Source organism: Janthinobacterium sp. OK676 (assembly GCF_900103595.1).
In the GTDB taxonomy this organism is placed as follows: Bacteria; Pseudomonadota; Gammaproteobacteria; order Burkholderiales; family Burkholderiaceae_D; genus Janthinobacterium.
Genome location: NZ_FNHA01000009.1, coordinates 1 through 115,343, shown reverse-complemented (window position 1 = coordinate 115,343; position 115,343 = coordinate 1). Strand labels below are relative to the sequence as shown.

At 57.0% G+C, this 115,343-nt stretch carries 69 protein-coding genes and 9 pseudogenes; 35 read left to right on the top strand and 43 right to left on the bottom strand.

Going from position 1 to position 115,343, the window contains the following annotated elements; genetic code table 11:
* Nucleotides 1–20 precede the first annotated feature (20 nt).
* On the bottom strand, nt 21–3,275 hold the full coding sequence (locus tag BLU39_RS18140; protein WP_092715442.1) for a DEAD/DEAH box helicase: 3,255 nt from the start codon (nt 3,273–3,275) through the stop codon (nt 21–23).
* A complete protein-coding gene (locus tag BLU39_RS18135) occupies nt 3,268–4,083 on the bottom strand; it encodes a hypothetical protein (protein ID WP_092715440.1) in 816 nt (271 codons plus the stop codon). The genes BLU39_RS18140 and BLU39_RS18135 overlap by 8 nt, the downstream gene beginning before the upstream one ends.
* A gap of 372 nt (nt 4,084–4,455) precedes the next feature.
* On the opposite strand from BLU39_RS18135, the pseudogene BLU39_RS18130 reads away from it, so the two are divergent.
* The 3 genes and pseudogenes from BLU39_RS18130 to ptuB all read left to right on the top strand — a co-directional run bounded on the left by BLU39_RS18130 (nt 4,456) and on the right by ptuB (nt 7,711).
* Nucleotides 4,456–5,337: pseudogene (locus BLU39_RS18130) on the top strand (IS5 family transposase).
* 239 nt (nt 5,338–5,576) lie between these two features.
* A complete protein-coding gene (locus BLU39_RS18125; protein ID WP_092715438.1) occupies nt 5,577–6,947 on the top strand; it encodes an AAA family ATPase in 1,371 nt (456 codons plus the stop codon).
* Nucleotides 6,944–7,711 (top strand): retron Ec78 anti-phage system effector HNH endonuclease PtuB, encoded by a 768-nt coding sequence (gene ptuB, locus BLU39_RS18120; RefSeq protein ID WP_092715436.1) that lies wholly within the window; start codon nt 6,944–6,946, stop codon nt 7,709–7,711. Before BLU39_RS18125 ends, ptuB begins: the two co-directional genes overlap by 4 nt.
* A 351-nt stretch (nt 7,712–8,062) precedes the next feature.
* Here the strand turns inward: ptuB and BLU39_RS18115 are convergent.
* A pseudogene (locus BLU39_RS18115) lies at nt 8,063–8,239 on the bottom strand (transposase); the annotation flags it as partial.
* A 776-nt stretch (nt 8,240–9,015) separates the two neighbouring features.
* On the opposite strand from BLU39_RS18115, the gene BLU39_RS18105 reads away from it, so the two are divergent.
* Both BLU39_RS18105 and BLU39_RS18100 read left to right on the top strand, forming a co-directional pair.
* The gene (locus BLU39_RS18105) at nt 9,016–15,198 is read left to right on the top strand and encodes an ATP-binding protein (RefSeq protein WP_092715434.1); all 6,183 of its coding nucleotides are present in this window, start codon (nt 9,016–9,018) and stop codon (nt 15,196–15,198) included.
* On the top strand, nt 15,198–16,295 hold the full coding sequence (locus BLU39_RS18100) for a hypothetical protein (RefSeq protein ID WP_092715432.1): 1,098 nt from the start codon (nt 15,198–15,200) through the stop codon (nt 16,293–16,295). The genes BLU39_RS18105 and BLU39_RS18100 overlap by 1 nt, the downstream gene beginning before the upstream one ends.
* 109 nt (nt 16,296–16,404) lie before the next feature.
* Here the strand turns inward: BLU39_RS18100 and BLU39_RS18095 are convergent, their stop codons facing one another.
* From BLU39_RS18095 to BLU39_RS18085, 3 genes are all read right to left on the bottom strand, one after another.
* Entirely contained in the window at nt 16,405–17,610 is a 1,206-nt protein-coding gene (locus BLU39_RS18095) for a patatin-like phospholipase family protein (RefSeq protein WP_092715430.1), read from the bottom strand.
* Nucleotides 17,603–19,834 carry a Mov34/MPN/PAD-1 family protein gene (locus BLU39_RS18090; RefSeq protein ID WP_175539353.1) on the bottom strand — a complete coding sequence of 744 codons (2,232 nt, stop codon included), beginning with the start codon at nt 19,832–19,834 and terminating at the stop codon, nt 17,603–17,605. Before BLU39_RS18090 ends, BLU39_RS18095 begins: the two co-directional genes overlap by 8 nt.
* An 81-nt stretch (nt 19,835–19,915) precedes the next feature.
* The gene (locus BLU39_RS18085) at nt 19,916–21,052 is read right to left on the bottom strand and encodes a ComEC/Rec2 family competence protein (RefSeq protein ID WP_092715426.1); all 1,137 of its coding nucleotides are present in this window, start codon (nt 21,050–21,052) and stop codon (nt 19,916–19,918) included.
* A gap of 212 nt (nt 21,053–21,264) precedes the next feature.
* Between BLU39_RS18085 and BLU39_RS18080 the strand changes: the two genes are divergently transcribed.
* A complete protein-coding gene (locus BLU39_RS18080) occupies nt 21,265–22,932 on the top strand; it encodes a hypothetical protein (RefSeq protein WP_092715424.1) in 1,668 nt (555 codons plus the stop codon).
* A gap of 493 nt (nt 22,933–23,425) precedes the next feature.
* Here the strand turns inward: BLU39_RS18080 and BLU39_RS28285 are convergent, their stop codons facing one another.
* The 3 genes from BLU39_RS28285 to BLU39_RS28800 form a co-directional block, all read right to left on the bottom strand.
* The gene (locus tag BLU39_RS28285) at nt 23,426–23,725 is read right to left on the bottom strand and encodes a hypothetical protein (protein ID WP_139178350.1); all 300 of its coding nucleotides are present in this window, start codon (nt 23,723–23,725) and stop codon (nt 23,426–23,428) included.
* Nucleotides 23,726–24,026: 301 nt separating this feature from the next.
* Nucleotides 24,027–24,425, bottom strand: a complete 399-nt coding sequence (locus BLU39_RS18075; protein WP_076573158.1) for a hypothetical protein — start codon at nt 24,423–24,425, stop codon at nt 24,027–24,029.
* A 91-nt stretch (nt 24,426–24,516) separates the two neighbouring features.
* A complete protein-coding gene (locus BLU39_RS28800; RefSeq protein ID WP_217635089.1) occupies nt 24,517–24,720 on the bottom strand; it encodes a hypothetical protein in 204 nt (67 codons plus the stop codon).
* Between the two features lie 229 nt (nt 24,721–24,949).
* Here BLU39_RS28800 and BLU39_RS18065 point away from each other — a divergent pair.
* Nucleotides 24,950–26,377 (top strand): annotated as a pseudogene (locus BLU39_RS18065) (IS1182 family transposase); the annotation flags it as partial.
* Between the two features lie 213 nt (nt 26,378–26,590).
* Here BLU39_RS18065 and BLU39_RS18060 read toward each other — a convergent pair.
* From BLU39_RS18060 to BLU39_RS18055, 3 genes are all read right to left on the bottom strand, one after another.
* Nucleotides 26,591–26,977: a hypothetical protein gene (locus tag BLU39_RS18060; protein WP_092715420.1), complete on the bottom strand. Its 387-nt coding sequence runs from the start codon at nt 26,975–26,977 to the stop codon at nt 26,591–26,593.
* Nucleotides 26,978–27,065: 88 nt separating this feature from the next.
* Nucleotides 27,066–27,620 carry a hypothetical protein gene (locus BLU39_RS28280; protein WP_139178348.1) on the bottom strand — a complete coding sequence of 185 codons (555 nt, stop codon included), beginning with the start codon at nt 27,618–27,620 and terminating at the stop codon, nt 27,066–27,068.
* A gap of 689 nt (nt 27,621–28,309) precedes the next feature.
* Nucleotides 28,310–28,960 carry a hypothetical protein gene (locus BLU39_RS18055; RefSeq protein ID WP_092715418.1) on the bottom strand — a complete coding sequence of 217 codons (651 nt, stop codon included), beginning with the start codon at nt 28,958–28,960 and terminating at the stop codon, nt 28,310–28,312.
* A gap of 637 nt (nt 28,961–29,597) precedes the next feature.
* Between BLU39_RS18055 and BLU39_RS18050 the strand changes: the two genes are divergently transcribed.
* Nucleotides 29,598–34,079, top strand: coding sequence for a hypothetical protein (locus tag BLU39_RS18050; RefSeq protein WP_175539352.1), 4,482 nt, complete (start codon nt 29,598–29,600; stop codon nt 34,077–34,079).
* Nucleotides 34,080–34,617: 538 nt separating this feature from the next.
* Nucleotides 34,618–34,761 (top strand): annotated as a pseudogene (locus BLU39_RS29020) (RNA-guided endonuclease TnpB family protein); the annotation flags it as partial.
* Between the two features lie 392 nt (nt 34,762–35,153).
* On the opposite strand, the gene BLU39_RS18040 reads toward BLU39_RS29020, so the two are convergent.
* The 9 genes and pseudogenes from BLU39_RS18040 to BLU39_RS17995 form a co-directional block, all read right to left on the bottom strand.
* Nucleotides 35,154–41,186, bottom strand: a complete 6,033-nt coding sequence (locus tag BLU39_RS18040) for an ATP-binding protein (RefSeq protein ID WP_092715413.1) — start codon at nt 41,184–41,186, stop codon at nt 35,154–35,156.
* A gap of 979 nt (nt 41,187–42,165) precedes the next feature.
* The gene (locus BLU39_RS18035) at nt 42,166–44,268 is read right to left on the bottom strand and encodes a hypothetical protein (protein WP_139178346.1); all 2,103 of its coding nucleotides are present in this window, start codon (nt 44,266–44,268) and stop codon (nt 42,166–42,168) included.
* Nucleotides 44,269–44,969: 701 nt separating this feature from the next.
* Nucleotides 44,970–46,565 (bottom strand): SAVED domain-containing protein, encoded by a 1,596-nt coding sequence (locus BLU39_RS18025; RefSeq protein WP_139178344.1) that lies wholly within the window; start codon nt 46,563–46,565, stop codon nt 44,970–44,972.
* A 10-nt stretch (nt 46,566–46,575) separates the two neighbouring features.
* Nucleotides 46,576–48,150, bottom strand: a complete 1,575-nt coding sequence (locus tag BLU39_RS18020; protein ID WP_092715759.1) for a nucleotidyltransferase — start codon at nt 48,148–48,150, stop codon at nt 46,576–46,578.
* A 994-nt stretch (nt 48,151–49,144) separates the two neighbouring features.
* Nucleotides 49,145–50,554 (bottom strand): cyclodeaminase/cyclohydrolase family protein, encoded by a 1,410-nt coding sequence (locus BLU39_RS18015; RefSeq protein ID WP_092715405.1) that lies wholly within the window; start codon nt 50,552–50,554, stop codon nt 49,145–49,147.
* 56 nt (nt 50,555–50,610) lie between these two features.
* Nucleotides 50,611–50,823 carry a DUF3892 domain-containing protein gene (locus BLU39_RS18010; RefSeq protein ID WP_092715403.1) on the bottom strand — a complete coding sequence of 71 codons (213 nt, stop codon included), beginning with the start codon at nt 50,821–50,823 and terminating at the stop codon, nt 50,611–50,613.
* A gap of 108 nt (nt 50,824–50,931) precedes the next feature.
* Nucleotides 50,932–51,099, bottom strand: a pseudogene (locus BLU39_RS18005) (transposase); the annotation flags it as partial.
* Between the two features lie 37 nt (nt 51,100–51,136).
* Nucleotides 51,137–52,795: a glycoside hydrolase family 13 protein gene (locus tag BLU39_RS18000; protein ID WP_175539351.1), complete on the bottom strand. Its 1,659-nt coding sequence runs from the start codon at nt 52,793–52,795 to the stop codon at nt 51,137–51,139.
* Between the two features lie 231 nt (nt 52,796–53,026).
* Nucleotides 53,027–54,514, bottom strand: coding sequence for an FAD-dependent oxidoreductase (locus BLU39_RS17995; protein WP_092715399.1), 1,488 nt, complete (start codon nt 54,512–54,514; stop codon nt 53,027–53,029).
* Between the two features lie 76 nt (nt 54,515–54,590).
* Here BLU39_RS17995 and BLU39_RS17990 point away from each other — a divergent pair, with 76 nt between their 5' ends.
* Both BLU39_RS17990 and BLU39_RS17985 read left to right on the top strand, forming a co-directional pair.
* Nucleotides 54,591–55,247, top strand: a complete 657-nt coding sequence (locus BLU39_RS17990) for a TetR/AcrR family transcriptional regulator C-terminal domain-containing protein (protein ID WP_092715397.1) — start codon at nt 54,591–54,593, stop codon at nt 55,245–55,247.
* Nucleotides 55,248–55,310: 63 nt separating this feature from the next.
* A pseudogene (locus tag BLU39_RS17985) lies at nt 55,311–55,547 on the top strand (transposase); the annotation flags it as partial.
* Nucleotides 55,548–55,923: 376 nt separating this feature from the next.
* Here BLU39_RS17985 and BLU39_RS17980 read toward each other — a convergent pair.
* Entirely contained in the window at nt 55,924–57,147 is a 1,224-nt protein-coding gene (locus BLU39_RS17980; protein ID WP_092715395.1) for an FAD-dependent monooxygenase, read from the bottom strand.
* 137 nt (nt 57,148–57,284) lie between these two features.
* Between BLU39_RS17980 and BLU39_RS17975 the strand changes: the two genes are divergently transcribed.
* Complete coding sequence (locus tag BLU39_RS17975) at nt 57,285–58,202, top strand: LysR family transcriptional regulator (protein WP_092715757.1); 918 nt, start codon at nt 57,285–57,287, stop codon at nt 58,200–58,202.
* A gap of 851 nt (nt 58,203–59,053) precedes the next feature.
* Here the strand turns inward: BLU39_RS17975 and BLU39_RS17970 are convergent.
* A complete protein-coding gene (locus BLU39_RS17970) occupies nt 59,054–60,535 on the bottom strand; it encodes an aminotransferase-like domain-containing protein (RefSeq protein WP_092715393.1) in 1,482 nt (493 codons plus the stop codon).
* A gap of 145 nt (nt 60,536–60,680) precedes the next feature.
* On the opposite strand from BLU39_RS17970, the gene BLU39_RS17965 reads away from it, so the two are divergent.
* The 5 genes from BLU39_RS17965 (at nt 60,681) to BLU39_RS17945 (ending at nt 69,028) form a co-directional block, all read left to right on the top strand.
* Entirely contained in the window at nt 60,681–63,056 is a 2,376-nt protein-coding gene (locus tag BLU39_RS17965) for a TonB-dependent siderophore receptor (RefSeq protein ID WP_092715391.1), read from the top strand.
* Between the two features lie 16 nt (nt 63,057–63,072).
* On the top strand, nt 63,073–64,827 hold the full coding sequence (locus BLU39_RS17960) for an ABC transporter ATP-binding protein/permease (protein ID WP_092715389.1): 1,755 nt from the start codon (nt 63,073–63,075) through the stop codon (nt 64,825–64,827).
* A 90-nt stretch (nt 64,828–64,917) separates the two neighbouring features.
* Nucleotides 64,918–65,247 carry a thioredoxin gene (trxA, locus tag BLU39_RS17955; RefSeq protein ID WP_092715386.1) on the top strand — a complete coding sequence of 110 codons (330 nt, stop codon included), beginning with the start codon at nt 64,918–64,920 and terminating at the stop codon, nt 65,245–65,247.
* The gene (locus BLU39_RS17950) at nt 65,248–66,126 is read left to right on the top strand and encodes a hypothetical protein (RefSeq protein ID WP_092715384.1); all 879 of its coding nucleotides are present in this window, start codon (nt 65,248–65,250) and stop codon (nt 66,124–66,126) included.
* 19 nt (nt 66,127–66,145) lie between these two features.
* Entirely contained in the window at nt 66,146–69,028 is a 2,883-nt protein-coding gene (locus BLU39_RS17945) for an insulinase family protein (protein WP_092715382.1), read from the top strand.
* Nucleotides 69,029–69,285: 257 nt separating this feature from the next.
* Here the strand turns inward: BLU39_RS17945 and BLU39_RS29015 are convergent.
* Nucleotides 69,286–69,530: pseudogene (locus tag BLU39_RS29015) on the bottom strand (IS3 family transposase); the annotation flags it as partial.
* A gap of 166 nt (nt 69,531–69,696) precedes the next feature.
* Nucleotides 69,697–70,629 (bottom strand): annotated as a pseudogene (locus tag BLU39_RS29010) (MBL fold metallo-hydrolase).
* A gap of 241 nt (nt 70,630–70,870) precedes the next feature.
* On the opposite strand from BLU39_RS29010, the gene BLU39_RS17935 reads away from it, so the two are divergent.
* A complete protein-coding gene (locus tag BLU39_RS17935) occupies nt 70,871–72,382 on the top strand; it encodes a leucyl aminopeptidase (protein WP_092715380.1) in 1,512 nt (503 codons plus the stop codon).
* Nucleotides 72,379–73,335: a thioredoxin-disulfide reductase gene (trxB, locus tag BLU39_RS17930; RefSeq protein WP_092715378.1), complete on the top strand. Its 957-nt coding sequence runs from the start codon at nt 72,379–72,381 to the stop codon at nt 73,333–73,335. Before BLU39_RS17935 ends, trxB begins: the two co-directional genes overlap by 4 nt.
* Nucleotides 73,336–73,752: 417 nt before the next feature.
* On the opposite strand, the gene BLU39_RS17925 is transcribed toward trxB, so the two are convergent.
* Both BLU39_RS17925 and BLU39_RS17920 read right to left on the bottom strand, forming a co-directional pair.
* The gene (locus BLU39_RS17925; RefSeq protein ID WP_092715376.1) at nt 73,753–75,135 is read right to left on the bottom strand and encodes an L-serine ammonia-lyase; all 1,383 of its coding nucleotides are present in this window, start codon (nt 75,133–75,135) and stop codon (nt 73,753–73,755) included.
* The gene (locus BLU39_RS17920) at nt 75,132–76,829 is read right to left on the bottom strand and encodes an aminotransferase class V-fold PLP-dependent enzyme (protein ID WP_092715373.1); all 1,698 of its coding nucleotides are present in this window, start codon (nt 76,827–76,829) and stop codon (nt 75,132–75,134) included. The genes BLU39_RS17925 and BLU39_RS17920 overlap by 4 nt, the downstream gene beginning before the upstream one ends.
* A 238-nt stretch (nt 76,830–77,067) precedes the next feature.
* Here BLU39_RS17920 and BLU39_RS28685 point away from each other — a divergent pair, with 238 nt between their 5' ends.
* On the top strand, nt 77,068–77,244 hold the full coding sequence (locus BLU39_RS28685) for a hypothetical protein (protein ID WP_157814844.1): 177 nt from the start codon (nt 77,068–77,070) through the stop codon (nt 77,242–77,244).
* Nucleotides 77,234–77,671, top strand: coding sequence for a Fis family transcriptional regulator (locus tag BLU39_RS17915; RefSeq protein ID WP_139178342.1), 438 nt, complete (start codon nt 77,234–77,236; stop codon nt 77,669–77,671). The genes BLU39_RS28685 and BLU39_RS17915 overlap by 11 nt, the downstream gene beginning before the upstream one ends.
* 957 nt (nt 77,672–78,628) lie before the next feature.
* Here the strand turns inward: BLU39_RS17915 and BLU39_RS17910 are convergent.
* A complete protein-coding gene (locus tag BLU39_RS17910; RefSeq protein ID WP_092715369.1) occupies nt 78,629–79,513 on the bottom strand; it encodes a LysR family transcriptional regulator in 885 nt (294 codons plus the stop codon).
* An 89-nt stretch (nt 79,514–79,602) separates the two neighbouring features.
* Between BLU39_RS17910 and BLU39_RS17905 the strand changes: the two genes are divergently transcribed.
* From BLU39_RS17905 to BLU39_RS29260, 3 genes and pseudogenes are all read left to right on the top strand, one after another.
* Entirely contained in the window at nt 79,603–80,511 is a 909-nt protein-coding gene (locus tag BLU39_RS17905) for an NAD-dependent epimerase/dehydratase family protein (RefSeq protein WP_092715367.1), read from the top strand.
* Between the two features lie 20 nt (nt 80,512–80,531).
* Nucleotides 80,532–81,272, top strand: a complete 741-nt coding sequence (locus BLU39_RS17900) for an SDR family NAD(P)-dependent oxidoreductase (RefSeq protein ID WP_092715365.1) — start codon at nt 80,532–80,534, stop codon at nt 81,270–81,272.
* Between the two features lie 61 nt (nt 81,273–81,333).
* Nucleotides 81,334–81,603 (top strand): annotated as a pseudogene (locus BLU39_RS29260) (DUF2274 domain-containing protein).
* Between the two features lie 440 nt (nt 81,604–82,043).
* Here BLU39_RS29260 and BLU39_RS17890 read toward each other — a convergent pair.
* The 9 genes from BLU39_RS17890 to BLU39_RS17855 all read right to left on the bottom strand — a co-directional run bounded on the left by BLU39_RS17890 (nt 82,044) and on the right by BLU39_RS17855 (nt 91,666).
* Complete coding sequence (locus BLU39_RS17890) at nt 82,044–85,193, bottom strand: error-prone DNA polymerase (RefSeq protein WP_092715362.1); 3,150 nt, start codon at nt 85,191–85,193, stop codon at nt 82,044–82,046.
* 2 nt (nt 85,194–85,195) lie between these two features.
* The gene (locus BLU39_RS17885) at nt 85,196–86,581 is read right to left on the bottom strand and encodes a Y-family DNA polymerase (protein WP_368087029.1); all 1,386 of its coding nucleotides are present in this window, start codon (nt 86,579–86,581) and stop codon (nt 85,196–85,198) included.
* A 16-nt stretch (nt 86,582–86,597) separates the two neighbouring features.
* Complete coding sequence (gene imuA, locus BLU39_RS17880) at nt 86,598–87,341, bottom strand: translesion DNA synthesis-associated protein ImuA (RefSeq protein WP_128143354.1); 744 nt, start codon at nt 87,339–87,341, stop codon at nt 86,598–86,600.
* A gap of 481 nt (nt 87,342–87,822) precedes the next feature.
* A complete protein-coding gene (locus tag BLU39_RS28275; RefSeq protein WP_139178340.1) occupies nt 87,823–88,380 on the bottom strand; it encodes a hypothetical protein in 558 nt (185 codons plus the stop codon).
* Between the two features lie 270 nt (nt 88,381–88,650).
* Nucleotides 88,651–89,091, bottom strand: a complete 441-nt coding sequence (locus tag BLU39_RS17875) for a tetratricopeptide repeat protein (protein WP_092715358.1) — start codon at nt 89,089–89,091, stop codon at nt 88,651–88,653.
* Between the two features lie 221 nt (nt 89,092–89,312).
* Nucleotides 89,313–89,870, bottom strand: coding sequence for a PD-(D/E)XK nuclease family protein (locus BLU39_RS28270; protein ID WP_139178338.1), 558 nt, complete (start codon nt 89,868–89,870; stop codon nt 89,313–89,315).
* Nucleotides 89,867–90,319, bottom strand: a complete 453-nt coding sequence (locus BLU39_RS28265; protein ID WP_139178336.1) for a hypothetical protein — start codon at nt 90,317–90,319, stop codon at nt 89,867–89,869. Before BLU39_RS28265 ends, BLU39_RS28270 begins: the two co-directional genes overlap by 4 nt.
* A 9-nt stretch (nt 90,320–90,328) precedes the next feature.
* A complete protein-coding gene (locus BLU39_RS17860; RefSeq protein ID WP_092715352.1) occupies nt 90,329–90,610 on the bottom strand; it encodes a hypothetical protein in 282 nt (93 codons plus the stop codon).
* A gap of 3 nt (nt 90,611–90,613) precedes the next feature.
* Nucleotides 90,614–91,666, bottom strand: coding sequence for a PRTRC system protein D (locus BLU39_RS17855; protein WP_092715752.1), 1,053 nt, complete (start codon nt 91,664–91,666; stop codon nt 90,614–90,616).
* A 1,205-nt stretch (nt 91,667–92,871) separates the two neighbouring features.
* On the opposite strand from BLU39_RS17855, the gene BLU39_RS17850 reads away from it, so the two are divergent.
* The 4 genes from BLU39_RS17850 to BLU39_RS17840 all read left to right on the top strand — a co-directional run bounded on the left by BLU39_RS17850 (nt 92,872) and on the right by BLU39_RS17840 (nt 96,839).
* Entirely contained in the window at nt 92,872–93,951 is a 1,080-nt protein-coding gene (locus BLU39_RS17850) for an integrase domain-containing protein (protein WP_139178334.1), read from the top strand.
* Complete coding sequence (locus BLU39_RS17845) at nt 93,948–94,655, top strand: restriction endonuclease (RefSeq protein WP_217635088.1); 708 nt, start codon at nt 93,948–93,950, stop codon at nt 94,653–94,655. The genes BLU39_RS17850 and BLU39_RS17845 overlap by 4 nt, the downstream gene beginning before the upstream one ends.
* Nucleotides 94,646–94,984, top strand: coding sequence for a hypothetical protein (locus BLU39_RS28260; protein ID WP_139178333.1), 339 nt, complete (start codon nt 94,646–94,648; stop codon nt 94,982–94,984). Before BLU39_RS17845 ends, BLU39_RS28260 begins: the two co-directional genes overlap by 10 nt.
* Nucleotides 94,985–96,299: 1,315 nt before the next feature.
* Complete coding sequence (locus tag BLU39_RS17840; RefSeq protein ID WP_139178332.1) at nt 96,300–96,839, top strand: hypothetical protein; 540 nt, start codon at nt 96,300–96,302, stop codon at nt 96,837–96,839.
* Between the two features lie 95 nt (nt 96,840–96,934).
* Here the strand turns inward: BLU39_RS17840 and BLU39_RS17835 are convergent, their stop codons facing one another.
* Entirely contained in the window at nt 96,935–97,267 is a 333-nt protein-coding gene (locus BLU39_RS17835; protein ID WP_217635087.1) for a hypothetical protein, read from the bottom strand.
* Nucleotides 97,268–97,656: 389 nt separating this feature from the next.
* Between BLU39_RS17835 and BLU39_RS17830 the strand changes: the two genes are divergently transcribed.
* Entirely contained in the window at nt 97,657–97,989 is a 333-nt protein-coding gene (locus tag BLU39_RS17830) for a hypothetical protein (RefSeq protein WP_092715344.1), read from the top strand.
* Between the two features lie 604 nt (nt 97,990–98,593).
* Here BLU39_RS17830 and BLU39_RS17820 read toward each other — a convergent pair.
* The 4 genes from BLU39_RS17820 to BLU39_RS17805 form a co-directional block, all read right to left on the bottom strand.
* Nucleotides 98,594–101,011 (bottom strand): hypothetical protein, encoded by a 2,418-nt coding sequence (locus tag BLU39_RS17820; protein ID WP_092715340.1) that lies wholly within the window; start codon nt 101,009–101,011, stop codon nt 98,594–98,596.
* 60 nt (nt 101,012–101,071) lie between these two features.
* Entirely contained in the window at nt 101,072–102,355 is a 1,284-nt protein-coding gene (locus tag BLU39_RS17815) for a metallophosphoesterase family protein (RefSeq protein WP_092715338.1), read from the bottom strand.
* Nucleotides 102,356–102,357: 2 nt separating this feature from the next.
* Nucleotides 102,358–103,761: a recombination directionality factor gene (locus BLU39_RS17810; protein WP_092715336.1), complete on the bottom strand. Its 1,404-nt coding sequence runs from the start codon at nt 103,759–103,761 to the stop codon at nt 102,358–102,360.
* A gap of 142 nt (nt 103,762–103,903) precedes the next feature.
* The gene (locus BLU39_RS17805) at nt 103,904–104,803 is read right to left on the bottom strand and encodes a site-specific integrase (RefSeq protein ID WP_139178330.1); all 900 of its coding nucleotides are present in this window, start codon (nt 104,801–104,803) and stop codon (nt 103,904–103,906) included.
* Nucleotides 104,804–105,024: 221 nt separating this feature from the next.
* Here BLU39_RS17805 and BLU39_RS17800 point away from each other — a divergent pair, with 221 nt between their 5' ends.
* Together BLU39_RS17800 and BLU39_RS28255 are read left to right on the top strand one after the other, a co-directional pair.
* Entirely contained in the window at nt 105,025–105,345 is a 321-nt protein-coding gene (locus BLU39_RS17800; protein ID WP_092715331.1) for an H-NS histone family protein, read from the top strand.
* Nucleotides 105,346–105,431: 86 nt separating this feature from the next.
* On the top strand, nt 105,432–105,779 hold the full coding sequence (locus BLU39_RS28255; protein WP_139178329.1) for a hypothetical protein: 348 nt from the start codon (nt 105,432–105,434) through the stop codon (nt 105,777–105,779).
* A 113-nt stretch (nt 105,780–105,892) separates the two neighbouring features.
* On the opposite strand, the gene BLU39_RS17795 is transcribed toward BLU39_RS28255, so the two are convergent.
* Nucleotides 105,893–106,756 (bottom strand): transposase, encoded by an 864-nt coding sequence (locus BLU39_RS17795; RefSeq protein ID WP_092715328.1) that lies wholly within the window; start codon nt 106,754–106,756, stop codon nt 105,893–105,895.
* A gap of 343 nt (nt 106,757–107,099) precedes the next feature.
* On the opposite strand from BLU39_RS17795, the gene BLU39_RS28250 reads away from it, so the two are divergent.
* The 4 genes from BLU39_RS28250 to BLU39_RS17780 form a co-directional block, all read left to right on the top strand.
* Nucleotides 107,100–107,873, top strand: a complete 774-nt coding sequence (locus tag BLU39_RS28250) for a hypothetical protein (RefSeq protein ID WP_139178328.1) — start codon at nt 107,100–107,102, stop codon at nt 107,871–107,873.
* A gap of 515 nt (nt 107,874–108,388) precedes the next feature.
* A complete protein-coding gene (locus tag BLU39_RS17790) occupies nt 108,389–108,922 on the top strand; it encodes an aspartyl/asparaginyl beta-hydroxylase domain-containing protein (RefSeq protein ID WP_092715326.1) in 534 nt (177 codons plus the stop codon).
* 530 nt (nt 108,923–109,452) lie between these two features.
* Nucleotides 109,453–111,225 carry a ShlB/FhaC/HecB family hemolysin secretion/activation protein gene (locus BLU39_RS17785; protein ID WP_092715324.1) on the top strand — a complete coding sequence of 591 codons (1,773 nt, stop codon included), beginning with the start codon at nt 109,453–109,455 and terminating at the stop codon, nt 111,223–111,225.
* 80 nt (nt 111,226–111,305) lie between these two features.
* Nucleotides 111,306–115,343, top strand: a 4,038-nt coding sequence (locus BLU39_RS17780; RefSeq protein ID WP_139178327.1) for a two-partner secretion domain-containing protein, incomplete at its 3' end; no start/stop codon positions are given.

Here is a 115,343-nt window from a genome sequence, read left to right as displayed (position 1 = left end):
CTCAACTGAATCTTGCTAAATCATAACTCGTCGTCGACGTCCATACTGGCATACCCGTACACTTCTGCATAGGTTTTGTGCATTTGGACTCGACTAAGAATCCTCTTATTTCGGCTCGCAAACTCAAGCTTGTGCACCGTGTCAAATCCCCGTCTAACTGCACCAGAAAGCGCTTTTATAAGTTTTTCATTCGAGCTGTCGTCAGAGTCAAAAAGTCCGATCTCTTCAGCCATTCGAGCAACTACGCTGAGTACGAATGATAGGCCTCGAGGGATGACTGTAGCGGCTAAGGTTCTGGCGCGTGGACACATCCGGTGAGTCTTTGTAGATGCGTCCGGCGCGCCGCCCAGCTTAGTTTCGATATCACGCATAGGGGCGCCAGAGATCCATGCGGACAGCCCGTCTTTCAGCCCCATGACGGCGTCCTTATCTAGCATTGCCGTTGTTTTCTTTCCAGTGGTTGAAAGCACGGCCTCTTTAATCTCCCCGAGCAGTTCGGTCCTTGCGTCTTCGTCATGCGCGAGCCAGCGCAATGTCCAATCAATCCACTCTCCCACCGAGGTTGGGAGGGCTTGTGAGTTCTTCCTTAGTCGAGTCCTCAACCGATCAAGCAGGTCTAAGGGCAATCCGCTCTGCGAAGCCAATAACAGAACAGCTTTATTAGACTGATCTGACGCTGACTCCTGCACTTCTGCCCACAGGCTATCGATTTTTTCTCTATAAATCTTTTCCTCGCCTCGCTTCCTAGCGATGAAAGCTCCGAGCGATCTACTTATCAGTGTCACGTTTGAACTATCCGAACCTTCAGCGCTTGCTAAAGCCGCGAGTCGGTTAACCGTATATCTCACTTCCCTGTCGACAACGTCACCTTGCATAATCCGGTCTAAGATCACTTCTAACGGATCTGTAATGTCAATACAACGATCGTCTTCGGGAAGGATTGACGACAACTTACGCTTAACGTTTGCGTTCAAGCGGCGTGTAGAACCGAAGATGCAGACTGGATCTGGAACAAGCAAAACTGCTCCGTTAGCCAGATGACCGGCACGACCAGCTCTCGCAGCAGCATTCAGTAGTTCGTGCGCGTCCATAGTGACTCGCTCGCCAGCTTGCTCCCCCATGCGTTTATCGCCTGCCAGTATAGCCAGTTGGGCAGGTAAATTAAGGCCCTGAGCGAGAGTTGGTGTCGCAACGATAACTTTGGCACCATCGCTTCTTTTGTACAGTTTTTCGGAAAGTAGACGTTCTACCCTCAGCATTGCAGCGTTGTGAGGAACTGCTCCGAAGCTCTTGTGATCGAAGACAGTATGTTTTAAGTCTCCGAACTCGACACGAATCGCATCCCAAACTGCGGCTTCATCGTCATTTAAAGTAACCTCATCATTCAACATTGATGCGATGGAGCTGGCCACCCCTACAGCGTCGTTTTTCGTATTTACGAATACGATAGTCTTTAGGTCCTTAGTCGCCGCTGCAGCAGCGAGTTGTGCAGCAACCTGATTCGCATTCGGGGTAACATGAACGCTTGTTCCATTGGTTTTTCCAGAAAGCTCAACGGACTCGTCTAAAATTGCTGTGACGAAATACGCATCGTTACTTAGCGATAGCCAGTTGTGCTGTAGCCCCCATACAGCATATGGCGTTGCTCGAAGCTGACGCTTAGCTTGTGCCCGAAGAGAGTTTGAACTCTTTTCCTTCTTCTGATCCAATTCGTGCTGTACAACTATCGCCTTCAATTCCGCGTTGCGTAACTCATCCTGCTCGTAAAGGACCACACCACGCACTTGCCTGCATGGCTTCCATAAAAGATCAATCGGAATACATCTTCTGCCAGTAAGGTCTGCAATCCATTCCGCAAATTCGCGCCCATTTCTCAGCATCGCTGATAGGAAGAGCATGTCAGCTTCAGGTGCAACGGCGTTTAAGGTCAGTACGCATAGCATACTTTCCAATGCACGTCGATTTTTGCCTTCTTGCGGACTCAGTAAGTGGCACTCATCAAATACGAGCAGACCAACGTTCTCGAAGCTTTGCGGAGAGAACGAGAGCATCGCTAGGCAACGCTCAGGTGTCATGACTTCGATGTCTTGAAGGCTAGCATCAGCTAGCAGTACCGAGTCAAAGTCGTTAGATACATCTAGGCTGAACTCGTCTTTAGGGAATATTGATTGCAGATCATCGGTTAACTGTTCGACGAGCGCATGGGTTGGAGCTAAGAACACGACCTTCTTGTTTCGTGCAAGTGTCGCTGCAATTTTTAGTGCGGAAACCGTAGTTTTTCCTGCTCCAGTTGGGAGCACCAACACCGCAGAAATTCCCGGATCATAAAAACCCAGCCCAATCGCCTCCCTGTGATTCTGCCAGACGTATGGCGTTTCAGTGGCCCGGAAGGCGAGCCATTTCTTCCAAAACTTGTCATCGGTATCGCGAGGTGGCGGTAGCTTCGTTAACGCAGCAGAACTTAAAGTCTCTCCTGTCGCCAGCAGCAAGGATGCGAGATGCGCAGGTCCTGGATACGAGGTTGTAATTTCTGTAGCATTGTTGGCGAAGTCGAAACTTTTAGTTCGGGAGCATACTTCTAATACCTTACGGAACGCTTCAGGCGCCGTCAGGAAGTTCAATGTTTCCGCGACTGGATGTTCCATCGACATCAGGTCTGCGGCTAGTAACTCTACTCCTTCACACAATGCATTTCCTAGAGCCTGCAGCGCTAATCGGCGAACTGTTTTCTTTTTCGGTGCGAGGCCTTCTTCATTTTTGCGCCATCGCGTCGCTCGATCAAGAATCTGCTTGAGTCGACCTTGTACTAAATCCTTGATATGCAGCGCAACAATACGGAATTCTTGAATAGGAGAGTGGCCGTGGATCCCTTTCGCAGCCTCGTTGGCATCTGCGTACTGCTCTGCAATCAAAAACAATAGCGCTGCGGTCAACCCTGCATCAACCCCATCCCTAGTAATCACAGAATTCGCAATTCTCTGTGAATTGCTTGCGTTTCCGCGCGCAATAATTTGCTGTGCAGTTCCAGCGACAAAGGCCGCAGCACGTCGTAATTCTGGATCGCTCTCTAAAGAGGCTACGATTTCATATGCATCAGCAATCCGGCCCAGCGACCAGTGCTGCTCTTGATCATTGGATGACGGTTCAGCCCCTCTCAATCGTGCAGATACAAGCTCCGCATATTGTCGAGTCAGAATCTTAGGAAGCTCTTGTGCGTCCAGTTGGTTAAAGCTCGGGGCGGACTGAAGCAGCGCCGCAGTACGTGAATCAAACATGATCGTTCTCAAATTGCGTTAATGCGTGAACTACTTGGTCTGAGAGTTTCTGAAACCACTCCCGAAGTGATTCATCAGGGACAAAAACCGCCCCTACGCGCTGTTTCTGAGTTATCCCATCAAGAGCGGTATAGTCTTTAAACAGATTACTTCGCTTGTCTGGCGTATTAATCGTTGCATCGACAGTAAGTGCAGCCCGATAAGTCCGGTAGGCTATATCCATCACCGCCCCCGCTGCTTTGGTTGCTGCAGAGCCATCTAAACCGGACTCCTTAATTAAACTGATAGCGGTCGAAAGAAGATCAGCGCTTCGCTCATGTCGGTGATGCTCCCCGAAAGTAACCAGGACTTCATCTCGGAATTTGTCTCGCGGTTTAGATGTGCACTTGTCTTCAAAGATCATGGATCGAATGACCTGAGGCTTGGTTGCGTGCAGCTCGATCATGAGCCCATCCATCCCTTGAGTGGTGGACTTAATATGAGGAACTTTTAGATATTGCCGAGGATGGGCCGCTTGCTGTGCTTTAATCCAAGATATGCACTCGAAAAGGAAGCCGTCACGCTGATATCTGACCTGATCTGACTTGCCTATTACATTCATTTGTTTCTTCGCTTGCGCGAACAGGAGGATCATCGAGAGAGCGGGCTTCTGGGGTTGCAGCTCGCGTACGATTATTGAAGCGTGCTCTGCCTGTCCTATGGCCACAATTGCGATAATTCTTGCTAACTCGTCGATATCACCGACGGTCCATTGCTCCCCGAACACGTCGGTGTCAACAGATACTACTTTGGCTTTGATGGCAGTCATTGCAAGAAGATAAATCCGAAGTTATATTGTTGCAATAATACAATATAGTTGCCATCTCAATACTCACCAAATGTTACATATTTGCTCAGATGTCGCCTTATGAGAAAGTCGCTGTCGAGCAGAAGTTAGATATGGCCAATGAATTCCCAAAAAATCGCCCCGTAATTGCGGAAATTTCTCAAACACTCTGACGTTTTCCGGTCAAAACCCGGTTTTAACTGCAGTATTTTCTCATGTAATCAGAAACTTTACATGTTTTCGACGCTAGTTTTCTGATCTAATTTTATTTTTTACAGTCGCGTACGGCGTTAGGGAAACACTGATTAATTCATTGGACGTCGCCCCTTGCGGCGGCCTGACCTGAGATAATTACTGCGTCACCACTGCCCGCCATCGGCCAAGAAAAAAAGCTTTTCTGACCTTGAATATGCCGCCAAGAAGAAGCTGACCTGGCGCGACCGTTTCTTGGCCGAGATCGACAGTGTGACGGCGTGGGGCGGGCTGCACAAACTGATCGAGCTGTTCTATCCGAAGGTCGAAGGCGCCGGCCGGCTACCGATCGGACTGGCGCGCATGCTGCGCATGTATGTGGCCCAGCAATGCTTTGGTTTGTCTGATGAAGGCATCGAAGACGCAATCTACGACAGCCAATCCATTCGCGCCTTTGTCGACATCGAACTGGGCCGCGAGTCGGCACCAGACGCGACGATCTTGTTGAACTTCCGCCACCTTCTTGAAGTCGACTGGCTGACGCGCCAGATCTTCGAAGCGATCGACGGACATCTCGCCGAAAAGGGCCTGATGATGCGCGAAGGCACCATCGCCGACGCCACGCTGATCGCCGCGCCGCCGTCGACCAAAAACAAGGCCGGCAAGCGTGATCCAGAGATGCACCAGTCGAAGAGAGGCAATGACTGGCACTTCGGCATGCAGGTACACGTTGGCGTCGATACCGCTGCGGGCCTAGTGCATACCGTAATCGGCACCGCCGGCAATGTCGCTGACGTGACGTAAGCGCACGCGCTGCTGCACGGCGACGAGACCGCCGCGCTCGGCGAAGCCGGCTACCAGGGCGTGGAAACGCCGTCTGAGAACACCGGCAAAGCGGTGACGTGGCACCTGTTTCGTCATTGAAAAGCGCGTTATCGCGGCCTAGCCAAGAACACTGCACGGCTCTTTACGTTGTTCGCCTTTGCCAATCTACTGCTGGCCGGCAGGCGCTTTACGATCACTGAATCCCGTAGTCCGTCCTGATGACAAAAAGACGTGAAGCATCGCGTCGAATCGAACGAAAAAGCGGGCTTGAGTGGCTCGCCGGTCGGCAATTTGGCGCGCCAAACTCGCTACGAAGGCGAATTGATCAGCACTTCCCTAGCCTAGCGCTTCCGTTTTGTCATTATTTGGGTGTTATCATTGTCCCTTGGGTGCCAACGCGTGTTCCACATGGCGACCGGGCAATAAGCGTAATTGAATCTAACTAAATACCTAAAAAAATGAAGCTAAAATCGATTTGCCTCACAAACTATCGTGTTTTTTCGGAAATTGAGTGTCCACTCGATCCAAAGCTGACCGTTATTGTGGCAACAAACGGCGGCGGAAAAACAAGTATGTTAGATGCGATAAAAATATCTTTTGATACTTATCTAGGTACATTTCCGACAGGATTGGGACAAGGTATTAAAGTGCCGGACGTCCGCTTGAAAAAAACAAGCACCAATGGAATGGAACCAGTATTTCCTGTGGTTATAAGTGCTTGTGGAAGTTTTGGTGATGATCTAGAGGAAAAAAATTGGGCAAGAAAGCTCAATTCTTCAAAATCGAAGACCACAGTTGGGGAAGGTCGGATACTAGCAGACTATGCTAAGTCTTTGCAGAAGTCCGCCACTGACGATGATGACAAAACAGACTGGCCACTTTTAGCATATTATGGAACAGGTAGACTCTGGAATAGAAAAAAATTGACATTTAATAAGCAATTTGCCTCGGGATATTATTCTAGGGCTGCTGGATATCTGGACTGCATGGAGCCAGCCTCAAGCTATAAATTGTTTTTGGATTGGTTTCATGATGCATACCGCGCCAATGCAAACGCTAAAATTCGTTATATGGAGAAAAATCCTAACGCATCGGCTGAAGATGTACTTTCTGTCACCACTCCAAAGACTATATTGATGTACGCAGTGAGAGATGCTGTTAATACAGTTTTGGCACCATCAGGATGGAAAAATCTGTGGTACTCCGAATCTCTGGGAGATGCCACTGCAGTACATGATGAGCATGGGCAATTGGCAATAGGTCAACTAAGTGATGGCATCCGCAACACTATTGCTTTAGTGGCCGATATTGCGTTTAGAACTGTTCAGTTAAACGGCGGACATCTGGGGGCTGATGCACCAAAGAGAACTCGTGGCATTGTATTAATTGATGAAATAGATATGCATCTTCATCCTAGTTGGCAGCAACAGATATTACAAAACCTAACCGATGCCTTCCCAAATCTTCAGTTTATAGTTACTACGCATAGCCCGCAGGTTTTAACCGCCGTCAAGCCAGAGGCAATTCGCTCTCTTGCTTGGAAAGATGGGAAAATAATTGTTCGTCACGATTTCGAATTTTCAGAAGGTGCAGAGTCTCAAGTGCTCCTTGAGGAAATTTTTGAGACCAATGCACGTCCAGATATTGGAATTGTTAAGGAGCTGAGAGAGTATCTTGATTTGGTTTCAGATAATTCATGGGATTCAGCGCGAGCAGTCGAACTACGATCCAAGTTAGATGCTTGGGGCCACGGACATGAATCTGCCCTCCTAAAGGCCGATGTAGATATTCGGTTGCGAAGCTATCGCCTTAAGCAAGGAAACACTTGAAAAAGCTGAATAAATCCGTTGTGCCTGATGGGCTCAGTAATTATATTTTAGAGAATCCTGGAAATACCTGGAAGCAGCTGAAAAATAATGCGCGCGAGGTATACGATGAAGTCAAAGAACGGCTTCGCGAGGATCAGCACGGACTGTGTGCATATTGTGAAATTGATTTGGTGAAGGGAAACGATCTCGGTCTTGATGATTTTCGTGTGGAGCATTTCTTCCCGAAGTCGCCACATAACCCTCCACCGAATCGAAGTCTGGAATGGAGAAATTTACTTGGCGTTTGCACAGGGGGCAACGCAAAGGGAATTTGCATTCCTGAACGATTTTCGTCGCCAGACCACTCCTGTGATGTGCCCAAAGCCGATCATAATTGGACGACTCTAATTCTCAATCCTTTGGTTGACATTCCAAGTTTCCCATTAATATTTAATTTTGATGAGTCAACAGGGGAAATGGCAGTTGAAACGGCTGTTTGCTCCCCTAATATTATTGCGAAGGCCAACGAGAGTATTCACCGACTCCGATTAAATTCTTGCGCACGTTTGTTACGAAATCGTAAGGCTGTTATTGATAGCCTTCGCGACCAAGTAGTAGCTTCACTTGAGGCGGGTCAAGACATGGATACATTGATGAACGACCTGGCAAAGGCTCATCTTCCGGGGAAAGACGATCAATCATGGCCAGCATTTTTTACGTGTCTGAGATGGTTCTTTGGACCCTCCGCCGATCAATTATTAATCGCAATGCCTTACGATGGTTGACTTTATGGTCAGATGCCTATGCCAGAAACACAGAGGTGCCGGAGATGAAATTACTATGAATATTCAGACACTGTGAATCGCCACATGAACCGCCACAAGTTTGCTGGACCCTAGCTGTCCGGTCCAGTTTGATCGTAAATGCGCTTCACCAATTGATCCGGCCTCTTTTTCTGCCATTTTTGGTGAGCCTGGATGGGCATTTTTGGCCCGATGACCCGGCTAACGAATCGAGTCTACTGCAGTAGCTCGCTGCTCCGGCCGTTGAATCGTTCGACCTTGACATTCGTTTGCGGATGCCGGGAAAGTGCCAGGCGGTGTTCGAGGCCCATGCCGGCGTAGACTTAAGGACGCCTAACAAAAACGCTGAATGTATCTCCGGCAGATGAGTATGCAGGCAAGCGAGAGGAATGCCTGGTGAATATCGGCACGGCGCTCGTAGCGGATGCGTAATCGTCGGAAGCGGTGCAACCAGCCCAGCGTGCGTTCGACCACCCAGCGCCATTTACCCAGGCGTTCGCGCGACTCGATGTGATTGCACAACAACGCTTTACTCGCACCCCACCTCACACACATAAGCGATAGCAAACGATTCGTATGGCTGCAGGCCGAGGTAGTTGGTCCAACTGTCACGCTGGGCATAGTTGCTGATCAAGCCTTGCCCGGCAATGCCGTGCAGCTTTTGCCGGCAGTCACCGAAGCAGCCTCAGGGTGATAGTCAACAGTCGGCCACGCCGGCGCCATGGACCTGATCGACCATTTGCCGGCGTCGCCGCAAGGTCGACTAGCAACGGCGCAAATGGTCGCGATGTAGGCGGCATCAAGTTCATTAGTTGGTTCATGCCGGCAACCGGGCAAGAAGGTGCGCCAAAAGTGGGGGCTGCACCGTGCCATTCTCGACCAGAGGTGGGGCGAGTTCAGGCGGCAATTCGTGTACCAGATGGAATGGCGGAATGTTACTGGCCACGCCACCGTACCACGCCAGCCAGACGTGTCCGGCTTAGAGAGGGCGGGACGGGAACGGCGCGTACGTCACCGGCTCAACAACAATCTGCTCGCGATCCTACAAAAGCCTCATTTCAAGCGATTTGTGAGTGTCTAGTGAATTCGTGGTAATTCGCATGGAATTTATCAACCACGCCCTCGGCATGCTTATATAACTTTTAGTTTTGTGAGAATCTGTGTATTTTTCACCCGAGCAAAATGATATTCTTTGTAGGAACTATCTGACACAACACTGGGTTTGCTGGGTATTCGCACGCGAGTATGGCTAGGCCTATTTCAACAATTTATTGGCTCAAAGTTAAATGCAAGTTGACAAAGGTCTGTACATACACTCGTCGGTAATAGGGCTTCCAAAGTCACTGCTTGAAGTTGAGGGCGGCACGGTCACTGTTATCACCCTCATGCAACGCAAGGCAGGGCTGAATCGTGACCGCAAGCGCGAAATACAGTCTGAACCAAAAGTTTCTTCATTGGCTGATCAGGGCATTGCCACGTCCGTCTCGAAAACAGACAGAAATATCTTGACCGTATTCCTTAGCGCTGATCGGCGCTGGACTAGCTTTTGGTTAAGTGTGAAAAAGATCATGCGCCGGGAAAGTGTCGGGCCGAAATTGTACGCGCGTGCTATCGACGTTCAATTGTTGGATGCTTACGATCCAGAGTGGCGGGATTTCTCTTTCGAAAACGATGTTCTCTTGGAATCCTGTGCTGAGTGGAATCGCATACGCGAAGCGCTTGAGCGATTCTGGGCACGTCAGGAAAAGGACCAGATGCCGCTCGGTGTGTTCATGCTATGGCCACGCTTGAAGCTAGATTTGCAGCGCTGGCCGGAGCTAGACGCAGATCAACGGACTAGAGCCAGCCACGCAATATTCTCCCTATCGTCGATTGGATGGACGCACTGGTTCATTGATGAATCGGTGTCGATTTGTCCTGACTTGACGCACGAACTTGGCCATTTGAGGAGCGAGTCCAGATTGCGTGCAGATTCGCCGGCTGCGGCGGACGCGCACCAATCCAAGATGCTGGACGACGAAGCGGGTGCAGATTGTACCGTGGACGAGTTGCCCCTGGACATATCATCTATGTGGGCAACGATCGGAGAGGAGCTAGCCCAGCTGCACGGGGAGTGGCAGCTTGCACCGTCGCGCATGCTGCTTGGTAGGCTAATCGGGCTAGGCAGCGATGCAGCCAGATTGTTGGATGCTGTGCCGGACCAGGAGCCTCCAAGCAGCATGCTTGAGCGTCGGCTGGACGTATTGTGTGGTCGATTAGAGGAGGCATCTAGCTGCGGCGAATTGCCTTGGCTAACCAGAGAGGACCTAAGTAGTATCATCGCCCGCTGGCATATGGCACTGACCGAGGTGCAGGAGGACGATGCAGTCCTACTGCTGGCCGACGATGCGGAATTAGCCATGGAGCGGGTTGTCATTGCGATCAATGAAATGCGATTGGCCCAAGCGGGCGTTGATAGCGCGAAACAGGCCCTTGCGGCAATTGACGCGGAATTGGCTCGGCCAGCTTCGGCTATCCGAAAGTTCGACTTGACCAATCGGCAGTTGCAGGCGAAGGAAGAACTCCTCGGAGCGGAACGCAAATACCCTGACGCGATGCTGTTTGTATTGGCGTCGGCTTCGCCGCGCGGCGAGGCTTATGATCCAAACCTCGACTATGCCGCTGAGATGGCATCGCGGTTAAGCGGTGGTATAACACTACCGAATTCACATTTAAGTGACGTTCAAGACGCCGCCGATGCCGAGGAATTAATTCAAAGCATCGAAGACTCGGCGAATGCTGGTCGGCACGATGAGGCCGATCATACAGCGGAAACAAGGACCGGGGAGTATGAATCGCCAGACGTGCCACTAGCGAACACTACAGCGCAAATTGACGGCTGCGGGCGCGACAAATTGCCGACGGATACAGAGCATACCGACAAAGGACCAGAGCGGCAGACTGAGATCGTGGAGGTAGTTGATGCGGTCGTCTCAACAGCCGAGTTGGCACGGATTGACGAAGCCGGAGGGGCTGCGTCCGACATTTATTTCAATAACACAGCCGGAGAGCAGTGCCGCCCCATCTGGTCCTTGTTGAAAATGGGAATGCCTTCGCTTGCGTATCAGTTTGCCAATGCACTGCATGTCACATCACCGAACCTCCGCGTTGCACCGCCAGCGTTGCTGCGCTCCGTGGCGCTGGCGCCTGGACTTATCGCAGGTGACGGACCATTAGCAATGTCGATTGGCGAGGCCTTCGGTGAAATCGACCAGGCATGGTTCGAGCCGGGAGACGCGCCATCGAATTGGCACACCGCGCTTAATCTGCTTCTAATCGCTGCGACCCTCAGGCCGATGATCTTAGCCCCGGCAATGGGAGCATCCGTGATTGCCAGCTACCGCCATCTGAATGGCCGTTACTCGGCGCTGCTGAGATTGGTGCGCTTGGTGGGTGAAGTGAGCGAGCCGTTGACAGGTTTCGCGATTGGCCCCACCGTACTTCGTTCGGCGGCAGATGACGCGTCGCAAAAAGCGCAACTGGCGATGCTTCAGAAAGATGCCGAAGATTGGCTACTCGAACGCGCCCCAAATAAGAAGATTCGTTACGCACCTGCATCCAAGGTCTGGCTGCATTGGTTGAAGCCTGGGGAACCCATCCACAAACTGATTTCGCCGGTGATGCGTGGCGCCACGGAAGAGCGCAACGCTATTCGGATAGCGATCGAGGAGTTTGCGAACTACAACGCTTTCCAGGAACGTGTAACAGACACCGATAGACGTCAGTTGGGCCGCCGAGGCCAAGACATTGAAGCGGGTGCATTGGAGCACTTGTGGGTTCTTACCTGCGAGGCGGTAACGTTAGCAAAAGAATGGCTGGGCGCGGAAAGCATGCTTTCAGATGCCGGAGGGCGGTTGCGCGGCCTAGTCCGCCAGCTACAGGGAGCTTTTGATGCCCATGCCGAGCAAGCGTGTGCAGAACTGAATGAAAGCTGGGATGGCGATCAGTGGGGTCAAGTCGACGCGGCCAGCCGTGTGTTGCGCACCGAAATTCAGGCCATTGTGAACATGTTTAGGCAAAGCGACACTGGGCCATCAGCAGAGATCCAAGCCAAGGAACTGCTTACGCGCGATCTTTTGCTTGTGCCAGGTATGTTCGTCTCGCACGAGTGGGGTATCGAAGCTGACGGCGTGCAGCTGTTACATTCCTTGGAAGCTTGGATCGCTTCGCCTAGCAATGCGGCGGAAGCATTTGATGCCCACGTCGAAGCCGGAGATTTTGCCGGCGCGTTGTTGTTGCTAAAAGAGTTGTCCGGCGAGGAAGACGCCAGTGTCCGCAAGCAGTCGATTGATAAGTACAGGGACGCGTGGGCGAGAGACCTTCAGCGCAAAATCCAAGAAGCTCGTCGCGCATCGGAAGTCGGTCTTGCTTACGGTTACTTGAGCGACGGCGAACGCGCAGCGTGCGAGGGTGAACTTAGCGCTGTGGAACTGAGCCAGCGCGATATTGATCGCTTCGATCAGGCCATGGCGCGAGTCGAGGCTGTAGCCAGCAAGATCGAACAGCAAAAAGCTCATCGAATCCAGGATGCCTGTGATGAGTTTGAGCGTGAAAAGTCTAGTCTCTCTGAAGAAGTGGCTAGGCAGGTAGCAGCACCGCTAGCACGTTCGGATATCCATACGTTCAATGAGTTGATGCAGCGGGTAAGGCAAGATATGGAGCCTTGGCCCGAGCGCGACTCGCGCAGAGACTCGTTCCGGAGGTTTTTCCCGGTGCAGCAGGCTGAATTGCTGAGTCAGCTCGCGCGACTGGAGGCATCGGAAGTGGATAAACTGATCCGCACTGGCGGTGCCGTTGGGCCGCTTTCCTTCTACCTGGAGGGGGATGAGCCGGCGCGAGTGGAAGCTGAGAGTGTCTACCGGGCATGGGCATTGTCTGTTGCCAAGCGAAGTATGTCGCGTGACAACCTGCGCAAGATACTTGATGCGCTGGGGTTCACGGCTCCATTGGTCGACCAGGTGCGGGGAGCATGGTCACTCCAGGTGACGCCTATCGTGGACCGCGAAGTGTGCCCGGTGCCCCATTTTGGCTCCCGCGCGCAGGGGCGATATCGCGTGGTCGTCCTGACTGATCGGTTGACGCCGGAGGACTTGCTTCAGCGAATCGGAGAGACCAGCCAACAGACCGCTACTATTGTGCTGGTGCTTTCGCGTAGTCCGGCACGATTCTGGCCCGAACTCGCACGCATCTCCAAGGATCGCCAGCGCTCCTTCCTTTTGCTCGACGAGTCGATCCTGCTGTTCTTGCTTGCCCAGCGCGGATCGCGCCTCGCGACTTGGTTTGACGTCGCCTTACCTTTTACTTATAGCGAGCCCTACGACGCCAGTGCCGGCTTTGTTCCACCGGAAATGTTCTATGGGCGGGTTGCTGAACTTGAAGCGGTCAAGGCCCAAGGGGGCTGCTATTTCATTTATGGCGGCCGGCAACTGGGTAAAACTGCTTTGCTTCGGCGGGCCGAAAAAACCTTCCACAATCCATCGGCCGACCATTATGCGGTGTGGATCGACCTACTCGCGCAAGGGATTGGTGAACGCCGCCCCGCGATCGACATGTGGCTCTCTGTGTACGACAAGCTCCGTGAGCTGAACATCACCGGTTTGGATATGCCTCCCGTCAATCCGGCTAAGCCGACTTCCATTGATGCATTCCTCGCGTCGATCAAGAGGTTCTTGGCTATGGCACCGGCGCGACGGATCTTGCTGCTCCTCGACGAGGCTGACCATTTCTTTGAACAGGATGCCCGTTGTGGAGGCACCTACGCTGAAACCCGGCGATTGAAGCAGCTCATGGATGAGACGGATCGACGGTTCAAGGTCGTTTTCGCCGGACTGCATAATGTTCTGAGGACGGCAAGTACCTCGAACCAACCGCTGGGGCACCTTAATGAGGCCGTTCGGATCGGTCCCTTAATGGATGAGCGCGAGATTCGGGCAGCGGAGGAACTCATCACTCGGCCGATCGAAGCTGCGGGCTTTGAGTTTGATGACCGGAGCCTCGTCATGCGTGTGCTTGCCCAGACCAATTATTATCCGAGCCTGATCCAGTTGTATTGCACTCAATTGCTTAGGCATCTGCGGGAAACAAAGCTGAAACGCCGCGATGTTGCTGGCCCACGTTTTAAGATTCAAGAAACGGACATTGAATCGGTCTTCTCCGGACGTCCGCTGCGCGAGGCCATCCGCTCCAAATTCCGGCTTACCCTCCAACTGGATGCGCGCTATGAGGTGATTGCCTATGCCATTGGCCTGGAGGCACTCACCCGCGGCTATGATCATGTGAAGGGTATTGACTGGCGATCAATCTGGCAGGATTGCGCGAATTCCTGGTGGCCCGAAGGGTTTGCAACGACTTCCGAACGGGATTTCCTGGCCCTGCTGGAGGAGATGGTCCAACTCGGGGTGCTGAGCCAAGCTAAGACAGCCGAGTGCTTCAGTCTGCGTAATCCGAACGTATTGCTATTGTTGGGAAGTAAGCAGGAGATAGAGAACACCTTACAGGCAGAACGTGAGCCGCGGATCGAATTCAAGTCCACGATTTTCCGTCCAACGCTCGGCGGGCGCGTCGATAATCCTGCGCGCAATCCGCTGACCTATCGTCAGCTTGACGAAGTTGTCCAGATGCGTAGCTCGGTTTCGCTCGTGGCTGCCAGTGAGGCGTCAGGCATCGATAACCTGTTACCAGGCTTGCTAGACCAGCCTGGAATGGCAGACAGCAGGCTTTTCATACAGCTGGATGGGGCCGCAGACCAGAAGAGCTTCGCACAAGAGCTCGGCAAGGAAATTAAGAGACGTGTCACCGATGGTATTACTGTGATGCTGGTGCCACCGTCCGTGCCATGGAATACGGAATGGGTGGAAGCGGCACAGGCAAAAGTAAAGGCGCTGACGTCGCCCACTAGTTTCGTTTCGGTGGTGTTCGTCGCCGATCCTCATCGTTTGTGGGCTCTTGCAGCCACTATCGGAGAACAGGATGAGTGGTTCGAGCCGTGGTTGTCGGTGCTCCCATGGGCTCGTGGATTCGTTCGAAAATGGCTCGAGGAACTACAGTTGCCGACCGATAACGTTGATCGTCTTGAGGCCCTGACGGGTTTCTGGGGCGGTTTGCTCGAGTCTGCAGCGCGCGTGAAGACACTCGATTTTGTAAATAACTTGGAGCGAATGACTAAGCTTCTGACTGATTACGAATGGCGGCTCAACAATCGACTCCGGCTAACTGGCGGGATTGAAGAGGCCGAGGCTGTGCTGACGACGTTGCAAGGTTTGGGTGATGGCGTCAGCGAGAACGACATTGTCGAGTATGGGGGCCTGAAGAGTGATGTCGTCAAGCGCGCGCTTCGATGGGCTGAGCCACTGGGGCTGGTGGTCCGCCAGCAAGGGGCGACCTGGGCCCTGGATTCGTTCGCTAAGCGCATGTTTGGGGATGCCGCCTGATGAAGTGGTATACCTTGCCAGGCCCCGCCGGTTTTATCGATGGTGTCATGCAGCAAATGCGCGACGGCATCAGCGTTGTGGTCGCTACGCCGACCTTTGCTCAGCCGAATTTGGAGGAAGCGTTCGTTGAACAGCTGAGGCATGCACATTGGTCGCCCGAAAGGGTGACGATCGACTCACCTGAGGATCCGCTCAGGTGGCTTACAGATACACTTTACCTTGAGCCGGAGCAGTGGGTTGGTTGGAATGCCGAGAAACTCTGTAGCCAGTTGAGAGCTGGCCAACTGATAGTAATTGAGGGTGTGACAGCGTTAAGTTGGGACGCTTGGCGGACGTTTCTGCGCGACTTCGAAGTTGCGAGTCGTCAGCGGGCCTCTGACGAGCGTCCAGTCTTGTTGGTTTTTGTTCGAGGTGTGCCTCAAAAGTGTCTTCAGGCTGAGGGGGCGGCATTGACTACCTGTATTTGGAGCGGAGTATTCGGTGAACTGGACACGCTGACTTACGTTGATCAGCGACTGCGGTGCATCCGCAAGCGTGCCCGCCATCACAAACTCATCGTGCGCCAAATTGCTGCGCTAGCGCTGTGGGATATTGATCTCGCTGACTATCTAATAAATCAGCCTGAACGGGATGTGTTTGATATCGAAGTTATACTGCAAGCCGCGCGCTGTGCTCTTGGCCGCGGCGATAGCACGCTGGGAAGCAATTGGGAAAATGGTGGTTTAGATCACTTCGACGGTGTTGATATGCTACATCCATTTACTTTGCTCGACGGTAATGATGGTGAGAAAGAGCTGCAGCGGCGAATGTGGACTGCGCAGGCTGCCGAATTGCTGCCGTTAATCGAAATTCGGCGAAGAGAGCTGGTCCGGAGCCTCGAGCGACATGTGTCCTGCCCGTTGTGGATTGATAGCAAACGCCAAGTTCGATCGCTCGAAGAACTTGAGATTGGCTCCTTAGCTTATGTGGCGCAGACCCGTGGCATCCGCGGCGAACCAAAGGATCGGGCCGAATGGCTCGCACGTTGCCGGAATATTCTCGCACACCTCGGCTTGCTGAGCGACGGGGACGCTTTGGATCCTAGACTTTATCAGTGATTTGCCCATGAAATCCGAGCAGAGAGTGCCGTACAATTAAGCCTCACGCTACACGACGAACAGCTGTGTGCTGAACCAGCTTAGCTTTCGCCGCCAGCATCTATCTCATTCAGGCAGCGATGGCGCTCAGTTCCGTTGCCTGGGTCGGCCAGCCCGCCAACAGCTCTAGATTCCATTTGGCCGTTTCGTAGCCATGCCGGGCGATAAGGTCGAAGCTTGGCTCCGTCAGGCGGCACAGTGTCGTACGGTACGCTGCTGCCAACCTTGCTTCAGCCTCCGATAGCCAGCTGTAGGCCTGTAGCCGTGCCGCAATCGATTCGCGGCCTGTGGCGCATCGATGGATGCTTCTACCGGCTGAAGCCCCGATACCCAGGTAGGCACCAGATTCGGGCTCCCGCTGGAGAACGTTCATTAGTGCACGAACACGCAGCGACCTAGTTTGGTCCAGAGCAATGTCGACGATACGCTCAAAACGAAATGGATTTAGCGGGTGCAGGATCGACTTTCGTCCTAGCGCTGCGCCGGCATCGGACACGAGTAGGAACTTTGCCTGCCGGTCCAACGTCTCGTCCTGCTTGATTGTCTGGCTGCCAATGTCAAATAGCGGTTCGATGCCGAGGTTGTCGTACAATCCGCCGTCATACAGATGCAGCCGTTTGAAAGGCGGTGCGAACGGTACCGCACTTTCCTGCCCTTGCCCCCATTCACCGGGACGCTTCCTCCATTGGAAATCTTTGGTTTTCACCGAAAGCGGTCCAATGCCCCCCGGGAACGCGGCTGAAATGGCCATGGCCTTGGCTAGGCTAAAATTTTCGACACTGGCGTAGCCAAGCTCATAATCACCCATCGTCATGCGCTTGAACCTGAATCGGCGTCCTGTTTCGGCGGTCGTACAGTTGATAGACCAGGACGGTGCATTGTCGATCGTAGCGAGGCCTCCACTCACGCCCCAAGTCGCTTCGATCGCCTGCGCGAGGACATTTGCCCGTGATAGGAGGAAGCGCCAGTTGAGCGGGTTGATGATCAGGCGGCGCAGGGCCGACCGTTGCAGGGATTTTGTGGTTAGAATTTGCCGGAAGCGAGGGAGTACCTTAGAGATGTATGCTTCCGAGCTGGGCCAAGAATAGTCGCTCAGGTAGAAAACCATGCCGACAAACAGGCTCCCTCCAGATACGGACGAGATGTGCACGACGTCCCCCAGTCGTCCCTGCTCGGCCAAGTAACGCATCACGCCGGAGTGAAACGCCGCCGCCCGCACACCGCCTCCCGACAGCGCCACGCTGAAAGCTCGCTGCTCTGCAGCCATTTCAGTCATGTGTGCAACCCTCCTTGATCGTAATTGATATGTCACGGTCTGCGACGATAAGCATCAGTGCGGGTACTCCGTCTAATGACAGTGTGTCCGCGAGGTAGGCGAGCAACGTCTGGTCGGCGGCGCTTGGCGTTGCCGATGCGTGCTGTGGGTGCGAATGCCACTCTCCGAGGTAGCCTACGATGTTGGCGGTTCGACCGGCCGCTTCTGCAATGGCCTCGGGTAGTCCTGTTGCCCCGCGGGTGAAGCCGGTTCTGTTGGCGTCGCTGTCTATTGGTGCCGGTAGAACGTCGACGAGGTGGATTGCGTTGCGCTTCTGGTCCACGTAACCAAGGAGCACGCCACCCGTTTCGCTCGGCAGTGACTGGTCGCGCAGGTGGCGAACTTTCCTCGCCAGTTCCTCGTCCCACACCACCCGCCATTTGCCGGCTTTGCGTTCCACAGATGGGGCCACTGTAACCACATTGACGGAAACGGCGCCGCTTTCCTCGTCTACGGTCCATACCCGGATCTGCGAGTCAGGCTGAGTCGCCAGTAGTCGGACCTGTCTGGCTAGAGTTGCTCCGTGCAATTGGACGAGTTCATGGGCGAGCACGCCGGACAGATCTCGACAGCCAGCACCAACCCAGTAACTGCCCTGATGACCAGCCAAGTGGGTAGCACCCCAGTCGGAATTGAGCAAGCCGCGGTAATATTGTGCTTCCAGACATGCCAGACGCGCTGATCGTGCTTCGTCCTCGAATAGTAATACGCCACTCCGTCCTGACGGGGTTATGAAGGTAGATACCATTCGTGGCATATCGTCGCGATCGGACAGGTCGCGCGGCACTTCGAGAGTGGTCGTCGCATCGACAAACAGGTGGGCTTCGCAAACTGCGCGTTGTACGTCCGGGTTCTCATTGTCCGTGGCATTGGCGTAGACCGCCTCGGGTTTTACGCTGGATGGCCAGTTCAGTTCTCCCATCTGTGCGACAACATCAACCTTCGCCCAGCCGATGTGCAGATCCTTACCGATGTGGCGGACAAGATTATGTGGTAGCAGGATATCATCGTCGACGTAGGTCCAGCGGCCCCACGCTTCGCGACTCCAGATTTCAGCCATGCTGCTACCTAGCGCACCTACTCCTGCGAGAATACCCCGGAAGTCTCCGGCGGCATTGTCCACGCCAGATGCTCTGTGCACATCCGCGGCACTGAAGGCGACCTTGACGTCGATCGGTTCAATTGGCAGACCGCGCCATGCTTTTGGGGACTCGTCTGCGGTAGTATCCCGTGAGAGTGAAAGGGTATTGGATACGTATGCTTTCCCGTCCCGGCCGTCGAAAAACGCACCGGTATCAAGGCCGAGTCGGCTGAGAGGGGCCCCGCGTATGACGAATCCGGAGACGTCGACTCTCTCCGGCGTTTGGCTGCCAGCTCGCGTGACGGGAATCTGTAACAGCAGCAACGTATGCTGAGCGGCCGGGTCGTGCATCGGCATGCCAGAACCTGACATCGCTTGCTTCGCGGCTTCCTGTAGGGGGGCGAGAAGCGTCGAGCCACGCGCGACCAGTTGATCGTGCAGTGCACATAAATCGGCCGGATAGCGTTCGATCCGCGTTGAGAGGGCCGGCGGAACGGCGACGACCAAGATATCCATGCCGAAGTCATCGCGGGCAGCGTGTTTCTCGGGCCGCGGGCCGAACGCCCCGCGTAACATGGTGCCCTTGTCACGTGATCGCGCGCACGCGAGGTGAAGCACCTCCGTACGCCGGGCCACTCGCTCGTTGAAGTCGGCCGGAAGCACAATTTGATACGGGGAGACAAAGTACAGGCGCTCCAGTGGTTGGTCTGTGCGATGGAGGGTGCCGACAGAGGTCTCGCGCAGCCACCACAGGATACGTTGTAGATGCTTTTCCGGGGTCCAAGTACGCTCCACCGCGCTCCAAGGCTCAAAATAGAGGCACAGTGAGGTAGGTTCGCCGTTAAAAATGCTGTTCTGGTGCGCGGTAGCCGGAAATCCGGTGCGTAGCGCCCTGACCTCATGAGGCGTCAAGAGGCCAGGCCCGTGCAACAGCAACAGGCGCTCCTTATTGTGGATGCCGATCAGGTTCCTCGAAGGCACCGTGCCGTCGCAGCAATCGACTACAATCCCGTCGATAGCCGGTTTGCTGACGTCGGATGGATTCGAGATTTTCCTCAATTCGACGACCGAGAAGGCCGGATGCCTATGGCAGGCGGCCAGCATCTGCCTGCTTTGGGCATGTGTCAGCTGCTCCGGTGCCAGGCCCGATAGCACTTGGCCGAGTGCATGGTATGAGCGGATCATTTAGCCAGCCCTCGGCGCCGGTTTGGAGATGATGATGCCTGCAGCCGACGCAGCAGCACCCACGAGCGACAGCCCCTGCGCCTCGACCTTAAACTCCAGCGGCTGTGGACGGGTAGCGTTCGGTTCCTCCATCGTTACAAGGAATTTGGCACCATTCGTCTTGTCCAGATAGCGCTGATAGCACTTCTTGGCCTGAATGTGAGGTGGCTGGATTTGCTCCCGGCCCTCTTTGGTGTCGAGGATAGGGCAGCTGGAACTGACGATGTAGCTCCCTTCTTTTCCAGCCAACAGGATATCTTCGACGTACGGTTTCGGTACCGTCTCATACGTGCCCTTCACATCGCTGAGTGCCAGATAGCTGCAGTGATGGGGGATGTTGTACAGGTCCCATGCGAGTCTGTCCATGTTGCCATGGGCCTTCGTGGTCTTGACAATGTCCTCCAGCACGCACCACTCCGAATCGCCAACTGCCAGGAAATCGTAGTGGCTCTCGCCCTGACGGAAGCGGACATTGAAGATGAGCGAGGCCGCGTTACGGAGGACATCTCCCTCGTCCACGTGCTTGATGAAGGGTGAGTGGCAGAAGAATTCAACGCCGTCTGCGTCCAAGGAGAGGTCCGGTGCGATCTTGCCAGCATCGGTTATGAGATGACGCCGCGATTCGAGTGTCAGCCCATTATCCTCCAGCCAGCCCTTCAGCTTCTCGGGTTTCGAAAAGACGCGGATGCCCGTGCCTTGCTTCAGGCGGTAGCGCGCCTCTTGCCGCCAGATGATGAACTCCGCGGATTGTTGATCGTTCGTCGCGTTCTCAAGCACCAAGGCAGCGGGTACCCACAGTGTATCGATCTTAACCCTTCCGTCACCCTGGTATTTGGCGGCGTGCGTCAACTCGAAAAACTCAGTGCTGTTCTCGATATGGTCGGAATCGCCGTGGGTGAACGCCACCACGTCGAACGAATTACGTCCCGCGTCTTTGAGCTCCTTTTTGAGGTGGGCTTTGAGGTTGATTTCTGGGCCTTCGCCCGTTTCGGTTTTTTTGCGATGGCGATAGTCCATCAGAATGCGTTTGCCGTTCTCCAAAATGATCTGGCAAGTATCGCCATTGCCGACAGGGTAGAACACAATTTTATGAGCCATGTTATTTGTTTCCTTCAGTAAACATTCACAGATGGACTCTTCGTCCTCAGTAGTTTTAGAAATTACTCGTTGCATTTTTGTTGAAAAAATCACAGCGTCTGCTTTCAGGTTGGTCTCCAAACCGTAGAAGCTGATGAAGGCAACTGTAGTTCTTTCGAAAAATTTGTTATAGGAGTAATATCGGAGCTTTATTGATTTAGAGCAATGTTGGCATGGCTGCTTACCTCGGAAACTTATTCAAGCGCATAGGCTACTTATTGCCACCGATGTTGGCCGAAGATGATGTAAGACAGGACTTGGATCGAAGCACTTTGGCTGCCCGATTGGGTGATATTGCTACGCAGGGGGAGATAGAGGCCACCTTAGCCACTGTCGAGCGGTTGTTCTGTGCCCTTGCCATGCTTGATCTTGACAGTGCTGCCAGAGGGACTTGGCGATTCCAGTCCTACGCTGCATGGTTAGTAGCGCGTTCCCTGCTTGAGACTATGGCAACTGACCTGCACACTATTGTCGATCCTGGCTATTGGGGGACGCAGGCCAGTGACAGCGATATTGATGAGCAACGCGCCTTATTACGCCGGCTTGAAACTGGCCGCTTGCGCTATCACCCAACACAGGAATCCAGACCAATCCGTTTCGTCTATGTCGCATGGGGTGTGCTTCGCGTGGGTGATAAGTTTCTGTTGTACGCACGGGAAGATAAAAAACGTGCCGATGCGCAAGGATACTTTGGCTTGCCGGGTGGTCGCTTCAAGTTGAGCGATGTCCCGTTGGCAGCGCGGCCGCAGCAAGCGGAATACGATTTCGCCTATGGGACCACTCACTGGCCAATGCAATATCTTCAGCGCTCACTGTTTCGTGAGTTACATGAAGAGCTGGGCCTGTCGGAGCAAGATCATTACACGTGCGGCGAAGCTCTCGACGTCCCGCCTTATTGCCGAGTTGAAGGCGCTAGAAATCATCACGCGTATACCGAATATCGAATTCGTCTTTTCCCGCTGCGACTAAATACCCTCGGCGTCGTTAAACTTTTTGAGAGGCTACAGCTTTATCCAGAATTGTTCGCTTGGTTTACTGCGGACGAATTAGGTGTAGAGCGCAATCTCGATGGGCAGCGCGCTTTTGTTACGGCGTTAGTTGAACATTTTGGTACCGGAATGGAAGCAATGGCAGCTTTGCCGCTCGCGATCGATGAACCTTATCTATTTTCCACTCCCCACGTTGGGGTGGATATCCCACTTACGCTTGACGGTAATCTGACGAGCGGTCGTAGCGGCAAGCCCTTGAAAGTCTATGCAGCGCAATTGACAGAAACGGAGCATGGGTGGTTGTGGGCGCTGGCCTGGCATGCGAAATCGCTGCCATTTACTGGCGGCCTAGGAAGTAAGTTATTGCTTCCGCTTGGCTGGGTCCGAATCGACGATATGTCTGCCGTACAGAGTCTTCGAGCGAAACTGGAAACGAGTAATTTGAGACTCGTGCAGATACTGGACAATCAATATGCGCGCTTGTCCATCGATCCGCGCCATATCTACTTCGACTCCCAATTTTTCAGCTATCAACTGCATGGAGACGTGCGTACTTGTAGCCTCGAATTATTTTGCGCCACTCTTGAAACGCCGTTAGGCTGGGTCCAGCATGAGCCTGTGAGCGTGGGACTGAATATGACTTTAGCGGCGGAATTGCGTCATGTCAGTGGTTTGGAGCTTCTCGCCGACACGACGCCATCATCAGACCACGTGCGTCGCATGCTGGATGAGGCTTTGGGGGCACAGGCCAAAAATCTTGGGCTGCGGCAATTAATCACTGGTCTATCTTACGAGCGCAAACATTGGAAATTTACGATACCGTTAAGGGGTAATCCCCCCTCACATTTTTAGAGCGCTCTAAAAGTAGAGGTTAAGCGGCCATGGCAAGCTTCCTTTTTGGCGTGATAGCGTCAGGTACCATGCCGCGTCAGCCGTGATCGCAACTCCACCGCCATCGCGCACCCGATTTGGCCATGCGCACGTAGCAGACGACGGGCTAGTTTATGGTAGCCAACTGTGCCGCTATCGCGCGCATAAGCAGGCGCTCTGCTGTCCCGATCGGATAAACCATCCTTCGCCGGCGGTTGCGGCTAGGGAAGGCCTGCTTTTGCTAGCAGGCGGTAGGAGCCTGTACAGGGCAGGGGAGATAGACAGGCCAGACCCGGCCTCGTCGGTGGATCAGGCAGACGCGAGATCGCACAGCAAGCGTCTGGTAGGGCGCCCGGGCCCCTCAGGCGCTCCATCGGATTTTCATCAGCCAAGAACGATGGATCATGTGTGCCGTAGGTAGCATAGACGCAACCCAGTTGACTGCCAGAATATTGTCGGAGCAATACATGCAAATTCACACTAGGAACGAACGTTTTTCGATGAATGGGACAGAGCCAACGCGCTGTTGGAGTGCAACAAGAAATGGCTCTGGCGTTTCCAAACTAGGAAGCGCGGCCTCTCCGCCTTTGCCTTTGAGCAGGATCTGAGCAATATCCTCGCTGAAAAAGCGACGTTTGATTGTAACTGCGTGAACGCCTTGGTAGGGAATCACATAACTTGCGTCAGACGATTCGACTGAAATGCCTTCATCGATAAGCACATACGACACCGTAGTAAGTTCAGCCGCAGTCTTGCGAAGACGTCGAACTTGCATAAGTCCAATTCCGCCAACGACGAGTCCTGTGAAAAGAAATGGTCCAGTAGGGGCGTCCCTGGATTTTGCTGGTCCAAGGAACATTAGGTAGCTAAGGAGTAGCATGACGCTCACCAACACAACTACAACTCGCCTAGGGCCACGTTGAAGGGACTTGATGTATTGTGCTGAAGGTTTGTAGCGCATGGATATGTAGCCTTGAGTCGAGTAGTCGTCAAAGTATATGGCGGAAAACGAGTTGCGACAAATGGCCGCTCTTAGCTGGTGCCGTCGTTGGCGGATGCCGCCCCGAAGCGGTCCTTCAACTGCTGAGTAAAGACGTGATTTCTCGCCACCTGATACTGTGCGGGAGCTCGTTACCGTGCAAGAACGCGGTGAAATATTGAGTAACCAACGGAGCTGATAGCCATTCGTCGGCTCGAAGCCTTACCTGGCCGCCGCTGAAGGCGAGGATAGTACCATCTGGATGTATGCCGCTCGGCGTCTCAAGATACGCGCGGAAGTGCTTTCCATCAACTACAGTACGTTTTTCAAGTAGGCAGGTAAGGCCACCTCCGGCCACTTGAAGATAATTCCCAAGCTCATCTGTCAACGACGCAAAAGATGATGGGCCATATGAGCGCAACTTCGCAATCTGTGAACTTACTTGAGCAGCTGTTGGGTCTTGTTTCGGCTGCTTTTTCTCGACTTCGAATAACACATCATGTCCTTGGAAAACTAGCTGATGAAAATGACTGCTTCTGGCCCAGACTGTGTAGAAACGTCGCTCATTCACGCAGCGACTGCTACCTTCAACGAAGCAGTTCGTGAGTGATCCGGCCACCGCATGACACCAGCAGATATTCCGCGACTTTCTCAGCGAGTCCGGCGTTTGGTGAGCGAATTTGAAGAACAAGAGGTTCGAACGAGCTTGGATCGATGTGAACCTCAGCATCTGCCGGACCTTCGCGCATCCGAAGAGAAAGCTCGGTCCAGAGCGTGTCATCGGGATTCATACTGTTCCCGTCTGAATCAACGTTCGCGTCTGGACCCCAAAGATGGTCTGCGACTCGATAAAAGGGAGGTCGGTCCACCGGGGCGACAAGATAGAGGATGGAATCAGCTTGCAAGGTGTCCCCAGAGTAAATTACCGACTTCAGCGGAGGTGTTGAAAAAGCGCCGAGTTAGGTAAACGCAAATTATTCGTCAAACGTTAAGCAAGTATCTCATCAATACGGGTGCAAGATGGAGCGCTTTATCGAGGGCGAAGACCGAGGACAGGGAATGCTGCTGCCCGAGCTGCTGGACGATTACGTTGCCGAAACCAACCCGGTTCGCGTTGTCGACGCGTTTGTCGACGAACTCGACCTAGGCAAACTGGGGTTCGAGCGGGTGCAACCGGCAAAGACGGGTCGGCCGTCCTACCATCCGGCATTGCTGCTCAAGCTCTACATTTACGGCTACCTCAACCGCATCCAGTCGAGCCGTCGGCTCGAGCGCGAAGCGCAGCGCAATGTTGAATTGATGTGGTTGACAGGACGCCTTACGCCGGACTTCAAGACGATCGCGAACTTCCGCATGGCCAACGGCAAGGCAATACGCAATGTGTGCCGGCAGTTCGTCGTGCTGTGCCAGCAACTGGACCTGTTCTCGGACGCAGTGGTAGCGATTGACGGCAGCAAGTTTAAGGCAGTCAACAGCAGTGATCGTAACTTCACGCAGGCCAAGCTCAAGCGCCGGATGGAGGAGATCGAGGCGAACATCAGTCGCTATCTGGCGGAACTCGATACCGCTGACAGGCAGGAACCGGCGACAAAGCAAGCGCGCAGCGCCCGGCTGAACGACAAGATCGCGGCAATGAAATCGCAGATGGCGGCGCTCAAGGAAATCGAAGCGAAACTGGAGGCGACTGGCGAAACGCAGATCTCGCTGACCGACCCGGACGCCCGCTCCATGATGACGCGAGGCTCAGGCATCGTCGGCTACAACGTGCAGACCGCGGTCGACGCCAAGCACCATCTGATCATCGAACACGAGGTAACTAATATCGGCAGCGACCGCGATCAACTGTCGGGAATGGCCAAGAAGGCTCGCACCGCAATCGAGGCAAGCTCGCTAACTGTGATCGCTGATCGCGGCTACTTCAAAGGCGAGGAAATCCTGGCGTGCAAGCAGGCCGGCATTACCGTGCTGGTGCCGGCGACTAAGACCTCCAATGCCAAGGCCGATGGGAGATTTGACAAGGCCGACTTCGTCTACGATCGGGAAAAGAACGAGTACCGCTGCCCGGCAGGTCAAGCACTGATCTGGCGTTTCGCCGCAGTCGAAAAATGCATGACGCTCAACCGTTACTGGAGCTCGAACTGCAAGGCCTGCCCGCTCAAGGACAAGTGCACGCCGAGCCAGCAGCGCCGGGTTACGCGTTGGGAGCACCAGGACGTGCTCGACGACATGCAGGTGCAGCTCGAACACAGTCCCGACGCCATGCGAATCCGACGCTACTCAGTAGAGCATCCGTTTGGCACCATCAAGTCGTGGATGGGAGCGACGCACTTCCTGACGAAAGGCCTGGAGCGCGTGAAGACCGAAATGAGCCTGCACGTACTCGCCTATAACCTCAAGCGTTTGATAACGTCGCTTGGTGTCGTCGGCATGATGGAAGCGGTCAGGGCGTATGCCCTTTTACTGGCCCTACAGCGCGTGATTGGCGCGATTGCCGTGCTGCCTCAATCGGGAAACCCGGAAACTCGGCACGGCGCTCTGCGCGGCCTAACGAGACGCACAACACGCATCGGCATGTATAGTTCTCCTGGCAGGGCCTGATTCTGCGTTTTTACACGGCCTGGGCCGATTGTTACCATCAAATAATGGATCTTTCCCACAAACTTACGCGCGTCCAAACGTTTCTAGGGAGCCAGCGAGTTTGTAGTCGGTAAGTCCATAAAGTTTCTTTAGTAATGCGTCGATCGCTTGAATTAGCATGTTAGGGTCAGCTGACTTGTACTGAACACATGCCAGCCGGCCGGGCGACCAATCGATGATCTGTGCAGGCTGAAGTACTGCAAAAACGTCGGTGATGAGTGAGACCGGTGAAGAATTTTCCGTATAAGAGAAATCCATGTAGTCGCCGTAGATCAGTATCCATACGTCAGGACGCCCAACAACGCTTAGTCTCGCGTAAGACTCCCTTGATGGAAGCTCATTATGGAGATTTAGGCTGTCAAAGGCTCCCTGCAAAATCCGGCGAACTTCTTCTTTTGATTCCTCTTGCATAGCTAACCCTACTCAACTGATGAATGACTTTAATGCTCTGCATCTCGCACGTTTGCACGACCGTCCGCTCCTGGCCGATTACGGTAATTTACCCAATACGTGTGAAGATTGTTACGTCGCTACTCGTCGCGTACGCAAATGAGTTGCCGCACCACGAAAATCCGTATGCCAGCAAATAGTCCGAAGCAATCGATACGCATCCCGCCTGTTGGCCTTCGATAAGCGCTGATTTGTATGGAGCACAGAAAATCAAAGTAGACTTGGGCCAGTCGGGAGAAACAACTTCCAGCCGCTCAGCGCGGCGAGTCGACGTCGGGAGGCCACCACCGTTCAGCCCCGAAATCGGAATTGTTTCGCCGTCAAGGGGGCCGATGCCCTGGCATACAAGTTGGGCAGGCTCGTACCATTCTCCATCGGCCTCATCATCGCGTGAGATTTTTTCTCCTCGCGCACAGTCAATTACTCCCCTTCCGCTGTTGGAGATGACGAGCAGAAGTTCCGAACTCTTGGAAAAACCGATTTCTGTTAAGCCTCCTACCGCAATTTTCCCCATGTTTTTCCAACCCTCTGGAGATGCACAGGACGGCAGATTGGATAGCAAAGCAATCAGCCTCTGGCGGTTCTTTTTTTCGTAATCAGTCATGAGGCGATAATAAGTAAAAAATTGCGACAGTCAGGTCCTGGCTGCAGATTCAATCATTCAACGCAACACTTTAACTTAAATGCATCGTTGCAGAGTGGAAATGATGCGAGAGATAACTCGAATCGATTGCGCCGCGTCCCGTGGAAACCGAGATAAAGGTCGCAAGGCATTTTGCCGCGTGAACGTTAATGCATGAGCCTCCCGAAGCTCAAGTAGCTTTTGCTAGCGCGTGGCAGGAGTCTCTGCAGGGCAGGGGAGATAGACAGGCCAGACCCGATCTCGTCGGTGGATCAGGCAGCTACGAGATCGCACGCCAAGCGCCTGGCAGGACTCCCAGACCCGAACACGATCCATCGCTTGTTTCAAAAACTACGAATCAGGAGAATCTAAGTTACTGGTGGCGATTCACTCACCGATCAATAACGCGACAGAACCGCTTCTAAAGTTCGGTCAGTATTCGTTCGTCTGAACTGCAGTGATACATCTGGGAGCAACGGCTCCAGGCGTCCCTCGCCAACAGCGCTTTGTTTCACCACTTATGGAGTCCAGACGCCATGCGTTTCCATCTTGATCAACCAGTAGCTGGTACCTACCCGAGGGAATCGTGGCATTCTGGCGTTCCTGGCATCCAGGCAGTGTCAACAAGAGAATTATGGCCGATGCAATACATTTCATGATATTTTTCCTCGTTAGAGTAGCGCCCGTGCCATAGTAGACAATTGGGTTACATCTGCTCGGCCAAGATTGTCAATCAGAGCAATTTTCTTGGTAACACCATTGAGGGACGTGCCCATGACCACTCCTTTTAAGTTGTCAGGGTCGATCCAAAAGCGGTCGTGAAATTTATTCGTTTCGACGTCGCGAATTTGAATGGCGGGAATTAGCTTTCTAAGGACGGCATGCATAGGCAATCGCTCAGATGAAGGACTGCGCTTGCTGAAAACCGTAATTCTTTCCAATGTTGCCGAAATATTAGTCATCATTTTCTCAAATAGTGCAACGACAGGAGCCTCACGTGAGTAAAAATATGGGTCAATGATGAACAGATGTTTTGCACCATTCAGCCTGCTGATAAACCCAAGAATCAGATTTTCAATTTCATCAATTTTGAATCCTGGGTGCATTATCGAATCGCAAGTAATGTGGTAGTTGAACAGGCTAGAGATACCGTTTTCCACGATCCAGTCACGTAGTACATCGCGGATGGATGTGGCGTCAGTTTTGTAAAATAAGAAGTCTTTAGACAGTTCTGGAGTGGCGATGGCGCGAGTGAAAAAATCACTGCTATCAACGCCTTCCTTTATGCTTTTCACGAACACAATTTCTGTTTTCTTGGTCATTCTGTTTCCTGGTGTTAGTGACTGTATTCAGTGGTAAGTGAATAAACAATTACGGCATTCTCTCGATGTGAAGATTTTTCTAGACATGTAATGTCTAGCATCACTATTATAAGTGAAATTAACAATAAGATAATTTCGATATTCTTGGCTTATCTTTATGTTTTCCCTGAAGTTCAAGTTTCGGAGTTTGGTCCTGGATTAGTCCTAGGTATCCAGTCCCGCCTAGTTACAAATGCGCGCCAAGAATAACTCCGGCTTCCTCTTCTGCCATTCCTTGAGTGCCTGGATGGGCGTATTTGCGCCGATGGCCCGGTGCGGAATGTGGTGTTTGTAAAGCTTTAAATAGTTGAGCAATGTCGGCTCCAGATCGGCCGGGCTATCGCCACCAGAGTTGATGGCTGCAGGGACTTGATTCTGACAGATGGCTTTCGCCCCAAGCGGACTTTCGCACAAGCATGTGACAATGCGTGAGTTTTGCTGATTGGCAACTTGTTATGCTCTTGGGCGGTTAACGGCCAAGAACGGACTTTACGTAGGTTAATTCTAGCTTCTAGCTTCTACTTTGCAGCGTAAGCGATCGCTGGAACGGCGGTCATAGCTGAGTTTGGATAGCGCCGAAAAATAAATGGAGGCAGTGTTGGCGTTGAACTTGGACTTTAGACGTATTCGAGAACATCGAGGAACTCAGAGCGGCGGCTTCGAAGAACTCTGCTGTCAGCTGGCAGCCCTGGAAGACCCGGCGGCGGGCTCTCGGTTCATCCGCAAGGGCCCAGGGGCAGACCAAGGGCTCGAGTGCTACCGAGCCTATGCGGACGGTCACGAAGTTGGCTGGCAAGCGAAATACTTCATCGGCGGTTTCGAGGACGGACAAGTCGGTGACCTGGTCGATTCGTTGAAGCGAGCCCTTAGCGCCCATCCACAGCTGACGAAATTCGTCGTGTGCCTGCCCGTCGACCTGCGTGACAACCGGTCGGGCCGGAAGGCCAGCGAAGTTCAGCGCTATGAGAGGTGGCGCAAGAAAGGCGTCGACGAAGCAGCAGCCAGCGGGCGCACCATCGAAATCGAACTCTGGAGCGCGTCCAGCGTCGGCGAGCGCCTTGGGCGCGACGACCCCATGTACTCTGGACGGGCACGCTACTGGTTCGATTCGGTCAAGTTCAGCTCGGCTTGGTTCCGCGACAAGCTCGACGTACAGCGCCACAACCTGGGTGAACGCTACAGCCCCGAAAGTCACGTGGAGCTGCCCATCCAGCAGGCCTTGCAAGCGGTGGCTCGCGATCCAGAACTACTCGCGATGCCTGCGACCTGGGCTGCCGAGATTACGTACAAGATGGACGGAGCGTCCGGTAGCTTGTCGCGCGAAAAGCTGTTGACGATTGCCGACCGAGTACGACACACCTGCGAACTGCTTCTGCAAAGCCTTGGTGCACCTCCCGCAGCGTTGGAGGCATCTGTGCCGCTGGAGAGCTGGGCGGCCTTAGCGGTCGCAGCCATCGACAGCATCTCCGAAGCACTGGCCGAGGTCCAAGACAAGGTTTCCGACAAGAGCCGTTACCTCCTTCGCAAAGACCTCTTCGAACTCTACTCGGCGGTCGACCATGTCCGCGATGAGATTGCGAGCGAGCGCTGGCAGCTCATGAACAAGCGGGAACTGGTCATCTCGGGCCCAGGCGGCATCGGCAAATCCCACCTCGTCGCTGACTTCGGACACAAGCAGCTTGAGGCAGCTCGTCCCTTCATTCTGATCCTCAGCGGAAGCCTCACCGATGGGGATCCCTGGGAGCAAATCCGTGGTCAGCTTGATTTGGCCCAAGTCACCAATGCCAACTTCCTCGGCGCGCTCGACGCCGCAGCTGAAGCCGCTGACTGCCGGGCAGTACTGGCCATAGATGCCCTCAACGAGCGGCATGGTATCGCGCTTTGGGCGACGCGCTTGTCCGGGTTCATCCGGTTGGTACAGAGGTTCCCTCGACTGGCACTGGTGTTGACCATTCGCAGCACCTACTTCCGCTTCCTCCCGCTTAAGGAGCTCGCGCGCGTCGTGCACCCCGGTTTCGCAGGACACGCCGGCGCCGCAGCAAAGGCCTACCTCGACCGACGTGGCATCGCGCGACCCAGTTCTCCGAACCTGGCCAGGGAGTTCGAGAACCCACTGTTCCTTCGAACCTGCTGCGAGTATCTTGACGCCGAGGGCCTGAAGCAACTACCAAAGGGTATGGACGGCGTCACCGCCATCTTCGACTTCTACCTGACCGCAGTGGCGAACAAAGTCCAGAGGGAGCTGAAGCTCATCCCCGAGCTTACGATTCCGCGCAAGGCGTTGGAGCAGTTCCTGGAAGCGTGCGCGGTCCAGGGCGACGGCGGAAGCCTGTCCATGGAAGACACCATCACGCTGCTGGAAAGCGTTCACAGCTCGGGCGGCTATACGGAGCGTAGCCTCTTTTCAGCCTTCATGTCTGAAGGTGTGCTCACGCAGGACGTCGAGTGGCAGCCAGGCGGCTCCCAAAAAGAAATCATCCGATTCACGTTTGAACGACTGTCGGACCACCTACGTGCCAAACGGCTCATCAGCCAGATCGACCGCACAGACGTAGATGGCTCGTTCCGGCGCGCGCCGCTGGCCACTTACTTCGAGCCGTATGAAAGCTGGCGGTTTGCCGGGGTCATCGAGGCCCTGGCAGTGCAACTGCCGGAGAAGTTCAACCTCGAAATCTTCGATGTCTTGTCCGCGGAGGCCATCGACGACCCGTCTCTCCTCGACGCCTTTGAAAGTTCGCTGGCGTGGCGAAGCCCGACGGCGTTCACAAGCCGGACAGCCGGATGGGTGGACAAGCTCTGCGAGGTCACTGGCCGCTCGGCCTACGGCTTGATGCTGCTCGTAAGCACCGAGCCTGAGAATTTGTTCAATGCCAACTGGCTACACAACAAACTGTGGCCGGGTCCAATGCCGCAGAGGGACGCTGTGTGGTCTGTGTTCCCGGCCGTAGATGACCTGGACGAGGGCGGTGCCGTCGCCTCGCTCATCGACTGGGCTTGGGAGGCCGACGCCAGCGAAGTCGACGAGAAACGTCTCCGGCTCGCGACGGTCACGCTGACCTGGTTCTTGTCTACCAGCAACCGGGCCGTTCGTGACCGCGCCACCAAGGCCCTCGTGAACCTCCTGTCCTGTAAGCTCGGTCACGCTGCTGCGCTCGTCGACCAATTTGCCGCCGTCGACGACCCATACATCACAGAACGCCTTCTCGCTGCCTGCTACGGCGCGGTAATGCAGGGCATGGACCGAGCACGTTGCAGGGTGCTCGCCGCATCTGTCTGGAAAAACTATTTTGCTGAAGGTAAGCAGCCGCCGCTTAACATCATGACTCGCGACTACGCCTTTGGTATCCTGCTCTACGCCGAAGCTGCCGGGGAGCTGCCCACGCAGATCAACCTCGATGCATGCAGGGCAAAGTTCAAGTCAGCCTGGCCGCTGGAACCGGTGACGGATGAGGACCTTAATAAGTACCGAGACCGCGGCTACGGCGATTCGATTTGCTCTTCCACGGACCAACACGGTGACTTCGGCAACTACACCTTGCGCCACTGGCTGCACGACATCGTGGACGCCCCGCGCACTCGTGCTGGCAGCACCACGAAGGAACTTTTCGAGCACTGGCAGGAAGCGCTCATGGACAAGGTGACCACCGAGCAGGCAGAAGCCTACCTTGCGCTGCGCCGGCTGACAGTCGATTACCGGCTGCGGCCCATGCGCGGCTCCTTCAGCGCAGCGAGCAGGCGGGAGTCCGAGCGTCTATTGGCCGAAGTCGGGAGAGCCAACGAGGTCTTCAAGGAGACTCTGTCGGAGGCGTTGCGCACCGAATACGCCGAATTCGCCGAGTACTTCCTTCTTGAATCAACGCGAATGAGCGATGACAACAGGCGCCCGTCGGAGCCTGAGTATGGCCCTGTACGGCGATGGATTTGTGAGCGAGCGCATCAGCTCGGGTGGACCGAGGAGCTCTTCGAGCAGTTTGAGAGGGGCGGGAATATCAGCCACGACCGTATGGGTAAGCATCGAGTGGAGCGCATCGGCAAGAAGTACCAGTACATCGCACTCGCAGAGGCAGCAACCCGTATGACTGACAACCTTGCGATGTGTTCTTGGGAAGACGAGGGTAGGCTCAGGGCATTCGAGCCGGGCCCTCGAGGCCGCGACATGAAGAGGGACCTGGACCCGTCGCTGCTCGTTCGAAGCACCCTCGAAACAGGCTGGCAATCTGCACCGGTCACATGGTGGACTCCATCTGCACCCCGACTACCATCTGGCGATACCGACCTACTCCTGGCATGGTTGCACGTAGAAAGCGACCTCTGCAATGAAGTCGGTCAAATCGAGGTTACCAGCCCCGACGGCGAAGGTTGGCTAACGGTTTACGGCTTTCGTCGCTGGATAGTGCCGGGCCAGGGGCGGCGCACGCACGCGGATGCCTGGTCGCGCATCAGCTGCCTTGTTACCGCTCTAGGCAACGGTCCCCAGCTAGCAAAGGAACTGCTCGGCAGGCATCGGGGCGACGCGTCTCGTCTGCGGGAAAGCGACTCCCTGAGCCCGTTCCTAGGAGAGCATGGGTGGCGCGACACCCGGCAAATCGAGCTGGAACAGAACATCAGGGCTGGCATCACAATTCCGTATGCCAGCATCGTGGAATCACTGAACGTTGAAGGCAGCGGCAACGACAACTCGGTCGACGACGGGTTCTCGCTCTACCTTCCCTCGTCAGGCGTCATTAATGTGCTGGATCTTCACCTGCGCAGCGGCAAGGCTCCGGAGTACGTCGACGCCGGCGGCATTCTTCGTTGGCAGGGCCCCTCACTGCGTTCGCGCGGTTCAGGAGCCGGCGTCGTATCCAGCGACTACTTCCTGACGAAGCTTGCGAGTGCTGGTCTAGAACCCGTATGGGTGCTGGCCGGCGAGAAGAACGTGTATGCAGGCCAAGGTTTTGGGGGCTCTAGAGGTGGATTCGGAGGGAGCCTGTATCACACCACGGCCTTCGCGATGGATGCCGGTACCTTGACGTCATTTGGCACGCGGACTGATTTTCATGCACCCAGCGCAGATCAACTTGAAAAGCTGAAGGCCTGATGGGCTATCAGCTACATCGGACCTCGACATCTATGCGTTGCCGCCAATGAGAGCATGGTGTCGCAAAAGGTACGTAACGCTCTAGTTTCAAAGGGATGACACATCGAGACCGTCAGCTAACTTCTTGGCTTCCGCATGTACGCAGGCGGCGGAAGCGGTGTTGCCAGCCCAGTGTGCGTTCGACCACCGAGCGCCGTTTACCCAGGCGATCGCGCGACTTGAGGTGATTGCACAACAACGCTTTATCCGTGCCCCGCCGCACGCGCATAAGCGATAGCAAACGATTCGTATGGCTGCAGGCTGAGGTGGTCGATCCAGCTGTCACGCTGGGCATAATTGCTGATTAAGCCTTGCCCGGCAATGCCGTGCAGCGTTGCCGGCAGTCACCGAAGCAGCCTCAGGGTAATAGTCAACAGCCGGCCACGCCAGCGCGGTGGACTTGGTCGACCATCTGCCCGCGCCGCTGCAAGATCGACTAGCAACGCAGCACCTGGTCGCGATGTGGGCGGCACCGGGTTCATCAGTTGGTTGCTGCCGGCAGCCGGGTAAGAAGTCGGGGCTGCACCGTGCCATTCTCGACCATGGTTGGGGCGAATTCAGGCGGCAACTCTCCTACATGATGGAATGGGACGGTGGCACGTTACTGGCCACGCCACCGTACCACACCGGCCAGACGTGTCCGGCTTAGGAGTCGGGTGGGCCGTAACGGCGCGTGCGCCACCGCTTCAACAACAAGCTGCTCGCGATCCTACAAGAGCCGCATTTCAAGCGACTGGCGAGTGTCTAGTGAATTCGTAGCAATTCAGCTTAAACCAGCCCCAGCCCCAGTACCGCACAGCAGCCGTGAACAATGGATAAGAAGAGCCAACACTACTGGCGACGATTCAAACCTTCGGTCTACACTGCCCGCGTCTGCATCGTTGGCACCTCTTGAATATCCAAGCAATTCGAGACGCTCAAGCCGATTCGCACAGATAGGAAGTCTGGAACCGGATAGTCCGTCGCGTCCATCCATCAATCCATGAGCCAGGACATCAGCATCAACTTCACAAGCAGAGCGTGTTGGCCGTTCACTTAGACTGAATAGCTACTCTTGGCCGTCTCGAAGAACCTCTCGCCATATTCGCGCGGTTTCTGAACCTCTCGACTTGCAAAAACGTTGATGACAAACTTCCCTCGCATAGCCATGTACTGGGCCAGACCTGCTGTTGTAAGCACGACATAACACCCCTCGCCAAAGATAGAATCGTCATCGAGATCCACCGGCCCTGCATCGCGCCACCAAACAATTCTTGCTACGATGTTTCCATTGGCGTCAAGGTACACGCCAGAGGCATTGGTGTGCGCCCGCCACTGGAGTTTTCGCAACCAGTTGGGGCAGAGTACGATGGGATAGGTCGCAGAATCTAGCCCACGGTCAATTGAACATACCAGCTTCCTGATGAATGTCGGCGCCGCATCGTTATCTAGTGGCAGCACCCGGCCTATCCAGACAGCGGCTGGTAACTGCATATAACAGTCATCAAACCTCTCATTTTCGATAGAAATTTCTGGGACGCGAATACGGTGAAGCAGAAGTTCCGTTTGCCGGGGCTTGTAGATCTTGAACCGCGAAATCTCCGCTATGACATGCTCGTCTCGTTGGCCTAACCAAGGAGCAACATCACCGACGACGTTTTCTGCCCACACTCTTTCACCCTCCGTCCAGCTAGCGTCACGGGCGACGAGTGGCCGGTGCAGGCCGATCGGACGTACTTGTGGAAGCGACAGAGGTTGCGGTGGAATTGGCGCATTCAGGCGCTCCAGGAGCACTGGGATGTCATCGGGTTTCAGCAAGCCTGCCTGGCGAAGCTCTCCTGCCACATGACGAAGCGCTATTGCAGCAATCAAGGCATGGGGCTTCAAATACGTCATCTTCATCTCAAGAGCGCGCAACTCACTCTCTAGGCGCGTGATTGCCTGTGCCCCGAACGCATCAAGCCCGCCCCACTGATGGATGAACATGGCAGCCCGCCGCCGGATTGTCAGCTCGTCAACGTCTGCAGCTTTTGCTAGAGCCTGCGCCGCGGAGCGCAACATCTGCGTCCATCCAAGCTCTGACTCGACTCGCATGGCACCGGTTCTCTCGTCCGTCAACGCGCTGCCTACCTCCGGTAAGCCAACGAGTTCGAGCTGGTAGAAAAGCGGCAGCGGTTGCGGACCCATTCCGACGGGAATACCCCAGCGATTAGCAAGCAACGTAGCAGCCTCCGCAACCGCGAAATCCCTGTGGTTGACTAGTGCAGCCACGGTGGCGCCTAGATGGGGAGGGAAATGATCGAGCTCGCCTACAAACAGGCTCTGCAGCGCTTGCAATGGCGCATCCAGGTCGCCACCCAGGAGGCGTCGAATTGTTTGTTCAAATACAGCTTGGCCTTGACCCGGCTGCACAGCCAACTTCAGGACGTAGTTTCGTGCGTGCCGTTGAATCTCGGTGACTGGCAGCCGCAGCGCAAAGTGCAGCAGTTCCACTAGTATCTCGTCATCTCTGAGCGGCTGCGTGACTGACTCGAGGGGCTTGCCAATCTGAAACTCGCGCGTGCAAGCCATCTGCTCGGCTAATAGCGACCAGATGGCCGGCCAGTCCGGCGCCGCGCTGATCACCGGCAAAATTGAATCAATCTCGGTAAGCAACGATTGCGTGCTCTCCTGACCGGCGACTACCGAATCTACGAGATTCTCAAAGGCAGCAGGGTGCATGCTCTCGCCTTCTAGCAGTCGTCGTGCCTCAAAATAGCGGAACTTGCCGCCGCCCATCCAGTGGCTCCAAGAACTCCATGGATCTTTGCTTTGCTCGTAGTCGCGCACAAGCTTTCTAGCATATTCACAGTCGCCGGCCTCAGCAAGCCGCTTTACTAACAAGAAACGGCAGCGCGCATCAGACTGCAGAGTTTCCCAGCGCTCATACATTCGCTGAACGAGATTGAGTGGGCCGGACTCAGCCAACTCAGCAAAGCGGTAAGGGGCGTTGTAATTCAGCTCGTCCGTCTCCGCCTCGAACGCGCGTTCAAGTGCGTCAAGAGTCGCCTCAGAGTCGTACTTGCTCGGCGTATTGGAACGGCGGGCTTCTGGGGCTTCTGATGCCCAGCGTTTCACTGCCGCATCCAGCTCGGCTGACTTCAAACCATGTTTGGCTGCGGCGGTGCGAAGACGCTGAAGAAGCGGAAGTCGCTCATGCGCTCCGCTGGCAACTTCGATCGCGTCCAACAGCAGCTGTGCCAGCTGGGCAATTTGCCCTAAACTCGCTGCGTCAGCGGCAACGTCAATGAACTCTCCGATGTAATGTGGATCACGATAGTACGGCTCCCTGTAGAACGGCAAGCAGAGTCCACACCAGACCGTAGCACAAATCATGAAAAGTTCGGGACGGCGACGGACCATCCCAATCATCAACAAGTCGACGCGGTTAGGCCACGGAATCAAGTGCAAGTCTGCAAGAGACTTTGATACCTCGAATCCGAATCGCGGGCCAACCTGCATCGCCTCGTTGATGAGCGACATAGTCAGTCGATGGGCTGCAGATGATCCCTCCGTCTCCGTCATACCTGAGACCTGACGCATAAGCAGCGAAACCCTCTGAGCCCGTTGCTCGGGATCAACGCTATTCGCAAGAACCATGATGTCCCGCCAGATGGCATATTGAGGATCCTTCTTCGGAGGCAAAGCGTATCCGAGGCATTGTTCAGGTACTGCAGCCAGCACAAGCTTTGCACGTTCAACATCTCCGACTGCAGCGAAGGAGATGGCCAGATCCGCTAATCCATCAAGCTGTTCACTGGGTGTATCCTCACGAAGCTCCCCGGCGAGGGCGCCGAGGCGGGCTGCTGCGGTTACGCGGTCTCCGTCAATCCGATACGCCGTGACAGCCAACGTCCGCCGAAGGTACCAGGTACCGCTCAGCGTCGAGGCAGCAATTGCACCCTCGATCTCATGAAGGGCCGCACGGTACTCCGACTCGCCGCATTTGGCAGCGACTTCAAGAAGGGCGCGAGCAAGCACCGGCACCGCCCTCACGGCTTGTCCGATGCGATACGAGTCGGTGCCACCATTTGGGTTGAGTCGCAACACGTACCTCAGTGTGTTGCGGGCCAGCATCTGGACACCGCCAGCGGGTACAGAGGAGTGATCTTTCGAAATGCGCCCAAGAAGCTCGCCAATTTTGGAAGTGTATGTTTGGAGATATTGCCAAGGTAGATGTTTGGAGAGCGTCGCATCCGGGATTGGTTTATCCAACAAGGTACATAGCCTCGCGTGATCCATCACCGCGCTGATCAATTCAACCAGTCCAGAGAGATCAGTCTTATCGTCGGCCATTGAAACCATTGGGGCCACCAGATTTTTGAACACGTTTAATGCAAATTCGTGGTGCCCTGAGTCCACTGCAACAAGTGCCACGGAACGACGCAGACCATTGGGAACCTCGTCAAATTCCGGCAACTGAGAGGCGGCATCCAACATAGTGAGTGCTTGCGCGGAATTGCCACGGCCATGTGCCATGAGCGCGGCTTGAACCATCAACGACGCCCTATCTTCGGCGGAGACTCCGATCTTGCCGCAGAGCTCTTCTGCGTCCATCCCGGCAGACTGAACAAGCATCGCCTGTGCAACCTCTCGCCGAAGGTGCCGCTTTAAAGCGGCGATCGTCTCTTCAGAGAGCACCTCCGATTTTTGCTTTAAGCCCCAGGCGGCCAAGTGATCAATCGCCTGCTGGATTTGCTCGTGATCTCGGAAATGAAAGGCACGCCGCGCCCACTTTTCAAACTCTTTAACGTTGTACTGGTTACCGTCCTGGAACTTCGACGTGTGGAGTTGTGACAGCGGCTCCAGGGTATCAAACAAGTCCTTAGCACGGTCGAATTCTCCGCGCTCGAGCAGGGCATCTACAACTTTGTAGCCTCTATTCGGAAAATCCTGAACGAATGAGACAGCAGCATCGATGTCGCCGACAGCCAGCATTGCTAGCGGCAACCGATCAGCATACTCCAGTGCCGCTTCACGCCTGCCCACTTCATCACTGCAGAGCAGGAGCCGCGTGAGAGCAGTTGCATCGAGCGTCAAGCGGACAGCAAACAATGCCAAGCGAATATCGGCGTGGATGTCAGATATCGGGCGACCTGCTGCCAGTTGTTGCCGGAAACAATCTGGCGTCGCCAACGACAACACATCGTCTTGGTCACCTGCGCGAGCCCGATATCGCAGTTCAAGCCACCGCTGCAATGATTCCTGCGGCGCCCCCTTGGCCAACTGTGCAAGGTCTCGGTAGACGCGGGTGGAGTATTCAGTATCGATGCTGCCGAGACGTGTCCGCGGCTGAGCGATCACAAACAGCCGGAAGCTATTGTGAAACACACTCCATCCTTGCGAGGTTTCACGTAGTAGGTGGCGCGCAACCACGAGTGCGCGCTCTATCGCATGCTCTGGCACCACCGTGGCCAACAACTGCAGTGGCATAGGCGCTTCGGCTCTAACCATAAAACCCAGCACATTCATGGCATCGCTATCGCTGGAAATTTCCCGCCAAGCGGACCTGTATAGTGACTCGATATCACCGTCGAACGCCATCCCGCCGGAGAGCAAGTGCTTGCGGCCCGCATCGTCAGCCCGCAACAGCGCCTGGATTAGGTACCGAGTAGCCAACGGATGTCCATGGCTGATGTTGCACACATCCAAGCGGGAAATTTCTGGGTCTAGACTAAGTGCGTCGGCCAGTCGAGCAACCGCTTCGCGACTGAGGGGCCGCATTCGCACAAGTCGCTCGGTCTTCTCCGCCTGCTCTTTAACTGCAGGTTTCAGATATGCGAGATCCAATCGTTGGGTACCAAGCACGAACGTGACGCCGGTGGGGATGGCAGCAGGAAGCGGCAGCTCGCCCAGCAACGAATGTGTCGGCCGCTCTTCCCGCGGTACGTGGTCGAGCCCATCAACAATGATGATGGTACGTATCCCGTCGCGCTCGTAACGAGCGCCAGCTTGGTTCAGCAGGGCGCCAAACTGTTCGCGGCGTTCGTGCAGCGAGTTGTCGCGTAGACGCAGCCCAACTAATCCACCGTTACGCAATTGCGTGTCGACGTCTTCTAAGAAACTGTCGGCTTCGCCCCGTCCCACGCCTTGAGCGCTGCCAGGCACATAGGCTAAATATCGCACCAAACGGATGTTCGGTTCAGTGGCCAGCGCTACCTGAAGCAGGGTCGACTTGCCTGAACCGGGCGGACCTATGAGCGAAAGGTAGCCTTGGTCGGCGGAACGCAACGCCTCCAGCAAGAACATCTCAGTGGCCCTGTTGCGCTGCACGTAGGTCCCCACCGGAAACCTATGGATGTGCAGTGTCTTGGTCGGATCCCGCCATCCGAGCTCCTGCAGGAGCTCGTCTCGGGACCACCTATCCTTGTCTCTGGCGTCAGAGACCAGCTTCGGCAGCGTTCTGGCAATTTCCGAAGCCAGTCGAGACTGTTCGGCGCTGAGCTTGTGAGACTGAATGAACTCCGCCGCGGCGCCATGCACAACACGCAGGCTATGCAGGAACCGTTCAAATTCGGCTTCGATCAAGTTCGACGCGCCTAGCAGTAGATCTACGAAGCGGCTCCAGCTAGAGAGCCGCCATTCGTGCAATGATCTATAGGGGAAACGTTCAAACTCATCTAGAAATGCCGCGCTGTGTGGGGGTGTTTCGTCGCCAAGCTTGTCGTTGACTGACGGGATGTCATCCACGACCAGACGGATCTCGATGCGGGAATCAGGATTAGCCTTGCTCAAGCACTGCCAAGCATGGATCAATGGTTTCAGTAGGCCGTTCGCCCCAGTAAATATCGTCCCCACCGTGAAAGTACTTGGGAACTGGGATGTCTTGAACTGATGGCCGACCACCAACCCATCAAATCCGAGCACTAAATCGTCAGCTATACCTGCACTGCGATCGGCCACACCAACCCACCGGAGTTGATCATGCTCAAGCGCGGCATAAATGGCTGCGCCAGCTTTCTCATACTGGCCAATATACCCTCGGAGCGCCCGTCGCTCTCCTTCGGCAGGAGGCGTCACATGAACCAGTGAAGGAGACTTATTATTCATTTAAACCGAAAAGATTTGTATGATGATGCCAAAGTGCTATTGGGTGTCTGGGTTTGCCTTCAGCTATGGACTGCAACACGGGGGCACAAATCATCCGTTGTGTTGCGCACAGCGAATGACCGATTCCAATTGCGGATTCAATCGGCATGCTTCAACACTTTAACCTAAATTGATAGTTGTAGAGGGGAAATGATATGAAAAAGATCTTGAATCGATTACGGTCAACCAGAGGGGTTTAATACGAATGGCCTAGTGGGCCACATCATTCAGTGGGCCAGTAGATGGATCAGATGACCCATCAGACAACAGCGAATGAGGACCTCAATTCTGCTTCCCCCCTCGCGACAGTACCCCGGTGCTGGACACTTTTAGCCGAGTCCTTTTCACCAGTCCGCATATATTCCCTTGCGAAAATATTATGCAACGCGACCAACACAACGCCCCGGCAATACTGTTCGAAGCTCACCCACCTGGGGCAACCGTGGCGGCGAGCCCCAAACCGCTGGCACCGCCAACGCATCAAGTCAAAGTCAGCGCCCTGCACAACCTCTGCTACAGCGCCGTAAAGTGTTTAGTGCTACCCGCTGAAGCCCAGGCAACTCTTGCTTGAGCGCCGCTGGAGTCTCAGCAGGGCAGGGGTGGATAGACAGGTCAACCCATATCTCATCCGTGGATCTGGCTGCTGCGAGATCGCGCACCAAGTGTCAGGCAGGACACCCAAGCCCGTAATACGTTCCATAGGTGAGAACTATGGATCAGGATAGTCTAAGCTACTGGTGGCAATTCACATAAGTTCAACCAGGGACTGGCACCGGCCGTCGCCGAAGAAAAACTTAACGTAGTGTCCGGGATGGGTTGACCACTACATTAGTGACCAAGGAAACGTGACACAGTGCTGCTTTGCCGTATGCCGACATCTTTAGGTCGACGCAAATTTTCTATACGGATTGTGGAAAAAACCTACGTGCAAACCGCTCGCTTAACGGACGGTTTGCAGACGAACGACGACGGTCCGATCGATATCGAGATTTTCGTTTGCGACCCCATAGGCGCTGTCGGCGCCCTGTGCCGACAGCGCATTCACCAGGATCAGGCCGGGCGCGGCGTCCTCCAGCGTTTTGGCGGCAGCGGCTGCTCGTGCGGCAGACAGCATGCGATTGCCGCTGTCTTTGGCGCTGGACGCCGGACAGCCATCGATCTTGACCGCATCCCGAATCTGATTGATGTAGGTGCAGCGGGGCGCGACCCTGGCGCCGCAGTTTGACGCTGAGCCAGCGGGCGGTGAGGCAAGGCCGGTAATCGACGCGTTGAAGCGGCCGCCGGTGCTTTCAGCATGGTGGACCGCAGCAGCGGCCAACAGTTTCAGTTCAGTGTCGATCGTCTGGCTCCTGCAGGCATTGCTGGCGAAGGATTTGCTGGGGGCGAAAGTCACCACGTAGTCGCGCCCGTCGCGCACGCATGCTGTGTTGTGGGCGGCAAAATAGCCGCTGGCGCAGAACGACGCGCCAGCGTCCGGCGTGGCGGCAGTGCCGCCGCCGCTGCCGCCGCCAGCGGGGTACGGGGCCACATTGATCACCGGCGCGACGGTATTGGTGGGGTTGAAGGCATTGCTGTTATTGATGTTGAAGTTGGCGTTCAGCGTCGCCGACGCCTGGCTGACGGCATACGCAGCGGCAGATACGTTGATGTTGTTGGCCATCGCCACCCGCAGGTCGTTGCCTGCCACACCGGTCTGGCTGACAAGCAAGGCCGGTGCGCTGCGCGCGGCGTCGTCGATGACCTTGGCACTGGCGGCGTCCGCAATCCGCGTTACGGAGGCCTCATCGACTTGTTCCAGTGTTGGGAAGATAATTTCTGGCGGCGGGATTTTCCCATCCTTGTCTTTTTCGGGCACGCGCGCGCCGGCCTTGACCCTTGTTTCCATCTTTTCGACCAGCAGCATCTGGCGTGCGGCCCACTCGTTAGCAAGGGAAACGTGCAGCGCGACGGGCGGTGCTGGCGGCGCTTTTTGCCCGTCCACCATCGCTGCATAAGATGCGCTAATGCTGCCGATCAATTCATGGGCGCCGTGAGCCGATCCTGTCGCATCGTACTCTACCAGCTTGTCTTCGATGATGGTTTTGTTCGCTGCATCGTCCTTGATGTCCGTGATGAACAGCGTGTCGACGATCTCGGTCAGCATGGAAAATTGCGTGCCCTGCTGCAGATTGCTGCAGGCAGCGCGCCGCATCTCCCGCATGAATTGCTGCAGGTATTCCGGGTTATCCGATCCGGTTTTTTTCAGCCGTTCCAGGTAAATGCCTTCGATCTTTAGCTTGGCCTTGTTGACGCTTTTCTGGATATCGGGACCAAAAGCCATGTAGCTGACGCTGATGGCGCCGTAGCCTTGCTGGTCCAGTTTGTTGATGATGGCGTCGGCTGGCCTCAACGCGCTGTGCAGCATGTCGAGACTGCGCCGAGCGACATGGACTATAACCTGGTTGCGCAGCGTGTCGCTGATGACAAGCCGGTAGTCGCCGGACAGAAGTCGGTCAAACTGGTCAAGGGTGGCTCGGAAGTTGGTATCCCAGGCGGCCAACTCGATGGCCATTTGCTGGCTGAACAGCTGACGGTCTTTATACAGCGTCTGCCGTAGTACGTTTATGCTGATGCGCAGCTCAGCGAGCTTTTGGCGTATCGCTGCCGGATCGATTTGATTCACTGCATTTGCTACGGCAACCAGACGGTTTTGCTCTGGACTTTGCAGGCTGTTTTCGAGTGCATCTTTATTCTGATTGACAAGGTCTCTCAATTCATTCAGTTGCGTGACGACCTTCTCAAACTTGTCTAGCTCCGCTTTCCTGAGCATCTCGGCCTCGCTGGTTGAGAACTCGTAGTCATACTTGATCTGGATTTGTGCAAATGCGCACAAGGGCAGGAATTCGTAGTGTTTCTTGCTTTGATTTAGCCATACATCACAGTCGCTGAAGTTGCCAAGATGCGCGGTGAGTATATTGCTGGGAGCAGCGTTCGGCAGGGGATCTTCTTGCACTTGTCGGCATTGTTCCGATACGTCAACCCGTTGACCAATCGATTTGGACATCTGGGCTGCACAACCACTGAGCAAGCCGATCCCAACTATGACGAACATAGTAAAAGCATGTATACGCATGATTTTTCTCCCTAGTGTCTTGTCATACTAATGGCGAAATTTGAAAAAAATATCGCCAAATATCACTTAGATAACAATATTGCCTAGAAAGAGGAGTGAAAATTGTACTCAATGAATCGCCACGAGTTCGCTAGACGGTCTTCAGACGCTCAAAATACTGCTTTTCGCAATTGAGCGGGCTGGACGGCTCATGATGACCAGTCCACCACCAGTGTGCAAAGTCCCAATTTGACCGAGCGCACGAAGCAGATGACGGGCTAGTTTATCGTAGCCAACTGTGCCGCTATCGCGCGCGAATGCAGGCGCTCTGCTGCTGCCTCGATCGGATAAACCATACTTCGCCGGCAGTTATGGCTATGGAAGGCCTGCTTTTGCTAGCGCGCGGTAGGAGACTCTACAGGGCAGAGGAGATAGTCAGGTCAGACCCGATCTCATCGCTGGATCAGGTAGTTGTGCGATCGCACGCCACGCGCCAGGCAGGACACCCCGGCCCTAACACGATCCATCGTGTTTTCATCTTTCAAGAACCATGGACCAGGAAAGCCTAAGCTACTGGTGGCGATTCAGTAGAGGTTTAATGAGTACGGCACGCGGAGGCGATGTGAAGCATTAGAACGTCTCACCATCCCTTATTACAATGATATGCTGATAGGCGGCGCCCCGTCAGCGTTCTCGACTTTGTCACTGAGAATCCTAATTGCCGGCTCAAACGGTCTGGTTACGTTGACCCGATGGAACACTGTAACGGGCAAGTAATTGCCTGGCTGAAGTGCCTGGCCAATCGAAAATACAACCGACACAGGGGCTACTATCACCAAGTGAATTTCCTTAACCTGCAGGTCGCCCTGTAGACGCCGAAGGTTCTCACGGACTCCGTTCATAATGCACTCCAGGTCGCACGGGGCTTGCACGATATTGATACCAGGCTTTTGCACCGTAATTGAAATCCAAGGCATCTGTCCTGAAGTTACGGCTTGGCGCGTTGCGTCCGGCAGCCAGGCATCTTGGTAGTTATCTGAGAGTGCAATGGTCAGTAAACCGGCGGAGGCACCTGTTGCGGTCGTCGTTTTAGTTTCAACCTTCAGATCAACGTTAGACTTCTTCTTGCTTGGTTCGGCCCAGCACCAAGGACTCATCGCGCCTCTCGTTCGCTGGAGCACGTGCGCCGTTCGGGCCTCACCCAGAATTCGGCCCGCCAGTACTAGGACCGGGGTATCGTGAATGGCAAAGACTGCTAAAGCATTGTCCTGAGTGGGTCGGTAGGAGCCACTCTGGCATGCGGTAATCAGACGGCCGATTTCGGGTTTGAGCTGAGACAGGGTCTTGTAACCATAATGCTCTTCAGGCCTTTCGATCGGAGCCATGGATAGGTGCTCTCCGTCCGAATGCATTGCGCTGAGCTGAATTGCTTCCAGAGCGTCCGAGATTTCACGGTACGTTACGGAAGGACTCTGTCCTGCGATCCCCCCCCTGATAACTAGCGGCATAGCACGTTCCCACGCCAGCTGCGCGAGCAAAGAATTTACCCGCTGCAGGTGCTCGCGGCGCATTTCCTGAAGAGCTGCGATCGAATATGCCTCTGGGTCGATTACATCGACAAGGCGATGGTGATCGTAGCAAACAAGCATGACGTTCTCGGCTTTGTCTGCCAGTATATGCGAGTCATCGCGTCCACGCGGTCCCTGAGGGTCAGACCCAACAATATGTGCCAGCTGTCCCACGTTACCAGGCCGAGCAGATTTTCCGATCTTATCGACCCGTTTCCCACATCCCCTGAACATGCAGACATTCGCGGCGTCTTTTAATACCTCAAACTTCGCGGCGTTGTTCATGTCCGGACCTCGGCCTCGGTCTCTGAACGACAGCCTGAGCGCGTCCCAAGCTACGAAATCCACCTTGTTTATGGAAGAACCTGGCAAGAAGGTGGAAGCTAGTAACGACACTGGACGATCAGGCACCGTATTGGGCCACTTCACCACATTCAGTGCACCTTGTTTCGCTAAGCTTTCAAGCTCTTTGCGCGTCAGCTTGCCCAGCTCGCCCGAATGCGCGGACCAACTGCCACCTCTTTGAATCCCAATAATGAATCGAAAGGCCCGCGCCATCACGGTCACGGTGGAGCCGGAAGGGCTTACTAGGCCGGCAAGTTCAGCATCGTTTGCGCCGTACGAGACCGATACCGGAGGAATTACAGCATGCGAGGACGGCGTTGGCGAAGAAGTAGGCATCAGGGGTCTTTTAATTGATGTTGACGATGAACGGGCCGCTCTTTGCTAAGCAGTAGCCGTCTTTCACGATAAAGCACTCAATGCTGTGGGAGCCCTTGTACCTCGCCGTTTCGGTGCGAGAAATTCCCCCGGCTTGTACTATGCCTTCATCGAACCCACCGCGAAGGTCCCGCACCTTAATAGCTTCCTCTCCGGTATTCACCACTTGCCAGAAGACCTTAAACGGCTTCGGAATCGTAGTGTGTGCGTTGAAAGTCAAAGAACTTCCTGGCCAGACAGGTAATCCGTCCTCGGTTCGCGTCTCGGGACGGAAACCGGAGCGGCTTACGTCCATTGTCAGCGAAACGCTGGCATTGACCCCGGTTAAAGATGGGAACGTCATTGGCTTTCGATGCGGCGCATCACGGAATGCAAGCAGCCGCTTCGGGAGTTTACCTACCGCCTCCACAAGGTACTGGCCAGTCGTTGGACGCACACTTCGAGCTGCTGCTTCGACCAGGGAACGACCCATTCGTGGCGCCAGGACATCAATAAACTCTTCTTCATACTTGGCATTAGCGGCGAGCGCAAAGTCTTCCTTGGCTGTTTGCAGCCAATCATAGAAGGCCTCCTTCTTTCCTGGTGTCTCTTCCCATTTGTCGGCGAAGTTTTCGCGCGGGTCAGCAGGATTCTCGATCCAGTGAACCCCGTTGCGCAACTTGATATGGAACTCCATCCTGCTAAGAATGCCGAACAACGCGCCAGAAATCGTCGTTTCCTGGTTGTACGCCAGCGCGCCCAAGGTCGTCAGAATGATGGAGATTGGCCGGAGCTCTTCGTCGCCGGTGAAGCGCATGTCGCGGTGCCTTTTCAGAATCTTAATGGCCGACTGCATTGGCGTAGTTACGCGGTACTCGGGAATTTCCTCCACAGACGCGCGCGCTTCGTACAGACGCATCGACTCACGGCGAGCATTGAAGACAACCTTCATCCGCTCGCGGAACCAGTCAGAGTACCCCTTTGGGTTACTGCCGGGCCAGTCGTTGGTCCGGCGATTGTAGTTTTCGCCGAGCCGACACGTAATCGCGAGAGCTTTATACAAACTCTCCGCGTGCAGTCCGGCGGCTTCTGCCAGCAACTTCTGGCGCTGACCGTCAGGCAGTGCCGGCAGAATGTCCATATGGAACTGCGCTCCATCGGCGTAGTTCAGCGTCCAGCAACGCCTTGCCTCAGTAGGTTCATCCATGCAATGTGCCTCGGCATAGGCGGCCACCTCGTAGCCGAGTTTTTCCTTGAGTTGCTTCTGCGTCAACTCCAGCTTATCCATCTCGATCTCGCAGACCACGTCCAAATCGTAGTGCCCGTCCTCATTATGGGGCGGGATGACAGTCCCGAGTCGAAAGGAGCCCTGCGGGTAAACCGTAACGTTCCTGCCAGCGAAAATCGACTCAGGGCGGTCAAGCCACTTACCAACAGACTTATAGCTGCGTTCAGCCGCCTGGTATTTGCTGGGAGAAATTTCGAGGGATGCCGCTAGCGCCTCAAGAAGGCTTTCTGCTTTTTTTGTAGGGGTCACTGTAGTAAGGGGCGCGGTCAGCTGGTTCATATTGGCGGTGGAGGCGAAGTTGGCGCTGCTGCGCAAGACAGGAAAATTTATTGCGATTCGCCATCATATGTAGACGTTTAGATATTTCTCAATAGGAAAAGATATCTTTTTTATAGGCACGTTTCCCAAGGAAGACGGTGAGCAAGGCTCCCCCCTGAAACAGCCAATGCGTTGTTCTTACTGATAGGAATTGGGCTGTGCATATGACTAGGAACAAGCAAACAATCGACGTGGTGGCGGAGAGCCAGAAGTGCCCAGGCGCTAGCCTATCGAAGAAAAACGGCTCTGGTGCGTGAGTGGTACGAGCCAGGCATGAACGCGTCTAGGTCCTGTGCAATCGGTTTTTTGGTATAAATCAGTTGGTAAAATCGCGCAAGTTTGAACGGAACTGCACCTTAATGGCGGGCAGCAAAGGCGAGCCGGAAGTGCTGGCGAGCGAATCGGCGGCAGCGCGCGCTCATGTTGCGCGGCTGGTACATATTCGGCGTGACACCACCAAATGCTGGGTCGCGCGAGTCATGATGAAAATCCACCGCCAGCGCGCAAAGTCCCCGATCTGGCCGAGCGCAAGAAACAGATGACGGGCTAGTTTATCGTAGCCAAATGTGCCGCTATCGCGCGTATAAGCAGGCGCTCTGCTTGTGCCTTGGTCGGATAAACGATCCTTCGCCGTCAGTTATGGAGGGGAGGCAAGCTTTTGCTAGCGCGGTAGGAGTCTCTGCAGGGCAGGGGATAGGCACGTCAGACCCGATCTCGTCGGTGGATCGGGCTACTACGAGATCGCATACCAGGCGCCTGGCAGGGCGCCCAGGCCCCTACCATGGTCCATTGGGTTCTCATCTTTCAAGAACCATGGATCAGGATAGTCTAAGCTACTGGTGGCGATTCACTGCATCGCTAACATGCACCCAGACGTGGCATCCTTGACATCTGCAGCTAATGTGACTGCGCCACGGCGGCGCTCGACTCATTCGTTAGCCAATGTGGATGTCGATTATGGCTGATGCTGGAGGCCCGCCAAGCCAAGTTCTTCAAGACGAATCGCCATTGTGGTTACCGAGACGCTGAATTGCTTTGCGAGGGAGTTGAAATTTTTCCCGTTAAACCGCTCGGCGCGGGCAAGCAGTAAAGAGAGGTCACGCAGCGTCTTCACTTTCTTCCTAAGCTCTGGCAGATCCATCTGCAAGGCGAACGCTGTTGCCTCATCTAAGAGGAACGGCGCGTTTCCGAAGACTGTCGAAAACCTTAATCTAACTTGCTTCCTGGGCATCAAGAACGCGGCAGCAAATTTGTCAGCCTCCCGCTCCAGTTGGTCGCGAGCTCTCTCAGAGCCGTCTAGAGGGCGGTCTCGATGCGCTTCCCTCAGATGTGGGTGAAGAACTACATGGCCTAACTCATGCGCTGCGGTGAATAAGCGAATCTCTGGCAGCATTTGACTAGACACCCTTACCAGGCCGGGCTGCGCTTCAAAGATACCAGCAACCTCGTAGGAACTATCTCCATGCCTTACCGTACCAAGCGCGTCAGCTAGTTCGTAACTGTAGCCGAGGGTTCCAAGGGCGCGCTCTGGGTCTAAGACTTTAATCGGGTTGTTAGGAGCTTGGAGTGCGCCCCAAATTTGCTCTCTCCTCTGCCACATTTGAAGGCCGAGTCTTCTGGTACGGTCCTCAATTTCCTCATCAGAGTATGTTTGCTTTGCCCGTGTTCGGAATCCAACCAGAGGCTCAGGCTCATCGGACTGCTGCGCGGCAAGCATTGCTTCTGCCCGCAAGCTACGAGCGCTGCCAAGTACTGCCTGAAATTTCGCCGAAACGCTTCGCAGTAACTCGTCACACTCCGCCTGCCGTTGCAGCGACCAGTGCGACCACTTGAAGTCTTTCAAATTCAGATTTACGACGAAAACGCAGGAGAGTATGCTCGATACGGCTGTGCTCAGCGCGACACCAGAGTCACCCCTGATATGGCGCAATCCAACTTCGAATACTTTGGCGGCAGCGTCCGCGACTTCCGAGCAAATCCCGGCAATCTCCAAGGGAATCGCGACTGCTGCTTTCATATACCGGTGCTCGGCATTGATGTGGTACTGCTTCTGTACCGGATTAGATGTGTTGTCTCTTGCAATTCGCTCTGCGTAGACCAAATTAAACGCACCAGCGTCACGCTCCAGAAGCTTCTCAAGCGCAGGAATTGAAAAAAATTGGAGCCGTTCGGTAATTGCCAGCAAATCTGCGTGATGGTCGCGATGCGATTCCTTATCAAGCGTGAGCCTACAAACCGTCAAAACCAGCTGAGCGGCTAAGAGCCCGCTGAGGGCGGAAGCACTGCCCGCGCCAGGGATATGTTTTCCAGCACCGAATTCGTCAAGGAGGGCCTTCGTAGAGTGTGAGAGATACGGCGGTTGCACGGAACCTCCTGTTCAAACAGTCAAACGAGATGCATAGTTTCTGAAATGCGCATGGACTATTTTTCCCGATTAACGTTGTCTGCTTTGGAGCGGTCCGGGTTGTCGCGGACATATTCCTGATTATTTATAGTGACAACATGCGTATCTTTATGCAGCCCTTGCTTCACTTCGCGAACAGCTTGTGCACGTGACACCTCTTTGCGCGCACCAATTTGATATGTTTCGTTCCTGCCACCTGGGCCGTCATTGTTACCGATGATTTTTGACATTGCAATTTCTTTCCATTGAGTAAATGAATAAGTACGAGCCGTCTCATCTGTGACAAGTCTACCTGTTTGGAAAAATCTGTGTTGAAAATGCAAGAAGAAAGTCGAGGCTTAGAGCTCCTGACACATCCTCCGGATATATCGCCAGCAGATGAGTATGCAGGCAAGCGACAGAAACGCCCGGTGGATATTGGCACGGCGTTCGTAGCGGATGCGTAATCGGCGGAAGTGGTGCAGCCAGCCCAGTGTGCGTTCGACCACCCAGCGCCATTTACCCAGGCGATCGCGCGACTCGATGTGATTGCACAGCAACGTTTTACCCGCGCCCCGCCTCACACTCATACGCGATAGCAAACGATTCGTATGGCTGCAGGCTGAGGTGGTCGGTCAAGCTGTCACGCTGGGCATAGTTGCTGATCAAGCCTTGCCCGGCAATGCCGTGCAGCATTGCCGGCAGATCCAGTTCGACATGTTCGCCGGAGAAGTTGTTGACGACAACGAGCTGTTGGCTTGCCAAGCTGCGCCGGTAGGCGAATACTTGCGGGTGCTGCTCTAGCAATGGCAGGTATTTCCCGTAAACCATGACGTCCCAGTGCTTGCGCAGTGCGATCAGCTTATGGTAGTGGAAGAAGATCGATTCGGGTTGTTCCAGCGCGGCCGCGACGTTGATCTCGGAGTAGTTGGGATTTAACTTTAGCCATGGCGTGCCAGTACTGAAGCCGGCGTTGTGTGTGCTGTTCCACTGCATTGGGGTGCGTGCATTGTCCCGCCCGTTGGCGTGGATGCCAGCCATCATCGTCTCTGGTGACACGCCGGCGGCCGTGCGTTCGTGGTAGAGGTTGAGCGATTCGATGTCGCAATAGTCGTCGATGGAATCGAAACGTACATTGGTCATGCCTATTTCCTCGCCTTGATAGACGTAGGGGGTGCCCTTGAGAAAATGTAGCGCGGTGGCCAGCATCTTGGCCGACTCGACCCGGTAACGGCCGGGGTCGCCGTATTTGGATACGGCGCGCGGCAGGTCGTGGTTATTCCAGAACAGAGAGTTCCAGCCGGCATCGGCCAGCTCGGTCTGCCACTTGCTGATGATCTGCTTGAATTCGATCAGATCGAACGGGCGTGGCTTCCATTTCCCTTCCTTGGTATCGTGAGTCATGGCGATGTGCTCAAACTGGAAGACCATCGACAGCTCCTGACGCGCCGGGTCGGAATACAGCTTGGCGGTCTCCGGGGTGGCGCTCCAGGTCTCGCCCACCGACAATACATCGCGTGCCGCCAAGGTCGCTTGGTGCATTTGCTGCAGCAGCGGGTGCAGCTGTGCGCCGTTGGCGATAATCTGCTGGTCGACCTGTTTGCCGATGAGATCGATCACATCCATGCGGAAGCCGCCGATCCCCTTGTCCAGCCACCAGTTCATCATGCGATGCACCTCTTCCTGCACCTGCGGATTTTCCCAGTTCAGGTCCGGCTGTCGTCTCGAGAACAGATGGAAGTAATATTCCCCGCTGCCGGCATCGTATTCCCATGCACTCCCGCCAAAATACGAACGTTGCTGGTCGGGCGGGGAGCCATCTGCGCCTGCATTGCGCCAGATGTAGTAGTCACGGTAGGGGCTATCCTTGGATTTCTTCGCCTCGACGAACCAAGCATGCTCGTCAGAGGTGTGGTTGACCACAAGATCCATCAGGATACGGATGTCGCGCTTGGCCGCCTCTGCGATCAACTGCTCCATCTCGGCCAATGTGCCGAATTCAGCGGCGATATCCTGATAGTCGGAGATGTCATAGCCGTTATCGTCCATCGGCGACCGGTACACTGGCGACAGCCAGATCAGGTTGATTCCCAGATGTTGCAGGTAGTCCAGTCTGCCGATGATGCCGGCCAGATCACCGCCCCCATCGTGATTGCTGTCTTGAAAACTACGTGGGTAGATCTGATACACGACGGCGTTATGCCACCATTTCTTATCCAACATGATTATCTTTCTCGCTTATGGATTGGCGACACTGTCTTGCAATGTGCCTACGGATCGCCAAGGGTAGGGCAGACCCGATCTCGTCGTTGGATCAGGCAGCTACGAGATCGCACACCATGGGCCTGCGAGGACACCCAGGCACCTAACTAGCGGTGGCGATTCACCCCTACGTTGACCGGCTCTTAGAATATATTGCTTACAGTGCGTGCAGATTCGGCCTGACGGTGGTTATCACGCGTTCCTTTTGATGCTCACAGCGTGATCCACGTAGCCGTCTGGACGTATGAGCAAGGCATGCGCGCCTACGGGTGTTACTTGGGAGTCCGCAGGCACAGCTTTGATCGTATCGACCCATCGCATATCGAGCTCAGGCGTGTAGTTGCCGCCCTCGCGATCCTCACTGGTCGTCAGTTGCAGCAGCAGCCAATGGCCACTCCGCAAAAAACTGAACAGCGAGGCTTGACCACCGTTATCCAGTTTTAGCTGCCAGTCAGGCAGCCGCCGCCCTGTCCAATCGGGCAGCAGCGCCCATCCGTGCGGAATATCGACAACTGAGGCCGGGTATCGAATCCCGTAGCCGGACAAGTCATGCGCAAGCACTGCATTAAGAGCAGGAATTTTCATCAGCTCATTGAACGTCTCTCGCAGCGCCTGTCCCGGAGCATCAAACGAATTCATCATTAGTGCACTTTGCGCCAAGGTATTTTGGTACAGCGCGGCACCAACGGCATGACGCTCTTTGTGGTAGCTGTCTAGCAGCGACTCTGGCGCATGTCCATTCACTACGCCCGCCAGCTTCCAGCCCAAGTTCATCGCGTCCTGCATGCCCACGTTCATACCCTGGCCGCCCGCAGGAAGGTGGATATGTGCGGCATCACCGACCAGCAAGATTCGATCTTCGCGGTAGGCACTCGCCAAGCGGGTTTCATTCGAGAAGCGTGATAGCCACGTCGGTGCATGCAGGCCAAAGTCCTGTCCGGCCACCCGTGTGGTCGAATCAGACAACTCTTCGAGCGTGACGGGCGTGGTCGCAGGCACATCAACTCGGCCCGTATCGATCACGATGACGCGGAACATACCACTACCTAAGGGAACGATCATTAATCCACCTAGCGCGTTGCCTACACTGAATCCCGGCGTAGACGGCGGTGCGCTCAGGCGAACGTCGCCAAGCATGACAGTCTTCGTAGCCGGCAGACCATGGAAGGCGATGCCTGCGTGCTGGCGAACCAGACTGCGCGCGCCGTCTGCACCGACCACGTAGCTGCCAGAAATATCGAAAGGGGTGCTGTGCTGTTGCCCCATCACGGAAATGCCATCGGCGGTTTCGACAATGCGCTCCACCGTAGCATTCCTGCGCAATTCAACCCCTAGCTCAAGCGCCCATGTCTCCAGCAGTTGCTCGGTTACGCTCTGTGGGATGAACAGTGTGTAGGGATAGGTGGTGTCGATCACCGAAAAGTCAAGTCGCGTCTTCAATCCCGCAAAATGCCCGCTGGGAATCTTTATGCCGTTCGCCAGAAAGCGGTCAGCCACGCCACGTTGGGCCAGCATCTCCACCGTCCTGCCGTGCATGGTTAGCGCGCGCGACTGCGCTATTGGCGCGTCACGGCGCTCTAGTACTGTGACGCGTATTCCTGCCAAGCGCAACTCGCATGCCAGAGTTAAACCTACAGGGCCTGCACCTACTACGATCACACCCGCATTTTCATTTTTCATCTGTCCCTCAATCTAACATCGTTAGTTTAAAAATTTATGTTAATCTAACGTCGTTAGTCTGTCAAATAAGAAGTTTATGAAGATACAACGTGAAGCCGTAATTGCCACCGCTTTGGACCTGCTGGACGAGGTAGGTGTAGAGGGTCTTACAATGCGCCGTCTTGCCCAGGAACTGGACATCAAAGCAGCATCACTGTATTGGCACTTCGCCAATAAGCAGGCTTTGATGAATGGCATAGCCGACGCTTTGATTGAAGGGGTCGCGCACGAGCATCAGGACGAACTGTCCCCCTCGACTGCTTGGTTCAATGCGGTCAGCGTGACCGCACATGAGATTCGAAATGCGCTGCTCAAGCGGCGGGACGGTGCACGCGTATATGCCGGCACCTACGTCATCACCGACAACACACTTCGCGTTGCCGAGGCGTTGATCGGCCCTTTGTACGAGGCTGGGGCCTCCACTCGGTTGGCGTCTTGGGGGGCCTTCAGCATCATCTATTACGTAATGGGCTTCGTGATGGAAGAGCAACCGCTGGCTGACCCTAGTGAAATATCGCTGGCCATCGCAACTCACCGTGACCAGTTTGAGGCTCTGGCGGCTAAGGGCTATCCACATGTTTTGGCTGCGGCAGCGGATTTATTCAGCCCGGATTTTGATGCGCGATTTGACGCTGGCCTCGATCTGCTGATCGCCGGTCTTCGCATGAAGATCGCAGAAAGTTCCCATGCTTGAACTGTAGTGGTTTAATCCCAGACACTGATTTAGGCGAGAATGCTCGCCATGGAGAAGTGTTTGATGAGCAAGCAAAGACGTACGTTTTCCCCTGAGTTCAAACAGCAGGTGGCATGCCTGGTACTGGATCAAGGATATAGCCATACGGAGGCAAGCCGGTCGGTCGGCATCGGCGAGTCATTGCTGCGCCACTGGCTGCAGCAGCTTCAGTTGGAGCGGCAAGGCATCACGCCACAGAGTAAGGTAATGACGCCTGATCAGCAGCGAATACAGGAACTCGAAGCGCGCATTGAGCGTCTCAGCTTGGCCCCCTATCATTGAGTAGATCGCGACGGCGTCGGCAAACAGCTAGTTGCGCCGGCCGCCTGTCCCAGCAACCCGCCGAAGCTCAACCAGCTTTTGCTCGTGCAGGGTAGGATTCTCTGCAGGGCAGGGGAGATAGACGGGCCAGACCCGAGCTCGTCGTTGGATCAGGCAGCTACGAGATCGCACACTAGGAGCGCGGCAGGACACCCAGGCCCTTAACCCGATCCATTGGTTTTTCATCCTTCAAGAACCATGGGTCAGGAGAGTCTAAGCTACTGATGACGATACGCTCCGAAAATGCCAGGCTCGCTCAATAGTGAGGCGTCTCGCGGCCGGAGACGCCATGCAGTGTCTACATTGGCACAGTCTTTCAGAGGCGGTACAGACTGCCGGAGCCAACGCTGTCCACCGGCGTGCCGTCCGTGCAGCCGGCCATCGGCAAACCCTGCGCCCATCCTGTGGCCAAGGCATGCACATCACGCAAGGGATCGGACGCCTTGGCGCGCTCATTGCGAATGCGGCAGGTTTCAGGATCAGTGGCAAACAGACCGCGCGCGAAAACTCGACCCTGCTCGGCCAGCTTCGCGGTCTTCGGCCCGCGGATCTGCGCGAAGCGCAGCAAGGCTGCATCGAGGCAGCCGTCCGTCCCAACCAGACACCGAGCCAGATGCCAGGCGTCTTCCAGCGCCTGACAGGCACCCTGGCCAGATGTCGGCAACGGCGCGTGCGCTGCATCCCCCACGAGCAGCACATTCGCCCGGCTCCATGTGTGCAGCGGCTCCAGGTCGTGCACGGCAATCAGTCGGATGGCATGCACCGGTGTCGCCTGGATGATGCGGGTGACAGGCTCCGGCCATCGCGCGAACAGATCCTCAATCTCCTTACGCATATCCGCTGCAGGCACCGCCCCCGGCAATGGCCGTGCCTGCGCCGCTGCCCAGTAGACCAAATCCGGCCGGACCGCCACGCAACCGAAGCGGTCACCCGAACCCCAATAATCCTGAATCGCGATATCGTCCACCAATGCACTCTCTCCCTGCGCCACACCCACCCAGTTCACGAAGCCCTGATAAACTGGCGTGTTGTCCCCCGCGACGAACGCGCGTGCCACCGAGTCCATGCGGCCATCGGCGCCGATTAGCAGATCCGGACGAATGCTTACCCCGTTTTCGAACCGCGCCGCGGCTTTGCCGCTAGCATCGAGGTTGATCGCCACCGCCCGATGCCCGAATTCTACCGGGATCCCGGCCTGTGCCACATGATCCAACAGTACCGCCTGCAAGTCCCGGCGCAAAATCGTATGGGTCGGATGTCCCATAATCTGGTCCAGCAGCGCAATATCCATACCCCCCAGGGAGTTGCCCGCGGCATCCCGACGGTGCATTGCCACCGGCCGGCCTCCCGCTGCAGCGATGTCTTGCAGCAGCCCTAGTTCCTCTAGCACAAAGCCGGCGTTGGGCCATAGCGTCACGCCAGCTCCCATGGTCGCAGGCCCCGCCCGGCGCTCATATACCCGGGGACTGTACCCCTGCTTGCTCAAGGCAAGCGCCACGCTCAACCCTGCAATGCCGCCGCCAAGTATTCCGATTTCCATGCTGAAGCTCTCCTATGCAATTCGTCCCGACGCACCGCCGACGGCGATCCATGGGACGAGACGGCATCTTAAATTCCGCCACTGTGGAGTACTAGTATGTAAAAATGGGCAGCTTTCATACCTTAATCGGGATAATAATGCGCAATGCCCTCGACCTGAATACCGTCCGTGTCTATGTGGCGGTCGTCGATGAACAAAGCTTTGCTGGCGCGGCACGTCTGCTGACCCTGCCATCATCCAACGTCAGCCGCCACGTCGCCTCGCTGGAGCGCATGCTGGGCGTCCGCTTGCTGGAACGCAGCACCCGCCACCTGCGCATGACGGAAGCTGGCAAGCTGCTCTACGAACGCGCAAAACCCTTGCTCGACGCCTTGCTCGCCACCGAGGAAGAGCTTGGCGCAGTGCAGCGTGAACTGCGTGGCCCCCTGAGGATGTGCATGGCAGGCGAAGCGCCAAGGCTGCTAGCGCCTATCCTGGCCGAATTCTGTAGCCTCCATCCCGGCGTCGAACTGGAATGCGACACGCGCCTGACCGGTCTGGAAGCTCTCCGGGAAGACATGGACCTGTCCATCGTCTTCCATCGTGGGCGCCAGGATGACAGTACCTTCATCACCCGCGAACTTGCTACGCTGCCCAGCATCGTGGTCGCGGCGCCCGCCCTGCTAGCTAAAACCGGAATACCGCGCCACGTGCGCGAACTTAGGTCATTGCCTTGCATTACCACCTTGAGCGCGTTAAAGGGCCAGCCCTGGCAGTTTCTCGACGCCGCAGGCGAAATCGTGAAGGTATCTGTGCGTAGCCGCTATCGTGTTAACAGCGGAGAACTGGCATTGGCGGGTGCGCGGCAAGGCATCGGCTTCGCGATCATGGCGGCATCTCCATGCCAGGAGGACCTTGCCGCGGGCCGGTTGCAGGAAGTGCCGCTGGACCTGTGCCCTGCGCCGCTGCAATTGCTTGGCGCGTACAGCCATCGGTATTCCGTGACCGCGCGGGTTCGGGCTTTACTGGATTTGATACAGGTACGGTTGAAAGGAGTCGGAAGCGGCACAAGATGAACATCGAATTAAGGAGCGCGCCCGAATAGCCGAATGTCTACTCCGGGTCTGCAGATTCAATCGAACAATACGACAATTTAACTTAAAAGCATCGTTGCAGAGCGGAAATGATGCGGAAGAGAACTCGAATCGATTGCGCCGCGACAAGCGAAACCCGAGATTGACGTCGCAAGGCGTTCTGCCATCGGAACGTTATTGCAGTAACCCGCCGAAGCCCAAGCAACTGCTGCTGGAGCGCGGCAGTAGTCTCTGCATGGCAGGGGATGGACGTTTCAGACGCGATCTCGTCGTTGGATCAGGCAGCTACGAGATCGCACGCCAGGTGCCTGGCAGGACACCCAGGCCCAACACGATCCATCGGATTTTCATCTTTTAGAATGACGGATCAGGAGAGTCTAAGTTACTCGTGGCGATTCAACCAGGGTCCGAACACGATCAATTATGCAATGCTTCGTCGGCTCTTACGTTGTCTATCTTTTGCCACACTGCTGTCCAATTGCGGTGCTCAAGTCGCTGTGCAGGCTTGCACGGCGGTGGCGCGCGATCTGGCCGGGTTCATCTGGGCAATCGGCCAGCCCATGCCCCAGCAACGGCCAAGACATAAAACGGAGCCAGTCATGAACCTACAGCGTCTCGGTAGAGGAAGGGGCAACGGTGGAAGAACCCTCGTCCGGGTTATGAGGCATCCAGTGATGGAATGAGCCTCGACACTAGAGTGAGGCATCCCCTTACTTATCATGTCCAGGAAGAGGTAGAAAAAACGCTCCAGAGCGTTGATCCGTTAGTGTGTTGTTGCCGGTACTGCTGTTAACCCGTCGGGCCATGTTCCAATCGGGCGGATCTACCGATTCTTATCCTGCGCTGGCCCGTGCTTTGATCAGACGTTCCAGTGCAGGTAACGCCGGACTGGCTAGCGTACGACTGACGTTGAAGCGCATCTTCGACGCGGCATGTCTTTCAGGCGAAAACAGGACGCCAGGCGCCAGCAGGTGACCCTGTTTCAACAGCTCGTCGGCCACCGGCATGGCGTCGAGATCGTGCGGCAGCGTCGCCCACACGTACATGCCCACGCTGGTATCGAGGTCCACGGTGCAGCCGAGCGCGCCCAGCGACTCGATGACCGGCTGCCGGCACTCGTCGAGCCGGCTGCGCAGCTGCGCGCAATGATGGCGGTAGGAGCCCTGTGACAGCAATTGGTAGATCACGCGCTCGCCGACCGACTGCGCCGCGATCTCGCTGACGGTCCGGTACACCTGCAGCCAATCCAGGATCTTCGCGTTTGCGCACATGTAACCGACTCGCAGACCAGGCGCGATCGTTTTCGAAAAACTGCCGATGTAGATGACGCGCTGCAGCTGATCCAGGCTCGCGAGCCGGGTCGCGGGGGTCGTGGCGCCGGGCGGCATTAGGTCGCTGTACGTGTCGTCCTCGACAATGATCAGGTCGAATTCTTCCGCCAGGCGCAGTATCTGGAAGGCCTTGTGCGGCGAGATGTGGCCGGACGTCGGGTTGTGCAGCACCGAATTGCAGAAGAAGAACCTCGGGCGATACTGCATGCAGTAGTCACGCAGGACATCGAGGTTCGGACCGTCGGCCTCGCGCGGTACCTTTAACATTTCCAGGCCGGAGGCCAACAGGCGGTCGCGCAGCAGGAAGGAACAAGGGTCTTCGACCAGCACATGCTCACCGGGTGTCCGCAGCCAGGCCAGGACGATCAGGTGCAGCGCATGCGTGGCCCCGGCCGTGACCATGATGCGTGCCACTGGCGCATCGATGTGCAGGTCGCGCAGCTTGGCCTGCAACTGTTGGCGCAACGGCAGATAGCCCAACGGGTCGCCGTAGCCCGTGAGGCTGCGCATGCTGCCCCGCGCCACGGAGCGCATGGCCTTGGCAAGGCCGGTCTCGTCCAGCCAGTCGGAGGGCAACAAGCCGAGGCCCGGCATGCTGGAGAGATTTCCGGCAGGCTGCACGAGCTGGAAACGCCACCAGGCAGGCAGCGTCGGCAGCGCGCCGATCTCGATGGGCACCTGCACCGGCCTGCGCTGCGCCCGAACGAAGAATCCCGACCCGGCGCGCGACTCTAGGTATCCGTGCGCGACCAGCTTGTCGTACGCGCGCGCGACTGTGTCCCTGCTCACTTCGCACTCGTCGGCCAGTTGGCGTACCGAGTGTATGCGTTTGGCCGGCGCGAGCCGGCCCAACTGGATCTCGGCAACGATGCGGTCAAAGATGCGGTCCACCAGCGACGTACGTTTGCCGCCTCCGGCCGCCGAGGTGAGCGCTTCCTTGTTGAACGTGATTGCAGGGCGATGAACGGGACGTCCGCGGGACATGAGGTCTCCTGGCAAGCGGCGCGAATTCCTACATGATGAATTCGTCAGTACGAAAAGGAGGATATGCGCCAATACTGTACTGTTGTTACAGGAGTATGACAGAATATATTGATGACACTAACTATCATTATAAAGGGTGTCCATCATGCATCGCAAGAATTCACGTTTAGCCTTACGCAAGCTGATTCTTCCCGGCGCGCTCGCCGGCATCTTCGCCTTGAGCGCGCCTTCCGGCGTCCATGCCCAGCAGGCTCCGGCCGCTGACAAAGGGGCTTCGTTGCATGACTACGACCTGAAAGCGGGTCTGCTAGTGCAGACGCTCGAAGCGATCGAAAACATCAGTGGCCGTCGCATCGATTTTGATCGCGCTGACCTGGCCAAGGGGCACGCCAAAGCGGTGAATGGCAACTTGAGCGCTGGTGCGGCCATCAGCCAGGCACTGGCGGGCACGCGCTACGTCCTGCAAGACGACGGCGTCGGCACCCTCTCCGTCACCTCGGGTGCGACGGTCGAAGTGGTGGCGCGGCGCGACCAGGCAGAGACGGAGTTCAAGGCTGACCGCTCGGATACCGCCACACGCGGCGGCACGAGCCTGCACATGGTGCCAGCCTCGGTCACCCTCATCACCAGCAAGGTGCTGGAATCGCAGCAGGCGACGGACCTGACCGAGGCGCTGCGCAACGTCAGCGGCATGAGCTTGGCCAAGACGCCGCAGAACAACACGACGTTCGGCGTGCGCGGCTTCGACGCGGGCTCGAACTCGAACGGCCTTACCGATAACAGCGCCGTTTACCGCAATGTGCTCGCCGTGGAGCGCGTCGAGGTGCTGAAGGGCCCGCAGGCGATCTTGTCCGGCGGCAATTCGCTGGGCGGCGCGGTGAACATCGTTGTCAAGAAGCCACAGACGAACGCGATCCGCGACCTGACCGTGCAATACGGGTCGTTCGGTGACAAGACGATCGGGGCTGACCTGTCGGGCAAAATCGGCGACGACGAACGACTATCGTACCGGACGGTCGGCAGCGTGCAGGACATGAGCCACAACCAGGCTGGCATGGATGGCAAGAAGAGCCGGTCGATCTTGCAGGCGCTGCGCTGGAAGGACGCGAAGACCGACTTCATCGCCAGTGCCGAATACTCGAACGACAAGAACCCGCTGGAGCGCTACACGTTCTCGCGCCGTGACGGCGTGATCCTGCCCGTGCCGACCCGGCTGCTGGGCAATCGCGCCGACGGCGTCGACGTCAAGGTGCGGCGTTTCGGTTACCAGTTGGAACACAAGTTCAGCGACGACTTCGTGCTGGTCAGCCGCCTGCAGGACACTCACCAGGATTTCGACCTGCACATCTCCTCGCCGAATGGTCTGACGTACGCGAGTGGTGCCGCGTCGGATTCGCCGAAACCCGAGATGCTGTTCTTCGCGTCGCGCGTTCTTCGGCCAGAGGACACACTCAGTGGCGACCACTACATGCGGCTCAACTTTGCGACGGGCGAGGTGCGCCACAAGCTCTCGGTCGGATTCAACCATACGAACGACGACCAGCGCCAGACGCAGTATTCCGGCGATTTCGTGCGCGTCCCGGTGTATTCGTCGACGCCGTACAACTTCCAGGATCTGCGCGAGCGCGCTACCACGCTGTCCTTGACCAGCGCATTGGGCCAGCGTCAGCGCGGCATCTACGCGCAGGACATGATGACTTACGAAAAGTGGAACCTGCTGCTCAACTGGCGGCGTACTAGCTACAGCACACCTGCGATCACGAGCACCTACTACGGCACGCCGGAAAATTTCGTGTTCCAGGATGCTGCCATGAAGATATATCACACGTCCCCAGGCGCCGGCCTGGTGTACCAGCTCAACGACGAGACGTCGCTGTACGCCAGTTACTCAGAGGGCTTCCAGCCGAATACGTCCTTGGCGTGCGGCGGCGGCTTTGTGCAGCCCATGCAGACTCACAACCGCGAAATCGGCGCCAAGTTTGACCTGTTCGACAGCAAATTCACCCTCACGACGAGCGCATTCTCGATGCAGCAATCGAACTCGCTGGTCTACGACCGCGTCAATGATTGTTACAACTCGCGACAGGCGCAGCGCACCCAAGGCGCCGAAATCGATGCGCAAGGCCGCCTGCTGCCGGGACTGGAAGCGATTTTCAACTACACCTACACGCAGGTCACGAACGTGAGCGACGCCACGGTGCAGTTCGCCGGGCAGCCGAAGCACAGGGCAAACCTGTGGGCCGTGTACAAATTCCAGCGGGCCGAACTGAAGGGCCTCGGCGTCGGCGTGGGGATCTCGGGGAAGAGCAGCAGCCTCGGATCGCTGTTCGAGCCGTTCACCCTGCCAGGAGGGGCCCAGGTAGATGCCAGCGTTTACTATACGACTGGGCCCTGGAGCGCGACGGTGGGTGTGAAGAACGTGTTCAACCGCCTGCTGTACGACACCACGACCACCGGCTCATACATCCCGGTCGTCACCAGCCGTGTGTACGCACTGACGGTCAAGCGCAGCTTCAAGTAACAACAGGGCACGAACGATGCATAAAACGCTGCAAGCACCACTCCGGCCCAGTCTTACCACCCTGGCGTTCAGCTACTGGCGACAGACGGGAAGCTGGAAAGTCTACACCATGCTCGCTGTCATGCTGGCCAGCATCTTCGGTAGCGCGTCGTTGTACATCTGGGCCAACCAGTTGACGGGCGAGGTGACGGACGCCCTGCTGACCATGAAATGGAACAATATCTGGCCGGTGCTGGCGGCGGCCGTCGTCGCCGGACTCTGCATCGCTGCGGTGGCGGTCGTCAGCTTGGCGGTACAGAATTTCCTTGAGCTCCGCTGGCGCACGTGGATGACCGAGAAATTCCAGCGAGAATGGCTGGCGGCGCATGCCTTCTACGACATCGAACAGGAAGGCATGCTGTCCAACGCCGACCAGCGAATCGCGGAAGATGTGCGCTTGTTTACGACGCTATCCCTCACCCTGTTCTTCAATTTCCTGAACATGGTCGTCAGCATGGTCAGCTATACCGCGCTGCTGTGGGGCATGTCGCGCGTGGTGCGGTTCGATATCTCTGGCACGACGTTCGCCATTCCCGGCACGCTGGTCTTCATCGCCTATGCCTACAACATCGGCAGCCTGACTCTGACGCACTGGGTCGGCAAGCGCCTCGTCGGCTTGAACATGGAAAAGCAGACCGTGGAAGCGGACTTCCGATTCGGCGCCATGCAGATCCGGGAAAACGCGGAGCAGATCGCCTTCTACGGCGGCGCCGAAACGGAGCGGCGCCGCCTGACCGGGCTTTTCGCCCGGGTTCGGCACAATACGACCGCGCTGATCGTCCGGCGTACCAAGGTCATGCTGACCTCGTCCGCGTACATGAGCCTGTTTACCGGCCTGCCGACCATCGCCGCGCTGCCGCTGTACCTGACCGGCCAGATCACGCTGGGCGGCGTGGTCAGCGTCGCCGGCGCGTTCGGCATGCTCAGCAATACGCTGAGCTTTTTCAGCCAGTCGTACCAGCCGGCCACCGAATGGATCGCCCTCGCTAACCGCCTGCGCGACCTGGAGTGGGCCATCCACAAGGCGCGCCTGCGCATGAGCGGCTTCACGTTGACGCACCAGCCGGTGCCAGTTTTGGCTACCGGCCCGCTGACGCTGCTCGATCCGATGCGGCGCACGCTGACGCGCCTTGGCCCGCTGCACATCGCGCCGGGCGAGCGCTGGATTGTGCGCGGCCCGTCCGGCGTCGGCAAGAGTACCTTGTTGCGCGTGCTCGCGGGCCTGTGGCCGTACGGTGACGGCGACGTGAAGTTCCCCGAAGGTGCGGCGGTGATGTTCGTTCCGCAGCGCAGCTACCTGCCAACGGGGCCGTTCAAGCAGGCGCTGTGCTATCCGCGTGTGGCCGAGGATTTCGACGACGATAGCTGCCACCGGGTACTTGCGCAATGCGGGCTCGACCAGCGGATCAAGGACCTGGCCGCCTACGACAACTGGCAGCATCAGCTGTCGGGCGGCGAGCAGCAACGGGTTGCGTTTGCGCGTGTCCTGCTGCATGTGCCGGATTTCGTCTTCCTCGACGAGGCGACCAGCGCGCTCGATCCCGAGTTGGAAACCCGTCTCTACACGGCCCTCGTCGAGTCGCTGCCGCATGCGGCGATCGTCAGCGTCGCGCACCGGCAGGATCTGGCCCGTTTCCACGACCATGTACTCGACATTGGCCCTGTAAGCGACGCCTCACCTAACCCCGATGGAACCCATAACTGTACTGAAACTACCTGCGGTACCGTCTGACAAAAATTGCCTATTGCTCCTGGATACATTCCGTGGCGTGACTGTTAATCTGGGCGTGCTGGCTTCTCGCAATCTGAATAGGAAACAAATATGACTTCGACCATCCTGAATACAACCGACGCGTCCTTCGAGACCGACGTCCTGAAGGTCCCTGGCCTCGTCCTGGTCGACTTCTGGGCCGATTGGTGCGGCCCATGCAAGGCGCTCGCCCCCATCCTTGCCGACCTCGCCGACGAATATCCTGAAGTGCGCGTCGTCAAGGTCAATGCGGACGAGAACCGGCAAGTCGGCGAACAGCTGGCCATTCGCGGCCTGCCGTCGCTGCTGCTGTTCTCGAACGGCGTGGAATGCGCCCGCCTGCTCGGCACCCAATCCAAAACACGGCTCGCGGCCCTGCTCGACGAGAAACTGGAGGCCTGAATGAGTCTGAACGCCTATCAATCCAATCCGGCGCTGCGCGACGCTGCCATCGAACGTCTGCGCCGGAATGCCGCATCCCAGGGCCTGGCCCCGGGACCGCTCAAGTGGGACGGCACCAAGGGCAGCTTGGTCGGCTGCATCCTTGAAAGCGACGATCTGACTCAATGGGAGCACACGCTCGGCCTGCCGCAATGGCTGGCAACGACCGCCGACGGCGTCGCCGCCGCCCAGGAATCTGTCGACGCTGCACTGGCGTTCGGTATCGACCTGCTGAGCGCCGTCCGTCCCGGGGTGGACGTGTCGCGAGTGGGCAGCGCCGTGGTCATGAGTGTCCTGGCCGATGCCGATGAATTCATCGGCAAGATGACGGACATTCCGGCCGAACTGAAACACCTTTCCGAACAGGTGCAGGATCTGCAACGCAGGGTGCTGGAAGGCGAACGCCCGGCACCGGCCGAATGGCGTCTCGTGCGCTGCGCCGCAACGGCGTTGACCGATACGGTTGAGCCGGAATTGCTGAAAAGCCTAGCGACATGCGTCGAGACTGCTGCTTGGGATCCGACGACGTCGAAGGCGGTCGTGTTCGACACCCTGCGCGTCTACAGCAAGGCCGCCGGTCACAAGGCTGATATGGAATCCGGCTTCACGGTCGAGCACGACAACGATATCCGCGCCCATCTCAAACTGATGTGGGACACGCACCTGGCTGCCAAGCCCGAGTTGCAGGAACAGGGTATCACCGTGTTCTCGCTACTCGAAGAGCACCATCCGGACGTCGCGGCCAAGGTCAAATGGAAAACGCAACTTGACCGTGACGCTTACGCCTACGCAAATCGCCGTGCCGCCGATGTCCTGATCGCACAACTGAAACGCACCTGAGCACCTACTTCACCATCCCATGACGACATTCGAAAAAATCCGAACCCACGAGATTCCGGACCTGCGCGCGACGGTTGAGGAATACGTCGAGCCTTCATCCGGTGCGCGCCACATCCACCTGGTCACGGAGCGCGGGGACCTGACGTTCCTCGTCGGCTTCCCGACTGTCCCGCAGACGAACGACGGCCGCGCGCACATCCTGGAACATCTCGCGTTGTGTGGCTCGCGTCGCTATCCGGTGCGCGATCCGTTCTTCTCGATGATGCGCCGTTCGACGGCCAGCTTCATGAACGCGATGACGTACGCAGACCGCACCGCGTATCCGTTCGCGAGCACGGACCGCAACGACTTTTTCAACCTGCTCGATGTGTACCTGGACGCCACGTTCTTCCCCCAGCTCGACTACCTGAACTTCTTGCAGGAAGGCTGGCGCTACACACTGGAGGACGGCAAGCTGGCTTACCAGGGCGTGGTCTTCAACGAAATGAAGGGTGCGTTCGCCGACCCGATGCGCGCACTGTATCGTGGCCTGACCGGGCATTTGCTCGCGGGCACGACGTACGAAGTCGAGTACGGTGGCGATCCGCTCGCCATCCCGGCGCTTACGCATGACATGCTGAAGGACTTCCATGCGACGCACTACCACCCGTCGCAGGCCGTCTTCATGTCGTCCGGACCGATCGCGGCGGCCGATGTGCAGCGCCGCATCGCCGAGCGAGTGCTGGTGGAACGCACCGGCAGCGCACCGCGCCGGCTGCCGCAGCTGGCCACGGTCGACGCACCACGCAAGGCCACCATCGCAATTCCGTCGCAGGCCGGAGAGAATGACAACGGGGTACAGATTGCGTGGATCCTCGGCGAGTCTGCCGATCCGACGGTGTACTACCACGCGGACCTGCTCCAGGCCGGGCTGATGGGCGACGCCTCGGCGCCGCTGCGCAAGGCCATGGAATCGGCCGGCTATGGCCGACCGGCCCGCATCAACGGCATGAGCCCGGACGCGCGCCAGATGCTGTTCCACGTCGGCATGGAAGGGCTCAAGAAGTCGCAATTAGCTCAGGCCCGTACCTTGCTCTGGGCCACGCTGGAACGTGTCGCCGACACCGGCGTGCCGGAGGAAACGCTACGGGCCGCCCTACGCGACATCACGTACGGTCAGCGCGATACATCGGGCGGCCAGATGCCCAATATCCTGTCGCGGATGCTCGCAGTCCTACCCGTCGCAATGCGTGGCGGCGACGTCGTCACTGCATTTGATAGCACGGCGATACTGGAACAGTTGCGCCGCGACGTCGCCGACCCTGACTTCTTCCGGGGCCTCGTGCGGAACCTGCTGGACAACCCGGCGCGGCTGGACGCAGACGTTCTGCCGGACTCTGACTATTTCAAGCAACGCGCCGCAACTGAGCGCGCCAAACTCGATTCCGCCCAGGCCACGCTGGCGTCCGCCGACCTGGAACGGATCGCCACCGATAACGCCGCGCTCGATGCTCTTCAGCGTCAATCGAGCGATTCATCCGTGTTACCACGCATCCGCCCGGGTGACGTCAGTGTCGAGCCGCTCGCACTACCGGATACCGGTGCCGCAGCAGATGGCAAGTATGTATTTTCGGTTCCCTCAAACGGCATTTCTTATGCCAGAGTCCAGGTCGACGTAAGCGCGTTGCCAGAGGCCGATTGGGCTTGGCTGCAGCTGTATGCGAGCCTGCGCGAAGACCTCGGTGTTGCGGACATGGGCTTCGAAGAGGCTGCCGCGTGGCGCCGCTCCCGCGTCGCCCGCCACGCCATCGGGGTCAACGCGGTGCAGAATACTCGAGCCGGGCTGCGCGTCTCCATGAACTTCTTCGCCAGCGCGCTGCGCGAGGAGCACGCGCAGATCGCGGAGATGCTCGACGCCTACGTCAACCGGCCTCGCTTCGATGAAGACGAGCGCATCCGCTTCCTCGTTGACCAGATGGCGCGTCAGCATCTCGACGGTCTTACCCAAGACGGTGACCGTTACGCACGCCTGGCTGCGACCGCCCCCGTATCGCCACTGCGTGCGTTCGAATACGCGACGGAAGGCGCACCCTTCGTCCCGTTCCTCACCGGCCTTCAGGCGCTGGTCGCTACGCCGGATGGCCTGCGCCAGGTCAGGGACCGCCTGGCCACCCTGCATGCGCGCATGGTGGAGTGCCCGCAAACGCTGCTGTGCACCGGTTCCGGCGACGATGCGCGGGCGCTCTCCAGCCTGTTTGAGGGGTTCGCAGCGCATGGCGCAGCCACGCGAGCGCTCCCGGCACCCGTGACTGCGCCGGCCGGCCTGGCGCTGTACGCCCCGAACCAGGTCAACCATTGCCATATCGCATGGGCGGCACCCGGCCAGTGCCACCGCGACGCGCCGGCGCTGGCAGTGGCGGCGCAGCTGCTGACGGCGCAACTGCTGCACCCGGCCGTGCGCGAACGCGGCGGCGCCTACGGCGGCTTTGCCGCTTACATGGAAGGTGCCGGTACGTTCACGATGAGCTCCTTCCGCGATCCGCGCCTGGCAGGTACCTATGCCGACTTTGCGACGGCGCTCGAGCGGGTGACGGATACAGCTTTCACGGAAGATCAACTGGAAGAGGCGATCATTTCGGTGCTCAAGAAGCTCGACCATCCGGCGTCGCCGTTCGACGCGGTGCTCACGGCCTGGGCGTTGCACCTGCGCGACATCGACCTGACGGTACGCCGGCAATTCCGTTTAGGCGTACTCGGATGCACGATCGGAGACGTCAAGGCTGCGGTGAAGCGTTGGCTCAAGGACGAGACACCGAGCCGCGCGGCGTCGGTCGGGAACGTCGAGCAGGACCTGGCCGGGCTGCGGGTGCTTGATCTGCTCGCGTACGGCAAGGGCAAGCCCGCGTCCATGCCGCCAAACTGACGGGCCGCAGCCCGTTTTGCACGACGACCTCTCCTGAGGTCGTTCTTTTCATCTGATTGCCTCGATGCTGACCTCATTGATCGCACCCCCGATGACATCCTACTGCGCAATTCACATTTCCGGCGGTTCAGGATTAAAATCGGTAAGCTGGGTAAATCGTTGTCAGCGGCAGAACCGTATTTCCAGCTATGGCAGTAATTAAGATTGATCCCGTATAAGATATATGCGGCTGAATTTTTCTTCGCCGGTTGGGGGACTCGCACAGTGTGGTTGTAGCGCTCAATGTAGGCGTTCTGCCGCGGCTGTCCAGGCTGTAGCGGCTGTCCAGGCTGTAAAAGTCAATTCGTATGGCGCGCCTGGCGGCCCAGGCCAGAGCCACAGCGCGGATGTACTAGCAACCAATGATCAGCAGCTTGACTCGCTATTCAATGATCCTCTCGAGCAATCAAATCAAGCATTACGAGGGAAGTGAGAAGTCGACCTTGATACCGAGTCCTTCGCGGACGCTGCGTGCGCAGACCCATTTATCCACCGGTGGCTGCGTATATGCCCACGGCCGGGAGTGCGATCTGCGCCCATGTTTAGTCTCGAAGCCGATACTGACCATGGGGGCAGATATCAGCAGGATGGTGCCGCTGGCGCCGGTCAGCCCCTGAGAACGATGTCGGTCATGGCGGTGCCGCACACCAGGAGTTAAGTGCAATCTTCAGGTAGGCAATGCCGTTTGGTTCAGTCTCTGGCAGTCGACCCACGCGGATGTTTTTCTGAACGGAAGGCAGCATCAGTGCCGGCAGTGCAAGCCCGGCGTCGCGCGCGGTGCGTATCGCAACGAAGTTATCCTCGGTTGCTTCGCCTATCACGTGAAGGTTGAGCGCACGTTGGGCAGCGACTGTCGTGGCAAACTACGTTGGACATCCGCCGGGATGATAGTCGTGTCCGGTGTGCAAGATTGTGTCGCAGGGCAGGTACAATACCTTGCGAATCGACTAGTGCAGCTGACGCGCATCCCCGTCTGGAAAATCGCAGTGGGTCGTACCGAATCGGGCATAAAAAGGTGTCGCCAACGAAAGCCGCACGCGGAGTATCAGGGCTTTCGGCATGCGCAACCAGGTAGCTCAGGCAGGCCGGCGTGCTGCCTGCCGTGTGTATGGCGGCCAAGGTGAGGGCGCCAAGGCGAATCGTTTCGCCGTCTGCAAAGAGCCGATCGAATTATGAGCCATCGGTCGGAAAGTCCGGTGGAAGATTGAACAGCCTGGCGAACGTCGACTGTACTTCGGTGATTCGTGCGCCGGTGCCGGTGCGGCCACGGAACCTGTCCTTGATGAAAGCGGCGCCGTCAGCTGATTGACATGTACATACGTCTCCAAGATCCACATCAGCTTGCCGTCGAGGGCGCGAATGTGCGCAATCAATGCGTCGGCGACGGTGTGACTGATCGTACCCGAACCAGTGGTGTAGCCTCCCACCGTGTCAACCAGCGTACACTCGCGGCTCTTCGGGGCCATCACCAGATAGCTGGCGGTGCCCGTCGCCTCGTCGAAACGGGGTTCGACGAGTAGCGTCTCCGGCGAACGGTGACTGGGATATATGGTTGCTGTCATATGAGCCGCGTGATCTCGGGAAAGCCTCGAGCATAGCGCATGCAGGCTGCACAAATCGGTACGGTTATGACGGAAATGCGCAGTGCCGTACTGTGTGCAGCGCACGGGAAAAACCCAATTCCGTCTGGATTACACGGTAATGACAGTATGGCCGAAATCGTCAATTTCGTCACGATCGAACCTCTCCGGCCCGTCTTAAGATGGGTGCTTCCACAAGAGGGAGTCACACTTGAAGATCACTATGAAATGCAACGATGGCGCAGCAGGCTCGCTGGCCACAACCCGTACCGCTTGCATCGCGGTCGGGGTATTCGAAGACGGCGTCCTGACCCGCGAGGCCGAGCTGCTCGACGCCAGTGGCGCGATCACTGCTGCCGTGGCGGCAAAGGACGTCAGCGGCAAGCCTGGCTCAAGCCTCCTGCTGCGCCAAGTGGAGGGGATTGAGGCCCAACGCTTGCTGCTGGTGGGCCTCGGCCACCACCACACCCTGAGCGACGCAGTCTTCGCCAAGGCTATTCGGACCGCGCTGCGCTGCTTTCAGCAACTGAGCGCGGACGAAGCCATCCTGGCGCTGCCTCTGGCGAGCGTCGAGGGCCGTGACGCAGCTTGGGCGATCCGACACACAGCCCAGACCGCGCACGAGCTGGCATATCGGCGAGATCGCCTGAAAAGCGAACCTGCGACGCTGCCTGCCGGTGTCGCCAGCCTGGTGCTGTGGCATCCGCCGACCGATGCCGCCCAGGCGGCTCTTGCCGAAGGCCTTGCCACTGGAGAAGGCACGGCACTGGCGCGCGAATTGGGCGACCTGCCGCCGAACATCTGCTCGCCGACCTACTTGGCCGAGCGCGCCGGCAAGCTGGCGGCGGATTACCACTTTGAACTGGAGGTGCTGGACCGCGCCGCGCTCGCCGAGCTGAAGATGAACGCCTATCTGGCGGTTGCGGACGGCAGCGAAGCGTCGCCGGCCTTCTTCGTGCTACGCCACCGGGGCGGGACGCCGGGTGAGGCGCCCGTAGTGCTGGTTGGTAAAGGCCTGACGTTCGACAGCGGCGGCATTTCCATCAAACCTAGCGCTGCGATGGACGAGATGAAGTACGACATGGCGGGCGCGGCTTGCGTGCTGGGCGTGTTCCGTGCCATCGGCGAAATGAAGCTGGCGCTGAACGTCGTCGGCATCGTCGCAGCCTGCGAAAACATGCCGTCGGGACGTGCCACGCGGCCTGGCGATATCGTCACCTCGATGAATGGCCTGACCATTGAAGTGCTCAACACCGATGCGGAGGGACGACTCGTTCTGTGCGATGCGCTGACCTATGCGGAACGTTTTGAGCCCGCTGCCGTCATCGACATCGCCACGCTGACAGGCGCTTGCGTGGTAGCGCTGGGTCACCACAACAGCGGCCTGTTCACGCGCACCAGTCCCGCACACGAGCACTTGGCCGCGGCGCTGCTGGCGGCCAGTAAACAGTCCGGCGATCCGATCTGGCGCATGCCCGTCGAGGAACCGTACTTCGAACAGCTCAAAAGCGAATTCGCCGATCTCGCCAACATCGGCAGCCCCGGCGGCGGTGCCATCGTCGCTGCGGCTTTCCTAGAGCGGTTCACCCGGAAGTACATCTGGGCCCACCTCGACGTCGCAGGTACGGCATGGAAGTCCGGCGCCGACAAGGGCGCGACGGGGCGTCCGGTGCCCCTACTAGCCCGCTGGCTGTGCAATCTCGCGCAAGAGCGCAGGCAGGAGAAAAGCGCATGAAGCCGACCATCCACGCCCGTGTCATGATCCTCGGTTCTGGACCCGCCGGCTACAGCGCCGCCGTCTACGCCGCGCGCGCCAACCTGGAACCGATGCTGTTGACCGGCCTGCAGCAGGGTGGCCAATTGATGACCACCACCGACGTCGAAAACTGGCCCGGTGATCCGCTTGGCGTGCAAGGGCCCGCACTCATGGAACGCCTGGGCCAGCACGCCGCGCGATTCAAGACGGCGCTGGCGTCCGATCACATCCACACTGCGCACCTGGGCGAAAAACCGTTCCGGCTGGAGGGCGACAGCGGTACCTATACGTGCGACGCTCTGATCATCGCCACCGGCGCCTCGGCCCGCTACCTCGGTCTCGCCTCCGAGCAGGCCTATATGGGACGCGGCGTGTCCGCCTGTGCCACCTGCGACGGTTTTTTTTTCCGCAGCCTGGATGTACTGGTCGTCGGTGGCGGAAACACGGCCGTGGAGGAAGCCTTGTACCTGGCGAACATCGCGCGCAAGGTCACACTGGTGCACCGGCGCGACCTCCTGCGTGCCGAGCCGATTCTCGTCGATCGGCTGATGGCGCGGGTGGAGGAAGGCAGAATAGACCTGAAGTTCAATCAGACCTTGCACGAGGTAGTCGGTGACGGCAGTAAAGTTACCGGCGTCGTGCTGGCATCGACTGCGGATGGGCAAATCAGCCGAATCGACGTCGCTGGCGTGTTCGTGGCGATTGGGCACCAGCCCAATACGGATCTGTTTGCCGGACAGCTGGAGATGTGCGACGGTTACATTGTCACGCTCGGAGGACGCGACGGCATGGTCACCGCGACCAGTGTGCCGGGCGTGTTCGCGGCCGGGGACGTGCAGGACCACGTGTATCGCCAGGCCATTACCAGCGCCGCCACCGGCTGCATGGCAGCGCTCGATGCACAGCGCTATTTCGAAACGCTGCCGGATTGAGCATGGACCATCGGGTCAGGCGGACGGTGTATGCCGGATGCCTCCGAACTGAACTAATTTCTGGCAGCAGCCTGCGCGGACGACACGCAATTGCAATGTTTGAGCAGTTTTTCGGCGAACGGCAACGCGGAGACGTCGTCGGGCTAGGTTGAGGGTGGATGTTGCACTCCTGATTTTGGCCGTTGCTCGATGACCGGCTGGCGACACTCGAAGAGTTGCTGCACGGAATGAAGACGGTAGCCGGCCGCCATGGTGCCTGCTTGAATCGCTGAGACCACATTATTAAAAATTTTGGCGGCCCATGAGAGCCGACCTCGTGGCATACGGTGCTCCTGTGGTTCGACATCTGATTTTGTACCGGACAGGCCATCCTCCAGCGCGATACATGGAACGCATTTTTAATGCAAGGTTGATGCCTCAGCAGGCCGTATGGTTGACGGTAATGACATGCACCGCCAGGCCGCCGAGAGACGTTTCCTTGTACTTTGCTTGCATGTCTGCGCCGGTCTGACGCATTGTTTCGATGACCTGGTCAAGGCTGACAAAGTGATTACCGTCGCCCCGCAATGCCAGGGAGGCGGCAGTAATGGCCTTGATTGCTCCCATGCCGTTTCGCTCTATACAGGGTATCTGCACGAGACCGCCGATCGGATCGCAAGTCATGCCAAGGTGGTGTTCCATACCGATTTCAGCAGCGTTTTCGACCTGCTCATTGGTGCCGCCAAGCGCAGCCACCAGGCCGGCGGCCGCCATGGCGCAGGCAACCCCGACCTCACCTTGACAGCCCACTTCGGCACCTGAAATTGAGGCATTTCTCTTACAGAGCATGCCGACTGCCGAAGCAGCCAGCAGGAAAACGCGGATGCCGGTGTCCGCATCGCAAGGACGGCAGTCTTCGGCGTAATAGCGTAACACTGCCGGAATAATGCCGGCAGCCCCGTTTGTTGGCGCCGTCACCACCCTGCCACCCGCGGCATTTTCTTCGTTGACTGCCATAGCGTAAAGCGTCACGTGATAAGTGGCGTCGTGGGGCAACTCGTTGCGGCGCACGCTAGCGCCGATGTGCGCGTCCTTGAACAAGCGCGCGGCGCGGCGTTTGACTCGTAACCCGCCTGGTAATTCTCCTTCGTTCTCCAGGCCGCGTGCGATGCAATCACGCATCGTGTGCCAGATTCGGTCAAGGCCAGCATCGAGTTCAGCATGGCCGAAGCGCACCAGTTCGTTGGCGCGCAGCATGGAGGCGATCGACATGCCATGCGTTTTGCCGAGCTTAAGCAGGTCGGACATCGTAGCAAATGGGAAAGGTAACATACCGTCTTGTTTCGTCGCGCTCTGCTGTTCGCCTGCCATCGTGACGAACCCGCCACCCACTGAGTAATAAGTGCGCGCGGTCACCTTGCCATCGGCCAAGTGAAGAACGAAACGCATGCCGTTGGGGTGTTCGGGCAAAGAGGTCGTCTTGTGCCAAAGCAATCCGCTTTCGGCAGTAAATGGCACACGTCTGAGGCCCAATAGGGTGATGCGGCCCGACGCTGCGACTTGCGACAGCTTTGTGCTGACTGTCGCAGGATCGAGCGTTTCGGGCGCTTCGCCCATCAGCCCGAGAATGACCGCGTGATCGGTCCCGTGACCAACACCTGTCAAGGCAAGCGAACCATACAAATGAACCTCAACGGCCACCGCTTGATCGAGCACATCGCATTCGAGCAGAAAGCGTCGTGCCGCAATCATTGGACCCACCGTGTGCGAACTTGATGGCCCCACGCCAATCTTGAACAAGTCGAATATGCTCATGTTCATGCCGGGTCCCCATCTGTTTTATTGGTGGCGTCGAGTAAGTGGGCCGCCAGTGCCAGGCCGCCATCGAGCGAGAACGCGGAGGCGTAACTGAGTTGGCGCAGCAAGACTCCAGCGGCTGTACTGCGGTTTCCGCTACGGCAAAAGAACAAGATCGGAGGCCTTTCTGGTAGCGCCAGCCAGCTTGGCACCGCCTCGGCCAGGCGTGACAGTGGAATATTCAAGGCACTCGACAGGCTCGTCGGCAATCTGCTTACTGCGTGCTCGACCGGGTCGCGCACGTCGACGATGACGGTGCCTACGTGCAGCTTTAGGAAATCTGGCAAAGCAGCGGCACCGATCTGCAAGGACGGGTCCACCTTTGCATGCGGGGCCTGCTCCTGCGCCTTCGTTGTATAGCCCGCCGGCTCGACTTTATTGGCGACACCGCCCGGTGCTGTAACGGCGTCTGCATGCGGCAGGTGATCATCGAGGCAGGTGGCCCCGTTTCGAACGATGCCGTCTGCGTGGGCACCGTCGTCGAATGCTATGCGCAGTGCAGCGGCACATTGCTCGATACGCGAGCAGGCGGCGTCGATGGTGACGTCGTCGGTCGCCGCGCCGATCGAGATGCGTACTGCATTGCTGCTGCGCCAATCGGGCAATCCCATCGCCTTCAGTACATAGGAGGGCAGCGCTTTTGCAGCAGAGCAGGCGCTGCCCGCTGAAATACGTATGCCGGCAGCGTCGAAGACATCAAGCAGGGTGCCGCTGTCAATACTTGGCACCGTGACATTCAAGGTCGTCGGTAGAGATTGATCGAGCGGCGTGTTGATCATTAGGTCTGGAAATGCGCGCGACAGGCTGGCGATCAATTTCTCTCGGGCCTGTTCTAACTGGGCGCAACTGCGAAATGAACCGCCTTCTTCCAGCTCTGCAAGCACTGCTCCAAGTGCCGCGATACCTGGCATATTTTCAGTTCCGGAGCGCATGCCGTTTTCCTGGCCGCCTCCAATGATCAAGGGTGTGAACGGTGCGTCTGCGCGCACGTATAACATTCCCACGCCTTTTGGTGCATACAGCTTGTGTCCTGAAAACGGTGCGTAATCGATACGCGTCGATGATAGATGCAGTGATATCTTGCCCAGTGCCTGGACGCAGTCCACCAGCCAAAGGGCATTGCCGCCAGATAGCGCAGCGGCGATGCCTTCAAGGTCGGACACGGCGCCTGTCTCGTTATTGGCGGCCATCGTGCACACGAGCGCCGCATCAGCCGCAAGCGCTCGGAGTTCAGCGAGATTGTGCATGCCGCAGCCATTGACGGGCAGGGCATGTATTTCCAGATGTAATCCAAGCACGCGATTCCAATGCTTCAGACTCTCGGGAACGGCCTTGTGTTCAGTCGCGCCATACACAAGAATCGAGCCGGTGCGCTCGCCGCGAGCTCGCTGCTCGCGCAGCGAGCACAGTGCGGACAAAACGGCCGTTTGAATGCCTTCGGTGGCGCCACTGTTGAACATCAGTGCGCCGCTGCCGACACCGAGCAGGCGACAAGCGCGCGCTCGCGTGTCATTCAAAATTGCTCGCGCCCGCAACCCGGCTGAGTGAGTACTGCTGGGATTGCCATACGTGTCCCCCATCGCGCGATTCGCCGCTTCGCGGGCGGCGGGGAGGGTGTCGGTGGTGGCGTTACTGTCGAGGTAGATATCGGTTTTCATGCTGGTTATGGTACGCCAGACATTTGGAATTTATGTTCTAAACTATCTATGAAAATTGAATAATAAGGAATGTATATGCTTTAAAGTGCGCCAAAGTAGTATAGAAATATTTTTTCCGACGCGGCATTTTTGACCTGAATCCTTCACCAGTACAGCGGCGTGATTAACTGTTTTCCGTACTGCCGACTTGCACCAAAAATGCATTACGATTCCGCTTTTATCGGCACTAGGCGCATCGATGACCAGCAAACCAATGTCGTTCGACGCTCCGAAAGGTTTCGGCGCGATCAATCCTCCCTTCGTCGCTACCACTGTCGATCTTTTGAACGGCAGTGCATTATCGGCGTCGCGCCGTAAGTTGATCGCCATCGCCGTGACTGCCTGCGCGAAATCTGGTTTGCCTCATGCATTCTGACCACGCGCCTGGACGTAAACGCCTCACCTTGCTGCTGCGTGGTGCGTTTTCGACATCACAGAAGGAGTGGCTCGAATTCCAGCCCTTGCCGCAAGCCACATGCAGCCGACTATCGCTGCAACATCATGCGCAGCTAGCGTCCTTGTATGTCGGCGCCGGGTCATTGTTTTCCCTGCAATTGATAATGCGAGTCGCGCTAGCCAGCGCGATCCTGCAGGAACTTGGCTACGGTCATACCATGCCGCGTGCAATCGAAGAGTATGAGGCATTGGCGACGCAGGCTTTGCATAATGGCAGCGAAGGCTGCTACCGGTTATCTGGCGAAGCGTACGTTGCCTTTGCTGGCCTGTTGATCTACCACGACCGGCAATTGTGCACGGCTCCGTTGAAGGCATTTTCCTACGCGGCGGATAAGCTTGACAGGTAGGGTCTGCGTTAAAGACGCGCTGGCGTCGATAGCTGACCGGTGTAGCACTATGATTTTTTATCAGAATTGAAAAGAATAGTATTGAATACCTATTGAGTTCGCCGCCGCCACGGGACGCAGGCGGCGCTTGCCGCGTTAGCGCCTGAATGGCACGGTAAACAGCCGGTGCACCGTGCCGGTGGCACCGATTGCATGCGCCGCGCACAGGCAACCACGCTGACGGTCTCACTGCATCGGCGTGTTGCAAGGAGCGCCCATCGGCGTCGGCGCCTGGCGCTAGATTGACACTGGTTCAGTGGGGCGTAAAAGGAAATTCGGTCGGAAGAAAGCCCAGGCCGCAGCTACCGATGGCCGGTTGCTGCCCTTGATACTCCACGGCACGGTTTTAGTAGTAGCATTTATCATGATGGATCCTCCGGTAAACCTGTAGAGTTTCTACACTTCCACTTTAGGCGCTTTTACGCCGTAGGCCCGCAGGGATCCTTCCTTTTTCTAATTTCGACCTGCTTGCCTTATCAGCATTGCCTGCGTCAGGAGGGGGGCGTCCATTTTATTCCCTAGGTGAATCAACAAGTGGAACGGGTCTTTGGACAACCAAGATCACAATCACATACAATCCATGCGTCGCCATGTACACCATCACCGAGCATACGAACCTGCGCGGCCTCAATACGACCCGCTCCATTCAAAAGTTGATTGGCCTTCCTGCTTTGTGCCGATCGATTGTTCTGATTGCCATAGCCTCGATGCCGGACTGCAGCCTGGCCAGCCTCAGGCCCTTTTTTAGCAAGCCGGGGGAGTGTTGGAGCAGGGCTAACGTAGCGTCGCCACACAAAATGCGCGATGCATGAAGTTTCATTGTTGAACCTCGATTTTCTTAAGCCAGTGACGGATGGGCAGCGGGTTTTCGGCATCTATCGGCGCAGAGTCATGCTTGCCAGTGGGCGCTATGCGAAGCTAAGTCGGCTGGAATCGCTCTAACAACCACCTGCCAGCGGGACCGGGCAGTCGATCACTTAGATAGGTAGCTTGGAAAGGCAATAAGCCTGCCGACGGGCCTTCCAACTCAATGCGTACAAGACTGCCTTCCTTTAAATCTTCACTGATGAGCCAGCGCGGCATGTGACCCCATCCGAGGCCAGCCCGCAAGAAAGCATGCTTCGCACCAAGATCAGCAAGCCGCCAGATGTTCTTGCCTTGCACGCCGTAGTCCACCCCGCTGGTCAGAGAGGAGCGATCGGTCAGCACGAGCTGTGTTTCGTCCGACAGTTCCCTAAATGCAATGGGGCCTTGTCTGCCAGCCAAGGGCGATCCCGGCGCCACCACCGTCACCATCTCCTCGCTGAATAGTCGTTCAGCTGCAAGCCCTGGTGGTAGAAACGGCAGCGTCCCGGTGATGCCGAGGCTGCACTGACCATTGAGTACAAGCTCCGCAACGCGGCCCAGAGCTTCGACATGGAGCCTGAGCGGCGTGGATGGGAAGTGCTGTTTGAAGCTGCCGAGTGCATCGGTAAAGCACCGCTGCGGAAACATGACATCGACGACGATGGACAGTTCGGGCTCTAGACCGGCGGAGAAGCTACGTGCCTTGGCTGTCAGCGCATCGGCACCCGTTACAACGCGGCGCGCATCGGACAACAGGTTCGTTCCCTGAGGCGTCAATTTAGGGTAGCGGCCGACTCTCTCAAACAACGCTACTCCGAGCTGTCCCTCCAAACTGGCGATGGTTTGACTTACCACTGACTGCGCACGCCCGATTACGCGACCAGCAGCCGAAAAGCTGCCGTGGTCTGCGGCAGCGACGAAGGTTCGCAGGTAGTCCAGGGAAATGCCATTCAGCAAAGTATCTATTCCTTGTATGGTTGGTATCTAATAATATAGGCTTTTCAGAGATATCGATAGGCCCTACGCTACAAACAAAGGAGCCATTCATGTCACAAAATATCTTCATCATTGGTGCTTCGGGATTTGTTGGAAGCACGCTAGCAAGGCACTTCTTGGCGGATGGGCAACGAGTCTTAGGGCTCGCGCGAACTGATAGCGCCGAAGCTGCCCTAAGAACTATTGGTATTTCTGTAATTCGCGGCGATCTTGACGCCAACGTCGCACCCGTGCTTGCTGCGGCACGTTCAGCAGAGGTGACAATCTACGCCGCCCAGGTCGCCTTCGAACACGAGCCGGTCATCCTCCGGACGCTCTGCGAAGCGCTCGCAGGAAGCGGCAAGACGTTCATCTTCTTGTCGGGCAGCGGCGTTTTCATGCAACGCACGGGCGGCGCGTGGAGTCCGGACAGCTTTGCCGAAGACGACCCCTTTGTGCCGGAGCCACTGGCACTTCCTCGGGTGGAGGCAGAGGCCATTGTCCGCGCAGCAGCCGAGCATGGCCTGCGAAGCATGGTGATACGGCCCCCTGTGATTTGGGGACCGGGCGACAATGGCCCTGTCGCGAGCGTGTACCGCTCGGTTGCGATCACCGGCGCCGCCTGCTACATCGGTGCCGGACTCGCCGCCTATTCCAACGTGCACAGCGCCGATCTGGCGCAGCTGTTTGCGCTTGGGATTGAACGCGGGCAGTCTGGCGCGCTGTACCACGCCGCTGCCGGGGAAATCCCATACCGCTGGATTGCCGAGGCCGTGGCGCGTGACCTAGGTGTCAAAACGCGCAGCCTGACGATGGAGGAGGCGACCGAGGTATTCGGCCCATTCGGGGCGCTACTGCTATCAGCATGCAGCCGCTCGCGCGATCCACGGACACGATCCGATCTAGGCTGGCAGCCCACCCAATTCGATTTTCTGTCGCAGGTAGGCGAGCCACGGCTGCGTGCGCTCGCAAACCCTTAATTTAACCAAGGAGCAAATCTATGAAGACACATGAAAACAAGGTCGCCATCATCACTGGCGGCAAGCAGGGTATCAGGTACGGCATCGCCAAACTTTTGGCCCAGCGCGGGGCGAAAGTCATCCTCGTCAATCGCCAAGATGCTGCGGAGGAAGCTGCTCAGATCGGCAATGGCGCGATAGCCATCGCGGCCGACGTGACGAGTGAGGCCGACTGGGCGCGGGTTGCTGCCAAGGTAGAGCAAGAATTCGGCCGTGCCGACGTCCTCGTGCATGCGGCCGGCATTTACCCGATCACAGGGCTTGACCAGATGACGCAGGACGAATGGCGCCGCGTGATGGCTGTGAACCTCGACGCCCATGTGATCGGCGCCCGAGCGATCGTGCCGCTGATGCGCAAGGCTGGGGGCGGGGCAATCGTCGCCGTGGGTTCCGACGCGGTTGGTATGGTGACCCCGCCCGGAATGGGATTTTCTCACTACATCACCTCGAAGATGGGTGTGGTAGGTCTCGTCCGCGCGCTCGCCAATGAGCTCGCGGCTGACAACATCATCGTTAACGCCGTTCATCCTGGCATCACCGACACGGAAGGTGCGAGCGGCATGCCGAACGAGCAGAAAGCGCAGGTTTACATGATGCAGGCGATCAAGCGGCTCGGTACGCCCGCTGACATCGCCGGCCCCGTGGCCTTCCTCACCGGCGAAGATGCGCGCTTCGTTACAGGGCAGACATTGGTGGTCGACGGTGGCCTGATGCGGCTGTGAAGAGGAGGGGGGGCTATACAAACGCTGCAGCTCGTGGCTTAGGACGGGGACGCGATGACGCATGGAATTGCACCACTTACGATGCTTCATCGCGGTCGCCGATGAGCTGCATTTCGCTCGCGCAGCGGAGCGACTGCATATTGAACAGTCTCCACTGCCGGCCAGCCCCAAGACCGATCTCGACCGCTATGCCGCGCTGCACGCGTAGACCTACGGCGAGGTGGTCGATGCGATCACGCTGATCCTTTACATGCTTGAGGCGTTCATGGCGGGAGATCGGAGATTCAGGAAAAGCGGCGGGGCCAAGGCCCCGCTCCCGAAACCTGGCTGACGACGCTTCGGCCATCGGCCGCATGACCAACGCGCAGCCCAAGGATGCGCGTTCGCTTTCAGCGCTAAAGAGAGGCGGTGAGATAATGCCTCGACGATTGCTTTACTGCCGCCATGACGCGATGAGGCTGTGTACCGCGATGCTCCTCGCAAAGCCGGAAGCCCCTGAAAGCCACCTCAATTCGGTCTAACTGTTGTCTTGTATAGCCTGCTGTCCTTTGTTCAAGTCGCGCTCCAGCGTTGATATACCTTCGTATAGCTCCGCCGGCGGGAATATGAATGAGGCGCAGCCTTGGAAGGCCTCCGACCTTACCCTTCGCCCACGACGTGGGCTGCGCGGCGAGATGAACCTCACCTTGCGGATGGACGATTCGGGCTTAATGAATCGCTACGATTGCTGTAGGCACTTTGTTGCCATAATTAATTGCGAAAGGAAACTCGTTAGTGAAAGTTCCGGCTCTTCGTATCAAGCTGACCGAGCAAATGCGAGCAATCCACCAGTCGCTTGGCAATCAGGTTGCGCACGCCACTCTTCGATTGCCAGATACCGTACACCCCCAAGAGTGAGGCATTCATCAGTTCGGCACGCTGCTTCTCCACCAGCGTGGGCCAGACAATAATGTTGATGGTGCCAAATTCATCTTCCAGGGTGAGGAAGATCACCCCCTTGGCCGTTTCCGGCCGCTGTCTTACCGTGACTATGCCGCAGCCCCTGGCCAGCTGGCCATCGCTGAAGGTGTTCAGGATGTCCGACGGTACAAAGCGCATTTTATTGAGCCGTTCACGCAAGAGCGCAAGTGGATGGCGGCCCAGTGTCAGGCCGACATGACGGTAGTCCGCCACGATGTCATCGGCTTCCGTCGGTGGCGCCAGCTCCAGCAGGGGTTCGGCAATGGTCGTCGCGCGCATCAAATCCCGCTCCGGCACGCTCGCCGCAGCATCCCACATGGCCATGCGGCGGTTGCCCGTCAGCGCTACCAGGGCGTTGGCCGACGCCAGCGCCTTCATATCCCCCGCATCGAGTTGCGCGCGCATGGCAACATCGCGCGTGTTCTTGAATGGTGCCGCGGCGCGGGCCTCTTCAATACGCCAGGCCGCCTCTCGCATCATTCCATTGATATTATTGAGACCAAGGCGTACCGCCAGTCTGCCGTTTGCCACCGGCTCCAGGGATGCTTCCCATCCGCTCGCGCAGACATCAATGGGTCTTACCTCGACGTCATGTCGGCGCGCGTCCTGCACCAGGGAGGAGCGGCTATAAAAACCCATCGGCTGGCTGTTGAGCAGGGCGGCCAGGAACTCGGCGGGATGATGGCACTTGAGCCAGCTGCTGGCGTAGGCCAGCAGGGCAAAGCTGTGCGCATGGGATTCCGGAAAACCGTATTCGGCAAAGCCGCGTATCTGGCCAACAATCGACGTAGCAAACTCGATGCTGTAGCCTCGCTCGGCCATGCCGCTCATGAGTTGATCTTCGAACTGTTCCAGGCCACCTTTTCTTTTCCAGGCGGCCATGGCGCGGCGCAGGCGATCGGCTTCACCGGCCGTAAAACCCGCCGCCGTCATGGCAATCGACATGACCTGCTCCTGAAAGATCGGCACCCCGAGCGTGCGCCGCAGCACCGCCTCGATCTCCGGGCTCGGATAGGTCACTGCTTCCAGGCCCTGGCGCCGGCGCAAATACGGATTGATCATGCCGCCCTGGATGGGGCCTGGCCGGATGATGGCCACCTCAATGACCAGATCATAGAATTCGCGTGGCTGCATGCGCGGCAGCATCGACATCTGCGCCCGCGATTCGATCTGAAATACGCCGATGGTGTCCGCTTGAGAGATCATCTGGTACGTGGCGGCATCCTCGTGGGGCATATCGCCCAGTTCAAAACGCTCGCCACGCTGCTCCGAGATCAAAGTCAGTGCGCGGGCGATACACGACAGCATGCCCAGCGCCAGGATGTCGATTTTTAGGAGACCCAGCTCATCGATGTCATCCTTATCCCATTGAATCACGGTGCGCTCGGGCATGGCGGCGTTTTCAATGGGCACCAGGCGGGAGAGGGGGCCGCGTGAAATGACGAAGCCGCCCGGATGCTGGGAGAGATGACGTGGAAAACGCATCAGGCGCTCGGCAATTGCCGCCCATTTTTCGGCGATGGGGGAGTGCGGATCGAGTCCGCAAGTGGTAAGGCGCTGCTGCAGGTCGGCCCGCCCACCCCAGCTATGCGAGGCTTTGGCCACCTTGTCGACCACCGATAAATCGACGCCCAGCGCGCGCCCCACATCGCGTAGGACACTGCGCGGGCGATAGGAAATGACGACTGCCGTCAGGGCGGCCCGCATGCGGCCATACTTGCGATAGATGTATTGAATCACCTCCTCGCGCCGCTGGTGTTCGAAGTCGACATCGATGTCGGGCGGTTCATCGCGCTCGCGTGAGATAAACCGCTCGAAGAGGAGGGTGCCGCGCGAGGGATCGACCTCGGTGATGCCAAGGCAGTAGCAGACAGCCGAATTCGCCGCCGATCCGCGCCCCTGGCAGAGGATTTTTTGCGAGCGGGCGAAGCGCACGATGTCGAATACCGTCAAAAAATAGGGTTCATATTGCATGTCGCCGATCAGTTCCAGCTCATATTCCAGCTGTGCCTGCACGTTGTCCGGAATGGCGTGCGGGTAGCGCCAGTGCGCGCCGATATACGCCTGCTCGCGCAGGTAGCTGGCCGGGGTCTGCCCCTCCGGCACGATCTCGCCTGGATATTCATAGCGTAGTTCATCGAGCGAAAAGGTGCAGCGCTGGGCCACGCGCAGGGTTTCATCGAGGGCGTCGCGCGGATACAGGTTACCCAGCCGCAAACGCGAGCGTAGATGCGCTTCGGCATTCGAGGCCAGCTGATAGCCGCACTGCGCCACCGGCGTATTCAGACGAATCGCGGTCATGGTGTCCTGGATGATTTTCATCGAGCGTAGATGCATGACGACATCGCCCGTGGCGACGACAGGTAAACTGAATTCGGCGCCGATGGCTTCGACCATGGCGCGGTGCCGATCATCCTGCGCGCGGTGGTGCAACGTCAAAGCGACGCGCGTGCGGCCCGGTGCGCTGCGCACCAGCCATTCGGCTTGCCGCTCGATCTCTTCATAGGGGGCGTTATATGTGGGGCACAGAATGAGCTGGCAGCCAGGCAACCCTTTTAAGTGGACGAGAGGGGCGGTGGGGTTGGCGATGTCGCGTGGCCACACCAGGTAACTTCCCTTGTCGGCGCGCGTGCGCGCAGCGGTAATGAGTTCGCTCAGGTTGCCGTAGCCGTCGCGGTCCATGGCCAGGATCAGCACCGTGAAGGGCGGGGTGCCGTCTTCCGGTGTCACTTTCATTTGGCTGCCAATGATGAGATGGATGTTCCACTCCCGCGCGGCCACATGCGCCTTGACCACACCGGCCAGGGAACATTCGTCGGCCATGGCGATGGCCTGGTAGCCCAGCTGGGCCGCGCGCGCCACCAATTGATCGGGCGGAGAGGCGCCGTGCAGGAAGGAGTAATGGCTCATGCACTGCAGCTCGGCATAGTCGGGCAGCGTGGGAGCGAGTGGTTTGTCCATGATCAGCCGAACATGCCGTGCAGGTACCAGCGGCCGTCAACGACACGTTCCAGGTAGATCCAGTAGCAGGTCGCGTCGCTTCCTTGCGCGATGTAATAGTCGCGGGCAGCGATTTGATCATTCCACCAGCCGGCCTCAATGCGTTCCGGCCCCTTGAGCATTTTTAGTGGGGAACCATAGAAGGGACGTTCGCCGCGCAGCAGCAGCGGGATGGGTTTGGGTAGCAGCCAGAACGGGCGCTCAAACGCCTCATCCTCGGCGTTGAGCGCCTTGCGCTTCTCGGTGGCAGCAGCCCAGGCATTGCTTTCCTCCGGCCGATGGTCGTGATGCTCGACAGGCGAGAGGACGTTGTCGCTGCCAAGACGGGCGCTGAGTAATTCCAATAGGCGCTTATAGTCGGCGGGGCTGCCGCCCGGCTCGGGAAACAGGTCTTGCGTCGGCGGCGCCATCGCCGTGAGCAGTCGCGCTTCCAGGCGCAGGGCGATGACCGGGGCAACCAGTTCCGTGCGCGCCAGGCGCTCCTTCAGTAGCCGTATCAGGTGTGCGTCGCGCCAGGTCGGCTCCGCCAATCCGATCTCGATCGGCGTGGGCGGGATCGCGGTCTTGCCGCGCTCGTGCTCCAGCAGCAGAACAAAAACACTCACGGCCTGCTGGCGCGCGACCAGCCAGCCGACAAATTGCTGCAGCAGGCCCGTGGCGCCGTCCAGCAGGGCATCGGCGTGTTCGATCCGGTCAAAAGTTTCGATGCGCGCTGAAAAAGTCTCGGGAATGGCGATCCATTCAAACAGTTCAGGAGCGAGTCCATAGGCGCGGTCGAGTTCATCGAGCACGTGCTTGTTCATCCTGCGCTGGATGCCAGGGCGGGGCAGGCGCCGTAGCGCCGCCAGATGATCGGCACCAATGTCCGTTAGCCATTCGAGGTGATTCGCCGTGCTGGGCAGATAGGCGCAGGGCATGCGGTCGAGCTGGCGCTCGAGTGAGCGCATGTGCACCGTGCGCCGCACAATGATCTGGCGTTTGGCCGGCTGCCAGCGCGACAGCAGCCAGGCCCCCATGGCCGTCGGCGCCGTGCCGAGCTGCGCGGTCACCCCAAGCGCTTGCAGGGCAGCGCGAATGCGCCGGCTGATGGCGGCTCGCCCGTTAAACAGGCGCAAGCTGGCAGTCACGTCCAATAACAGGCTGAAGTCGCCGGCATGCGCCACTTCCGGGGTGAACTGGAGGAGGGCGAGCGCGATGGCATTGCTGGTGATCAATTCACGCTCAAGATTACGCTCCAGGATGACGCTATCCGGCGAGACGGCCGCTACACCGCCAGGGCGCATGCCGACGCGCACGCCTTCGGCAAAGGCTTGCTGCGAGACGGTGATGATGCGGCCTTTCTCGACCACCGCATACGGCCCCGGCTCACACCAGCGCGGCCTGAGGCATTCGAGAGGCAACAGTGGGAGGTGTACGCTGAACCAGAACCGCATTTTGATCGTCCAAAAATCGTTGACGTGCCGGCATGTCTGCCAGCGGGATAAAGAGTGGCGCCTCATGATGTGGGCCACGCCGTTTGATGATGTGAGCGGAAATGCCACCAGCGGCGGGGCGCAACGCCAAGCGCAATGGTGCAGGTGAGGCATCGGCCGCTGCGCTCATCGGCCGGACCAGCCAGAAGAACGTTTCGGTTGTCTGCGCCGCCAGATTGAGGCGCCGCAGTGCCTCGTCGCGAATATTGGCTTGCCACAACAGCACCGCGCCGCAGCTGCCATTGCGCAGGATCTGCTCGGTGGACCAGAGAGCATCTGCGGTGCTAGGGGCGCGTATCCAGAGCAGGTTCGGGCAACTCAGGTCCATGAATTTGCAGGCGGCGGAGTTGGGCAAGTACGGCGGCTGCACCAGGGCGATCCGACGATGTTGCGATAGTTGTGCCAGCACTGGCCGCAACAAGTGCATTTCCCCGATACCCGCTTGCTGAACTAGCAACTCCGTGAAGGTCGATTGCGGCCAACCGTTGCCCGGAAGTTCGTGATCCAAGACGCTGTGACCGGTAGTAACAGTGCTGGTTGTTCCTCGACTCAGCTCACTAGCCCGCCAGACGTCACGCAGCAAGGCACTATTGGCCAGTGTGGTAGGGCTGCTACGTTGAAGGGAAGGTGAAAGCATGGTGGCTGGCTTGCGAGGTTGTGGATCATTCTCAAAACTACTGTACATAAATACAGTATATGCTGAGGACGTCAAAAACTGCAAGGTCCATGAATTTCTTGAATTGTTAAAACTAACGGTTGTGATGGCACGAAAGAGTCAAGAGGATCGCCGAAGCTCAAGCATCGTTTGCTTGAGCGCGACGGTAGTCTCTGCAGGGCAGATGAATAACCAGGTCAACGCCAATTTCGTCGTCAGATCAGGCAGCCACGAGATCGCACACCAGGTATTTGGCAGAACACCCAGGCCCATAGCACGATCCATCGGTTTTACAACTTCCAAAAACTATGAATAAGGAAAGTCTCAGCTACTGGTGGCGATTCACCTCAAATGTTCTCGCCTGGAAGCTTGCATAGATAGACAATACAGCGCAACCAAGAACGTGTGATTCACCTAGGCCTGGAGCGGGCGGGTGTGCGAGTCCCGCACTGCTGGCACCTCGTCAGGTGCCGAAAATCTCTTGGATTCGAGCACTTATTTGTTGGCGGATGTTGTTGCTGGACATTACTGGATCATCTGGATCGATGCAAAATTCGGCAGTAACGTCACTGCCAGAACCACTTTTAGCAAATGTCAGATCGAGCCACATTGCCCCTGATTTTCCAGGTGTACCTGACGAGACAGTTTGAGCTAAATGGTAAAAGGCGCCGCTTTGCTTTTCATGCTTGTATCCCTGATCAACCAAGTAAGTTCGATCAACCGTTTTTCGGTAAAACGTGATCTGTTCAGGCGACTTAAATCCGAAACGGGTCATTGCGCGTCCATAAAGCGTATCAACATCGACGCTACTTTTATGAATCGGCAGTACCGTGCATCCTGATTCTTTGGAGTAAGTGGTGGCTGAAATTCTATTGGGATATAAATTGCCTTGGCGTATGTGGGAAGGCGCAGCTATATTGGTGTCGATCTTTAACAAGCCATTGAGTGATTGAACAAATTCGGCGCAAGCCACGATATTTAGTGCGATGATTTCAATCCAAGCGATATTAATGAATTTCACAATATCTCCGTATTCAGAGCGGTAATATTTCCCACTTCCAAAGTCACCGATATTTTCGGCTCCATGGTCTAAGTGTGTGTCGCCCGATCTGCTGCAGGCCGTGCCTTCACCGATTTACTATTGCAAAAACTTTTCGTCGAACGCTTTCTGCCTTTGCTTTTCCACGTGCTTGTCGTAGCGGTCCATTGCCAACAATCCTGCAATGCCCGCTAGTAAGATGACGATGACGATCATCAGAACTTTACGCATTTTGCACCTCGACACAATCCACTATGTTTGCGAGCTGACCAGTCCGGCATCCCGAAGTTTTTGCAAAAAAATGTACCCATCCTCTTCTTCTGTAAAGATATCTTCACCGTCGAGCATGTACGCCTTGAGCCATTCCGCGATACCAGCTTCTTCATTTTTCAAGGCCAATTCCGTCTGCGCAAGGCGATAATGCACAAACGGGTTCTCTTGGCCATCAGGACCATTTAGCGCATCGAATAATGCCTCGCGCGCCGCAGAAAAATCAGCAAGGTGGTGGAGCGCATCGCCAATGGAGGCTTTCAGCCAGGTATACGCTTCCCACTTAGCCTGTGGTGCAGGGAGCAGATCAAGGGCCTGCGTCCATCTCTCCGCTGCTTGGCTGAATTCGCCTTGATCGGCCAGGTCATTGCCCATTTCTGATAGCAAGTCGATCTGCTTGCTTACATTGGAAGGTAAGTCCATTCAGTTTCCCTTTTGCTGCTGTTCAAGCGCCCGGTTCCGGTCATCGAGTTCATAATACGAGACCTCTTGGAGAAAGCCAGGCTGTCGCATCTTCTTTATGCGCCATATCAGTAAATCGCAGTTCATACCATTTATTATCGCTCGCAAGAAACTCTGACTGTCCAGTGAAAGCATTATCACGTGGGACATTCACAGAGGGTATTCTCTGAGCACCATATGGCCTATACCGTACTTTCAGGATACTTTTTGCATTCCTTCAAGAATTCACATCGGCGACACTGCGATATTGATTCCGCGTGATCGGCTGAAATCGTTTGGCTCAATAAAGCGATTCTGCGGTGATAAAATGCCGTGATTTGTTTGTGATTAAGCAAGAAAACCTTGATGGCTCTACGCCCAGGTATCTCAGGGTGCTCAACAACGACAAATCCATACTCGTTCACCTTGGCGCCGCTTGCCAATTCCAGAACCATCTTTTGGACCGAAAGTTCGATCACGTCCGACATGAACACGCGCTCCACACTTCGGATTTTGTATTCCATTAACGTGAGTCTTCCTTTGTTGCGATAGACTCGATCAACACGCGCCAGGAGTTTGATGGGGTGGTCGATTGAGAAAGTTTGCTCTGCGTAAGCCAGGCTGGCGTAACGCAATTCGTTCGGGAACCAGCTGGGGCGCGTTCGACACGTGGCATGCCTTCGCACGCCACGTACAACACAGAGCAACAGAAGCACCCAACTCACATGCCAGAGTATCGATAGATAAGTCGAAGTGTTCATTTTTTTTCATGAATGCGTGTGACAAGGCGAAGGCGCGCTTGGCGCCTTTGTAGCACTTGTCGATGTCGCGACCAGCACCGTTGTTGGCGCAGTCTCAAAAAAACCGTTCGAACGGATTTCCCCATTTGAACGCGCATGTTGCGCACCGCCGATAGGCTTCTTGGCAATACCTTGTTCAACCAACTGTAGAGTTTGGTCGGGCGTCTAGGTAAACTGTTGGCCTCGATAGCGGAGCGCTCTCTCAGGCCAATTGGCGCAAACGGCGCGGTATTCAAATCCAATGTTTCGATGAAGAACCTCACGTGTTGAAGCTCTCCATAGGCCCGTGCCTGTTCGCGTTCGGGCGAGCAGCGTGGGCCAAACCTGTCGGCCAAAACGATCTTGCGTTCGCAGAACCCCATTTCGGCCAGTTGGCTAGCACTGATACGCGGTAGCTCTTCGTTTTCCATGGATTACTCCTATTCGCTTCTTGATGGGCCAAAAAGCTCCATCGATGCCAACGCGGCGACGGTGTCTTGATTCGGCGTGTTTGGTTCAGAATTTGGTTTGCTGAGGCACGGTGCTTCCATGGTCGACGTGGTCTGCCCGGATTGCTGTACTACCAGCCCGGCATAGGCCAGCGTGCGCAGACGATTCACGCGGCGCGGTCCCTTAGGAAACCTGATGAGATCGTCATACAGGGGAGGGTTGTCCGCGCGCTCCAGCTCTACACTCAAACGGATAGTGATGGGTGTGCCCATGATTTAAGTCGCCGTGTCTAGCGGCTCTGTGCCATCTGTCCGTGCCGATGCAGCGTCCGCCTGCTTGGCCAGTTCTGTTCCAGCAAACTGAAAACCTTTGACGTTGGCAAAGATCGGATCCTTGAGTTCCTGCAGCTCGTGATGCGGGAATGCGGTTTTCAGTGCTTTTCGATAGAAGAAGGCGCCACCGCCGACCAGAATAATATTTTTGATGTCGGCAGCGTCGCCCACGTAGTGCAGCATCTCGGCGACAGCCTGCTCCGGGATTTTCTGCGCGAGCGGCAGGTGTTGGGCGATGTCGTACTCTTTTTGAAAGATGACCGGTTTCTTTCCCGTCCGCAGCGCCAAATCGATCGCGTCGTATTCCCGGTAATGAGAGCCGGTGGCTCGGCTGATTCCTTCGATGATCGAGTGGAGCACGTCAAACATGCCACGCGGTACCGAGTGGCTGCGCTTGTCAATTTGCTGCATACCTTGCGTCACGAGCCAATCAAACGTCCGCCGACCTGGATCGATGATCAGATTGCGCTCCTTGCGCATCTGGGCAAGGCGCCCATGGGTCAGCCCGCAGTACATCAAGGCTCCGGATGGCTGCGCAATTGCTTTGACGCGCGCGATCGTGATCTTTCTGCCTTCCGCCAGGGTGTGTTCACCGGTCACGCGGCGTTCCAACGCCGCCACCTGCTTCTTGAGCTTATAGGTGGCCACGGGTAGGCCAAGTACCAGGAGATCGATCCGGTCCAGACGCATGTAATGCAGTGCACCCAGTAGCAAAGCCAGATATTCGGGCGTTGCACTGTAGCTGTCGTGCTGCAGCACATTGGCATTGAAGATGTCGGAAGCCAGGTGAGCGTCTGGCCCGACCTCATAGTTCAAATCGTCGACCGGGACGCAGACGGTACGGCGTTTTGTTCCCCAGGTTTCCTGCTCATAGATCGTTTCACATGGGTGGGCCTGCGAGGGAAACATCGCGCAGCGCACCTCACCGGCGCTGACCGTCGCAATGAATTTGGTATTTCCTCGGCCAATGTCCACGGCCCGCACGATGGGTTCCACTTCGTTCTCCTGATTGCTGCAAGTGATCAACAGTAATAGTGGGGCGGTACGTACTCCATGGGAAAAGCCCTGATTTTTTGCCAGAATTTGTAATGAGTGCCAATCCAGACGTGCTGGGGAACGACTGGAGTCGCGCTGCGGCGCGGCTATACTGGTGCATGTCGGCGTGAAATCGCATCGGATCTGCGCTGGAATTGCGCCGCATCGCGGACGTATTTTCGTCGCTCATCTGTGTACTTGGCTCAGTCCGTTCCGATGTTCAAAACCATTTACAATCAGAGGAATGGCCACGCGGCGTTCTTCATAGGGAGAAATCCTCGCCAGAGGCACTTACCAAATAAATTCGACCTCAATCACAAATTTTCAGCGCCGAAAATCGGCTTGACATTCGAAAAAACTGATCATATTCTGTGACGACTGTCTGGACCCACTTCCAGGAACATCGCGTTCCGAATGTGGCGCTGGCAAGCGTGGTATGCCGTTGCAGTCGTTACCTGTCTATCGAAGCGAAGTTGATCGGCCGCGCCCTGCGGTCGAGTTGAGTGGTATGTCAGTGAAGAAGTAGGTCGGGCTGCCCCTGCCGGGGGTAACTGCTCGCGCGTGATTTCTCGTCAAGAGACGCTTGTCAAATCGGAGAGGGCCTTGCGGCGCTCCGTCGCTAATTTACGATCCTGGTAGTGTCGATGTATCGCCTGCGGCCGCGAACCGCAGGAGAGTGATTTATCACCTATTCAATCTTCCTGCTGTACGAAGAGCCTATCGCGGTGCCTTGTTGTGACGTTGCCGAAGAAGCTTCGATCAACCTGGTTAGTGCGCAATCACGAAGCAGCCTGGTGGTAGGGCTGGTGGGATGACCGTGAGGGAAGAGGGGCAAGGTCCTGGTTCAATTGAGAGTGGCCGGGGCACCTAAATGTCTTTGTGGCGCCAGCGCCGCACTGCTCGCGCAAGACGCGGGGACTAACACAGAAGGAGAAATTCGCTGGTTATTCGCATGAGCATTTTTAAGACACCGCGCCTTCGGGCAAATAGAAAATCCGCCATCGACGCTGAGATAGGGGCAGCGCGTTGGAATAGATAGAACATATCTCCCTCGTCGGCGCAGCAGGCCAGGCGCCGATGCCACTAAATGGCCACACCGGGGGCATGCGTGCCAGACAGTGCAGCATGCCAAGTCGACAATCCTTGAGTATCAGGAGGGAGAAGTCATGACCCACAACACACAATGGAGGGGGCAGCTCGATGCGTTGCTGGACGCATTCAATGAGCGGCATGCCCGCATCGGTAAAGGAATTTCGCATAGCACCAGGGAGGCGCGCAGCCAGGGGTTGTACCGCATTTTCGCTTTGCTGCGCAAATTGGGTTTTAAACCCATACCGGAGAACCTGGCGGAACGGCACGTGCGCGCGTTGATGGCGTACTGGACGGCGCAGCCGTTACCGGCAGATGTGCTACTTGATATGCCGATGACCATACCGCGCCGTGCATACCCCTGCAGCGCGGCCTACATTCAGCAGCAAATGAGTTTTATCCGGGTCTTCGCCAGCTGGATCGGCAAGCCGGGCCTGGTGCGCAGTGCCGAGAGCTATGTGAACGATCCGGCTCTGGTACGCCGCTCCTACGGGGCGCTGATCGACAAGGGGTGGGAGAGTCATGGTCTTGCCGTCGATGAGGTCATTGCCGCCGTCGATGCGGTTGATAGCCACGTGGGAGGGCAGCTGGCGATGATGATCGCGTTTGGCCTGCGCCGCAAGGAGGCCGTCATGTTTTGCCCGCGCGCCGCCGAAGTACCGGCGTATGCCTTGCCGGCCCAACATCCTCGATCCGATCACTATATTAGCTTTTTGCGCATCAAGCGCGGGACGAAGGGCGGCCGGCTGCGCTACGCGGCAGTGCGTACAGCCCAGCAACGGCAAGCGCTGGCGCGTGCACGCTGTTTAGCCCGGCAGGACTGGGGGCATATCGGGCATCCTGGGCTGTCCTTGAAACAGTCGCTGGACCTGTTTTCGAATGTGGTCCGTTCAGTAGGGCTGACCAAGAACGACCTGGGTGTCACGCCACACGGCTTGCGGCACCAGTTCGCCGGTGATCTGTACTTTGATATCACGCAGGTGCAGCCGCCTGTGCGGGGCGGCGAGCTGTTAATCGATCGTGAGGTCATGGCGGACGCTTATCGGCAGGTGGCCGAACAGCTGGGCCACCATCGCCCGCAGATCAGCAATGCATATCTGGGTTCGCCGGCGGGCCGGCGCAGTGATGAAGTGGATTTAATGGGAGCGGCATCATGAAACGGGGACATTGGCAGCGTTGGTCGGCAGGGAATCCGCGTGCGCGATGGGTCAAGCGCGCCGTGGCCAGTGATGATGGAAGAGCGCGAATCGAGGAGGGAAAAGCTGGGGGCTCGCGCGCGCCGCGTCCGCCGCGCGAACGCTATGAAGCCGTTCTGGCCAGTTCTCGCGGTATGAGCGGCATGCTGGTCCGCGCTGCGTCGCAGTTGCTCAATGCTGTGCGGTTGCGCCGACTCACTGAACATCGCCGGCGTATCGCGCAGTCGCGCGCGGTGTTGCGGGCCGTGCGGCAGTTCACGGGGGAGGGATACGCGGCACGGTGCCTGGCTTATCTGCGCAGTGTGGATCCTCTGGTGTTCGAAGAGGTGGTGCTCTCGGCTCTGGAAGACGCTGGGCTATTTGTATTGCGCAACCAGCGGTACTCCGGGGATGGCGGGATTGACGGCAAGGTGTGGCTGCCGGGGCAGGGCTGGTATGCGGTGCAGTCGAAGCGCTACGGCGGCCATGTGAATCACCACCACGTCGCGGCCTTTGGCGAGGCCATTTGCCATCACGGTTTCGGGGCGGGACTATTTCTGCATACCGGACGCAGTGGCGCAGCCGTGTATCCCCATCTGACCAAAAGCAAAGTGGTGCTGGTCAGCGGCGCTAGTCTCGTGAAACTGGTGCTGGGAAGGCGCGCGGAGGACGTCGTATGGAACTGAATGCGGGGGACCAGCAGTTGTTGCGAGCATGCCGGACAGCCGGATCCACCTACACGGTGATTGAGAAAAGCGGATGCAAGGGGCTCGAAGTGGCCGATGCCCGCCTCGCGGCGCAAGCTTATTATGATGCGCCGGTGGAGGGGCGGCCGTTTGTTATATGCAATTTTAGTCACACATCATGCGTGATTGCTGACACGCGGCGCGTCTCGCGATGTGGCCGCCTGGAAAAGCATGTGATCGTGACTTGTGACGATGGGGGAAAATTCATGCGCTGTTTTAATCAATTGGTGCATGAGCGCTTTAGACTGCTGCAGACAAGCCAGATTTGAGAGTGAACGATGTGCCTGTCAAAGCAGCAGGTGGTTAGAGGCAGATAATTTCTTCGGAGCATGGATTTATTTCAGCAGGTGAGTTGACCGTTCCTCACTTCTTCGCAGCAGTTATGGGTTGACAGGCATCCGGTTGCCGACGGATGACTGCAGCCGGCGACTGTGTACGGATCGCTATCGGTGAGTAGCCTGGGAACGCATCGAGCAACCTTGAACGATCGATTTTCGGTGAACTTTCGTCCCGGTGCGGCTTGAATTCGTCAAGAACTACTGTAAAAATAAGAGTGCTTTCTGTGAGAATCGCTCTCACATTGCTCCTGCCCCATCCATCGCGGATGTATGGCAGGATCTTGCCACTCACGTGGTGAGCGTTGCGGTCGTCACCCGTCATTCATCTGTCGAGTAAGACCTCGACACGTTGCTTCGGCAACCGATCTTCGCCTGGCATTTGTCAGGCTGATGTGCGCAAGCAAAGGATCGTTTGCGCCATGGAAGTACAGTTCACTCGTTACTTCTCAGATTAGGCCCCTGTTCTTAGGAATGGCGGGCCTTTTTTCGCTTGACTATCGGTATTGGACGATAGCCATGCATATCTTCTCGTGTGTGGGGCATCGCGGTCTCCATACGGGGCCATGGTGCCTTCTTTTTTTGGAGAGCTATCATGTCCCAACGACAATTTCTACAGGATCAGCCATACCCGCTTTGCATTTTGCTTGGCGGCACCGGGTTACGTGAGGTGAACGGGGAGGTGCATGTTGTGTGTGCACTGCTGCGGGCAGGCTCAGGCGACCCTCGTATATCGCATGCTTCAGCGTACGCGCAGATGCCATATCAGTGTCATCCTGGCAGTGTGTTCCCGTACCTGAGGTCAGGCATAGGATCGTTATTTGCCTGTGTTGTTCACATCGCGACGAAGCTTTGGTTGCGGCGAACCCAGCTGATGCGGCGCCTTGCCCGGAGTGACTTACACTCCAGACAAGGCACCTGCTGAGGAGACCAACATGGGAACCAGTGTATTTGGAAGGGGCGTCGAGCCTGGCGGAATGGAACTCGACAATGAGCGCTTTGAAGCGGAGTGCCCGGCATGTTTGCATGAACGGGCCAGGTATCACAGCTGGGAAAGCGCCGACTCTGGCACGATCAATCAGCACTGGAGCATTGATTGCCCCGCATGCGGTTATTCGTTGCCAGATGAGGGAGAGTGCTAAAAAGATTGTCTCGTTTGCTCGTTAAAGGGCGCGGGACGTGTGTAGACGAGGGAGCACCAGCATCCGATAGGATGCCGGCGTTCCCTTTTGTTTTTGCGGAGGACATCATGCATCACGAAGCAGAGGCGAGGGCAGGGAAGCGACGGCGCTCCTTGGTCGACATTGAGGAGGAGCGGGTTTGGGCGAGTCTTTATCGGCGCGCGGCAGACCCAGTGATTGCCGCCGAGTTGGTGGCGCATCTGGAAAAAAACGGTGAAATGCGATTGCAGCATAGTGGTCTGTATTTGCGTTGTAAGCATGTGTTGCGAAGGGAAAAAGCGCGTCAGGCACGCCTGCGCAAGATTGGCGCTGGGATCCGTTGGGCGATCCATATGGTATTCGGCGGCCCGATCGGTTGGACGAGCAGGTGGTTCAGGTCGATGGGAGCAGTTCTGTTGGCCTGTTTGCCGGAACGCGAGGATCAGGCAGCCGCTCAGTTGGGCAGGTTGGCATCTGGGGATGCCGGCCCGTTCGCGGCGGGCGAGGAAGTCTCACCGCCAGGGATTGCTCGCCCATTGCGTGAAACCGCTGCAACAGACGCCGGGCAACAGGTCGGTATGAGCGCATCTCGTCGTCCGACAGCGCGCGCTGGCAGCAGGGCGCGTTGATGCACGACCGAGTCTGGCATAGCGGCCGCTGGTCGCGTTGCCAAGATTCATGATCGTGAGCCTTCTGTCTCGGAACCGCATCATGCCTGGATGCACTAGGAGCCAGCTGGTGATCGGTGAAGTATTGTGCCGGCCGATGTGCGGCATGAGGCGACCGTTTCGTCGATGAGCTTATGCAACAACCTCATCTCGTCGGCACGCCCCCGCAAATGCTGTTTGCATTGTGCGATGTAAGCGTCGAGATCGGTGAGCCTTTTGATACCCACCGGTTCAAAACCAGTGACGTAGCGCAAGCGTTCCACGTCTCTCGCCGTCAGTCGGATATGTACGCCAAGTTGCAGCATGTTGTTGCCAATCGTGGCCCTCATCAGATCCTGGATTTGGCATAGAAGGTTTTCTATGCCGATACCGTTGCTCAGGATAGGCATGGATTGAGCAGATTTCAAGTCGCCAGCATACGCCAAGCTGGCATCGTCCAGGTTCCCTGCCGTGTACTGGCATCGCTTGCCCAGGACATTTCAATTCTCTCAAGCATGGAGGACATCATGAAACATCATTATTTACTCTGGAAGAGGAGTGGGAGTCCATACACCAGCGCGGCTGGAGAAGTTGACCCGCTCATTGAACAATTAGAGGCACTGCCTCCAGGGGCGCGCGTGGTCACTCGGGACGGCGCGCAGTTTATTCGAACAAACAGGACGTGCATTTGCTTTTGCGACCTGACGACAGGACACCTGTGTTCAGCAAAGGATCTTTGCTATGGACACGGTGGTGCTACGGAAGACGGCGCAGGGCATTTGCACTGAGGAGTATTGTCATGAACGAAGTCATCAACATAACAATTAGTTTGATTTATCACGAGTATTGCCGTGCGCTTGACATCCGTTACGATGAACGGCGTCGACACGACCTGATGAGCGTGATGTTATATCGCGCTGAGGAGATGGGGTATGACGACTACAAGCGGGGCAATGAGCAGGTGCCGCGCTTGTTTAACCAGGAGATCGGATTGCGGGATGCCTGGCTGATGGGGTTTGCGCAGGCGGCTATCAGCGACAGTGTTGAACAGTTAAGGGCGTTGCAACGTCAGCGCCATCAGAAGTCAGCCGAAGCGGTAGAACCTCACGGAGGCGATGATGGACGATGCTAACGAGGCTCATGGTCTTGCTGTCGTCTTGCAATACATGGAGGCGGCCGAGAGGTGGCGTCCGGACAGCGATGAGTTGGTGCAGCTGGAAGCATTTCAGGCAGCGCTGCACCTAGGCTACGAAGACTACTTCGACGCACGGGACGAAATGCCGTTGGTGTTTCTGTTCAATGAGTCGCTGCAGACCTTATGGCTGGAAGGCACGCATCTCGCCAGGACGGCAGCCGAAATGCGGTTATGCCGTGCGCATGGCGGATGGAAGTGTGATTGTGCCAAGGCAGTAGACGGTCGGTGTTGGAGAAACCAGCTCCGTCAAAGGCGGATATGCGAGCGGCAAAACAGGGTGGCTCAGCTTGCCCCACGATTTGCAGAGGCGTCCTGAGTAAGCATGCTGACAAGCATGTATCACGACAACGGGGGGCATTTGCACTTTGTACCCACAGCGGTGGAAGTGCACAGATGAATGAGGGATGATGAGCGGTAGCTCGCTCATCATCCCTGTTTGTCCAGGCATTCTTCAAGCGATGGCACGGCCAGAGTGTAAGAAGTGCATACCAGAAGGCGGATTGGCGGGTGATGCAATGGTGACTGGTGTGTACATTGAAGACTAGATGAGATCGATGGTGGCGTCAGCCATGGCGGCCAACTCGGGCGTGTGTGAAATAAAAAACTCTTGTTGATAGTTACCCAGTTGCATGACTTGGCGCTTCATCGCAAGGAACATGCGTTTATGCTCGGCATCAAAGGCCCCATCCGCTTCGTCCGAGAAGAGGGTTTCGCTGCGCCGGTTGTTTGACTGGGCTAGATACAAGGCCATGGCGCGCGTGAGGCATTCGTTGATCCAGACGCGCTCGCCTCCGCTCATCTTGGAAGCGCTCTTGGCGAAGCCGGTGTTGGCGTCGTGCACGATGACGTCAAATCCTTCCCTGGATTGCCCTTTGCCCGATTCGAGCAGCGTGCGAATGGATACCGTAAAGCGTGGCCCATAGCACGCCATCAATAAATCGTTCGTGAGCATCGACAGGGCGGGGCCCGCGTCGTCAATGGCCAATGCGATGATGCCATCGTTCCCCAGGCATGTGGCGAACAGAGACCATATTGCCGTCTGCTCTTCAATATGGGCGATGCGGGCATCCAGGGCGGCTAGCGTTTGACGTTGGGCCAGTAGCTGGCGTTGAAGCTCAGTCAGGCGGTGCTGGCGCCCGATCGCTTCCTGCAATTGTGCTTCACATTCTGCGAGCTTGTCCGTGAAGCGCGCGATTTCCTGCTCGGCCTGCGCGAGACGAACCGGATCGAACGGCAAAGGCAGAGCGGCGAGTTGCTGTTCAATACGCTCACGTTCCATGCGAAAACCCTGCGCGATCTGAGCGCGCTCACCTGCAATGGCTGCCAGTTCCTTGTCAATGCGTGCTTTTTCCTGTTTTTCGGTATCTGTTTCATGGTCGACGGCCTGCGCGAGCAGGTGAATCCGGCGGATCACATCGTCAATGCTGTCCCGTGCCTGCTCGATCTCGCTGGCGCGCGCAGCGACTTGCTGATTGGTTGCGCGTCTTTCCCGAGTACGATCCAGGCGGCGCAGTGCCCGCGCCAAGCGCTCTGCCGTGTCTGGCATTGCGGCGATTTGCGCGTCCAGCTGTGACAGCACCTCGGTTTGCTGGCGCTGGGCGTGTTCCAGGCGGCGCAGCGATTGTTCGTGCTGGGGAATGATGGGACGGGCTGAGCGGGCGTGTTCGAGTAGCTGGCATTGTCCCTGGAGCGCGGTCCCCGCGCAGGGAACGAGGGAGGTGAGCGAGAGGCGCTGGTGCAGTGCTCGGATCTGACATACCGTCTCACCGATTTCCCGGTTGAATCCATCGATCTTCTGCAGGGCTACAGCACGCTGGGACGTTGCCTCCGTATGCCGGTCATGCAGCTGACGGCAGATGGCGGCATGATTGCTGCGGTATTCCTGCAGGCGTGTCAGGATCGGTAGCCGCCGAACGGCGCGGGTCACGCGTCGGTGATCGGCGTTGAGCAACCGCAGGTTCGCATGCCGGCTGACTGCAGCCAGATATTCCTGCGCATGCTCGTGCCGCCGCTGCACGATCTGGTGGATCATGGCCTGGCCTACCGCGATGAGGTCATGTTCTCGTTCATCGACTTGCTGATTGCGTGTCAGCAGGCGATCGCGCAGATGCTGCAGTGTTTGGTTGAGCTGCTGGCGCTGGTTCACGTAGGTTGCGGAGGCGGTTTGTTCGGCCCTGAGGGTGGCCAAGGTGTTTTTTTTCGCATCCAGCGCTGCCAGTGCTGCCTGCCTGCCGCGTTGTAAGGTCTGCAGCGCGCCGTCGGGCATGCTCAATTGTCGCGATATCTCGTGATTGTCATCGATCTGTCGCTGTAGCAGCCGCCGTTCCTGCTGCCATCCGGATAGCCCGCAGCGCAGCAGTTTGGCCGTCTCCGCAGCCTGTAGCCCCTTGGTGCGTACGCGCTCGAGTCCGAGCAGGTCACTCAATAGCACTTTGATTTCCGCATTGCGGTAGTGGGCCAGCTGGCGCCTGTTCTGCGCCGAGAATGCCGTGGTAAAAAAAGTGGCGGCTGGGCCGACGATGTCCTCGACGCAGCGTTGGTAGGATTCCATCCGGCCATCGGAGAGGCTGCCGTCTGGGCGTTGCACGGGCTGCCATGTGCCAGCGCGGAGCTGATGCAGGTAGGCCTCGCTCCTGCGCTTACCGTTGAGCCGAATGATGATCTGGGTGCGGTATTGCCGTCCCGCCATTTCCCACAGGAGTTCCTTGCGGTTGACCGGCAAGTACACCTCATCGTAGTAGGAAAAGCTGCCAAGGCCGTCAGCCCCTGCCTTGGACGGCATGGTCGCAAAGGGCGTCATATTGTCTAACACGGTGGTTTTGCCGCGTCCGTTCGGGCCGACGATGGCCACCAGCTGGGCGCCGGCTGTGAGGCGTTCGAAATCGAGCGTCAATGTTTCTCTGTTCATCCCGTCGCGAATACCGATGAAACCCGTCAAGGTGAGGGAAAGAGGGCGCATGGTGATCTCTCCTGGTCAAAGTGTCTTTCGTTCTTTAGTATGAAGCGGAGCACGCGCACCTCAAGGCGGCACAGCCCCGTTTCCCGAAGCATGGCACTCGCTTGTACAAGCGTCGCCAGCAACGGTTTCTGTTGACAGCGCAGCCATAGCAATATCGGCGGGTGAATGGATAGCTAGCTGGGCCAGGCACGCCAATAAGGGCGCTGCTGGCGTATCGACCTGCTGTGCCCACGCATGCACTTGCTCTTCAAGTTGATGGCAGCGTGCCATTCCCGCCGCTCTGGCACGGGTGATCGGGATCACACGGCCTTCGAGCTTGATGCCTGCCGCGCCACGAAACAGTGCCGTGATCGCGTCGCGGTCGATGGTGGTGCGTTCCTCTTCAAGGCACTGCCAGCGGATACGCACCCAGGCACCTTCGATGGAGTGGCTAGCGACGTATTGGTGCAGTGCATGCATATCCGGCGCTCCGGCAAACGCCAGCTCCAGCGTGCGGCGAGCCGGCGTCGCGACGAGCTCGCAGTTGGCGCGGTCCGCGGTGACGTCCCACATCAGGAAACCCTTATTGCCTTGTTCGCCGTAATGCAAGCGTCCAATGGAGCCGGGGTAGGCGATCACCTGCCCGTTGTGGTCCCACGCCTGATGCAGGTGAATATGCCCCAGCATGAACGCATTGGCCTGTGCCTGAAACAGCGCGCCTGCGGTAAATTCATGGTCCATTCCCGCCATCGGCACCCCATGTTCTGTCATGCAGCCGATCACGGTACCGTGGGAGAGCGCGATGGTGGGAATGCCCCGCTGGCGCGCCAGCAGATTGCCTGGCGCGTAGCCGGCCAGGAGGTCCGCCAGATAGTGCCCCACGGCTTGTCCCGCTTGTTCCGCACCGACCATGGCGGCCACATTCGCCTTGTTCATGGTCGGAATGCACGAGCAGAGGAGGGCGCAGTCCGCGTCGCGCCAATCGTTGGCATCGAAACGGCAGTGAGCTGAGGCGCTCCATTCACGTCGGCTATTCAGAATGACTTGCTGCAGGCGGTTAGCCACATGTATGGGATAACGGCCCCCTAGCAGGGAAAACAGATCCAGCGTACCGGGTGGTTCGTGGGAAAACGTCCCTTGCAGCATCAGCACCGGGCAATGATCGGCCAGGCGCCGAACTTGGCGCGCAAGGGCAATCAATGCCGGCGAATGAGCATCCAGGGCATGATCGGTGGTATCGCCCGTAATGACGGCGACCTCTGCCTGTCTTGCGATCGCCTGGTCTACGGCATAGGTGAAGCACGTATCGACCTCGGGCAAGGTCGATACTGCATAGTGCAAATCGGAAAAATGCGCGATGTGCATGACTATTCTCCTTTGGCTGGTGCTGTTGGCGCGCGCGGCCGGGATGACGGCGTATCTGATGCGCGCAGGCGGGCATTGACCTTTTCACAGAAGCCTTCCGGATCATTCTGATAGCGTTCCAGTTCCGCCAGCACGCGTTGACGGCCGTTCGGATTGCACCGCCAGCCGGCTCCCCACTGGCGGTCTGCAAACAGGCCAAACCGATCCTGCTCCACACCATAGGCCGCTGCCAGGTCAAACAGGGTGCGGATTGCTTCCTCTTCGCCGCAGTGGTTGGCCTGCTGAGGTGGTGCCCATGCCGTGGCGTCAGTGGACCCTTTCTGCTGCATGGATGCTTCGCTCTGTGCCGGTTGCTCCAGTGGCACCTCAAGTGCCTCATCGGGGCGGAGCTGCACGGAGACAATGTCTTGTTGTTCGTTTTGCCCCTGCAGGATATGGGCGGCTTGATCGGCCAGGTGCAAAGCGCTTTCATCGTCATGCTGGATCAGGAGGGAAGAGACATCGATTGGTGCTTCCAGCTCGATGATCCAGTGTGCGCTGCGCACGGATTGCCCGGTTTTTGGGTCGATATGGGAGACGTCGCGCAGCTTTTTACTGAAATAGAAGGGCGTGCGGTGCTGATCGAGGAAGCCGGCGAGGCGGCCACCGCGCATGAACGAGATGGTTTCAAAGCGCTCGATGGCGCGGCTCATGGCATAAAAACTGTTCGTGTGCAGGACAAAGGCATCGATCGAGGCAATGCCGGGAATATAGAAAATGAATTTTCCGGTCAGATTACATTGCCGGTTCTGAAATTCCGGGCAGTTTTCGGGATCGCAGACGCCATTGTTTTCTGGTCGTAGTTGCACTGGGCGCCCGCCGAAGGTACGCACCACGCGTTGGCTGCGCTCATCAAAACGCACGGGCGCATACATTTTGCAGTAGCGCGTATGGCCATCTGACGCATATTCGCTCCAGTAGCGTTTGTCATTGCGTGCCCAGGCGGCCAGTTCATGTGGCATGACCAATTGCCAGGTGTCGGCCGGGAAAATGACCGGAAAACGATACAGCCGGATGACGCCGTCGCCGCGCTCTTCGCCAAACGCCGCCAGAATCTGCGCTGCCAGAGCCGGATTGGGAAAGTCATTCGGACGTACGGTGAACCACGCCACATTTTTGGGCACCAGCGGTGCCTTGATGTCCGGGAAGGCCTCGGCAATCTTTTGTCCGATCTCCTCAAACGAACAGTTTGAGGCCAGCCCTTGCTCGTAGATCGCTTTCGCTTGCGGATTGCTCGCTGCCGCCTTGGTCAGCACCTTGATGCCGGCGCGGATCGTGCCGCCCGTGGGAATGCGGGCCGGCCGTTCTCCAAGAACCGTTGGCGGAGCGCCTTGCGGCAGTGAGCGGTTGACGATTTCTTTGTCCATGATGGTCTCCGTGACGTGAAAATGAGCGATAAACCATCCTCGCATTGACCATTCGCGAGTCAACCCCGAGATCCTTGTCCAGACACTTTGCTACGGGGCGAGCGAACCTAGGTCGTTCGAGCGATGGCAAGATGGGTCGTGTTCAAGTGCCGGAGGCGCCTGGATGGGGCGGCTTGCCGGGACTTGTCGCCAGCAAGCGCCGCACGGTAGCAGTGCGTGTCCCAAGATAAAACGCGATCTCGTCGAGTGTGCAGCCGTCGGCCTGCAACCGATGTGCAACAGATCGGCGCGCGCCCAGCACACCCAGACCAGGCTGATTGGCGTAGTGGAAGATGCGCTGCAAGACATCATGTAAACCCTTTTCGGCAGTGGCTTTTGCTGATGGCGAGGTAAACGATTCACCAGTCCGGCTCAGAAATAGGCTACTGTCGCCCTGAAGGCCTCGGTATTCTCTGCGATCGCTCACACCCCATCCAGCGGCCACGCGCCACGCAAGATAGGCGTCAAGCCAGTACAAGACTGTTGCGTCGAGAAGAAGTGGGCGCTTTACGCCATTTGTGGCCGCATCAGCTGGCAGCCATACTGGAGAGGGGTGCTGGCCCGACGCATCGATGTAGTCGGCGATGGTTATCCTGGCGATCTCATTCGGACGTGCACCGGTATGGATAAGCATGAGGAGAAGGGCGATATCGCGCTGTTTGTAGCGGCTATGCCGTGCCGTATGCAGCACCAGCTGGTCAATGTGCGCCCGGGTAATGATCGGAAGTGAGGTTGTGGCCGCATGTTTCGCCAGCGGCACGAAGTGTTCCAGCGCCTCCAGATAATCTTTTCCATGCGCGCGGATCACATGGGCAGTGGGCGCACTGTCCTCGTCGATGCCGACCACACCAACGATGGACTGTAGATCTCGTGCTAGATCGGTAACCGATTTGGACACCGTCGACTTGGTGACACGAAACCGTACTGCGATCTGGTCGTAGGTCTGCCCTTGAAGCATGGCGACAAGCCAGGTCGATGCCAAAGATGGGGGGCGTGGTTCCATATTTCTTCATTCGTGGCAACGGGGACCTTTGCTATTGTTCTCGGGCTCATCGCAGGACTCCAGCCGAAATTACCCGCTTTAGCTAGGTATTTCGATGGCACAAGGAGCAAGAAGACTGAAAGGGCACGTGGTAATTGTTTTAGAATGGCGTTGATTTGGCATGCGTGCTCAAGTCACATACAGGTGTCATTCATAATGTGTATTACCTTCAAGGAGTTCGTATGGATATCTCATCATTGTCACTGGTCGAGTTAAAAAAGCTGGAAGCGCAAGCATCACGGGAAATCGAGACACGCCAAAAAGGCGAACTAGAAAAAGCGCGTGCGGAAATGCTGGCGATTGCCCAGCGGGTCGGTGTGCCGCTGACGCAGTTGATCGCCGGCGTACCAAACACGGCAGCAAAGGGGGCGAAGAAAGCAGTGGCTGCGCTGTATCGCAACCCTGAGAATCAAGAACAGCAATGGAGCGGTCGAGGCCGCCAACCGCTGTGGGTAAAATCGTGGTTAGAGACTCACCAAACCCTTGATGGAATTCGTATTTGAAGTTGTGATCACGGCTACTATTCAGCTTTCGGAGTAGATAACAACGATCAATCCGAGAGGTTGAGTAGGTCATTTAAGGATAGAAAATGGAGTCGAAAGATATTGAAATATCTAATGAAATCGGAAAATATTTGTATCATATCGCTCCGGAAGATGCAAAAATAATTTTGATGATTGCAGTACTTTCTCCTGAGGGTGATGTTGGTCGATTTGATTTTTATTCAAATAACGGAATCGCCGAAAGAAACTTCTCCATCAGTGATTTAGAGACTCAGAAACTTCTTGATTTAGTTGGTGAGCATCAGCAATTCATGGTCAGCAATAATCAGCCAGCATGGACACGTTGCGAATTTACGGTAAATGTTGATGCCGGTAAATTCTCGATGGAGTTGGGTTATGAGGCGGATTTATTTAAAGAAGGTTCGTTGCGATAATCGATAGGTAACTTTTCATTGGCATGGTGAGGTTTCGTCGAAATGGCGAAGTCTCATTCCGTCCGGGGGCGCCGGGGCGGGGTCAGGTCCGGCATTCGTACACGATCTCAGCCTTAGTCGTCTCGATCTGCAGCAGCTTGCGTTTTACTAAATGTCGATACGGCCCGACTGACTGTCCTGCTTGAGATGTGAAAAGCGGCGGCGATGTGGGACATGGTAAAAGCGGTTGAGAGATAGGCGCGTGCTATTGCCTCGTCTCTGTTGCTATAGAGGGCTTTGTATTGCGCTAGTGATAGCGCGACAGCGCGGCGCTGCTGCCTTGGCGTATCTTTGTATGCATCGGAACGCTGCGATTGCTGATGTGCCGAAACGAAGGCGTCATCGCCCAGAAGCATCTGGTGACAGGTATGCGCGAGCGGACTAGTTTCGCCCATCCCAGCCGCGACAAACCGAGAATAGTTGGCGACCGCCTCTTCGCGCGTGGTGCCAAACTGGTTCAAGAGCCAGTCACGCGTCAACCAGCATGGAGACGCTGTGTCGTCCAAAACGTAGTGATGGCTGCTCCAGTACCAGTCGTCGGGTGATGCCACCATGTGCGCCCGGACTGGATTCAAGATGATGTAGCGGGCTAATTCCAGCAGATAATTTTCTTTCTGTACCAAGATGGCTTTGTAGCGGCCTTGCAATACGTGCCCGACAAGCTTGTGGCGTCGATTGAAATGCTGGGTATAAACACCATTGAGTTGGCGCATGCCTTGCGACAGATTCGCCTCGACCGTTTCAACGAGCAGTTGATAATGATTGCTCATCTGGCAGAAACTGTGCACGATAAAATGGTGCCGTTCACACACATGTTCTAATACTTTTTGCCAAGCAAGGCGATCAGTATCGTCCCGATAAATTGCGCTACGCCGGTCGCCGCGCGAAGTAACGTGGTAGAGAGCACCGGCAAACTCAAGTCGTAGTGGTCGCGTCATACGGTACAGGATATCTGAGCCTTACGCATTGGCACTGAGATTGCGCAGTGGTTTTAGGTTGGATATGGCTGGGGCCGTGTCGGAATGGCGGACCTGACCCCGCCTCCGTGTGACCCCGCCTCCGTGAAAAACTATTTCGCCTAATCGCAGACCTGACGTAACAGCAATTTATAATGACGGTCGAGTGGCGCGCGTAGAGGTTCAATCTGCAACAGATAATCCTGCAATTTTAAGGAGTAGGACTGCCGCCTTGGACGCGCAGCTCAGAGTACAGGGCTTCACGCCGCTTCCACCAAAAGTGGTCGTTCCTACACGTACACCAAAACCACGATAAGAGAATTCGATGACTGAGAAAGCATTTGCAATAGGACTATATAGTTACACGACTCCAGCTCCAGGTGCTGATGGCTTTAAGGCGTTCTACGATTTAGTTACGTCAATTTTCCATCGTGTCGGGATTGCACCAACATATTTTGCGGCCGAAGGTTTGGGTTATAAGGGCGATTTAACCAAAATTGGCGGAAGAGTATACACAAAGGCGCTGAAATCTGGGTTTTCTGATATTCATGTGATGTCATTGGTTGCAAATCCAGAAGGCAGCGCAGAGCCTGGTTATGATGGTTTTGCTTCGGCCTCTTTAAGTTATGTTGAAGAGATTGGTGAGACGTTGTTTTGTTTGGCAATTGAGGAGCGCTTCTTGAAGTTTGGCGGGGATATTTTTGAAAGCATTTTAATGTCGTGTATTGGCCTGCTCCAATGGGATTTTGGGTATGCTCTTTCTGAATTTATTGAAAAAAAACCCGAATTCCATGTCCTGGGTCTGGACGGTGGAAAGTTGACTGCTGAGGATCGAAAGCGTTTAAATAAATGGTATGCGTCTCTGCCTGAGGTACGCCTCCAAAAAATTCGAGATGTCTATCCAGTAAACGTCCTAAATGATACGCAATTAAATGCACAGATTTCAGCTTCTCAGACCTTGGAAGATATTATTCGTGCAGATTCATTCTCTTCTTTGCGGCGTGTTGGGGATCATCAGCTTTGGTTGTGGGAAGTCCAGCTCGGCGGTTTAGATAATCTTCGAAATATGCTTGCAACCGGCAACGTATTGATCACATAACGACGTGGTGATCAATTCGCTTTCGGGAGCCAGTGTCAGGCCTGCCATTCGCGGGAGCCAGGGTCCGGTTGATCTAGTCCGGCATTCGTAAACGATCTCAGCTTTTGCCATCTCTATCTTCGGCAAGTTGGGCTTTATTAAATGCCGATACGGCTCGACAGACTGTCTTGCTGGAGACGTCAAAAGCGGTGGCGATATCGGACATGGTTTGGGCATCGGCATGGCTAAGGTCATGTCGGAGTGGTGGACCCGATCCCGATCCCGTTCCATTCATGCCCCGTTAGCCGAGGAGCTGGGGGCAGATGCCGTCTTGAATGGCAAGTCCTTTTGTTAAGTTGCACTTAATTGAATTCCGATACGGCTTGACTGACTGTTCTGCTTAAATGGAAGAATTATCACCGTGTATCCACCTCTCAATATACTTCTCTCGTTCTGGCGTTGTTGTTAGCTCATTGCATGACTATACTTCAGGGATATTTTTTGCGTTTGGAACTAAAGAGCGATATAGGTGAATTATGTTTATAGAAGCCATTGAATTCCCATTTCTTGCTCGTTTACAAAATGAATGGTTGGTTATCAGGGATGAACTTGTCGCTTTAAGGGCGGCTTATTGGACGGAATGGCCTGAGAGGGATATTTATAACGGCGACTGGAAAGTGTTTGGTCTGTATGTTTTTGGAGAAAAGAACCTGAAATTTTGTGATCTATGTCCGCGTACAACCGAAATTATCGAGGAAATTCCTGGTATGGTGACGGCGGGTTTTTCATCCATGGCTGCTAATACTCATATAACGCCACATCGGGGCTATACGGACGATGTATTGCGTTGCCACCTGGGGTTGGTTACTCCAGAAAATTGTGCTTTGCGTGTTTCGAACCAGATACGTACCTGGACACCTGGTTCCTGTTTTGTCTTTGATGACACTCAGGAGCATGAAGCCTGGAATCGGAGCAATGCTACGCGAATAGTGCTTTTGCTTGATTTTAAACGTGATGAAAGCACTGATATCATTTTCCCAGAGGAAGTATTCGCATATGGCCTGAATTAATCAGCCAAGATGGCAACTCGGAATGCCAGGATCAGTTCTGCCATTTGTACACGATCTCAACTTTGGCCGTTTTGAGCTGAAGTAAGTTAAATACCGATATGACTCAACTGACTGTCTTGCTCGAGACGTGAAAAATGGCGGCGATGTGGCCATGGTAAAAGCGGTAACAGATAAGCGCGTGCCATTGCCTCGTCTCTATTGCTATAGGGGCCCAAAATTTCTCCAATGACAGCGCGGCGCGCAGCCTGGCGTATCTTGAATGCATCGGAACGCTGCGATTACTGATGTTCCGGCACGAAGCGCGCATCGTCCACGAGAGTTGGGTGGCAGGTGCGAGTGAGTGGACTAATTTCCCATCTCCCCCCGCGACAAACCGGCAATGACAAGGCCGCGCGGCTTTTTACTAGTGGTAATTGGATAGTTGAAAGGCAGTTACCAAAGAGGTAAAGTTCTCAAGAAATAAATATAGTTGCCGAATAGAAATAACCAATTTATAATTTCCTTACATAAATAATTACGTAAGGCAACATATGCACCTGCGTTTGACGCCATGGTGCGGTGTATTTTTGTTCAGCGGCACCTTGTGTGCCGCCGTGTCCGCGCAGACCCGTCCCGAAATCGCGCCGCCCCTTCCCACTACGCCTGGCACCAGCCAGCGCGACGATGCTAGCCAAGAATTGATACGCCAGCAAGAACGTGAGCGCCTCCTGCGCCAGCAGCAGGAGCGCAATCCCGACGTGCGCCTGCTTGAGGCGCCGGCGGCCGTGTCCGCCAACCGCTTGCCGGCAGGCGAGTCGCCGTGTTTTACGATTGACCACCTGGAATTGCGGGGCGAGGATGCCGCCCGGTTCCAATGGGCATTGGATGCCGCCGGGCGCGACGACCTGGGCGCGCCGGATTCTGCGCTGGGGCGCTGCCTGGGCACGCAGGCCATCAATGTGCTGATGGGCCGCATGCAGAACGCCGTGATCGCGCGCGGTTATGTCACCACGCGCGTGCTTGCCGAACCGCAGGACTTGAGCCGTGGCACCCTGGCGTTGACCTTGATACCGGGGCGCATCCGCCAGATCGGTTTTGCGCCCGGCACCAATCCCCGAGGTACCTGGTGGAATGTCGTGCCGGCGCGCCCGGGCGAGCTACTCAATGTGCGTGATACGGAGCAGGCGCTGGAGAATTTCAAGCGCGTGCCGACGGCCGAGGCCGATATCCAGATCATGCCGGCCGAGGGCGGCAACGCCAAGCCGGGCGAGAGCGATCTGCAGATCCAGTGGAAGCAGGGCTTGCCGTTTCGGCTGGCGCTGGGCCTGGACGATGGCGGTTCGCGCTCGACGGGCAAGCTGCAGGGCAGCGTGACCCTGTCGTACGACCACTGGCTGACCCTGAACGACCTGTTTTACCTGAGCCTGAACCAGAACGTCGACGGCGACCGCAACGGCCCGCGCGGCACGGGCGGCATGGTGGCCCACTATTCGATTCCCTACGCCTACTGGCTGCTGGCTTTTACGGTGAGCGACAGCCATTACCACCAGTCCGTGGCCGGCATCAATCAAGACTATAACTACAGCGGCGCCAGCCAGAACCGTGAAGTGAAACTGTCGCGCCTGGTGTACCGCGACGCGTCGCGCAAGACGACGGTGTCCCTGCGCGGCTGGCAGCGCGCGGCGCAAAACTTCATCGACGACACGGAAGTGGAAGTGCAGCGCCGCCGCATGGCCGGTTGGGAACTGGGTATCGGTCACCGCGAATTCCTGGGCCAGGCCACCCTGGACCTGAACCTGCAATACCGGCGTGGCACGGGCGCGATGGATGCGCTGGCGGCGCCCGAGGAAGCGTTTGGCGAAGGCACATCGCGCTTCAAGCTGCTGCTGGCCGACGCGGCCCTGGCAGCCCCGTTCACGCTGGCCGGCCAGTCGCTGCGCTATTCCGGCAGCTGGCGCATGCAGCACAACCGCACGCCGCTGGTGCCGCAGGACCGTTTTGCCATCGGCGGGCGCTACACGGTGCGTGGTTACGACGGCGAAAGCAGCCTGTCTGCCGAACGGGGCTGGCTGCTGCGCAACGAGCTCGGCATGCCGCTGGGCAGCAGCGGCCAGGAAGCGTATGTCGGCCTGGATCACGGCGAAGTATCGGGACCGTCCGCCGAATGGCTGATTGCGCGGCGCCTGACGGGCGGCTTCGTCGGTTTGCGCGGCCAGTGGCTGGGCGTGCAGTACGACGCCTTTGTCGGCTGGCCCTTGCGCAAGCCCGAGCTGTTCCGCACGGCCAGCCATACGGCCGGCTTTAGCCTGAATGCCAGCTATTAAAAAATAACGATGTGAGACGCCGCCATCGACCAGGTGTTCTCTCCCTTTTTCGCATCATTTAATTGTCATTAGGACATTTCATGAACAAGAACCTGTACCGCATCATCTTCAACAAACGCCGTGGCCAACTGATGGTCGTCGCCGAAAATGCTTCGTCGCAAGGCAAGGCGGCCAAGGGCGAAGGTGGCCTGGATAGCGGCGTATTTGATGGCGATGGCGGTGGCGGGATCAATGGACGCTTGCGGCCGCTGGCCTTGGCGATATTTGGCGCGCTGGGCATGGTAAGTTTTGTCGCCGGTCCTGCCATGGGACAGATCGTGGCCGACCCGAACGCGCCGGGCCGCCAGCGTCCGACCGTGGTGCAAAGCGCCAATGGCGTGACGCAGGTGAATATCCAGACGCCGAGCGCGGCGGGCGTCTCGCGCAATACCTACAGTCAGTTCGACGTGACGGCAAATGGCGCCATCCTCAACAACAGCCGCGGCAACGTGCAGACGCAGACGGGCGGCTGGGTGCAGGGCAACCCGTGGCTGGCCGGCGGCAGCGCGCGCGTCATCCTCAACGAAGTCAACTCGGCCAATCCGAGCCAGCTGCGCGGCTACGTGGAAGTGGCGGGGCAGCGGGCCGAAGTCGTCATCGCCAACCCGGCCGGCGTGAGCGTCGATGGCGGCGGTTTCATCAATGCTAGCCGCGTCGTGCTGACGACGGGCACGCCGATGCTCAACGATGGTAGCCTGGACGGCTACATGGTGCAGCGCGGCGTGGTCACCATCAACGGGCGCGGCCTCGACACGTCGCTGAGCGACTATACGGCCATTCTGGCGCGCGCCGCGCAAATCAATGGCGGGATCTGGGCGCAGGAACTGAAGGTGGTGACGGGCGCCAACCAGATCGATGCGGCACATGGCGTGGCGGGCGGCATCGCCGGCACGAGCCCGGCGCCAGCCTATGCGCTGGACGTGGCGCAACTGGGTGGCATGTACGCGGGCAAGATTACTTTGATCGGCACGGAAGCGGGCCTGGGAGTGCGCAATGCGGGCGTGCTGGCGGCCACGGCGGGCAACCTGGTGCTGCAATCGAACGGCTGGCTGAGCAACAGCGGCAACATCCAGTCCGCCGGCAGCGGCAGCCAGACCAGCATCGCCGTCACGGGCGACGTGGCCAACAGCGGCACCGTGTATGCGGGCGGCGACAGCCAGGTGCAGGCACAGGGCAATATTACCAGTAGCGGCCTGATCGCTGCACAAAACAATGTCACGATGCAAGCGTCTGGGGCTGGGTCGCATATCGATCTGGCTGCCAGTGCCGTCATTGCCAGTGGCCTCAATGCGGACAATAGCGTACGCCAAGCCGGTGACTTGCGCATTGAGGCTGGCGATACGATTCTCATCCATGGCAATAGCGTCTCGGGCGGCAATAGCCAGATCGCGGCTGGCCAGCTGGACCTGAAGGATGCCAGGGTGTCCGGTGCACAGTTGAATCTGTCGGCAAGCGCGGGCGATCTCGATGCCAGCCGCGCGAGTATTGCAACACAGGGCGGGTTGTCCCTCAACGCAACAGCTACAGTGCGCACGGACGCGGCCGTCGTGACCGCCAATCAGATTGATCTGCGCGCGCATGATTTGTCCAATATCGGTGGGCAGATATCTCAATTTGGTAGCAGCGATCTGCTGCTTCAGTTGCCAGGTACACTGAACAATAGTTCCGGACGCATTGCGAGCAATAGCCAAAACCTGGCTATCCGCACACAGCTGCTCTATAACGTCGATGGCAAGATGGAACACGCCGGCACGGGAGCATTCACCATGGCGGTGGCCGATACGCTCCTGGGGCAGCGTGGACGAATTATCACGAATGGCGGCTTGTCGCTCGATGCCAGCAAGCTTGATCATCGCGATGCGGCCATGTCGGCGCAGCAGATTGGCATCAAGAGCGCAGTGCTCGACAATCGCGGCGGCAGCATCAGCCAGACCGGTTCCGGCCAGGCATCGCTGCTGGCAACCCAAAGTCTGGATAACCGCGCCGGCAGTATTGAGTTTGGCGGCAATGCGGCGATAGCGACTTCGCTACTGTCGAATGCCAAGGGACGCATTACCTCCACCCAAAGCATCGATGTCAAGGCAGGTTCGGAGCTGAATAACCATGCCGGCATCGTTGCATCTGGACAGAACCTGACGCTTGAGGCTGGGAGTATTGAAAATACCGAAGGCACCTTGCAGGCGTTTGCCGGTCAGGTAAATTTCCAGTTTGCGGATATGAACAACACAGCGGGTAGCATTTTCGCTGGAAGCAATGCAAATTTCCAAGGTGGCAATGCCTATAGCAGCGGCAGCGTGTATGCGGTTGGTAACCTGGCCTTGAATCTTGGCGGCAAACTCACAAATACCGGCGTCATTGCCGCGCATGGCAATAATAGTATTCGAGCCGACAGTTTAAGCAGTGGAGTTGGTAGTCTGATTGGTGCCGGCGTCAAATCCGACGGCGGCTTGGCCGCTGCCGGCGATCTCACCGTTAATGTAAGTAATGACCTGGCCGCGCATGGCCAAAACCTGGCCGCTGGAACCGCCAGACTGAATGCGGCCTCAGTGAATCTGGATGCCAGCCAAACCAGTGCCTCGCAGATTGCGATGGTGGCAAGCGCGGGCAATGTCAGTAGCGCGGGCGCGGTCATCAGCACGCCCGGTACGCTGTCCATTACGGCAAATGCCAACACGAACCAGGTGCTGGACAACAACAAGGGAACCTTAAGTGCCGGCCAGCTTGATGTCGCGCTCTCGGGTCTGAATAACCGTGATGGCGTCATCATCCAGACGGGTGCTGGCGACACGAATATTGTGCTGAAGTCCCCGAGCGGCTTGCTGGACAATACGCGCGGCCGCATTGCCGTCAATAGCCGTGGCCTGGATATCGCAGCATCTTCGGTGACCAATACGCAAGGGCGTATTGAACATGCCGGCAGCGGGAACTTATCCCTTCAAGCATCTGTTCTGAATGACGAACAAGGGACATTGATCAGCAATGGTACCGTGCATATCGTCGCCGATGCCATGCAACATGATGGGGCAGTAACATCGGCCAATCGTTTGACTGTGGATGTCAATGTTCTCAGTAATCATGCAGGCCAGCTGGTGCAAACTGGTACCGGGGACGCCGTGTTCACTGTCCGGCAGGGCTTGAACAACGTTGCTGGCGAGATCACCAGTAACGGTACGCTGTCCTTGCAGGCCGGAAGTGTTGACAATACCAAAGGGCGGATTACGTCGGCAGCAGCTGCTTCCATCTCCAGCAAGGGACAACTGGAGAATCGTGATGGCGTGATCAGTACCGGCAGCGATCTGGCATTCAAGATCGCAGGGGACTTCAGTAACTCGGGATTGATGTACGCGGGCCGCGACCAGCAGTGGACGGTGGGTGGCGCGCTGACGAACAGCGGTTCCATCGCGGCGCTGGGCAACACGATCTTGCAGGCCAACAGCATCGCTAGTAGCGGTTTATTGGGCGCGGGCCTGCAAGCGGACGGCAGCCTGGGGACTAGTGGCAACCTGAGCTTGACCGCCACGCAGGGCATCGTGGCCAGCGGCCAGAACCTGGCGGCGGGCCAGGCCAACCTGACGGGCACGTCGCTGGACCTGAGCGGCAGCCAGACGGGCGCCGCGAATATCAATCTGACGGCGACGCAAGGCAATGTGCTGACCCATGGCGCGTTGGTCAGCACGCCTGGCTTGCTGTCGATCACGGCCAACGCGGGCAGCGCGCAGGCGCTGGTGAACACGGGCAAGGGACAATTGAGTGCGGGTCAGCTGGCCCTGCAGGTGGCGAACCTGGACAACAGCGGCGGCGATATCGTGCAGACGGGGCAGGGCAAGACCGTCATCGCCACGGGCCTGCTGAACAATACGGGCGGGCGTATCGCCGTCAACAGCAGCGACCTTGGTCTGAGTGCTGCGACCTTGACGAACCTGAACGGGCGCATCGAGCATGCGGGCACTGGCGTGCTGGCCATCACGGCAAGCACCCTGAATGGACAAGGCGGCAAACTCATCGGCAACGGCGCGCTGCGCATCGACGCCGGCAGCATCGACCACCGCGACGCCACCCTGGTGGCGCAGCAGGTGACG

What these genes read in the sequence shown, in the direction of transcription:
- BLU39_RS17860 (WP_092715352.1), bottom strand. Translation starts at nt 90,610, where the DNA reads ATGGGCACACCCATCACTATCCGTTTGAGTGTAGAGCTGGAGCGCGCG.
- BLU39_RS28685 (WP_157814844.1), top strand. Translation starts at nt 77,068, where the DNA reads ATGACCAGCAAACCAATGTCGTTCGACGCTCCGAAAGGTTTCGGCGCG.
- BLU39_RS17875 (WP_092715358.1), bottom strand. Translation starts at nt 89,091, where the DNA reads ATGGACTTACCTTCCAATGTAAGCAAGCAGATCGACTTGCTATCAGAA.
- BLU39_RS17890 (WP_092715362.1), bottom strand. Translation starts at nt 85,193, where the DNA reads ATGGACAAACCACTCGCTCCCACGCTGCCCGACTATGCCGAGCTGCAG.
- BLU39_RS28260 (WP_139178333.1), top strand. Translation starts at nt 94,646, where the DNA reads ATGGAACTGAATGCGGGGGACCAGCAGTTGTTGCGAGCATGCCGGACA.
- BLU39_RS17965 (WP_092715391.1), top strand. Translation starts at nt 60,681, where the DNA reads ATGCATCGCAAGAATTCACGTTTAGCCTTACGCAAGCTGATTCTTCCC.
- BLU39_RS28255 (WP_139178329.1), top strand. Translation starts at nt 105,432, where the DNA reads ATGGAGTCGAAAGATATTGAAATATCTAATGAAATCGGAAAATATTTG.
- BLU39_RS17980 (WP_092715395.1), bottom strand. Translation starts at nt 57,147, where the DNA reads ATGGAAATCGGAATACTTGGCGGCGGCATTGCAGGGTTGAGCGTGGCG.
- imuA (WP_128143354.1), bottom strand. Translation starts at nt 87,341, where the DNA reads ATGCTTTCACCTTCCCTTCAACGTAGCAGCCCTACCACACTGGCCAAT.
- BLU39_RS28280 (WP_139178348.1), bottom strand. Translation starts at nt 27,620, where the DNA reads ATGACTGATTACGAAAAAAAGAACCGCCAGAGGCTGATTGCTTTGCTA.
- BLU39_RS17835 (WP_217635087.1), bottom strand. Translation starts at nt 97,267, where the DNA reads ATGCCTATCCTGAGCAACGGTATCGGCATAGAAAACCTTCTATGCCAA.
- BLU39_RS17830 (WP_092715344.1), top strand. Translation starts at nt 97,657, where the DNA reads ATGAACGAAGTCATCAACATAACAATTAGTTTGATTTATCACGAGTAT.
- BLU39_RS17935 (WP_092715380.1), top strand. Translation starts at nt 70,871, where the DNA reads ATGAAATGCAACGATGGCGCAGCAGGCTCGCTGGCCACAACCCGTACC.
- BLU39_RS17970 (WP_092715393.1), bottom strand. Translation starts at nt 60,535, where the DNA reads ATGTCCCGCGGACGTCCCGTTCATCGCCCTGCAATCACGTTCAACAAG.
- BLU39_RS18010 (WP_092715403.1), bottom strand. Translation starts at nt 50,823, where the DNA reads ATGTCAAAAATCATCGGTAACAATGACGGCCCAGGTGGCAGGAACGAA.
- BLU39_RS28265 (WP_139178336.1), bottom strand. Translation starts at nt 90,319, where the DNA reads ATGGAAAACGAAGAGCTACCGCGTATCAGTGCTAGCCAACTGGCCGAA.
- BLU39_RS18100 (WP_092715432.1), top strand. Translation starts at nt 15,198, where the DNA reads ATGAAGTGGTATACCTTGCCAGGCCCCGCCGGTTTTATCGATGGTGTC.
- BLU39_RS17820 (WP_092715340.1), bottom strand. Translation starts at nt 101,011, where the DNA reads ATGCGCCCTCTTTCCCTCACCTTGACGGGTTTCATCGGTATTCGCGAC.
- BLU39_RS17805 (WP_139178330.1), bottom strand. Translation starts at nt 104,803, where the DNA reads ATGGAACCACGCCCCCCATCTTTGGCATCGACCTGGCTTGTCGCCATG.
- BLU39_RS17950 (WP_092715384.1), top strand. Translation starts at nt 65,248, where the DNA reads ATGAGTCTGAACGCCTATCAATCCAATCCGGCGCTGCGCGACGCTGCC.
- BLU39_RS18080 (WP_092715424.1), top strand. Translation starts at nt 21,265, where the DNA reads ATGGCTGCTTACCTCGGAAACTTATTCAAGCGCATAGGCTACTTATTG.
- BLU39_RS17850 (WP_139178334.1), top strand. Translation starts at nt 92,872, where the DNA reads ATGACCCACAACACACAATGGAGGGGGCAGCTCGATGCGTTGCTGGAC.
- trxB (WP_092715378.1), top strand. Translation starts at nt 72,379, where the DNA reads ATGAAGCCGACCATCCACGCCCGTGTCATGATCCTCGGTTCTGGACCC.
- BLU39_RS18140 (WP_092715442.1), bottom strand. Translation starts at nt 3,275, where the DNA reads ATGTTTGATTCACGTACTGCGGCGCTGCTTCAGTCCGCCCCGAGCTTT.
- BLU39_RS18125 (WP_092715438.1), top strand. Translation starts at nt 5,577, where the DNA reads ATGAAGCTAAAATCGATTTGCCTCACAAACTATCGTGTTTTTTCGGAA.
- BLU39_RS17975 (WP_092715757.1), top strand. Translation starts at nt 57,285, where the DNA reads ATGCGCAATGCCCTCGACCTGAATACCGTCCGTGTCTATGTGGCGGTC.
- BLU39_RS17800 (WP_092715331.1), top strand. Translation starts at nt 105,025, where the DNA reads ATGGATATCTCATCATTGTCACTGGTCGAGTTAAAAAAGCTGGAAGCG.
- BLU39_RS18105 (WP_092715434.1), top strand. Translation starts at nt 9,016, where the DNA reads ATGCAAGTTGACAAAGGTCTGTACATACACTCGTCGGTAATAGGGCTT.
- BLU39_RS17845 (WP_217635088.1), top strand. Translation starts at nt 93,948, where the DNA reads ATGAAACGGGGACATTGGCAGCGTTGGTCGGCAGGGAATCCGCGTGCG.
- trxA (WP_092715386.1), top strand. Translation starts at nt 64,918, where the DNA reads ATGACTTCGACCATCCTGAATACAACCGACGCGTCCTTCGAGACCGAC.
- BLU39_RS28285 (WP_139178350.1), bottom strand. Translation starts at nt 23,725, where the DNA reads ATGCAAGTTCGACGTCTTCGCAAGACTGCGGCTGAACTTACTACGGTG.
- BLU39_RS18085 (WP_092715426.1), bottom strand. Translation starts at nt 21,052, where the DNA reads ATGGCTCATAAAATTGTGTTCTACCCTGTCGGCAATGGCGATACTTGC.
- BLU39_RS18025 (WP_139178344.1), bottom strand. Translation starts at nt 46,565, where the DNA reads ATGCCTACTTCTTCGCCAACGCCGTCCTCGCATGCTGTAATTCCTCCG.
- BLU39_RS18055 (WP_092715418.1), bottom strand. Translation starts at nt 28,960, where the DNA reads ATGACCAAGAAAACAGAAATTGTGTTCGTGAAAAGCATAAAGGAAGGC.
- BLU39_RS17795 (WP_092715328.1), bottom strand. Translation starts at nt 106,756, where the DNA reads ATGACGCGACCACTACGACTTGAGTTTGCCGGTGCTCTCTACCACGTT.
- BLU39_RS17920 (WP_092715373.1), bottom strand. Translation starts at nt 76,829, where the DNA reads ATGAAAACCGATATCTACCTCGACAGTAACGCCACCACCGACACCCTC.
- BLU39_RS17785 (WP_092715324.1), top strand. Translation starts at nt 109,453, where the DNA reads ATGCACCTGCGTTTGACGCCATGGTGCGGTGTATTTTTGTTCAGCGGC.
- BLU39_RS17905 (WP_092715367.1), top strand. Translation starts at nt 79,603, where the DNA reads ATGTCACAAAATATCTTCATCATTGGTGCTTCGGGATTTGTTGGAAGC.
- BLU39_RS17990 (WP_092715397.1), top strand. Translation starts at nt 54,591, where the DNA reads ATGAAGATACAACGTGAAGCCGTAATTGCCACCGCTTTGGACCTGCTG.
- BLU39_RS17815 (WP_092715338.1), bottom strand. Translation starts at nt 102,355, where the DNA reads ATGCACATCGCGCATTTTTCCGATTTGCACTATGCAGTATCGACCTTG.
- BLU39_RS17900 (WP_092715365.1), top strand. Translation starts at nt 80,532, where the DNA reads ATGAAGACACATGAAAACAAGGTCGCCATCATCACTGGCGGCAAGCAG.
- BLU39_RS18040 (WP_092715413.1), bottom strand. Translation starts at nt 41,186, where the DNA reads ATGAATAATAAGTCTCCTTCACTGGTTCATGTGACGCCTCCTGCCGAA.
- BLU39_RS18020 (WP_092715759.1), bottom strand. Translation starts at nt 48,150, where the DNA reads ATGAACCAGCTGACCGCGCCCCTTACTACAGTGACCCCTACAAAAAAA.
- BLU39_RS17840 (WP_139178332.1), top strand. Translation starts at nt 96,300, where the DNA reads ATGCATCACGAAGCAGAGGCGAGGGCAGGGAAGCGACGGCGCTCCTTG.
- BLU39_RS17945 (WP_092715382.1), top strand. Translation starts at nt 66,146, where the DNA reads ATGACGACATTCGAAAAAATCCGAACCCACGAGATTCCGGACCTGCGC.
- BLU39_RS17995 (WP_092715399.1), bottom strand. Translation starts at nt 54,514, where the DNA reads ATGAAAAATGAAAATGCGGGTGTGATCGTAGTAGGTGCAGGCCCTGTA.
- BLU39_RS28250 (WP_139178328.1), top strand. Translation starts at nt 107,100, where the DNA reads ATGACTGAGAAAGCATTTGCAATAGGACTATATAGTTACACGACTCCA.
- BLU39_RS18060 (WP_092715420.1), bottom strand. Translation starts at nt 26,977, where the DNA reads ATGCAAGAGGAATCAAAAGAAGAAGTTCGCCGGATTTTGCAGGGAGCC.
- BLU39_RS28800 (WP_217635089.1), bottom strand. Translation starts at nt 24,720, where the DNA reads ATGAATCCCGATGACACGCTCTGGACCGAGCTTTCTCTTCGGATGCGC.
- BLU39_RS18090 (WP_175539353.1), bottom strand. Translation starts at nt 19,834, where the DNA reads ATGCTGGCCGCCTGCCATAGGCATCCGGCCTTCTCGGTCGTCGAATTG.
- BLU39_RS18135 (WP_092715440.1), bottom strand. Translation starts at nt 4,083, where the DNA reads ATGACTGCCATCAAAGCCAAAGTAGTATCTGTTGACACCGACGTGTTC.
- BLU39_RS28270 (WP_139178338.1), bottom strand. Translation starts at nt 89,870, where the DNA reads ATGAACACTTCGACTTATCTATCGATACTCTGGCATGTGAGTTGGGTG.
- BLU39_RS17915 (WP_139178342.1), top strand. Translation starts at nt 77,234, where the DNA reads ATGCATTCTGACCACGCGCCTGGACGTAAACGCCTCACCTTGCTGCTG.
- BLU39_RS18000 (WP_175539351.1), bottom strand. Translation starts at nt 52,795, where the DNA reads ATGTTGGATAAGAAATGGTGGCATAACGCCGTCGTGTATCAGATCTAC.
- BLU39_RS17810 (WP_092715336.1), bottom strand. Translation starts at nt 103,761, where the DNA reads ATGGACAAAGAAATCGTCAACCGCTCACTGCCGCAAGGCGCTCCGCCA.
- BLU39_RS17925 (WP_092715376.1), bottom strand. Translation starts at nt 75,135, where the DNA reads ATGAACATGAGCATATTCGACTTGTTCAAGATTGGCGTGGGGCCATCA.
- BLU39_RS18095 (WP_092715430.1), bottom strand. Translation starts at nt 17,610, where the DNA reads ATGACTGAAATGGCTGCAGAGCAGCGAGCTTTCAGCGTGGCGCTGTCG.
- BLU39_RS17790 (WP_092715326.1), top strand. Translation starts at nt 108,389, where the DNA reads ATGTTTATAGAAGCCATTGAATTCCCATTTCTTGCTCGTTTACAAAAT.
- BLU39_RS18035 (WP_139178346.1), bottom strand. Translation starts at nt 44,268, where the DNA reads ATGTCCAAATCGATTGGTCAACGGGTTGACGTATCGGAACAATGCCGA.
- BLU39_RS17960 (WP_092715389.1), top strand. Translation starts at nt 63,073, where the DNA reads ATGCATAAAACGCTGCAAGCACCACTCCGGCCCAGTCTTACCACCCTG.